Genomic DNA, 86,078 nt, shown 5'->3' on the forward strand with positions numbered 1-86,078 from the left:
GGGAACAAGTATTGGTCTCTCCTCTACAATAGGAGCTTTTTTTGTGTTTGTAAACTTAAAATTACAATATATTCCATTCGTGCAAGGCTACTGGGTCTGACCCCATATTGAAAAGTATTTGCAGCAGATAGGATGTTGCAGTGCAGCTTGTTTCGTGTTATATTTTTAGAAGGTTTTGATGTCGATTTGGAGGTGTAGACTGTGGAAGCTGTTGCATCCGTTTTGCTAGTGATTGTATCACTTTTATTAATTGGCGTAGTATTGTTACAGTCCGGAAAAAGTGCCGGCCTGTCAGGTGCCATTTCCGGTGGTGCCGAGCAGTTAGTAGGAAAGCAGAAGGCCAGAGGGCTGGACGCTGTTCTTCAAAAAGCCACTGTGGTTCTTGGAACGCTTTTCTTCCTGTTAACATTGGCCGTTGCATTTTTTATGTAAATAGCTTAAGCAAAGCAGCAGACAGGGACAGTCTGCTGCTTTTTACGTGCAGGTTAATTTCCTTCCTGAATGGGAATAAAGAAGATATGATGAGCAAGGTACGTGACAGCACCAGGCTGTTTTTCATATGATAAATAAGTGTCTCATTCAGGAGTGATAGCTATGATTGGATGCCTGATCATCCATGGTTTTTCCGGTACCCCGGATGAAATTGCAGATATTGAACAGCACTTAAAGAAGAAAAACTGGCTCGTATACTGCCCCGAACTTCCAGGGCATGACGGGACTAAAGAAAGTATGAAGTCAGTTACTTATAAACATTGGGTTTTTAAAGCTAAAGTTGCTTTGGAGGAGCTAATGGACCGATGTGAAAAAGTCTATCTCATCGGTTTTTCTATGGGCGGTGTCATTGCCAGTTTTCTCGCCTCCCAATACCCGGTGGAAAGACTGGTCCTCCTCAGTGCCGCCGCCTATTACCTTAATCCGAAACAGATCGTACAGGACGTGACTGGCTGGTTTCTTGAAGGAGTACGCGGCGAACTTGATAAAGATGATTATTACCAGTTTTACCGCGAGAAAATTTTACGGACGCCGATGGCTGCCACGATTGAATTTGCAAAAATGGTCAAAAAGCTGCGTCCTCATTTAGATCAGATCACCGTCCCGACACTGGTCATTCAGGGAGAAAGTGATGGTCTTGTCCCACAAAAAAGCGCTGAATATATTTATGAGCATATCCAGTCAGAGGAAAAGAAACTGTACTTCTTTCCTGAGGCTAAACATTATATTTGGTTTGGCGATGGTAAGGATAAATTGCTTGAAGCGATTGACGACTTTTTTTCAGGGACAACCGATGGGGCGCTGAAGTCCGGGAGTGAATCTGAGGCAAAAGGAACAGGCTGACGGATCAACAAAGACGTGGTTCCGTCAGTCGAGGAAACTTATTAACTGATAAGAGTAACAACATGAAAGGAATGTTTGATAATGATGAAAGTTGCACAGCCAAAGCCATTCACCTTTGAAGGAGGGGAGCGGGCCGTGCTGCTCTTGCACGGATTTACAGGTAACTCTGCCGATGTACGCATGCTGGGGAGATACCTTGAAAAAAGAGGGTATACCTCACACGCTCCACATATGAAAGGACACGGAGTTCCTCCGGAGGAACTAGTCCACACCGGACCTGAAGACTGGTGGGATGATGTGCAGGCCGGATACCAGTATTTGAAAGAGATGGGCCATGATAAAATTGCTGTGGCAGGTTTATCCTTGGGGGGTGTATTTTCCTTGAAACTCGGGTACACACTACCTGTGAAGGGAATTATCCCTATGTGTGCACCAATGTATATAAAAAGTGAAGAAACAATGTATCAGGGTGTCCTGGAATATGCTAAAAAATATAAACAGTGGGAAGGCAAAGATGAGGGACAAATTGAAGAAGAAATGGCTAAATTTAAAGAGACGCCGATGAATACTTTAAAATCATTACAGGAACTTAATAAGGAAGTAAGAGACAACCTTGATATGATTTATACCCCTACTTTTGTCGTACAAGCCCGCCATGATGAAATGATTAACACCGACAGTGCAAATATGATTCATGATAATGTAGAAACAGACCAGAAAGAGCTTAAATGGTACGAGGAATCAGGACATGTGATAACGCTGGATAAAGAACGGGATCAGCTGCATGAGGATGTGTATGCCTTTTTAGAGGACCTGGACTGGGAAGATTAATTAGACGCCCACGCCCTAATCCGGCATGCTGCTTCCCGCAATGAAAGGAGATATAGATACAATGACAGACGCAACTAAAGACAGGATTCTTCATTATATGAAGGACGAAGCTGACAAGCCTCTTTCTATTAAAGAGATGGAAGAAGCATTCGGCCTGGAGGATTCAAGTCAATTCAAACAATTTGTCAAAACACTGAATGAACTAGAAGAAGACGGCGATGTCGTGCGTACCCGTACAAACCGGTACGGCCTGCCGGAGAAAATGGACTTGATCCGCGGAGAAGTCATTATGCATCCAAAAGGCTTTGCCTTTGTAAAAACGGAAGAAGGCATGGACGATATTTATGTGGCAGGTTCTGATATGAACAGTGCCATGAATAAAGATAAAGTGCTGGTCCGCCTGCAAAGAGATTCGAGCGGGGCCAGACCTGAAGGGACAATTATCCGTATTTTAAAGCGCGGGATTACCCAGACAGTAGGTACTTATGTAGATGATAAGTATTACGGGTTTGTGGTCTCTGATGATAAAAGGATTCCCGCTGACATTTTTATCCCGAAAGGTAAGGAATTAGGGGCAGTAGACGGCCATAAAGTCCTCGTGGAAATTACTAAATATCCTGAGGGGCGCATGAGCGCTGAAGGGCATGTGACGAAAGTGCTCGGCCATAAAAACGACCCTGGAGTAGACATTCTTGCTGTCATCCATAAACACGGACTGCCGGGCGAATTTCCGGACGAAGTTATTGAGCAGGCAAACAGTGTACCTGATGAGATCGCTTCTGACGAGTTAGAAGGGCGCCGTGACTTGCGCGATGAAACAATTGTAACCATTGACGGGGCAGATGCAAAAGATCTGGATGATGCCGTTCAGGTAAAAAGGCTGGAAAACGGTAATTACCTTCTCGGAGTCCATATCGCAGATGTCTCCCATTACGTCAAAGAAGGATCACCTATTGACGAAGAAGCTTTCGAGAGGGCGACGAGCTGTTATTTAGTGGACAGGGTGATCCCGATGATCCCGCACAGGCTGTCAAACGGGATTTGCTCACTTAATCCGCAAGTAGACAGGCTGACCTTATCGTGCGATATGGAAATTACGCCAAAGGGCGAGGTCGTCAACCACGATATTTACCAAAGTGTGATCCGTACAAACGAAAGAATGACTTATACAGACGTAAGGAAAATTCTCCTGGATGAAGACGATGAGGTTAAAGAGCGTTATGAACCCCTTATTCCATTTTTTAAAGATATGGAAGATCTGGCTGAAATCCTGCGCAGGAAACGTTTTGCCCGCGGAGCGATTGACTTTGACTTTAAAGAAGCTGGCGTGAAAGTGGACGAAGAGGGCAACCCGACGGATGTCGTAATCCGCGAGCGTACAGTCGCCGAAAAACTCATTGAGGAATTTATGCTTGCAGCGAACGAAACGGTAGCCGAACATTTCCACTGGATGAAAGTACCGTTCGTTTACCGTATTCATGAGGACCCGGACGAAGAGAAACTGAATCAGTTTCTTGAATTCATAACAAATTTCGGGTATGTCGTAAAAGGGACGTCTAACACTGTTCATCCGCGAGCCTTGCAGGAGCTGCTTGAAGAAGTCAAAGGAGAGCCTGAAGAAGCGGTCATCAGCACAGTGATGCTCAGGTCCATGAAGCAGGCTAAATACGATCCTGAGAATATCGGCCACTTCGGTTTATCGGCGGACTTCTATACCCATTTCACGTCACCGATTCGCCGTTACCCTGACTTGATTGTTCACAGATTAATACGGGCTTACTTAATTGAAGGAAAGCCGACAGAGAAACTGATCGAAGAATGGAATGACAAGCTTCCTGATATTACACGTCATTCATCTGAAATGGAACGCCGGGCCGAAGAAGCCGAGCGTGAAACAGACGAAATGAAAAAAGTTCAGTATATGGAAGATAAAGTCGGCCAGGAATATGAAGGGATTATCAGCGGTGTAACAAACTTTGGTCTGTTCGTGGAACTGCCGAATACGATCGAAGGACTTGTGCACGTCAGCTATTTGACAGACGACTATTACCACTATGACGAAAAGCACTATGCCATGATCGGTGAGAGGACAGGGAATGTCTTCCGCATCGGTGATGAAATTGAAGTTCGCGTGACAAATGTCAACGTTGAAGAACGTATTATTGATTTTGAAGTAGTCGGCATGAAACCGCGTAAACAGAGAAAGAAAGAGACCCCGCGGGTGATTGAAGGCGGCAGCCGCAAAAAACGCGGTAAGAAAACGGAAGGCCTCAGCCTGGGTGACAAAAAACAGGATAAAAAATCCGGAGGCAAGGGCAAAAAGCGCAAGAAAAAAGCGTTTTATGAAAATGTGCCAAAAAATAAACGCTTAAAAGGGAAAAAGAAGAAGAAATAGAGTAACCGAAGCTCATCCCGTGCGGGTGGGCTTTTGAATTTTTGCTGGATATGGGGTTTAAATGAAGTTAAACAGCGGGGCATGAGGGATCTATCGGGGGAAATGAGAGTTCTATCGGCGAAACTGGGGGTCCTATCAGCGAAAATTGAGATCAATCAGCGAAACTGGGGGCCCTATCAGCGAAAATCACGTTCAATCAGCGAAAAAGGAACTCCTATCAGCGAAACCCGCACCACACCTATCACGATTAAACAAATTGAAGCTCTATCCGAATTTTGGTATGATTAGATAATGAGGCAGATGGAAAGGATGCAGGAATCATGGCTACAGAAGGAAAACAAATCGCACAAAATAAGAAAGCGCGCCACGATTTTCATATTGAGGACACATACGAAGCTGGAATGGTTTTAACAGGAACAGAAATTAAATCAGTCCGTAACCGGAGAGTCAATTTAAAAGACTCGTTTGCGCGTGTTTCCCAGGGAGAGGTCTGGCTGCACAATCTGCATATCAGCCCTTACGAACAGGGGAACCGGTATAACCACGATCCTGTCCGGACGCGAAAACTCTTGCTTCACCGCAAGCAGATTAATCAGCTCATCGGAATGACCCAGCAAAAAGGATATACCCTCGTTCCGCTGAAAATTTATATTAAAAACGGGGTTGCAAAAGTTTTAATAGGCCTCGGTAAAGGGAAAAAGAAACATGATAAGCGTGAGGATCTGAAGCGGAAAGATGCAAAAAGAGAAATCCAGAGAGCCTTTAAAGACCAGCAGCTGGGACGTTAACCGATGCGAAGCTTTCCATTTGACTGGGAGCTCTGATATGTTATAATAGTATTTGTCGTTAAGGAAAAGTGTATATAAGATCTATCCTTAATGTTCTCTTATCTCTTGGGGACGTTCTGGATTCGACAGGGATAGGTCGTGCTTAAGTCGCGAGTCGAGCTGGGTGTCCTCGTATAAAACGCCCATCGCCTATAGTTGGCAAACAAGATAACGATTTCGCTTTAGCAGCGGCGTAAAAACCCTGCTAGCGGTTCCTCCCTTCATCGCCCATGTGAAGGATCAGGGACTCACTCTAAGTGGGATACGCCTTGAGTTCTCCACCTGAGGACAATAGGAAGAGATTAATCAGGTTAGCCGCACGGAAGCCTGTTAGTTGGCTGAAGTGACGGCGAAACACTAATAAACTGACTACGCTCGTAGAAGCTTAAGTTGCGTTATCTCTGGACGTGGGTTCGATTCCCACCGTCTCCACCATACATACGTATATGGTGGTTTTTTTATTTGCTTTGAGTTGCTTACGTTCCCCTCCTTATCTACATCCCTTTTTTTCATCCAGTTGCCCCCAGCATTCCAATAATTATTCTCTTTCCGAAATATTACCTTGCTATACAAAGCAGTTTACTGTGCTAAAATGGAAGAACAAATTGTTGCAGAGGACTGGATGTTATGTTTAGTTTTGATAATTATTTATTCTCTTTACTGGTCGTTTTAGTGCCGGTATTTGTTTATTTTGCTTATTTATATAAAAGGGATTTTTTTAAGGAGCACTCAGTCGTTTTCGGTCTGCTTTGCTGCTTGGCAATTATTATGTCCATGAGCTATCCTTTGGAGCTTGAAACGGGTTATATCTTTGATCTGCGCACGATTCCGTGGCTCCTGGCCTTCTTTTACGGTGGATTGAAAATGGGAATGGCGGCTACCGCTGTATTAATAATCTACAGACTATTCATCGGGCTGGACGAAGGCTTTTTTATTGTCCTTGTATCGTATGTACTGGGAAGCGGAGCTATTATTTTTTTCCTTAACAAGTACAAGGAAGGAATGCTTAAAGAACGGATTAAAATCAGTGTTTATCTTACTTTATTGAATAACGTATTAATTTTGACGGGGATCTATTTCTTTATGGAGAACGTCAGCAGAGACGTACTGCCCGGGTTTTTTGCTTATTTCATGCTATCCCATCTTGTCACGATGATTCTCGTGGTCTTTATAATAGAGACGTTAAAGGAGAAAGAGCAGAATAAAATAGCACTCCAGCAGACTGAAAGGGTCAGGCTAATTGGTGAGATGGCTGCATCCGTAGCCCATGAAATAAGAAATCCGCTAACTGTTGTTAAAGGTTTTGTACATATCCTTAAAAACGAAGAGAACTTAACAGACAAGCAAAAAAGTTCTCTGAAATTAATGGATTCTGAATTGGAGAGAGCAGAGAAAATAATTACTGATTACTTATCGCTGGCAAAATCAGAAAAGAAAAACGCCACTGAAATTGATATCAGGGAAATTATAAAAAATACTGCCGATGTAGTGGAACCATACGCTTTAATGAACGGCACAACAATTACTAACTGTGTAGACAGCCCTTACTACGTCAGAGGGAATGCCAGTGATTTAGGGCAAGTGTTTTTAAATTTATTTAAAAATGGCATAGAAGCCATTGATGGAAAAGGAACAATTACCGTTAACGCAGTGAAAAACGGAGACGTCGTGGAAATAACTATTTGTGATACAGGAAGAGGAATGAGTGAAGAAGAAATAAAACGGCTGGGCACCCCTTTCTACACGACAAAAGATCAAGGTACAGGGATGGGGACGATGCTCTGCTATAAGATAATAGATAATTTAAACGGACAAATAAAAGTAAAAAGTACGAGAGGGGAAGGGACCGCTTTTAACATCAGCCTGCCTCTGTGCAAAAAACAGAAGTAATTGACGTATGCCGGTGGTTTTCCCCTGGAGGGGTGTGGTCAGCGGGATTGACAGGAGCCAGCAAAATAAATGCGGCAAGTATCCACCCGATCGCCCCAAGATATATATTGACCAGTTTTCGCTTTGACAGATTGTTCAGCAGTATAAAAGAAAATACTATGACACTGATCAGAAGCATGCTGCTAAGGAAAAGAAGGTTATAGGCTTCTTTCAAAGTAACCATATCTGCAACCATCGCCATCATCATTGCAGCCATCAGCCCGCTGAAAAATCCCTCAACGGCAGCAAGGAAATGGAACCGCCATCCTATCAGCAAACCGGTAACAGAAGCGGATGCCACACTAAAGACAGTAGATTGAAATAACAGGCCATGAAAGAGAATGCCCGTAACGGCTCCGATACATAATCCTGCAGCCATGGCTATGGCCATAGTTATAACCATCTCTTTCATAGGACTGTTTTTTTGATTTATAAAAAACGTCGATAAATATATGATCAATAAAGTGGTAAAAAGAAAGCTGATAAATAAGCTCAACTTTATTTCCTCCTTTCAGGCTTCTTTGTAAAAGGTATGTCCGCATTTTTTCGATATGAGTATGAAATAAAGGAATGAATGATTAATATGCAGAATAGCTCACTTATTCTTATCAAGGGATAGGTGAGTTTTTTTGAAGTCATTATCCGCTTTATATGGCAGCTTAGAGAAGAGTGATCCGGGTCGCGTTATGAGGAGATGAAAAAAACCGGCTGGCCTTGGAAGGCACAGCCGGACGAAGTATTTATTTCAAGCTGGCAGCTTCTTTATAGTAAGTGGCCAGCACTTCCATGCCTTTATCAAAATGCTCAAGTGGAAAGCTCTCGTTAGGGGAATGCAGGTTGTCTTCAGGCGTACCGAAACCGAGAAGGACAACAGGGATATTAAACAGCTGGTCGATCTGCTCGACTACAGGAATAGAGCCGCCGAGACGAACAAAAACTGTTTCTTTTCCAAATGCTTCAGAAAGACTGTCTGCTGCTTTTTTAAGCAAAGGATGGTTAGGATCTACTTTATATGCTTTCGCCGAAAGAGGTTCACGTTTAACAGAAACAGTGACGCCTTTTGGAGGGTTTTCTTCAATGTAACTGACGAGCAGATCCTGGATTTTCTGAGGGTCTTGTCCAGGGACTAAACGGCAGGTTAGTTTAGCAGAAGCAGAGGATGGAATAATGGTTTTTGTTCCTTCCCCCTGATAGCCGCTCGTTAAGCCGTTTATTTCAAGGGTAGGCCGCGCCATAATATGCTCGTTTACAGTAAATCCTCTTTCAGGTGCAGTCTCCGGAATGCCGACTGTTTCGACATAATTTTCGCCAGGCGCTTCATTCATAAGCTTCCTTTCATCTTCCGGCAGCTCTTCAGCATCTTCGTAAAAACCAGGTACTGTGACATGCTCTTCAGCGTCTTTTAACGAAGCAAGAATATGGCTTAATGCCATTGCGGGATTTTTAACTGCCCCGCCATACAAACCGGAATGGAGATCTCTGTCCGGGCCTTTTACTTTGATTTCAAGCCCGGTAAAACCTTTCAGGCCGTATAGCATTGTCGGCTGCCCTTTATCGACCATTCCCGAGTCCGATATAAGAGCAAAATCTGCTGAAAGCATCTCTTTATTTTTTTCCAGAAACGGATAAAGGTTTTCACTGCCGATTTCTTCTTCTCCTTCAATGCAAACCTTCACATTGACAGGAAGCCGTCCCTCCGTTTTCATGTAAGCTTCTAAAACGGCAAGGTGCATAAATACCTGGCCCTTATCGTCACTTGCTCCCCGCGCAAAAATTTTGCCGTTGCGGATTTCAGGTTTAAACGGTTCACTGTCCCATAATTCATATGGATCAGCAGGCTGGACGTCATAATGGCCGTAGAAGAGGGCTGTCGGTGCATCTTGTGCTTCCAGCCATTCCCCGTAAACGAGCGGGTGGCCGGCAGTTTCTTTAATTTCTACTGATTTAAATCCGATTTCTTTTAAATAGTCTGCTACAAAACGGCCCGCTTTAAGGACATCTTCCTTGTGGGCTTGCTCAGTACTGATGCTCGGAATCGCAAGAAATTCTTCCAGCTTGCCGATTAACCGTTCACGGTTTTCTTTTAAATAATTTAAAACTGATTCAGACATTGCTTATTCCTCCTTTTCTGTTTATATTGTGGCATAAAAAGCCGGGGAAAACTATTGGAGAATAGCCGGGTTTGTAAACTAATCCCACTGTCGATGGCATGTGATTGGATAAACTGAATAAACTTAATTTAAGAGGTTATTAAAAACCTGCAGATGGAGGAATACGAAATGGATGGGAATATTCTTTTTGCTTTCAGTCTGACCTTAATAGCTGGACTCTGTACCGGCATAGGAAGTCTTCTTGCTTTTTTTACGTCCAGGACTAACACAAAGTTTCTGTCTTTTGCTCTCGGTTTTTCTGCAGGCGTGATGATCTATGTGTCAATGGTAGAAATTTTCTTTAAAGCACAAGTCACCCTTACAGGTGTACTCGGGTCACCAGCCGGAAACTGGACCACGGCGGCCGGTTTTTTCGGAGGGATGCTGCTGATTGCTGCGATTGACTCGATGATCCCGGAGCCCGGCAACCCTCATGAAGTAAAAAAAGTAGAGGACATGAGGTACCGTAAGAATAAAACAGGCGGGGAAACTGAATTACTTAAGATGGGCACCTTTACGGCTTTAGCGATCGCCATACATAATTTTCCTGAAGGAATGGCTACGTTTATAGCTGCTTTACAGGATCCTGCACTCGGACTAGCCATTGCCGTGGCCATCGCGATTCATAATATCCCTGAAGGAGTGGCTATCTCTGTACCAATCTATTACGCAACTGGAGACAAAAAGAAAGCATTTAAATTATCCTTTTTTTCCGGGCTTGCAGAGCCTCTGGGGGCATTGGCGGCTTTCCTTATTTTAATGCCGTTTTTAAATGAGGTCATGTTCGGTGTGATGTTTGCGGCGGTGGCAGGAATAATGATTTTTATTTCGCTTGATGAACTCTTGCCTGCCGCAAAAAAATACGATGAAACGCATCTTCCCATTTATGGACTGATGTTAGGGATGGCCGTAATGGCTGTCAGCCTTATCCTTATTTAAGGAATAAAAAAATTGGCAGCCTTTTCATAGTCAGAAAAAATCCTGTTTTCAGAAAACTCATTGCGTTGCTGTGCTAAAATGCGTATGATAGGGAATATAGACGCGATTTTTCCCGAAAGAAAATCGGATCATCGACTAATGTATAGAGAGAAGAAAGGATGACAAAGGATGGAAGGAAAAAAAGATCTGCGTATCCGCAGTAAAGTTATTAGTGAAGGTGTGAACAGAGTCCCAAACCGTTCTATGCTTCGTGCCGTCGGATTTACAGACGACGATTTCAAAAAGCCTATGATCGGGATTGCCAGTACATGGAGTGAGGTTACACCTTGCAACGTACATATTGATGCATTGGCAAGGCAGGCTAAAAGCGGGGCGAAAGACGGCGGAGGCGCGCCGATGATATTTAATACTATCACTGTGGCAGATGGGATAGCCATGGGGCATGAAGGTATGAATTATTCCCTCCCCAGCCGGGAAGTCATTGCAGATTCGATCGAAACGGTTGTTGGGGCAGAGAGGCTGGACGGTGTAGTTGCTATAGGCGGCTGTGATAAAACAACGCCAGGGTGCCTCATTTCAATGGGCAGATTTAACGTTCCATCTGTCTACGTGTATGGAGGAACCATCAAGCCCGGTAACTTAAATGGAGAGGATATTGACATCGTTTCATCATTCGAGGCAGTCGGCCAGCACCAGCAAGGGACGATTAATGATGAGCAGCTTCATAAAGTCGAATGCAGCGCTTGCCCGGGGCCTGGGGCGTGCGGCGGCATGTATACAGCCAATACAATGGCAGCTGCAGTGGAAGCGCTGGGAATGAGCATTCCGGGTTCATCTTCAACTCCGGCTGTAGATGATTATAAAGAACAGGAATGCCGCCAAGCCGGCGAGATGGTTGTTCAGTTACTTGAAAAAGAGATTTATCCTCGCGATATTATGACGAAAAAAGCATTTGAAAATGCCATCACTGTCGTCATGGCTCTTGGGGGCTCGACGAATGCTTTCCTTCATTTGACTGCAATCGCCCATTCAGCTGGAGTAGATCTAAGCCTTGATGACTTTGAAAGAGTCCGCGCCAATGTTCCTCATATTGCGGACTTAAAGCCAAGCGGTAAATATGTTATGCAGGACTTATTTGAAGTTGGAGGAGTTCCTGCGGTTATGAAGCTTCTTCACGAACATGGCCTGCTGCACGGTGACTGTCTGACAGTTACAGGAAAAACTGTGGCAGAAAACTTAGCAGAGGCGCCTTCACTTAAAGAAGGACAAGTTGTCATAAAGTCGATGGATGACCCTATTAAACCAAACGGTCCGTTAGTGGTTCTCCGCGGGAACCTTGCACCTGAAGGGGCAGTAGCAAAAATGTCAGGACAGAAGATCAGCCGGTTTGAAGGGTATGCGAAAGTATACGATAGTGAAGCGGAAGCGACTGAAGCGATTGAAGCAGGCGAGATTGTGGAAGGCGATGTGCTGGTCGTCCGCCAGGTAGGACCGAAAGGCGGACCAGGCATGCCGGAAATGCTGTCTATCACTGCTATGATTGTCGGGCGCGGCCTTGGAGGAAAAGTAGCCCTAATGACAGACGGGCGTTTCTCCGGCGGTTCCCATGGGTTCGTTATTGGCCACGTCGCTCCGGAAGCCTTTGTTGGCGGACCGATCGGACTGTTGCAAAATGGCGATAAAGTAACGATCGACAGCGGTACACAGGAAATTAATATGGATGTAAGTGAGGAAGAACTGGAGCAGCGGAAGCGCGACTGGAAACAGCCGCCGCTTAAATATAAGACAGGAATTCTGGCTAAATACGCCAAGCTTGTCTCTTCTTCAGCAAAAGGAGCAGTCACTGATGCCGACCTTGAGTAACTAAAAGGGGCGGTTATTAGAAAACATCAGTGTCCATAGACGTATGAAAGGCCCAGCTTAAATGGAAGCTGGGTTTTTTATGGTGATAAATTCCTCCACTTTTTTGACTGATCTGTGAACGTAAGTGTGATGGTGACCCACATCACATCGGCGGAGGTATCCTTCATGCTATTATTTAATTGAAAATAATTCTCATACAAATAATGAGGTGAGGCCAAATGAAAGAGATTTCGTTAAGTAAAACGGTCTATGAATTGTGTACGCAGCACCCTGAATTGGTTGAGGCCATGAGGCATATAGGGTTTGTAAATATAACAAAGCCGGGAATGCTCCAGTCGGCTGGGAGGATCATGACCATACCGAAAGGCAGCCGGGCAATGGGGATTCCATTGGAAGATGTAAAAAAGCAACTAATGCAGCATGGATTTAAAGTAATCAGCTGAAGGAGGAAAATTAAATGAGTGAAATGATTAATAATCGTGAGAGGGCAGTTCAGGAGAAATCAGAGCGCCAGCAGTTATTAAAAGAAATAATTAAAGAGCTTCATGAAGGAAAAAGTGTCTCCGAAGTGAAAGAAAGGTTTACAAAAGCGGTGGACCAGGTCACTGTGAGCGACATTTCAAAAATGGAGCAGGCGCTTATGGAAGAAGAAGGAATTTCCGTTGAAGAAGTACAAAGGTTGTGTTCCGTCCATACAGAAGTATTTAAAGGCTCTATAGAGGAAATCCACCAGAAGGAAGGACCGGAGCACACCCAGGGTCATCCTGTGCATACCTTTATTCAAGAAAATAAGGAAATTGACCGTCACGTTAATTTTACACTGAAGCTTCACAGGGACCAGTTTGAAAAAGTTGAATCCGAAGAAACGGCAAACAAATTGATAAAGGATCTAATAAAGCTTCTGGAGATTGATAACCATTACAGCCGAAAAGAAAATCTGCTTTTTCCGTACCTCGAAAGATACGGGATATTCGGACCGACCAAAGTCATGTGGGGGGTGGATGACCGCATCCGCGCTACAGTAAAAGAAGCTAGGAATCTGCTGACTAATGGGATTTGGATTAAAACAGATCTCTTAAAATCCCTCGATTATATTATCAGCGAAGTATCTGAAATGATTTATAAAGAAGAGCACATTTTATTCCCGCTTGCTTTAGAGAAATTAACAGAAGATGAATGGCTGAAGATTGAGAGAGAAGGAGATGTCATTGGGTACACCTTTATAGATCCGCCGGAGGCCTGGCAGCCTGAACGCGCTGATTTAGGAAATCCCTTCCTTAAAGATGGGGTAGTCCAGCTAAATACGGGTATTTTGTCTGTTCCACAGCTTGAACTGATGATGAACCACCTTCCGGTTGACATCACCTTCATAGATGAAAATGATACAGTCCGCTATTTTTCTCACGGGAAAGAACGGATATTCCACCGTACTAAATCGGTGATCGGACGGTCAGTGCAGAATTGCCATCCGCCTCAGAGCGCCCATATCGTAAACGACCTGCTCGATGATTTTAAATCAGGTAAAAAAGATGTGGAAGACTTCTGGATTCCTTTTAAAGACAAATTTGTACTGATCCGTTATTTTGCAGTGAGGGACGGAGAAGGAAATTATAAAGGGACGGTCGAGTTTACCCAAAATATTAAACCTGTTCAGGAAATTACCGGAGAGAAGAGGTTAATGTCATAGGCAGTTGTGCTAGTTCTTGCTGACATCTTTTTTAGGAATGAAGAGATTTTCTTTAAAAAAGAGTTTGACAAATCAAACTTTTAAATGATAAACTGATTCTCAACTTCATAAATAATTCTTATCATGAGAGGTGGAGGGACTGGCCCGACGAAGCCCGGCAACCAGTGGAAAAGAGATATCTTTTTCGCAAGGTGCTAATTCCTGCAAAGCATTCAATTATTTTGAATGATTTGGGAGATAAGGCGAATGAGCTGCAAGCATGTCATATCCGTAAACTCCCTTACATTTAATGTCAGGGAGTTTTTGATTTTCTGCTGGCGGAAGTGCGGCAGTTACAGTTAAATAGTAATTCTCTTATCGAGAGCGGCGGAGGGACTGGCCCGATGAAGCTCGGCAACCAGCGATAGAAAAATGGGAAGGACACTGCTGAAGTGGGAAGCGGTTTTTCAGCCTTTCATTTTTCTTTCTACGCCAGGTGCTAAATCCTTTAAAGTATTACAGCTTTAAAAGATAAGAGAGAGGAATCCAGCAGCATTCGTCTCTCTGTCTACCGGACCAGAGAGCTTTTTTAATTTTCTCTGTTAAACCGTGCTGATTTTAGTTCAGTTAAGGTGGAGGGGCATGATTAAATATCAGCGAAATAATCTCACCTTTTTTAAATACAGTCAATCCAGGAGGGAACAACTAATGAGTCAAGTCAAAAAAGTAGGTATTATCGGTTTTGGAACAGTTGGGAGCGGAGTTTATGAAACGTTACTTTCAAAGAAGGAAAAAGTCGAAAAAATAATCGGGAGCCAGTTCAGTATTCCGGTCATTTTAGTTAAGGATAAACAGAAACAAAGAGATATCAGCGGGGAAACAGCAGTTACAGACAGTTTTGAAGAGTTTGAGTCACTGGCTGAGCTTGATGCTGTGGTGGAGGCTTCCCCGGACGCAACCACGGCTTACCCGTTTGTAAGGCGACTTTTGCAAAAAGGGATTACTGTTATAACAGCTAACAAAGAACTGGTGGCAAAGCACGGGGAAGAGTTACTTAATTTAGCAGGCATCTATAACTGCAGACTGTTTTTTGAAGCGGCTGTAGCCGGAGGTATTCCAGTCTTAACCAGCGTACGCCATACCTTGAAAACGAACGACCTGGAGCGTATAGAAGGAGTCGTAAATGGCACATCCAATTTTATTTTAACTAAAATGAGAGAAGAAGGTACGGCCTTCCAAACAGCTTTGGAAGAAGCACAGGAACATGGATATGCTGAAGCTGTGCCGGATAAAGATGTGGACGGATGGGATGCCTATTATAAGACCACTATTCTCAGTCAGTGGATTTATGGGAAAGCTCCTGTATGGCTGACTGAAAAACCGGCCGGCATCAGAGGGACAGATGTTCGTGATTTACTTCTGGCCGACCAGTTAGGAGGACGTGTCAAGCATCTGGCGTCTCTTGAAAAAAACGGAGACACCATCACTGCTTCGGTAGGACCGCAGTTTGTTTTAAACGACCATCCGCTGTATGGTGTGGAAGGTGTTAATAATGGTATTCATGTTAAAGGCAGTATTGTCGGTTCACTGTTGTTTCAGGGGGCCGGAGCAGGTAAATTTCCTACAGCCAGTGCCGTTATAGAAGATCTAATAAATTACTGGAGCCATACAAGTGAAAAAGCGCCGCTTTTTGAGGATCACGACGAAGCTCCACAGCTTTCCGGGGTCAATCAGGAAAACGAGGAAACCAAAATAAAGCCGGAATATTCCGGCGTGTGGCTGGTGACTGGCAAACAGCTTGCGCTGCAGCTCGAAGGACAAAGAGCAGTTGAAAAACTGTCAGCTATTAAGAGGCTTGAAGGAAGAGAAGCTGTATTAGTTAAAGGCAAAAAGCACGACGTGACTGCTGCCATGTCAGCTTTAAACGATACCGTGCGGTTTTATCCCGTTTGCGGCGAACTTCAGTCGATTCTGCAGCTGAATGCTGTTACAGAACGATCAGTGTCTTAAATACAAAGTGACACTGGGAGAATAGATTAGTAACAAAAAAGAAACCCGAATAAAATTATGTTCGGATTTCTTTGGGATAAAAGCAGTGATATCAGTCCGCCAAGCGGCCGCTTGCCCAGGGGCTTGTCTTCAGCTAAACTCAACTCAGCGTGGAGCTGCGTTAGATTGGACCTTCAGCCTTAACCCCTTGGGCGTTGTCGTCTTATGTCCGCATTAGTCCTGATAAGATCAGGAAGGAGAAGGGCTTTCCATATTTGGATGTACGACATTCGTCATGTACAGGTGCAGGACCCATTCGCCTGCAGCTATGATGACCGCCGTTAAGAAGACGAGACCAAACGGGACGCCTCCACCTAATAGTGGAATAGACATGAGCCAGATTAATGCCATAACTAAGGCTAAATCGCTTATCGTGGCTATAATATTATTGGAGTTCCTTAATATTAACAAATCTCCTACAACGTAAGATACTGCTGTGACAGCAAGAGATAGCAAGACAACATCTACCGCCGGGTACCCGTTAAACCCGCTTAATACAATTAAGAAAACGAGGGAAACCATGATCAGTTTTAAGATTAATGCTTTGACATGTACCAAAGTATCGACCTCCTTTGGAAAAAACATTCCTTTTTTTAGGAGGGTGTAAACCTCTTAAAGCTAAATTCATTCTTTTTTTCCATTTAACTGGAACGAAAAAAGGGATTAAAAAAGGGGTCAGACCCCCAGTTAATGGAAAAATTAGACGCCTTATAAATTAAGGCGTCTAATTCTCTGTTTCATCTGTATAAAGCGGGATAGATACGGTTACTTTCGTTCCCTTGCCTGGGTCGGACTCAAAGGACATCGTTCCGTTATGCAGCTTGATGATCTGGCTGACGATCGACAGGCCAATCCCTACTCCTCCTTTGCCTCTCGTTCTGGATTTTTCACCTCTGTAAAATCGTTCGGTAAGCCGGGGGAGATCAGCTTTATTTATACCGGCACCGTTATCTTCAATTTCAACAATCGCATTCGTTTTACCGTCGAAAGTTCTAATCTTTATATTTCCTCCTTCCTGTGTGTAAGAAGAGGCGTTATCAAGTAAATTAATAAACACTTGAAGGAGGCGGTCCTCTTCGCCGGCTACTATCAAGTCATCAGCTATTTCAGCTTGAAGGAACTGGTTTTTGTTCCGGCGTTTTACTTCCGTATTTTTAGCGGCTTCGTTAAGTATCTCCGAAAGAACGAGCGGAGATAAATCCATCGATTCACCGCTGACCTGTTCCAGTTTTGTTAAACTGATCAGCTGGTCAACAAGCCGGTTCATCCTGTTCGCTTCTTTATAAATAATAGAAGAGTATTCTTTATAAAGCTCAGGTTCTTCGTTTACATTGGCTTCATGGAGAAGTTCGCTGTATCCTTTAATATAACTGAGCGGCGTACGAAGTTCATGAGAAATATTCTGAATAAACGACCGCTTCTTTTCGTCTTCAGCTGCAAGGGAAGAGGCTAAAAATTGAAAGGCGTTAGCGAGTCGAGACAATTCATTTTTTACTGTAAGTGAAATTTCAGTCTCGTATTGACCTTCTGCAAGTTTTTTTGCCCCTTTTTCAAGGTCCACCAGAGGAGCAAGGTATTGCTGCTGCACCCTCTGCATGAGAATAAACAGGATAAACAGGAAAACGAGACCTATTCCCGCAACGATAGGGGCAATCTGATAAAAGGCGTCGTTAACTTCCGCCACGGGGCGGTAAAGGAGAATAATCGCATCGAGAAAACCTTCTTGTCCCACAGGGGCAGCAATTCCGAGAATTCTTGAATTCAGGTTTTTGTGATCCCTGATAATCGTCACACTATTACCGTTCAGCAACTGTTCCCGTTCTTCCTGATTAATCATCAGTTCATCACCCGGCTCATCCAATGGAAGAGCTGCGCCAAGCATCATAGGGTCATTATTTACTACTGCCTGAACAGGTGATTCGTCAACTGTCCAGGCAATCCTCTCCTGGAATTCCTCTTCACTAAGGTTAAGGTAAGCTTCCTGGAGACTTTCCGTTTGCTGCTTCAGCCGGTCAGTTTCATTGCCTAAATATAAGTCCTGATAGAGATAGAACGTGATGGAAATAATCAGTCCGATAACTATTGATATACTGACCCCAAATAAGATCCAGGCCTTTGCTTGGATGGAAAGATAGTTTTTCATTCAGGAACCTCGAGTTTGTAACCCATCCCCCAGACGGTTTTGATATAAGGAGCAGCATTTTTCAATTTAAGCCTTAACGTTTTCATATGTGTATCCACTGTTCTAGAAGTAGCATTTAAGTATTCAAATCCCCAAATACGGTCAAGAAGCTGCTCTCTTGAAAAAACCTGGTCCGGATGTTTGATAAGCAGTTCCAGGACTTCAAACTCTTTTTTTGTTAAGTTAACAGGCTTGCTGTCGACAGTAACCTTTTTCGCTTCAGTATTTAAAGTAATATTTTCAAATGTCCATTCCGTCTGCACAGTTGTGTCTTTGCTTTTTGCAGACTGGGAATTAGTACGACGGAGAATCGCTTCTATACGGGCGGTCAATTCATTTTTTCCGAATGGCTTCACCAGGTAATCATCTGCTCCGGTTTTCAGAGCTGTGACCTTATCCATTTCTTCAGTTTTTGCTGTAAGCATGAGAATAGGGACATCCGAGGACTTTCTGATCTCCCGGCACGTTTCATAGCCGTCCATTCCGGGCATCATAATATCAAGAATCACAAAGTTAATATCAAGGATACTCATTTTATTAATGGCCTCGTGTCCATTTGCGGCTGTAACTATCCTGTAACCTTCGTTGTTTAGTATATTACCTACAAGCTGAAGCATGGTTTCTTCATCATCTACAATTAGAACTGTCGTTTTTTTTTCATCGCTCATTTTATTCCCTCCAGTAAAATCATCGTATGCGGGCCGGGGGCTACGGCTATTTCTTTATATATTTGGAAATCCTCTGTTTCTATCAGAGTAACCGTATGGCCGTCCAGTGTGCTAATAAAGAGTGTGCCTGAATGGTAAAGGCTTGAATATGGGTTGAAACCTACTTCAATTTTCCTTAAAACTGAAAAGGTTTCAGGATCAATTTCATATACTTCATGTGATCCGTGGCTGATCGCATACAGCCTTTCCGAGTCATCTGTTTTAACAAAATCTATAGGCATAAGGCCGGTAGTCAGCTGATGGACCGTTTCTTTTTCAGATAAAGAAAAAATAAAAACATCCCTGTTCAATTCCTCGGTTGCCCCGTGCCCCCCGGCAATGAGATGCTGGTCATAATAAAGGAGGCCGTTTGGCCGGTCAACAATCGTTAACGTATCAATAAGTTCAAGCGAATCTCCGTCAAAGCGCTGAATGCTGTGATCATAAACATTTGCCAGATATATTTCATCTCTATCCGGGTTATAAGTTAAGGAAGACGGATGTTCTTCGGTGTTTTTTTTGTTGACTATTATATCGTCCTGAATCGAAACTTTTACTAATTCATTTTTCAAGGAGTTAGCTGCGTAAACCGTACCTGTTTTTTCTATAAAAATCAGTTCATTTATTCCTTTTCCAGTTTCAACAAACGGTTCGAGAATGTGATCATCCAGCCTGAGACTGTATAAAGAGTCTGTTTGCTGGCTTGAAATAATGATTTCATTTTCGTTAATTTTAACCATATCTGAAACAATAAAAGGGAGTTCCAATTCCCTGATAATTTCCTGTTCATTTAAATCAATAACAGTTAATAAGGGATTTTTTAAATGGGACACCAAAAGGAGATTGTCCTTTGTATCAGGGAGATTAAGTTTATGCCCCTCCCCAGTACATCCGCTGTTCATGATAAGAAATATTACCAGTGTCAGTAGAAGGGGCATCTTAGGCATTATCAAAGGTTGTCACCCGCCTTCTTTGGAGAGTTCTGAAATACTATTATTTTACACGAAAAATGAAAAGTATTTGTGAATAAATAAGAATATTGTTTGGCAGTTTAAAAGCGTTTATATTTAATGTTGCAGGAACTGCATCTTACAGGAAGTTCTGAATATAAAATAAGGGGTGTGCATGGTTATGACAGTTAATATCAGGATTTACTCTGATTTCGTTTGACCATTTTGTTATTTGGCGGAGGCTCCGCTCTATGAAGCAATTAAAGGAAAAGATGTGGAAATCGAATGGCTGCCTTTTGAACTGAGACCTTACCCTCAGCAAACACTCAGTCCAAAAAGCGACTATATTCAGCAGGCATGGCACCAGTCCATTCTTCCTTACGCAGAAAAATTAGGGGTAACAATGAATCTGCCTATGGTTGATCCGCAGCCTCACACTCATTTTTCCCATGAAGGTCTGTTATATGCTAAAGAGCATGGGAAAGGCAACGACTATGCAGACCAGGTGTTTAAAGCGTTCTATGAAGAAGGGAAAAATATTGGCAATATTTCAGTATTAGGTGAACTGGCCGCTGAGCTGGACCTGAACCGTGAAGAGTTTGAAGAGGCTCTGAGTACCAGACGTTATTCTGAGGAGAGAGAAAAGTGGCTTAAACAAGCGCGCACCACAGATATGATACAAGCTGTGCCTACATTTTTTATTGGGGAGAAGAAACTGACAGGCCTTCAGCCTAGGGCGGCGTTTGAAAAAGCATTATCAGAAGAAAAATAACGGCAGGGCATGTTCCAGTAAAGGAGCATGTCCTCCTTCTGTAATTGTGCGGGTCATGTGCCTGGGTTAGGCAATAGAGAACAGGAGTATAAGGAAGTCTGACAGTGTAAACGGAAGGCAGAAGAAGTTCAGGGAGGAAGATAGAGGTATTTGTTTTAAAATGATGACTGAGTACAATTGGTGTAAAAAAGAAAGTTTTCCTTCCCTGAAAAAATTTTCTAACATTTTGAGTAAAATATGGTATTCTAGAGAAGCAGTTGTTTTATAGATTTATACATATTTCGGTGGATAAGAGGTGTAGTAATGTTTAGAACCCTGCAAAACATTTTTAAAGTCGGTGACTTACGGAACAAGATTTTATTTACTTTAGCCATTTTAGTTGTTTTTAGAATTGGTGCCCATATTCCTGCTCCAGGGGTTAATGCAGATGCCCTTAATTTTGAGGGGATGGCTGCATTGGGCTTTTTAAATACTTTTGGTGGAGGCGCTTTAGAGAATTTTTCAATATTTGCTACGGGGATTATGCCTTACATTACTGCTTCAATAATTGTGCAGCTTCTTCGCATGGATGTTGTCCCTAAATTTGCGGAGTGGGCAAAAGAGGGAGAGTCAGGCCGGAAGAAGCTTGCTCAGGTTACGCGTTACGGAACAATCGGGATAGCATTTGTACAAGCTTTAGGGATGTCCATCGGCTTTAATAATATTATGGCGGGACTTGTACCGAATCCGTCTGTGCTTACTTATTTAACAATCGCTGTCGTATTGACAGCCGGTACGGCTTTTTTACTCTGGCTCGGGGAACAAATTACTGCTAAAGGAGTCGGCAACGGAATTTCTATTATGATTTTTGCAGGAATTGCTGCTGGTATTCCTAACGGCGTCAATCAGCTTTACGGGTTGTATTTCGTGGATGCCGGAGACCAGCTGTTTATTAACATAGTGACTGTTTTACTTATTTTAATGGCCATTATGCTTATTGTTGTCGGAGTGATTTTCGTGCAGCAGGCTGTAAGAAAAGTGCCTGTCCAGTATGCGAAAAAAATGGCGGCAGGCGGGAGACCGACAGGGGGGCAATCCTCTCACTTACCGCTTAAAGTTAATACGGCCGGAGTTATACCTGTTATTTTTGCCATGTCACTGTTTATTTTTCCGCCGACAGTTGCCAACTTTTTTGGGGATGGCAATACAGTTGGACGTTGGATTGTCCAGACCTTTGATTATTCAAATCCATTAGGAATGTCTTTTTATGTCCTGCTCATTATCGGTTTCTCGTATTTTTACACGTTTGTTCAGATGAATCCTGAACAGATGGCGGATAATTTACGGAAACAAAACGGGTTTATTCCGGGAATACGCCCTGGAAAAACAACAGAGAAGTTTATTACGAAAGTTCTTTATCGTTTAACGTTTGTAGGCTCGCTGTTTTTGGCCACAGTTGCTGTCCTGCCATTATTGTTCGCTCAATTTGCCGGACTGCCGCCCGCGGTGCAAATCGGCGGAACAGGACTTCTAATTGTGGTCGGTGTCGCACTCGATACCATGAAGCGTATTGAAAGCCAGCTGATCGACCGTAAATATACCGGGTTCCTTAAAAAGAGCTCATAACAAAAAGCTGCTTTCCTCAGTAACTAAAGAGGGAAGCAGCTTTTTTACGGATGGGGGTGGAAATAACTGGGGGGTCTGTCCCCCCAGTTTTTGGGTTTTAATAGAAAAAGGGGACGAAACGGAAGCGGCGCTTGCTCCAGTAGGTATAAATGTCGCCGTACTTTTTTTCAAAGAACTGCTCTTCCTGTCTCATTAATGGATGAAGCGCGCTCCCTAACAGGATAAACACAAGTGGAGCAGCCAGCCAGTGGTTACTGATATATAATCCACTTCCGAGAGCCATTAAAAAGAAGCCTGCGTGCAGAGGATGGCGGTGGAAACGGTATGGTCCATGGCTGAAAAGAGGCCTGTACTGAAGCGATGAAAGCAATTCTGACGAATGCCCGGACAGAATGATATAAGCCCAGCTTCGAATCAGTGCGCCGTGAAATAAAATCACAAATCCAGCTGTTTTTGCAGTTATGTGTACTGTTTGGGTATGGGCTTTCAGCTGAATACAGAGAAAAAGAGAAAAAGCCAGTGCCAAAGCGACCGCCACATGGTGCCGCTGCTGATTCTCTGCTGCCTCCTTTCTGTTGCCTTCTCTTTTCTTATAGAAAAACCATTCAGCCGTTGCCGCTAACAAAAGTACAGAATAGAAATAGAGGTGATTAGTCATAAGTATATTTTTAACTGAATTTAAGAAATTTACTCTTAAATAAAAAAGGAAAAAGCTGGGGGGGCTGACCCCCCAGCTGTTACCAGTTAATAAGGGAACTGGTTTGAGTAACCTTGGAACTGCTGGTAAGACTGGTTAAGCTTTTGCTGGTCACATGCTTCAAAGCTGTACCATCCCTTTTCAAACATTAAGTTAAACAGGTCACGCTGGCATTGCTGGGATTCATTAAAGATTCCCTGGATGTCGCTGTACAGTGATTCATGGCTTGCTTCGTTCAACACTGTAGAATAGGAACTCGTCATATATTTCTCAGTAGCAAGCATGTCATTAATATAATCCCGGTCGTTCATTTGCGGTGTCTCAGGGTGCTGGGTCTTAGGATTCTCAATTTTTACTCCGCTTTGCTGTTGCTGCTGTTGCTGCTGGTTCATCTAATCACTCCTTTTCCAAACTTATTGTATTGTTCCTTGCTGTCCTTGAGTCTGCAGATGGCCGAGTATTTTTTGATAATGGTCATAGTGCATACGGCCTGCCTGTTCAAGCGCCTGCGATATTTGCTGGTCTGAACATTGGGAAGCAAACGCATGAGCCTTTTTCATTGCCAAAAGGTTCCACGAGAGCATATCATTAATGTAGAGGTGGTCTTTTGTCGTCACAACCGTAGGCGGTTCTGTCATGACGTGTCCCTGGTTCACAGATTGCTGTTGTTGCTGCTGTTGCTGTTGCATAGGCAAATCCCTCCTTTAAAGTGGCGGTGCTGTATAAAAAAGTGTCGTCACGCCGTCGTACAGCCAGAGAGGCGGGCGGGATGTTCCCCGCAGGGTTCCGTCTAAACGGGCCGCGCTTATTACCGGCACATTAACTGACAATTTTCACTAACTTTTGACAGCACCAATTGGTAATAATTAAATCTTTCAACGATAGTTTTTGCGAAAAAAAAAAATTCTATTCCCTCTCACACAACCTCACTTTATAAACTGAAAAAATAATAAAAAATTTTCTGTCAATACTATTGCGTATCTCCTAAAAATTATATATAGTTATAAATGTAGACATTTCGTGACAAAAATAATGCACTTTATAAGTGCAAAATTTTTTGCTTAAAAAATGAATGAGTATTCATTCAAAAGGGGAGAAGGAGGTACTTCATGACTAAAGGAATTAAAAAAGTCGCTGTTTTAGGCTCGGGGATTATGGGCTCAGGGATTGCGGCACACTTAGCAAATATCGGTATTCCGACATTGCTGCTCGATATTGTGCCTAGAGAACTGACTGCAGATGAAGAGAAGAAAGGTCTTACCTTAGAGGACAAATCTGTCAGAAACAGACTGGCTGCAGAATCTATTCAAAAACTTAAGAAACAGAAGCCAGCACCTCTGGCTAAAAAAGAGAACGCCGATCTAATCGAGCCTGGAAATATGGAAGATGATATGAAACGTCTTTCAGAAGTCGACTGGGTCGTTGAGGTAGTCGTTGAAAATCTGAAAATAAAACAAAAGGTTTTCGCTCAGGTGGATGAGTACAGAAAACCGGGGACAATCGTCAGCTCCAATACGTCAGGGATTTCAATAGAAGCAATGGCTGAAGGAAGATCAGACGATTTCAGAAAACATTTCCTCGGGACTCACTTTTTCAATCCTCCAAGATATTTAAAGCTTCTTGAAGTGATCCGCACGAAGGATACATCAGATGACGTGTTCGAATTTATGCGTCAGTTTGGTGAAGATACACTTGGAAAAGGCGTTGTTGAAGCAAAAGATACGCCAAACTTTATTGCTAACAGAATCGGCACGTACGGCCTTCTGGTCACAGTCCGTGAAATGGTTGAAAGAGGCTATTCAGTTGGGGAAGTTGACTCAGTAACAGGTCCGGCTCTCGGCCGTCCAAAAAGTGCAACCTTCCGTACTCTGGACGTAGTTGGACTGGATACATTCCTGCACGTTGCTAAAAACGTCTATGACCAGGTTGAAGGAGCAGAGAAACAAATTTTTGACCCTCCGGCCTTTATGAAAGACATGGCTGAGAAAAAAATGCTTGGAAGCAAAACAGGCAAAGGGTTTTATTATAAGAAAAAAGGTGAAAAAGGAAGCGAAATTCTTGAGCTTGATTACAGCACCATGGACTATGTGGAGCGTCAAAAGTTAAAGGCTCCGTCTGTCCAGCAGAGTAAACAGGCTAAAGGGAAAGCCGCAAAAATGAAAGCGCTTGTATATGCGGACGACCGCGCAGGCGAACTGGTATGGAATGTTCTTAAACCAACTCTTCTGTATTCCGCTGAAAAATGCACTGAAGTAGCTGACTCTATAAGGGATATTGACCAGGCCATGAAATGGGGCTTTGGCTGGGAACTCGGCCCATTTGAAACTTGGGATGCCATTGGAGTTGAAAAATCAGTCGAACGCATGAAACAAGAAGGCGAAACTGTGCCGCAGTGGGTTGAAGATATGCTTGAAAAAGGGATTACAAGCTTTTATAACTCCGACGACGAGTATTACCACAATGGGGAATACAAGAAAGCTGACCTGAATCCAAAGGTTATAAATATTAAAGCCCTTAAAGAAGATGACAAAGTCATTATGAAAAATGCAGGCGCCTCGCTGATCGACATTGGCGACGATATTGCTTGCCTTGAATTTACTTCACCTAATAATTCCATTGGACTTGATGTCATGCAGATGATTAACAAGTCTATTGATGAAGTAGAGAAAAATTACAAGGGGCTTGTTATAAACAACCAGGGTAAAAACTTCTGTGTTGGTGCGAACTTGATGATGATCTTAATGGAAGCTCAGGATATGAACTTCCCTGAAATTGATCTTGTCGTCCGCCAGTTCCAGAATTCGATGGCTAAAATCCGTTATTCTCCGAAACCTGTTGTTGCAGCCCCGTTTGCAATGACCTTAGGCGGAGGCGCAGAAATCTGCATGCCATCCGCAAGCATTCAGGCTTCTATGGAGACATATATGGGTCTTGTAGAAGTGGGAGTTGGGCTTATCCCAGGCGGAGGAGGAAATAAAGAGCTTTACCTTCGCCAAATCGAACGGCTCCCTGAAGGCGCGCAAATTGACCATCAGGCAGTAGCTAACCAGGTGTTTGAAACGATTGCAATGGCCAAAGTCGGTACGAGCGCCCAGGAAGCGGAACAGCTTGGATTTATCCGTGCCCAGGACAGCATCAGTATGAATGGCGACCATTTATTATATGACGCAAAACAGAAAGCTTTACATCTGGCGGATCAGGGTTACCAGCCTCCTAAACGGGAGAAGATCCCTGTCGTAGGTGAAACAGGATATGGAACGATGCTTCTTGGAGCAAAAACAATGAAATTCGGTGGATATATATCAGACCACGATCTGAAAATTGCTGAAAAACTGGCGTTTGTCCTCGCGGGCGGTCGTGTTCCGAAGGGATCGAAAGTCGATGAACAATATTTGCTTGATATTGAGCGCGAAGCATTTTTAAGCCTGGTCGGTGAACCTAAGACCCAGCAGCGTATGCAGCATATGCTTACAAAAGGAAAACCGTTGCGCAACTAATTGATTAAAGGAGGGGAATTTCTTGAGAGAAGCCGTGATTGTAGCAGGTGCGAGAACACCTGTAGGAAAAGCAAAAAAAGGAAGCTTTGCTAACGTAAGGCCGGACGATTTGGGGGCTATTACGATAAAAGAAACATTAAAACGTGCGGGCAATTTCAATCCTGAACGTATCGACGATGTGATTATCGGGTGCGCCATGCCGGAAGCAGAACAGGGCATGAATATGGCGAGGAATATCTCAGCGCTTGCCGGCCTCCCGGAACAGGTACCGGCTATAACGATCAACCGCTACTGCTCTTCAGGTCTTCAAAGTATTGCCTATGGAGCAGAACGCATTATGCTCGGCCAGTCAGAAGCAATTCTGGCAGGGGGAGCGGAATCGATGAGCCTTATTCCAATGGGGGGGCATGTGATCGCGCCAAACCCTTCCCTTGTTGAAAATGCTCCCGAGTATTATATGGGAATGGGCCATACAGCCGAGGAAGTAGCTGAACGTTTTGAAATCAGCCGGGAAGACCAGGACGCTTTTGCAGCGGAAAGCCACAGGCGAGCAGGAAAAGCGATTGAAGAAGGAAAGTTCAAAGATGAAATTGTACCGGTTCCGGTCACTTTCAGATCTGTGGACAGTAACCACAAGCTGGTGGAAAAGGAAGTAACAGTCGACACGGATGAAGGCGTTCGTGCAGGCACAACTGTTGAAGGACTGGCTAAACTGAGACCTGCATTTAAGGTCCGCGGAGGGAGTGTAACAGCCGGTAATGCTTCTCAAATGAGTGACGGAGCAGCCTCTGTCCTTGTAATGGACCGGGAAGCTGCTGAAGCTGACGGCTTGAAGCCGCTCGTTAAGTTCCGGTCATTCGCAGTTGCCGGAGTTCCTCCTGAAATTATGGGAATTGGCCCGGTAGAGGCTATTCCTAAAGCTGTCAGGCTTGCTGGACTTGAAATGGCTGATATTGGTTTATATGAATTGAATGAAGCTTTTGCTTCTCAATCTATCCAGGTTATCCGCCAATTAGGCCTTGATCAAAGCAGAGTTAATGTCAACGGCGGAGCCATTGCTCTGGGACACCCGCTTGGATGTTCAGGAACTAAGCTTACTTTAAGCCTGATTCACGAAATGAAGCGCCGTAACGAACAATTTGGCGTCGTAACGATGTGTATCGGCGGGGGTATGGGTGCAGCAGGTGTATTTGAACTTCTTTAATAAACTTGGGTACAAAGGGCGAAGCGGGCTGAGTGCTCTCCTCGTTTCGCCTTTATAATAAATCTCTGATTTACTTACTTTTGAGGAGGAATGGATAATGGCAACAACGGATAAAACGTTAAAAGGCGGCAGCTTTTTACTGGATAGCACATCTTCTGACCAGGTGTTTACACCGGAGGATCTTTCAGACGAACATGTGATGATCGCAAAAACTACGGAAGATTTCGTTAAAGAAAAAGTGGTTCCTGAGCTCGAGCAAATTGAACAGCACGAATTTGACCGGTCTGTGAGACTTTTAAAAGAAGCGGGAGAACTGGGCTTGCTTGGCGCAGACGTTCCTGAGCAATACGGCGGCATCGGGCTTGATAAGATCAGCTCGTCACTTATTACTGAAAAATTTGCATTAGCTGGATCCTTCTCGCTGTCTCACGGAGCCCACGTAGGAATCGGTTCATTGCCAATCGTCTTTTTCGGTTCGGAAGAGCAGAAGCAAAAGTACCTTCCTGAGCTTGCAACGGGAGAAAAAATTGCCGCTTACGCTCTGACTGAACCAAGTTCAGGGTCTGATGCCTTAAGCGCCAAAACAACTGCGAAACTTAACGAGGCAGGCACACACTATGTGTTAAATGGTGAAAAGCAGTGGATTACTAACGCAGGCTTTGCAGATGTATTCGTTGTATATGCAAAAATTGACGGCGAACATTTTACTGCTTTTATTGTTGAAGGCGCGTATGAAGGCGTATCTACTGGACCGGAAGAAAAGAAAATGGGTATTAAAGGGTCCTCTACACGTACTTTGATTCTTGAAGATGCCCTCGTTCCTAAAGAAAATGTTCTCGGTGAAATTGGAAAAGGCCACGTTATCGCATTCAACATTCTTAACATCGGCCGTTACAAGCTGGGAGTAGGGTGTGTTGGAGGAGCGAAGCGCGCGATTGAAGTTTCTGCCAAATATGCTAATGAGCGTAAACAGTTTAAACTTCCAATCTCAAAATTCACTTTGATCCAGAAGAAACTTGCTGAAATGGCTGCTAAAACCTATGCTGCTGAGAGTACTATTTACCGTACAGGCGGACTGATTGACGAAGCATTCAACAGTCTGTCAGAAGAGGAGCAGAAAGATGGCGCCAAGGTTGGAAAGGCTATTGGAGAGTATGCAATTGAATGCTCACTAAATAAGTTTTTCGGCTCAGAAGTACTGGACTTTGTGGTGGATGAAGCGGTTCAGATCCACGGCGGTTACGGGTTTATGGCAGAGTACGAAGTAGAATCTATGTACCGTAACTCACGAATCAACCGTATTTTTGAAGGTACAAATGAAATTAACCGTATGCTTGTTCCTGCTACTTTAATGAGAAAAGCAATGAAAGGAGAACTTCCAATGCTTGAAAAAGCAGGCGGCCTTCAGGAAGAATTAATGATGATGATGCCTGAAGAAGTCGGTGATGAGCCGCTTGAACAGGAAAGATATCTCCTTGAAAATGCTAAGAAAATTTTCTTAATGATCGCTGGAACAGCAGCACAAAAATACGGAGAGAAACTTCAGAAAGAACAGGAGATGCTCGCTAATGTAGCAGACCTTGTAAATGAAGTGTTTAACATCGAGTCATGTATCCTCCGTACAGAAAAAGCTATTAATAAAGATGGTTTAGAGAAAGCAAACCAAAAGCTTCTAATGACAGAAGTGTATACTCAGGAAGCGTTCAACCGCATCGAGTCTATTGCTAAAGAATCTCTCGTAGCGTTGGATGACGGTGACAGTCTCCGTACAATGCTGTCTATTCTTAAAAAGCTGACTCGTCATACGCCGATTAACATGATTGCTAAAAAGCGTGAACTTGCGGTAAGCATTATTGAACAGGAAAAATATGTAGTATAACCGGGAGATTTCCCGGTCAGACATAAAATGTTATCCAGTTTTCAATTTTGGGGCACTCCCCTGCCCCAAAAATAATAATAAACCTTCTTTCTAAAGGAAGGCATTCTCCTCTCTACGCAAAGGAGCCTCATTTTTATGAGGCTCCTTTGCATATTAATTTTTATTTAACGCCTGAAGCAATTCGTGAAGCAGCCTTTTGTGCTCCCGATATGTTCCTGGCAACAGGTCCTATTTCAAGTTCAGCCAATGCACCAGTCACATATAAGTTGTCGGTCCACAAAAGGGAGCGGTCGACAATAGGGTAGCCGCATTGAGCACAAGGCAGAGAGTAGCTGGCGATTAACTTTTTAAGCCAGTCGCCTCCCGGTAATTGCGGGTCGAATCCGGTGCAGCAAATGATACTGTGAGCAGTGTGGGTATAATCGCTCTCTTCCTCTGTCAGGACCATTTGATGATTTTTGTCCTCTTTAATATGGCTCACATTCATGGTTTTAATAGTTAGAAGCTGGCGTCTTTCTTGTTTTAGAAGCTTAAGATAAAGCTCCCTGGTAAGAGATCCGCGATGTCTGGCCTTGTGAATACAGCTTCGGCGGGCCTTATAATCGGTTAATTTTGAAAAATAATGCATATTTTTGGGGCCGAGCCATCCAGGGTCACTGTCAAAATTGTGTACTCTGAATGGATGGCGTTTCAGCACAGCCGTCTGTCCGGGGAATAAATCACTGAGCTTTAAAGCAGTATGCGCAGCGGTTATACCTCCTCCGATAATAGCGACAGGTGGCTTAAGTCTGTTTATATCCAAACTCTCGTCAAATATATGATAAACCGAGTGTCCATCTTTTTTCATCTTATCAAACAGAGGGGGGAGGTGCAGCTGCCCGCTTAAACCTATAGCGAGAACGACTTTCGCAGCTTTAATCACTTCTCCTGAATGTAGTGAAACAGACCATGACCCATTTGTCCGTCTCAGTCCGTTGACTGACCCTTTTACCCATGATTTATGAAGCTGGCACTGATGAAATAATTCCTCACAATGCTCATTAAATAACGACAGTTTGGGCCGGTTGTATCGTCCTAGAAAGGGTTTCGTATAACTTGTGTCCTGTTTTCCAAATTTCTCAAGGGCAAACGGGGAAGAAGACAGGTGATGCACAAAAGCAGACCTTAAATAGGGCATATCGATTTTGCCGGTTAATTGTTTCCACTTTGCTAACGGTTTATCATGCGGATCTATGATGGTCATTTTTTCAGCCGATGCTTTTTCAGTTTCTATTAAATGGACAGCTACTGTCATTCCCTGAATGCCGCCGCCTATAATAACCCAATCTTCCATATGAGCCACCTCTTTTTTTCTATACTATTAATAATAAAACGTAATTATTACGATTTAAATTGTAGCGCATATTGTTATTTTTGCCAATAAGAAAATTTGTGAGCAAGACGAATGAAGAATATTGGCGAATTAGTATATGATAGAAAGGTAAGGTAAATTATGAAAAGAGGAGGGGAATCCAATGGGAATTACTTTTTACCATTATCCGAAATGCGGGACTTGCCGCAAAGCCGGGAAATGGCTTGACGATCATAATGTTTCCTACGAGACCGTTCATATCGTTGACAACCCGCCGTCTAAAGACGAACTTAGAAGCATGTATGAGAAAAGCGGTTTGGAACTCAAAAAGTTTTTTAATACAAGCGGGAAAAAATACCGGGAACTTGGCTTAAAAGATAAGGTGAAAACAGCATCTGATGACGAGCTTCTTGATATTCTCGCGTCTGACGGCATGCTTATTAAACGGCCCATTACAACTGATGGAGATAAGGTAACCGTCGGATTTAAAGAGGAGACCTTTGAAAACACCTGGAAGTAAATAATAATTATTCCACTAGTGTTGCCGAAGTTTCTTCATGTGTATTATAGTTAAGGAGAGGGAATAAGACTGCTTTGTACATAAGTTTTAAAGGCAGTTATTCTACTTGAAAAAGCGGCAGAATCAGTACCCGCTTTTTCAATACTATTCGAAAGAATACGGAGGGATCAGCACATGGACTTACCAAAGGACTTAAAGTATTCAGAAGAACATGAATGGGTGAAAGAAGAAGGAGACAAAGTACGTATCGGTATTACTGACTTTGCACAATCCGAGCTGGGGGACATCGTTTTCGTAGAACTTCCGGAAGTAGGCGACGAACTTGAAGCCGACGAGCCTTTCGGCAGCGTGGAATCTGTTAAAACAGTTTCTGAACTATACGCGCCAATCAGCGGGAAAGTTGTAGAAGTAAACGAAGAACTTGAAGATTCTCCGGAATTTGTAAATGAATCTCCGTACGAAAAAGCGTGGATGGTTATCATTGAGCCATCTGACAAATCTGAAATGGACAACCTCATGGATGCAGCAGGATATGAGGAAATGACGTCAGAAGACTAATGCAAGAAAAATCAACTCTCCTGGAGGCGCAATTACTACGCGCATTCAGGAGAGTTTTTTTGCGTTGGCCGGAGGAAAAGATAAAGTGATGCCTCAGACTTACAGGGGCACGGAGAAACCTGACAGAGTATTTGCGGAATTAGTTATAAGGCCGAATTATGAGCTTAATGTTGAACCTTATATTTATAATTAATTATTCCATCTATTAAAGCTGTCCTCATATAACGCATAACCCCAACTTATAAGCCCGCCCATAATTGTGTATAACACCGGCACATAAGCCTCACACTAATAACAAAAATGGAGGGCAAGTGTATGGCTAACGATGATTTTTTCCACGTGATGGGTGATGATGTAAAGAAACCTTCTGATAAAAGTAACAGTGACACATCCAGCCGCAAACCTGAATCCCGTATTGAGATATCGGGACAGATTGAGAAAAAGCAAGAAAGCCCCGGCGAAACCGGGTTGTATTACCAGGCAGAAAAAGTGGGGCGCATAAAGCAAAAAGGATCAGCACAAATGTATGAAATGGCTGAAGGATTTGAGTTTAAAGATGAAAAGTTTTATAAGCATACGGATAAGAAAGAAAGCAGCCAGTATCCTGAATCGTACGTGGAAGGTTGCGACATGGGATGGTGCTGACTGATTATCGAACTTTCCTTCTGCTTATAGGAATATAAAACCGTTCAGCTTTTAGTTGATCGGTTTTTGCCTCTATCACAAAGAGCGTAATAAGCTGATAATGTTTATATTCCTATGAAGCAATTCTCTGCGATTATTCAGAGGAACCCTTTCTAAATGAAAATCTAGAAGAGAGTCCACCTTATAAAACGGATATAAGCACACACAAAGACCGGAGGGACGGCTCTTCCTGATTACGAACCAGAAGAACCGGCCCCTGGTGTGCTAAATAACCGTCCCGCCATCGATATTTAAAATCGTACCTGTAATATATTGGGCCTCATCAGAAGCGAGAAAGGTGTAGCCATTGGCTATATCTTCAGGGCTTCCCAGTCGATTTAATACGGATTTATTCCTGATCATTTCTTTTACTTTGTCAGGCACTTTATCTACCATCGCAGTAGAAATATAGCCTGGGGCAATCGCATTCACGCGGATCCCGTGCTTCCCCAATTCCTTGGCCCATGATTTAGTCATCATAATAACTCCACCTTTAGATGCAGAGTAATTTGTTTGACCATAATTTCCATAGAGGCCGACAATAGAAGACGCATTTAGAATCACACCACTTTTTTGCTCAATCATCACTTTTGCAGCAGCCTGTGAGACATTAAATACTCCTTTAAGATTGACGTCAATCACACGATCCCACTGCTGTTCTGTCATTTTCACTAACGTGGCATCCTGTGTGATCCCCGCATTATTAATGACAATATCGATTCGTCCATAATGAGCAGTCGAGGCCTTTATTAATTGTTCTACTTGTTCACGATCTGTTACATCAGCTTCCATGCCAATGCAGTCGCCACCTAGTTTTTTTATCAGATCCGAAGTCTTATCAATCTCCTTCTTATTCAAATCCACTAAAACAAGTTTTGCCCCTTCTAATGCAAATTTTTTTGCAGTGGCTTCCCCTATACCACGCGAGGCCCCTGTTATCATTGCCACCTTATCTTTTAATCTCATCGTCATTTCCCCTTCCTTTTCGTGTTTTCCTGGTGTTCAGTATTCCTCTTACTACACAAAAATCCAGTGTCTTTGTTAAGCGTTTACATCAATGGCGAATTTATTGAATGGACGTTTTAGCTAAAGTATATGCGGAGAAAGGAGGAGGTATTGGTTCAATGAGGAAGCAATGATTAATGGCAATTGGTTGGTCTCCCTATAAAACGTTAGGGCGGAGTAATTGCATCATTGTTAAAAAAATAGGAATAGCGCATTAAAAACATTGTTACCCTTGTTAATAAAACAAGGAAAGGGAGCGATAGCCCATGCATATGAACAAGTAGGATTTATTCAGGTAATAGTTGATCACCAAACGATAAATCCTCTTTTGCATGAATAGACTTCGCTCCCTTTGTTGCCAAGTTATTTCGACATGACTGAATTGGTTTGAAACATATTTAACATTTGCATTTGTGTTTGTCTCATTTGGTCATAAGCACTTACCAATGTATCCGTTGTTTTTTCAGCTATTTTTTTATTTTGCTGGAAGGTATTCCCAATAGTAGCTGTGATTTGAGCATTTGATCTTGCCATAATGTCAAGAGAGGCTTTTCCAGGAAGAGTAGCGATTGTTTGAGACTTATGTCCAATTTCTTCAATTTTGTTTAACAATTCATGATACTTTTGATCACCTTCAAGTTCCTGATTAACATTTCCAACGGCCGTTTGAGCACTCGTTTTCCACTCAGTCGTAAATTTTTTGGAATTCTCTTCAAACTGAGAAAATTGTTCTCGTGTTCCGTCGATCCATTCTTTTTGAGTTTTTAAAGCCCACATGGACTGTTGCTCCATTTTTTCCATAACTTCTTTCCACATACTTACCCCAAAAAAATCGATGACATTCTCATTTGCTGTCTTGTTAGTCTCTTTCTTAACTACCATCTAAATCCCTCCATAAGTTTTTTTTAGCCAAATTCTGACCTTTTATTAGTAACATAAACAACCATAGTTCATACCGCTGTTTATGGTATTAAAGTGTTTCAGTGACTTGTCTTTAAGGTTCAACTATTCATCTTTCTTATCATCCTTCTTGGATGTGAAGCCAGGCGGGACAAAAAAGTTACTATACATATTGAAAAATTGATCAAGCATCTTCTGATATTGTCCAAGGGAATTTGCCCATAGATCTAAATATTGTTCTCCTGCTGACGTAATCGAATAAATTCGTTTAGCTGGTCCTGATGTGGATGTATCCCACTCAGACACGACTAATTCGTCCTTTTCAAGTTGACGGAGGATTCTATAGAAGTTTCCTTGATCAACATATTCAAAGCCAAACATGGTAAGTTTTTGCATTAATTCATATCCATGTGCGTTCCAATCTTTTAATAGCAACAGGAGTACGGGAATGATGAAATTTTTTTGTGCTTTCGCTATAGGTTCTGTTTTTGGTTTGTCCTTACCGTTTTTAGGAGTCATCCTATCACCTTCTAATCAAGTTATAATATCTATATGTGTAATTTACACCTATAAGTAAAAAATGTCAACTCCATTTGATTTACATAAATCACCAAAAACCACCATGTTCTTCTAAAAAACACGTTCAAATAATCTGTTTTTGTTGAAAATTATGGTAATTTTACGATTTTCCTTTGTCCAATTTTATCCAATATACTTTAAAATTGTTATAAGACAGTTTTCAAATCCAAAGGTTAGGGGTTATTAGTATGACAAAACAGAACACATTGGATCCATTGGCACTATGGAAAAGTATGTATGAACAAACAGAATCACATTTTAGCGAGGCCATTCATGAAACATTAAAAACAGATGAATATGCTGAGATGTTAGGGCAGGTTCAAAATAGTTTCCTTCAATATCAACAATTAGTCCGGAGTACGACCGACATGTATTTAAAGCAAATCAATGTTCCTACAAATGAAGAAATGTCAAGCGTTGCTTCCCTTATTGTCAATTTAGAGGAAAAAGTAGATAGTATTGATGAAAAAATTGAGGACGAGCTTTCAAGTAAGGAAGTATCTTTAGAAATAACAAAACTAAAGGTAAGTGTCTCCAAGCTGGATAAAAAAATGAATCAAGTCTTACAGGCAAGTGATCAGCTAGATAAAAATATGAATCAAATTTTAGAAGTATTAACCAGTAATAAAGAAGAGACACCTGCTGAAACGACTTCGTCACAGCCTAAAGATAAGAAATAATCACTATTTTTAAAAGGACTGTACCACGATTTATATTTAAATTAAAAAATATTAGGAGGAATGTTCAATGGGAATGATTTCAAATGAAGTATCGACAGCTAAGATGGAGTATCAAAGCTTAGCAGGGAAAGTAGCGCTTGTCACAGGTGGGTCCCGCGGAATTGGTGCAAGTATTGTAAAAGAATTAGCTAAACGTGGGGCAGAAGTTGCGATTAACTATAATTCAAGCAAAGAGGCTGCCGATGAAGTCATTGATGAAATTGAACAATTTGGAGGAACAGCCGTTTCCTTTCAAGCAGATGTTTCTAACTTGGAGCAATCTCGTGCTTTGGTGGAACAGACCATCGATCATTTTGGAAAAATAGACATTCTTATTAATAATGCAGGAATAACAAGAGATCGCACTTTCAAAAAACTTAGTGAAAATGAATGGAGAGAGGTCATAGACACTAACTTAAATAGTGTTTATCATACAACTTCTGCAGTTATCAATCTCATGCTCAAACAAAAATTTGGTCGTATTATTAATATAAGTTCATTTATTGGTCAAAAAGGCGGTTTTGGCCAAACGAACTATGCTGCTGCCAAAGCTGGCATGATTGGTTTTACCAAGTCTCTTGCTTTAGAAACAGCCAGAAGTGGAATAACAGTCAATGCTGTTTGTCCTGGATATATTGAAACTGAAATGTTTGCAGGCGTTCCTGAAGATGCAAAAGATCAAATTATTTCTGGGATACCGATGCAACGGTTAGGAGAAGCCTCTGAAATAGCCGATGCTGTCCTTTTTTTAGCTAATAACAGTTATACGACAGGCCAATGCCTGAATATAAATGGTGGAGTATATATGTAACTATCTAAAGGAAAAATCATAAGGAGGATGGTGGATGGATTTCACTACAACTAGATCACTAGATGCAATGGTAGACTCTTTGCCTGAAGATTATCAGAAGGAATATAAACGTTTTAAACGAGCCATAGATGTTCTCACTAAAGAGCCTGAACCGAAAGTAGGGCAAACTCCAAAGGAACTAATCTGGACAAAGAATAAGGCAAAACTTTACCGGTATCAACCAGCGAAAGTAAAGACAAACAAAGTACCAATATTAATCATTTATGCTTTGATTAATAAACCGTATATATTAGATTTATCACCTGGGAGCAGTTTAATTGAGTATTTAACAGATAAAGGCCATGATGTCTACTTACTTGATTGGGGTACACCTGGTTACGAAGATAGACATATGAAATTCGATGATTATGTGCTCGATTATATCCCTCGCGCAGTAAGAAAAGTCCTTCGGAAATCTGAAGCTGATGAACTCAGCATACTCGGTTATTGTATTGGGGGGACGTTAACAGCAATATTTACGGCTCTTCATCCAAACTTACCCATCCGCAATCTTGTCTTTTTGACGAGTCCGTTTGACTTTTCTGATTCAGGGTTATTTACAAAGTGGGTCGACGAAAAATATTTTAATTTAGATCTCATGGTTGATACGTATGGGAACATTCCTCCAGAAACGATTGACTTCGGGAATAAATTATTAAAACCAATCACCAATTATATTGGCCCTTATGTGTCTCTTGCCAATCGGGCAGATAATGAGGAATTTGTTAAAAACTGGACTCTTCTGCAGAAGTGGGTAGCTGACGGGGTCCCATTCCCTGGTGAAGCATACAGACAATGGATTGGTGAATTTTACCAAAAAAACAAGTTAATTAATGATGAGTTATATATTCGAGGACAACAAGTCAAATTAAGCAATATTAAAGCAAACGTCTTAAACATTGCAGCAGATCGTGATCATATAGCCATTCCTGAACAGACAGAACGGCTTATGGATAAGATTTCAAGTGAAGATAAAACATTTGAATTAGTTTCGGCTGGCCATGTGTCTGTGACTGTAGGGAAAGGTGCCGTTAAAAATACCTATCCGTTGATCGAAACATGGGTGAGGGAGCACTCAGGTGCCTGACCCCCACTGAGTTAAAGTGCGAAAGTCCAGATTGGACCCGTGATGTCTTTTAATTAATAAGAAACCCACAGTGGCCGCTGTGGGTTTCTTATTATTTTTGCCTTCTTTATTGTTTTTAGGAAGTCTCTAAAAACCCGGACGGAGACAAATCAAGTTTCTCAAACTGGTTAAAGGAAATTCGCTTCCAGTTACCGAATAAAGAAGGTAGTAATTAAACGGCGTATCCAAGGGCGTGATTAGCGTGGCGGGAACTTTGCTTGCTTCAGTAATTAATGACATGAAACAGACAGACAGGATTCGTAAGCTGGTAAAAAAATATGAGATAACTCTGTTGATCAGCTGCGGTTCCGAAAACTGGTTTATTGCATTTATAGGTATAGACACTGGCATTGTAAGAGGGAACGGGGCAGCACCTGATGTCATTATTAAAGGAGACGAAGATTCTTTAAAAATGCTGTTTCAGGGAGAAGATTTTCTTCTTACTATGAGACGCAGGGGAGAATTGGAAGCAAAAGGATCCTTAAAATACCTCCTCTGGCTCGAGTCATTGTTTTACTTATGCCACACAACACCATGCAGGAAATCGTATCCAAAGAGTATAATCAGTTGACAAGCATATTGTATAGTGATAATATCCATATCAGATTTCAAAAACGAATAAACTGTATCTCTTATCCAGAGTGGCGGAGGGAATGGCCCTGTGAAGCCCGGCAACCACCAGATATAAAACGATCTGGAAGGTGCCAATTCCAACAAAGCAGTCAATGCTTTGAAAGATGAGAGAAAGGCCTTTTAGTAATGTTCTAAACCTTTCTGCTTATCTAATGTGAGCCGAAAGGTTTTTCTCTATTTAATTAAAAACTTTCGTGCTTTAAAGGGACTAAACTTATCAGTTTACTAATTTATAAGTGTAAATATAAACAAAGACTAATGTCGTGGCGTCTTAGGGGACGGATAGAAAGTGAGGGATTAAGTTGATAACCTTATCAAAACTGGCAAAGACCTTTCAGACACGTGACGGTCAGGTTACTGCCGTTGATCATATCGATCTTTCAATAGAAAAAGGAGAAATTTTTGGAGTAATAGGGTACAGCGGGGCTGGCAAAAGTACACTCATCCGATTGTTAAATATGCTTGAAACACCAAGTTCCGGTCAAGTCACTGTCGCTGGAAAAAATATGAACGAACTTTCGGGGAAAGGTTTACGGCAGGCACGGCAGGAGATAGGAATGATCTTCCAGCACTTTAACCTGCTTTGGTCACGAACAGTAGCCGATAACATTGCTTTCCCGCTCGAAATTAAAGGAATGCCTAAAAGTGAACAGAAAAAAAGGGTCAATGAACTAATAAAGCTTGTAGGTCTCGAAGGCCGCGGAGGCTCTTACCCCTCCCAGCTGAGCGGAGGCCAGAAACAGAGGGTAGGCATAGCCAGGGCGCTAGCCAATAACCCGCAAGTCCTTCTGTGTGATGAAGCTACATCTGCTTTAGATCCTAAAACGACAGACTCGATCCTTGATTTATTAGTGGATATAAATAAAAAACTGAATTTAACAATTGTACTCATTACCCATGAAATGCACGTTATCAGGAAAATCTGCCACAGGGTAGCTGTGATGGAAAATGGACGGATTGCAGAACAAGGGCCTGTTCTCGATATATTCAAGCGACCTAAAGAAGAGATGACAAAGGAGTTTGTAAAACAGGTGACAGAGCCTGAAGAGACTGAAGAGGCCATCAGACATTTATTTAAAGATGATGGGATTGGCCGGGTTCTTCAGCTGACTTTTACAGGCAGTGATGCAAAAAGGTCGCTTATTACAGATGTTGTAAGAAAATACGATGTCTCTGTAAGTATTCTCCAAGGTAAAATATCCCAGACGCAGCACGGTTCATACGGGTCTTTGTTTGTTAGTGTAACTGGTGACAACCAGCTGATTGATGAGACGATTGCATTTATCCGGTCACAGCAAGTAGAAGTGGAGGTGATCCACGGTGAATAAGATTCTAGCCGCTAACGGATGGCTCTTTCCCAACGTGAATTGGGAGAACATGTGGGACGCCACCGGAGAAACGATTTACATGTCAGTTATTGCTTTAGCTTTTACCTTTATTTTTGGAATTTTATTAGGTTTACTGTTGTTTTTAACTGATAAGGGGCAGTTATGGCAAAATAAAGCGGTACATGCTGTGACAGCAGCTTACGTGAATATTTTCCGGTCTATTCCGTTTATTATTCTGATTGTCTTGCTGATCCCCTTCACCCGATCATTGATCGGTACGATGCTCGGACCATCCGCGGCGCTTCCAGCACTTATAATAGGAGCTGCGCCTTTCTATGCGAGAATGGTGGAAATTGCATTAAGAGAAATTGATAAAGGGGTTATAGAAGCTTCTAAATCAATGGGGGCCAGCAACCGGCAGATTATTTTCAAAGTTCTCCTGCCGGAATCCATGCCGGCGCTTGTGTCAGGTATTACGGTTACGGCCATTGCCCTGGTCAGTTATACGGCTATGGCAGGAGTCATAGGCGCAGGAGGATTGGGTGACCTGGCTTACAGAGACGGCTTTCAGCGGAACAATTCTGATATTACTTTAGTAGCTACTATTGTTGTTTTAATAATCGTTTTTATATTCCAGTTTATTGGCGATTATTTAACAAATAAATTAGACAAGCGGTAATCCGCTTTTAAAAAAACAAGGGGGTAACACCATGAAGAAGATTTTACAAACAGCAACTGCCGTAACATTGTCATTAGGAGTCCTTGCTGCTTGCGGCGAAGGTAATAATGACAATACAACAGAGAATGCCGGCTCCAATCAAGGAAACGGAAATAACGCTTCTGAAAATAATGAAGAGCAAGGACCTCTTGTAGTGGGGGCTTCAAACGTGCCTCATGCTGAAATTCTTGAGTTCGCACAGCCGCTTCTTGAACAAGAAGGCGTAGAACTTGAAATTGTCTCGTTTAACGATTATGTCCTGCCTAACGAAGCGTTAGCTGAAGGTGAGCTGGATGCCAACTACTTCCAGCATGTACCTTATCTTGAATCACAAATTGAAGAACACGGATATGATTTCGTAAACGCAGGCGGTATTCATATTGAACCAATCGGCATTTACTCTCAAGACTACAGCAGCCTGGACGAACTTCCTGAAGGTGCTGAAATAATTATGAGCAGCTCAGTTGCAGATCACGGCCGTATTTTAATGATGCTTGAAGACGAAGGGTTAATTACCCTTGCAGAAGGTGCGGGCGTTGAAGCTACAATTAATGATATTGAAGACAACCCTAACAACTTCGAGTTTTCTGATAATGTTGAAGCCGCGTTACTTCCAACAGCTTATGAAAACAATGAAGGGGATGCTGTGTTAATTAACTCAAATTATGCGCTGGATGCCGGGTTAAATCCTCTGGAAGATGCCATTGCGACTGAAGATGCCGACGCTGATAATCCTTACGTGAACGTCATTGCTGTAAACAGCGGTGATGAGGACGATGAGAGAGTCACTGCATTGATTGATGTCCTTCGTTCTGAAGAAGTGCGCGATTATATTTTAGACACGTATGATAATTCTGTCGTACCAGTAAGTGAATAAGCGTTTTCTCTGCACCGGTGAAAAGCCGGTGCATTTTTCTTTCCTATACTATGAATACATAGACACTTTTTTTTTACACATTATAAAAGTAATCATGTAAAAAGGAGAGAATACAATGGACGAACAGCACACACCTTATATTCAGGAAGCTTTGCATCATTATAAAGAGGGCATGGGGTATTTTACTGAACAAATGCCGGAGGTTGCCCATAAATATCATGAGTTCACAGAAGCGTGTTTCAAAGAAGGCAGCCTCTCAAAAAAGGAAAAACAGCTTATCGCTTTAGCCCTGAGCATGAATGCGCAGGATGAGTACTGTATGATTTACCATGTAAAAGGCTGTCTTGACCAGGGGGCAAGCAGGGAAGAAATTCTTGAGGCGATAGCGGTCACAGGAGCTTTTGGAGGAGGAGCCGCCTTAAGCCAGGGAGTTACTTTAATAGAAGAAGCGGTTAGTGAGCTTTCAGGAGACGTTGTTTCATGAAAGGGCTTACAAAATAACCAAAATTTTCAGATAACGAGCAAAACGGAGTAATTGGGGGAGATATTAGAAAATCTGACTGTCAGTTTTTTTGACATCGGCACAATTGGAATTGTCAGAAAATATCCCCTTATACGCGAATTGGTTATAGACTTCCAAAATGCTAAAATAAATCATGTTGAAGGTGATCCCATTACAAACGTTGCGGCTTTATGACGTCTAACGCAGCAAATGTGATCAAAACAATCCAGAAAGGAATGTGATTTATTATCCATCAGATTCAGACGAAACATACGACTGAGATGGAAAAAGCAATGTTCCAGTCGTACGGTATAGGTTATGCGGAGTATAACAGAGATTTAGATAACCGTATGAAAGTGGAACAGGAACGAGATAAAGATCATCAGCAAAGCCTGAAGATGGTCAATGAGCACAACCGCCAGCTGCAATATAGTATTTAATAAAAAACTAGCTTACAGAGCAGAAAAAACAACCCCGCATGGAATTCAGCGGGGTTGTTTTTCGCTGTGTATTTTAATTAAGATTCATTCTCAATTAGAATGAAAAAAGACCAAGGTATTGAGAATTAATTTTGAAGAAAAAGAGCCTTCCGCCGAAAAAGAGATAACACAACCATTCTTGAATGAATCATTTGGAAAAAAATTGCGGAAAAGATCAACTAAAATGTTTAGGTTTTCTAAGGAAAACTGTCTTTATTTGTATATAAAAAACTTCGGAGGATAATATGAAGGGAAAGATGAAAAGAATTGTGTATTTTCCTTGAACTCAATTTTCATTTGATATAAGATTGTAATGAGAATAAATTGAGAATGTGATTAAACATCACTTTTCTCATATTACCATGTTTTTAATGAAACTTTCAAAAATAAATGGAGGTATGAATCATGACCAAGCCAAATTTAACTGTAAAAGATCTTCATGTATCAATTGAAGATAAAGAAATTCTGAAAGGGTTCGGCATTGAGGTGAATGGCGGAGAAATTCACGCAATTATGGGACCGAACGGAACAGGTAAATCTACCCTTGCTTCTGCTTTAATGGGACACCCGAAATATGAAGTGACAAAAGGTGAAGCCACTTTAGGCGGAGAGGACCTTTTTGATATGGAAGTAGATGAGCGCGCGCGTGCAGGTTTATTCCTCGCAATGCAGTATCCGAGTGAAGTATCTGGTGTTACAAATGCGGACTTCATCCGTTCAGCGATGAATGCAGGCCGTGAAGAAGGAGACGAAGTATCTTTAATGAAGTTCATTCGTCAAATGGACGAAAAAATGGGCTCTTTGGAAATTGACGAGTCTTTCCAGCACCGTTATTTAAATGAAGGTTTCTCTGGCGGGGAAAAGAAGCGGAATGAAATTCTCCAGCTGCTTATGCTTCAGCCTCAAATTGCGATCCTTGATGAAATAGACTCTGGTCTTGACATCGACGCATTAAAAGTAGTAGCTAAGGGTATTAACGAGCTTCGCAGTGAAGATTTCGGCTGTATGATCATTACCCACTACCAGCGTTTACTAAACTATATTAAACCGGACTTCGTCCATGTGATGATGCAGGGACGCATCGTAAAATCCGGAGGGCCTGAACTTGCTCAAAAGCTTGAAGAACAGGGTTACGACTGGATTAAAGAAGAACTTGGAATCGAAGACGAAACTGTAGGCCAGGAATAAGAGACGGTTTAAAGAGGAGGAATGAAGATGACGACGGAAATCACTTTTCCAGTAAATCAACAAGATATTACGAGCTTCTCTAAAGACCGCAATGAGCCAAAATGGTTCGCTGATCTACGCCTTTCGTCTTTAGAGAAAGCATTAAACTTGGAATTGCCAAAACCTGATAAATCACGAATTAATAAATGGAACTTTACATCTTTTGATTTTGATGCGAAAACAGCCGGGGGAGAAGACTTTTCAAAGCTCTCCGACAGTGTGAAATCACTTATCGGTGAAGAAGACAATATTCAAAATTTAATTGCCCAGAAAAACGGTGTAACCACTTTTAAGGCTCTTCATGATGACCTTAAAAACAAAGGCGTTATTTTTACCGATATGAAAACAGCATTAACTGACCATGAAGATCTTGTGAAAAAGTACTTTATGAAAGATGCTGTCTCTTTGGACGAAAACCGTCTGACCGCTCTTCACGCGGCCCTCGTCAATGGCGGAACTTTCCTTTATGTGCCTAAAAATGTTGAAGTGGAGCTGCCGCTTCAGGCTGTTTATTCACATGAAGGCAGCTTTGGTTTATTTAACCATGTCCTTATTGTTGCTGAAGAGAACAGCTCTGTAACGTATGTAGAGAATTATCTGTCAGAAGGTTCAAATTCAGAAGCGGTAGCTAACATTGTTTCTGAAGTGTACGTTGCTGATGGCGCGTCTGTGCGTTACGGTGCGGTAGATAACCTCTCCGAAACAGTAACGACGTATGTCAACCGCCGCGGGCAGGTAACCGGCAGGGATGCCAGTCTTTATTGGGCGCTTGGACAAATGAATGATGGGAATACCGTCTCTGAGAATACAACATACCTTGTAGGTGAAGGGTCATATGCGGATACTAAAACCGTGTCCATCGGACGCGGCAAGCAGTCTCAAAACTTCACTACAAACGTGATCCATTACGGGAAAAACTCAGATGGTCAGATTTTAAAGCATGGCGTTATGAAAGATTCTGCTACATCCATCTTTAATGGTGTTTCTAAAATCGAGCACGGAGCGACAAAAGCGAACGGGGAGCAGACAGAACGTGTGTTAATGCTTAGTGAGAAAGCACGCGGTGACGCTAACCCGATTCTGCTGATCGATGAAGATGACGTAACAGCAGGCCACGCGGCCTCTGTAGGGAAAATAGACCCTATTCAAATGTTCTATCTAATGAGCCGGGGGCTTAGCAAACGTGAAGCGGAACGGTTAATTATTCACGGGTTCCTTGCACCGGTGGTAAGCGCGCTGCCGATCGAGTCTGTAAAAGAACAGCTGTATGATGTGATTGAAAGGAAAGTATACTAATGGATGTAAAAACAGTCCGCTCGAAGTTTCCAATCCTTGATCAGGAGGTAAACGGGCATCCGCTCGTTTACCTTGACAGCGCAGCTACTTCGCAAAAACCGCAGCAAGTAATTGATGCGGTCGAGGACTATTACAAAAGGTATAATTCCAACGTGCACCGGGGGGTTCACACCCTCGGATCACTTGCTACCGATGGATATGAAGGGGCAAGAGAAAAAGTCCGCGGCTTTATTAACGCCAAGAGTATGGAAGAGATCGTTTTTACCCGTGGAACGACTACAGCAATCAACACAGTGGCTGCCAGCTATGGAAGAGCTAATGTCAAACAGGGTGATGAAATTGTGATTACGCCGATGGAGCATCACAGTAATATCATTCCGTGGCAGCAGCTGGCGAAAAGTACAGGCGCTACATTAAAATATATTCCTTTAAAGGAAGACGGAACGATTGATTTAAACGATGTTGAAGAGACAGTCACTGAAAATACCAAAATCGTATCTGTGATGCACGTCTCCAACGTGCTTGGAACGATCAACCCTGTGAAGGAAATAGCTGAAATTGCCCATAAAAATGGCGCCGTGATGGTCGTTGACGGGGCCCAGGCTGTTCCTCACATGAAAGTCGATGTTCAGGACCTTGATGCTGATTTTTATGCTTTTTCCGGGCATAAAATGTGTGCGCCGACAGGAATCGGGGTATTGTACGGTAAAAAGAAATTAATGAAAAATATGGAGCCGGTTGAGTTCGGCGGGGAAATGATTGATTTTGTCGGCCTTTATGACTCAACTTGGAAAGAGCTCCCATGGAAGTTCGAAGGCGGCACCCCTATTATTGCTGGTGCAATCGGGCTTGGAGCTGCCATTGATTTTCTTGAAGAGATAGGGCTTGAGAATATTAAACAGCATGAGCAAAAACTTGCTGACTATGCGATCGCCCAATTGAAGGATATTGACGGCGTGACTGTTTACGGACCGGAAAAGCGTGCAGGCGTCGTAACGTTTAATTGTGAAGATGTCCATCCCCACGATGTGGCCACAGTCCTTGATGCTGAAGGAGTGGCTGTCAGGGCAGGCCATCACTGTGCGCAGCCGCTGATGAAATGGCTGGATGTGACTGCTACGGCAAGAGCCAGTTTCTATCTTTATAACAATGAAGAGGATGTCGATGCTTTCGTAAAAGCATTAATAAAAACAAAGGAGTATTTTGGAGATGTCTTTGGGTAATCAACTGGACACACTGTACCGCCAAGTAATTATGGATCATTATAAAAACCCTCGGAACCGCGGAGAAATTGAGGGTGACTCCTTAAAAGTTAATATGAACAATCCCACATGCGGAGACCGCATTCAACTGCAAATGCAGGTTGAGGACGGAAAAATTGCCAATGCCAAGTTTGTAGGTGAAGGGTGTTCGATCAGTTTATCTTCTGCCTCAATGATGACCCAGGCAGTGAAAGGTCTTCCGGTAGAGGATGCTTTAAAGCTGTCAGGGATCTTTTCCGATATGATGCTTGGGAAAGATTACACCGAAGGGGATTTTGACCTGGGCGATATTGAAGCGCTTCAGGGAGTTGCCAAGTTCCCAGCGAGAATAAAATGTGCCACCCTCGCCTGGAAAGCGATGGAAAAAGGACTTGACGAAGAAAAGGACGAAGATTCTGAGTAAGTGAAGGTTTACACTTGGTTTTTACTACCGAGGTGTTGTAAAATAGATATATAAACTTTTTACCAGTGATAGTTGAACACTTTAAAAGTGGTGACATCGCTGATAAAAGTAATAGATCACTAAAGTGCAGTCAATCGTTCGCAACCGTTTATTTTATAAAGTTTTTTGAAGGCGGACCTTGTTGCCGCTATTCTACAAGGAGGGTTTCACATGGCTAAAAAAATGCCGGAAATCAGTGAATATCAATACGGCTTTTCGGATAAAGACGTTTCGATATTCCGTTCTAAAAAAGGGTTGACTCGTGAAATCGTTGAGGAAATTTCCCGAATGAAAGAAGAACCTCAATGGATGCTCGACTTCCGTTTGAAATCTTTAGAACAGTTTTATAAAATGCCTATGCCTCAATGGGGCGGTAATTTAGCTGAGCTGGATTTTGACGAGATCACGTATTACGTGAAACCATCAGAGAAATCTGAGCGCTCATGGGATGAAGTACCTGAGGAGATTAAGAATACGTTTGATAAATTAGGTATTCCTGAAGCAGAGCAAAAATATCTCGCAGGTGTTTCTGCGCAGTATGAATCAGAAGTGGTTTACCACAACATGCAGGAAGACCTTGAAGATCTTGGTATCATTTTCAAGGATACAGACACTGCATTAAGAGAAGACGAGGAAATTTTCAGAGAGCATTTTGGAACAGTTATTCCTCCTTCCGATAATAAATTTGCTGCCTTAAATTCAGCCGTATGGTCCGGCGGTTCTTTCATTTATGTGCCTAAAGGTATTAAGACGGAGCAGCCGTTGCAGGCTTACTTCAGAATTAATTCCGAAAATATGGGACAGTTTGAACGTACGCTGATTATTGCGGATGAAGACAGCTCTGTCCATTATGTGGAAGGGTGTACGGCACCGGTATACACAACGAACTCGCTTCACAGTGCGGTCGTTGAAATCATTGTTAAAAAAGATGCTTATTGCCGTTATACTACTATTCAAAACTGGGCACCTAACGTCTTTAACCTTGTTACTAAACGTGCGGTAGCTGAAGAAAACGCCGTTATGGAATGGGTAGACGGAAATATCGGATCCAAGCTTACGATGAAATATCCGGCAGTTGTGATGAAAGGCCGCGGAGCACGCGGAAACGTTCTTTCCATTGCGATTGCAGGAAAAGGGCAGCACCAGGATGCCGGTGCTAAAATGCACCATCTGGCGCCTGATTGTTCCTCTACAATCGTTTCTAAATCTATTTCCAAGCAGGGCGGTAAAGTAACCTACCGCGGAATCTGCCACTTTGGTCGGAAATCAGAGCGATCCAAGGCAAACATTGAGTGTGATACTCTGATTATGGATAATGAATCCACATCAGATACGATCCCTTACAATGAAATTCTAAATAACGATATTACGCTTGAACACGAAGCGACAGTATCCAAAGTATCTGAAGAGCAGCTTTTCTACCTGATGAGCCGCGGAGTATCAGAGCAGGAAGCGACTGAAATGATCGTTATGGGATTCATTGAACCATTTACGAAAGAACTGCCAATGGAATACGCTGTTGAAATGAACCGACTGATTAAGTTCGAAATGGAAGGTTCTATCGGCTAATACTGATATAATAAAAGGCGAATCCGGCCGGGCCGGGTTCGCCTTTATGTTTTTAACCATTTTTAAAATTATATGAGAGAGGTGAAAGAAATTGAGTCAGATAAACGTAGGTGTTACGGGCTGGGGAGATCACCGCATATTATACGAAGGCATAAGCTCACCATCAAAAAAGCTTGAAGCTTACGCGGGGCATTTTCCTGTCGTTGAACTCGATTCCTCTTTTTATGCTGTGCCTCCTGAGAAAAATATTACAAAATGGATTAATGAAACACCTCCGTCTTTCCAGTTTGTCGTGAAAGCTTACCAGGGGATGACAGGCCATCAGCGGGGAGAGAATCCGTTTAAAACCCAGGAAGAGATGTTCAAAGCTTTTAATGATGCTATACGCCCGTTTAAAGAGGCGGGTAAACTGGCAATGGTTTTATGCCAGTTTCCTCCCTGGTATGACTGTCAGAGAAAATACGTTGATTATATAAAATATGTGCGCGAGCAGTTAAGAGAATTTGATGCTGCCCTTGAGTTTCGCCATCAATCCTGGTACAGCGACGACTATAAGGAGAGAACACTGGAGTATCTGAAAGAAGATGACTGGATCCACAGTATATGCGATGAACCGCAGGCAGGAGAACGTTCCATACCTTTTGTCCCCGTCACAACACATGACGAGAAAGCTTTTGTACGTTTCCACGGGCGGAATACAGCAGGATGGAATAAACCTGTTAAAGGTGAAGGCTGGCGGGAAGTCCGGTACTTATATGATTATTCTGAAGATGAGCTAAAAGAATTGGAAGAGAAGGTAAAACGAATCTCCCAGAAGGTAAATAAAACGTATGTCGTTTTTAACAATAATTCAGGCGGGCATGCGGCCGGTAATGCCAAAACATTTATAAGCGATTTAGGAATAACGTATGAAGGTCTGGCACCGAGGCAAATGAATTTATTTGACGAGTAAAAAAAAGCAGGATTGAAATCCTTAGCCAACTTCCGTAATATTCGATATAGATAGTATTAAATTGAAAGTTAGAAAGCAGGCATTTGAATGGAATGGATTTTATTACTTATATTAGGGCTCGCGGCTGCCATTTCAGGCAGTATAATGGGGTTGGGCGGCGGTATTATTATCGTGCCTGCCTTAATGATTTTAAGCAATTATTCTGAGCTTTTTAGCGGCATTACGCCCCAGGTTGCGGTGGGAACTTCATTGTTAATTATGATATTTACGGGGTTATCATCGACACTTGCCTATTTAAAACAGAAAAAAGTAGATGTGAAAAGCGGTTTAATCTTTTTTGCAGGAAGCGGGCCTGGCGCGTTATTCGGAGTCTGGCTTAACAAAGATATTAATGTGGATGTTTTTTTAATTGCATTTGGTGCTTTTATCATTTTTGTTTCATTTGTATTGATGATCAGGAAACGCATTAAACCTTTAAAGCGCAGCAGTAAAGGCATAAAACGAAGCTATGTGAATGAATACGGAAAAACGGTTCACTATGGCTATCATCCGGCAGTGGGGATTACCATCGCTTTTGTTGTAGGGATGTTTTCAGGCTTGTTCGGTATCGGTGGCGGCTCCCTCATGGTGCCGGCTATGATTATACTTTTTGCCTTTCCGCCTCATCTGGCAGTCGCTACTTCTATGTTTCTCGTCTTTTTGTCTGCGCTGATCAGTTCTGTTTCGCATATCAGTTTAGGAAATGTAGACTGGTACTATGCAATGGCTTTGATCCCCGGGGCCTGGATTGGCGGCCAGCTGGGCGCAGCGATTAACAGAAAATTGACCAGTGATACGGTAGTCATACTGTTGCGTGTATTCTTGATTATCATAGGTATACGTTTAATTTATCAAGGAATCATGAGTCTCTAATCTGAAGACAGATTCCAAGGAGAAGGTGTGGTGTCCTTGGCAAAGCAAACCCTTAGAATATTGCATACAAACGATTTACATAGCCAGCTGGATAAGTGGCCGGCTGTTACACAGCTACTGAATGAACGGAGGAACGAAGCATACAGGAAGAGTGAAGAAGTGCTCTTGTTTGACATTGGCGACCATTGTGACAGGGCTCACCCAATGACTGATGCCCTGTTAGGGAAAGGAAATGTCCAATTATTAAATGACATGGCCTATGACGCCGTGACGATTGGAAATAACGAAGGAATCACATTTTCAAAAGATCAATTAGATCATTTATATGATGAGGCTCAATTTCCGGTGGTGTTATCCAACTTAAAGAACAAAGACGGAACCAGGCCGGAGTGGACAGATCCATATAAAATTTTTACTTTAAAGTCCGGTTTAAAGGTAGGAGTAACAGGAGTTACCGCACCTTTCCGCTTATTTTATGAAACGCTCGGATGGAAAGTGACAGACCCTTTCAGTGAACTGGAAGACACAGTGAACGAGCTTCGTCCGAAAGTTGATATTCTTATCTGCCTGTCCCATTTAGGGTTTAGTGAAGATGAAAAAATGGCCGACGACTTTCCAAGCTTCGATATTATACTAGGCGCTCATACACACCATGTGCTAGAAAAAGGAAAAAAGGTAAACAACACGTGGATTAATCAGTCTGGAAGATCCGGGGCATTCATAGGCGAAGTTTGTTTGGAGTTTGAAAAAGAAACAGAAAGCCGTTTCCAGGTGTCTGTTCAAAATGTCCAGTCCATTAAAGTCAATGAAGGAATAAGAGATGAGGAAACAGAAAAATCATTAAATCACTTACTCTTATCCAGCAGCGCGGAACTGAATAAACAAATAACTGTGCTGGAATCCGGCCTGGATGTAGAGTGGTATCATAAGAGCAAATTTCCGGTTATGCTTGCGGAAACATTAAGGGAATGGTGTGAGGCAGAAATTTCCATGGTTAATTCAGGAGTCCTGTTAAAAAGCCTGCCTAAAGGACCGGTGACTGTCAGGGATCTACATGAAATCTGTCCCCATCCAATTAACCCGGCGACAGTCATGATTTCAGGTGAACGGCTGCTTGAAACAATCCGCCAGTCCAGGCAGGAAGAGATGATTACATTTGCTTTGAAAGGTTTTGGCTTCCGCGGTAAAGTGCTGGGCTATATGGTTTTTGACAACTTAACAATCAGTGATAATTCCCGGTACCTTAATGAAAAGAATGTGTTAATAGACGGGGCACCTTTACAGAGGGACCGGAAATACAAACTGGCCACTTTGGATATGTTTACGTTTGGCCAGCTTTACCCTGCTATTAGTTCAATTAACGAAAAAAAGTATCATATGCCTGAATTTTTAAGAGACCTTCTGGCATGGAAGTTAAATAAAATAAATGGCTCGCCCACATAAAATGTCCGTTGTCGAAAAGTTTGAAAAGAGGAACAGGGGCGAGTGCGAGAATCGGTTCAGCCCCTGATAAGAACCGGCTGACAAATGTTTGCTGGTGAGAGAGTGCATTATCCTTATCAGCTAGTTTACAACGAGCAAAAAGTTATAAATGGAGGGAATTAAATGAAGGCCTACTTAGACCTTTGTGAACATATTTTAAAAAATGGTGTTGAAAAAGATGACCGGACAGGAACGGGGACAATCAGTACTTTCGGCTATCAGATGAGATTTGATCTGGCAGAAGGCTTTCCGGTCCTGACGACTAAAAAACTGGCTCTGCGAGCTATTATCCATGAACTTCTCTGGTTTATAAAAGGAGAGACAAACATAGGTTATTTGAAAGAAAATAACGTAAGGATTTGGAATGAATGGGCAGATGACAATGGGGATTTAGGGCCGATCTACGGGAAGCAGTGGCGGTCCTGGCCATCCCCGGACGGGGAATCTATTGATCAGCTGGGACAAGTTATCGAACAGATTAAAACAAATCCAGACTCAAGAAGGCTGCTCGTCAACGCCTGGAACGTAGCCGATTTAGACAAGATGGCCCTGTCTCCCTGCCACTGTTTATTTCAATTTTATGTGGCTGATGGAAAATTATCCTGCCAGCTTTACCAAAGGAGCGCAGACGTCTTCCTGGGCGTGCCGTTTAATATTGCTTCTTATTCGCTGTTAACTATGATGATTGCTCAAGAGTGCGGTCTTAAACCGGGGGATTTTGTCCATACGTTCGGAGATGCGCATATTTATAAAAACCATATCGAGCAGGTTAAGCTTCAATTAACAAGGGAACCGCGTCCTTTACCAGAAATGAAATTGAATCCTGAACGGAAAAAAATTGAAGATTTTACAATTGACGATTTTGAGCTTTCAGGTTATGATCCTCACCCTCATATTAGAGGAGAGGTATCTGTATGATTTCTATGATTGCAGCCTTTTCAGACGGAAGAGTGATAGGAAAAGACGGCGATATGCCATGGCATTTACCAGCTGATTTACGGCATTTTAAAAAAGTAACGAGCGGGCATCCGATTCTGATGGGAAGAAAAACGTTTGAGTCCATCGGCAAGCCGCTTCCAAACAGGCGAAACATTGTTTTGACAAGAGACAAAACTTTTTCAGCTGAAGGAGTGGAGGTCATTCATAACTTAGCTGATATCGGTTCTTTAATGCCGGAAGAGGAAGAATTTTTTGTGATTGGAGGGGCGACTATTTATGAGAAACTGATTTCGAAAGCCGACCGTCTTTATATCACTCGTATCGACGCGTCTTTTGAAGGGGATACATTTTTCCCGGAAATAAACGGGGATGAGTGGGAAACAGTCTCCTCTGAAAAAGGCACTGTGGATCAGAAGAACCCTCATCCGCATACGTTTTTGGTTTATGAACGGAAAAAATAACAGCAGTAATGATATTAAAAATCTTCAGGAATAGTCCTGAAGATTTTTTTATTGGTACAATCTCCCGAATTCACTGCATATGAATAGGAGGAAGGGGGGAATTGACCAGTGAAAGCTTTCCGCACCGTCCGGCCCAGCCGGAAGAAAAAAGGGCCTCTTCCTTTTAAATACGTGTTTATGATATCTTTACTTATTTTCGTGATCTTAACCATTCAGGGATTAATTGTAGTAGAAAAAGGAGTCCGCCCTACCCTGATTGCGATTGCCAAAACCGAAACTCAGAGAATAGGAACACTTGCCATTAACGACGCTATTTCCAGACATATTCTTGAGGATACGGATATGGAGGATCTGGTTGAATTTGAAAGGGATGAAAATGGAAAGGTGATGTTTGTTCAATACAACCCGGTTATTTATAACCGCGTGTTACAGGAGACAACCAAGCGGGTACAAAACTATTTAAATGATATTGAACACGGGCGTGTAAAAGATATTCGTATCCCTAATAAAGTTGACGTCGAGAGAGAAGGAGCAACATTTTCTGAAGATGGCATCATCCATATGATTCCATTAGGCCAGGCTACTAATAATGCGCTCCTGGCCCATCTCGGACCTCGTGTTCCTGTCCGGCTGTCTGCTATCGGGGACGTAAAATCCCAGCTGAAGGAGAACATTGTGCATGTTGGAATTAACAATACTTATATGAGTGTATCGGTAGATATTGAAGTGGATGTTAAAGTGGTTATTCCATTTGCGACAGAAACGGAAGTTGTAAGAACATCTATTCCAGTGGCCATGGTTTGGATTCCTGGTGAGGTTCCTGACTTCTATGGAGGCCAGGGAGGTGAAGGAGGAATGACACCCGCTATGATTCAGCGCCCAAAAGAATTTGAGGAAGATTTTTCTGTAGAATAATGCTTGCAATATAAATAGGATTTTGTTATGCTAACTCTCGGTTTAGAAATTAATAAGTATCAGAGTGCCTCATCAGAGATGAGGTAGAGGCGCAGAATTTAAGAGTAAAAGACAGGAGCCGGGACGGCCATGAAAGTTTTTGAAAGGAAATTCTGCCGAAGCGCTGATGTTTCGTCCGAAACACAGCAGCTGGGGCTGTATTGAATAAATGCAGCACTGTCACTTGAAGGGAGACCTTAGTGGAGGACTACTGATCTATTGAGAGGAATCTGTTCTTGACTTCATAGGAAGCGGCAAGGGAGATCTCCCTTGCCGTTTTGTTATGCCAATTTATGGGGGGACAGCCCCCCCATAAATTGGGAAATATTTTATTTAGGAGGAACGAAAATGGAACATGGCATATTATCGCTGCTGCCGCCGGTTCTGGCGCTGCTTATGGTTATTATTACTAAACGCGTTCTGTTCTCCCTGGGAATAGGGATTATTGTAGGGGCTCTTATGGTTAACCAGACGGAAGAAATGTTTGTAAACGAAGCCATAGGACAGATCTTTACCATCGTATCAGGGATATTTATCGCTGATGGGGGAATTAACACGTGGGAATTTTATATTATATTATTTTTACTTATTTTAGGAGTGATTGCCTCCCTTATTACTGTCACCGGAGGAAGCAGAGCATTCGGTGAATGGGCCTTGACTAAGGTGAAAACGAGAACAGGCGCCCAATTTGTTTCAGGATTTTTAGGACTTATTATATTTATAGACGACTATTTTAACAGTCTTACTGTAGGGAACGTCAGCCGTCCATTTACTGACCGCCACAGAGTTTCAAGAGCTAAACTGGCGTACGTGGTGGATTCAACAGCGGCACCTATTTGTGTGGTTTCTCCAATTTCAAGCTGGGGCGCATACATTATTACGATTATCGGCGGGATACTGGCTACTCACGGAGTCACTCAATATGAAGCCCTCCAGGCTTTTCTTCTGATAGCACCAATGAACTTCTATGCTGTCTTTGCCGTTCTTTTAGTGTTTGCTGTGGCTTATTTCAAACTAGATTTTGGCCCAATGCGGATTCATGAGAATCGTGCAATAGAAACAGGGGAACTGACTGATACAGATAAAGGTCCGGCGCCGGGAGAAAGTGAAGACGCAAAACCGGTGGGAGAAGGACATGCAGGTGACCTGATTTGGCCGATTGCAACATTAATTGCCGGTACGGTATTGTTTATGGTGATTACTGGTGTTCAGGCTACTGAAGGCCAGGCAAGTTTATTAGCCACATTTGAGAATACCGATGTAGCGGCTTCCCTTTTATATGGGGGGTTAATCAGTTTAGCAGTTACGATCGTTATTTCATTGCTACGCAGCATTCCTGTAAAAAACTTGAGCACAGGGTTGTGGGCAGGCATTAAATCCATGCTTCCTGCAATATATATTTTAATTTTTGCCTGGACCATAATAGAAATAATTGGGGAACTTGGCACAGGCGAGTATTTAGCAAGTATTGTAGACCAGCATATCCCACTCGCTTATCTGCCTGCATTATTGTTTATTATTGCAGGGTTCATGGCCTTTAGTACGGGGACTTCCTGGGGCACGTTTGCGGTTATGCTTCCAATTGCAGGTGAAATTGCAGCTCTGACAGATATTTCTCTTATGCTGCCGGTATTAGCCGCGGTACTTGCCGGGGCCATATTCGGGGATCACTGTTCGCCAATCTCAGATACTACAATTTTATCTTCCACAGGGGCAGGCAGCCATCATATCGATCACGTGATTACACAACTTCCTTATGCGTTAATTGTTGGTTTAATAACTATTCTGTCTTTCCTTGCATTAGGATTTACAGGAAGTGTATGGGCCGGTTTGCTGGCAGGCTTTGCCGCTTTTGCTATATCAGTGTTTATATTAAAATTTGCAGTATCAAAGTTATACAGAGCTGCTCAATAATATAGATAAAAGTCGCATCTTCCAGATGCGGCTTTTTTTATTACGTTCTGTATAAATTATAAGTAAAAAATGTTTTCAAAGAAATTTACATTGACTTTTTGCAAAGTTTATTAATATAAATGACGCATTTAGCATATATTCAGATTTTTGTAGAATATTCCGAAAATACTTTACATTCAATTGTCAGATAATTATAATAAGATAGTAAAGCTGGAATATAATTTAATAGAAGGTTGAAATAAGGGAGGAGGAATAGTTACTAATACCTATGTAAAAAGAGATTAAATTACATTACTAGAAACAGGGACGGAAGGGAGTTAAAACTATGAGTAACGGAAGAGAAAGATGGGCTTCTAAGATGGGCTTTATTTTAGCCGCAGTGGGTTCCGCGGTAGGGTTAGGAAATATTTGGCGCTTTTCTTATGTGACAGGGGAAAGCGGCGGAGCAGCTTTCTTATTAATTTATGTTTTATGTATTTTTCTTGTAGGTCTTCCAGTATTAATTGCTGAATTTTCCATTGGACGACGGGGGCAGGCAGATGCCGTTGGCGCCTTTAATAATATTGCACCAGGAAAACCGTGGATAATTGGAGGTATTTTGGGAGTTTTAACCTCTTTCCTGATTTTATCCTTTTATGGGGTTATCGCGGGATGGGTGGTGTATTTCCTATACAGTTACTTAACAGGTGCTGCAGGAGCCGTCGAAGAAGGAGGCTATGCTGATTTCTTCGTAAACTTTATTGGTGGTTCCACAGGGCCGGTCTTCTGGCAGTTCTTATTTATGGCCATCGTCATTGGAATTGTCTTCTTTGGTGTTAAAAAAGGTATTGAACTGTCAAATCGTATTTTCATGCCATTATTAGCGATAATTTTAATTGTTCTAGCAGGTTACAGTTTAACACTTGATGGGGCAGGAGAAGGATTGAGTTTCCTTTTCACTCCTGACTGGAGTGCCTTCGGTGAGCCTTCAGTTTATGCTGCAGCCGTCGGTCAAGCCTTCTTTACGTTGTCATTAGGTATGGGGGCTATGATTACTTACAGCAGTTACTTGCCTAAAGACACAAAATTGCCTAGTGCTGCAGGCAATGTTGTTGTGCTTGATACGTTATTTGCGATTATCGCAGGTATTGTGATTTTCCCGGCAGTATTCACATTTGCTGTAGAGCCTGATGCTGGGCCAGCCTTAATTTTTATAGTGCTTCCGGAAGTTTTTAACCAGATGGGCACCGGTGGTACAGTCTTTGCTATTCTCTTCTTCTTCCTTGTAGCAATAGCAGCATTGTCATCAGCTATTTCGCTGTTGGAAGTAAGCGTGTCGTATGTCATGCGCCAAATGAATATGAACCGTCGCAAAGCAACTTTGCTAGCAGGTATCGTTGTTACACTATTTGGGATACCGTCTGCATTAAGCCAAGGTGGACCTTTAAGTGAATTTACATTATTCGGGCTGCCTTTCCTTGATTTAATAGACACGATCACTGACCAGTACACACTGCCTCTGGGAGGGATGGTTATCGCACTGTTTGTTGGATGGGGATGGAATAAAGTTGATGCATTAAAAGAGACTGGTTTAACCGATACTACAATTGGAACAGTCTGGCTGTGGTTCATCCGTCTGATTGCACCTGCTGGTATTGCCTGGATTTTACTTTTAAACCTTTTCTCTTAAAAAGTAATAAAATTCAAATGACACAATAGTAACCATAGAAGAGGCTGGGACAAAAAAATAATAAGCATAAAGAGATCCGAACAAAATTTTTGTTCGGATTTCTTTTTGTCAAAAGCAGTATGTCAGTCCGCCAGGCGGGCGCTTGCCCAGGGGCTTGCCTTCAGCTAAATCCAACTCAGCCAAAAGCTTCGTTGAATTGGATCTTCAGACTGCGCTTAATCCCTCGGGCGTCGCCGCCTTTTGTTCTTCAATCACAGGAATTAAACACCCTCATGTTCCAGCACGTCTTTAAAACTTGGGGGTATCCAAATATCAGCTGTTCTTCTTTGCTTTTCTTTCTGCCCGTTCCCACACTCTTAAAGAAGGATAAGGGTCAAACGACCATTCAGTAAACCCGTTATCTTTGTACATTCCGTAATGAAGGTGTGGAGGGAACTTCCCTTGAGTGCCTTCTTTACCGTAGCCTGAGCTGCCGACATAGCCTATGACGTCTCCAGGTTTTACCACGGTTCCTCTGTCGATCCCTTTTTCAAAACCGCTTAAGTGGGCAAAATAATGGTAGACATTATTTGTATCCCTTATTCCTACTCTCCATCCTCCGTATTTGTTCCATCCTTTTAGTTCGACAATACCGTAGGTGGTTGCCCGGACTGCAAGCCCGTGACCGGCAAAAATGTCTGTTCCTTCATGAATTCTACGGCCGCCCCATCCTCTTGCGTTCCCCCAAGTGCTTCTGTAGCTGTAATTAGCATGTAACGGCACTGGGAACGCTCTTTTACTTAAATCCAGTGAGCCGACGGTTTTATAGGTTTCAGCATGGCCGAGTATCAGCTCAACAGCTTTATCTCTCTGATAATAATCCCACAACCCTATACGTATATCTTCTTTGTTAAATCCGTACGAGGAAAGGTATGAAGCGAATGTCCATAAGATATCTTCGTCATTAGTAATGTCTGCTTTTCCGTCACCATCTCCGTCTTTTCCAAGCCCTTGAAAAAATTTAATTGATTCCGGATCGTTGTCTTCCTGGTCAGGGTTCATATGCCCTGCCCATTTTTCAGCCGGAAAATAAATGCCGATCAGGCCTTCTTCTTCCGGTAAATCTTTTCTGGCTTGACGGAGACCGCGTTCATAGCTGTCCACCGCAGCAAAATAATACCAGGGAATAGATGTCTCAGCTTCGGTTTTTAAGTATAAAGCCATCCTCTCGTTATATAACTGTTCAGAAGAGAGTTCATCAGATTTTGCACCCTCTGAAGGTATAGGAAAGACGAGTAAGATGGTTAATGTGATCAGTATACTGGCAGTTACTTTATTCAGCACAATTGTAAGCTCCCTTCAGATTTTCTGGCTGGAATGATATTATTAGTGTTGTTAGATCTTTTGACCAAACGTTTTGAAGTGATTCTTTTATATGCTGTGATAAAACTTGTTTTTTCATACGTCCTCATTAAAAGCAAAGGTCTTTGAGATATCCTTTATATCATGTTAAAGTAAAAACTAGCGTGATAGTGGAATTTCGACACGTGTATCCAGGAACGAAAAGGGAGAGTGAAATTATATGGCGAAACAGGAAGAACATGTACGTAAACCTGAATGGTTGAAAATTAAATTGAATACGAATGATTCATATAAAGGCCTAAAAAAGCTGATGAGAGATAAAAAATTAAATACGGTCTGTGAAGAAGCGAAATGCCCAAATATCCATGAGTGCTGGGCTGAGCGCAAAACGGCCACTTTTATGATTCTGGGCGATATTTGTACAAGAGCCTGCCGGTTCTGTGCTGTAAAAACAGGCCTGCCGACTGAACTCGATGAGCAGGAACCTGAACGGGTAGCTGATTCTGTGAAAATTATGGGCTTAAAACATGTTGTCATCACAGCAGTGGCAAGAGACGATTTAAAAGACGGCGGCTCAGGAGTTTTTGCTGAAACTGTAAGAGCTGTGAGAAGAAAAAGTCCTTTTACTACTATTGAAGTGTTGCCTTCAGATATGGGAGGAAGAGAAGAAAATATTCGAACATTGCTCTCTGCTAATCCAAATATCTTTAATTATAATGTGGAAACAGTCAGAAGGTTAACACCAACTGTCCGGGCCAGAGCTACATATGAAAGGACAATGGAAGTTCTCCGGCGTTCTAAAGAAATGAAGCCGCGTATTCCTACAAAGTCCAGTCTGATGATTGGGTTAGGAGAAACAAAAGAAGAAATTATTGAAACGATGGATGATTTACGCGCAGTTGATGTAGACATTTTAACTATAGGCCAGTACCTGCAGCCGACGAAATCCCACTTGAAAATAGTCAAGTACTGGACACCAGAAGAATTTGCGGAGTTAAAAGAAATCGCTATGTCCAAAGGCTTTAAACACTGTGAATCAGGCCCTATGGTACGTTCCTCTTACCATGCAGATGAACAAGTAAACGCGGCTGAAAAATAATTTAAAAGTGACTGCCGCTTACCCGGAAAGGGTCCCCATTACAAATAAGTTTGTATCGGGGACCTTTTTATACAGGTTTATTCCATCGTTTCTGCAGGTTTTGGGGAGTCAGTTTCGCCCTGTGGATATGTTTTCATCTGGTCAATAGTTTGCAGTAAAGCGTTCATTTCTGCACGGTTTTCTGAATATTGGCCTCCAAAGCGTTCGATTTCATCCATCATGATTGGATCGTCGGCTACATACACTTCATAATAAGAAGGTACAACAGACATAGCTGTCTTTTTAACCTGATCGGCAACTGCTACACGGTCATTTGTAGCTGTTTCATAAGCAATCAGGATATACTGGTCGGTTACCAGTACTCCCGCATCGCGTACCTCAGGAATGACTGCAGCCATTTCACTGATGCTTTTTGCCAATAAAGGTCTGTCATAAACGGCATAGCCCGGCATCTCAAGGTCCTGGGCTGCATTCTTTGTCTGACGGTTATAACCAAATTGTAAATATTGATCCTTATTCTCTATATTACTTTTATTAATTGCCTGGCTTGGCTCTTCCATTTTATATCCGCGCATAAAATCAAAAGCCTGGCCTTCATTTCCGGCATTTCCGCACCCTGCAGCATTCAGGCTTAATAAGAGTGTTAATCCTGCCACAATAAATGTCGATTTTTTAATCATCAAAACACCTCCTGTTTTATAGGATGCTCAGGATTTTGATATTTTTTTAAGGTAAATTATGGACATTAAGTAAGGTAAAGATTGAATTTTTAAGTGAAGTGAGGCAATATAGAAAGAGATACTAAAGGCAGGTGTTTCAACAATGATCAGTATTCAGGGAAATACATATGAACTGGTGGAAGAGGTTAGAAACGGGTGGTCTGAAGAAGCGTTTAAAGAAAGATACAGCGATGTATTAAATAAATATGACTATATTGTAGGGGACTGGGGTTATGAGCAGCTAAGGCTGAAAGGTTTTTTTGAAGATAAAACACGCAAAACCTCACCTGAAGCTAAAATCAGCTTTCTGCCCGAATATTTGTATGAGTACTGCAATTTTGGCTGCGCTTATTTTGTCGTTAAAAAAGTGAAAGAAAAAGCAACAAAGGAAAGCTGAACAAGTCATTCAATGGATGACTTGTTTTTTCAGGTAAAAAATGGGGGGACTGTCCCCCCATTTTTTACCTTTCCTCCGGTTCATCGTGAGGGGGATGGGAACCGGGGTCTTTTCTTTGCATTCCTTCATGCAAGTGCCGGTTTTCATAAGTGAAAGCACTGATTGCCCTTTGGCCCGGCTGCCAGGGAGTGCTTTTACCTAACGGAGGCTCAAAAGGTGCCCCGTAAGCCCCTTCAGGCGTTATTTCCGGAATGATTTCCTCTCTGTATTTTTCTACAGCTGTAAAATCTTCATATTGTTTCTTCTTATCAGCCATAAAAAGCACCTCCTTATCACTTATTATGTGATAAAGAGGTGCTTTTCCATGTAACCGGTTTGCTAATAAGTATTATGGGTTAAATAACTTCATATAAAAATTCACGAAGTTCCTGTGCGTCTTCCTCGTCCAGCTGAAAAGCATGTTCTACGTATCCTTCTTCGTCAAGGTCATCGGTTCCGATAATTGCATAGCGGCTGGATTGCATATTTAACACAAGCTTTTTTCCGTAATAGCGGTTAGTTGTCGTAATAGCTAAATCAAAACGCTGCGATTCGCCCATAAAACTGACGAAACGAGTCTTTGTATCTTCTGATTCATCGTACAGAAAAAAACGTTCGGTCATGCTTGATCGCTCCCTTATCTCATTAAGTGTGTTCAGGCATGACTAAATGAGGTTTCTGGTTTAACTGGTGGTGTGCTTTAATATACCGTACGGTTCCTGTTTTAGCGCGCATAACAATCGTATCGGTTTCAACAAGATCGCCTCCAAGAAAGCGGACTCCTTCAAGAAGCTCGCCGGAAGAGACCCCTGTTGCGGCAAAAATAGCATCGTCGCTTTTCACCAGGTCATCAAGCGAGAGGAATCTTGTTGGATCCTCAAGCCCCATTTCTTTACAACGATTGTACTCGTCATCATTCATTGGCACTAACCGTGCCTGCATATCCCCGCCCAGCGCTTTAATAGCTGCAGCTGAAATAACGCCTTCAGGTGCTCCGCCAGTGCCTACAAATAAGTCAATACCTGTCCGCGGCAATGCAGTCGCAATAGAGGCACCTACATCTCCGTCTCCAAACAGTTTAACACGGGCACCCTTCTTTTGAACACGTTCAACTAATTCTTCGTGGCGTTCCCGTTCCTGGATGATGACAGTCATATCACGGACACGTTTCTTATTCATTTTAGCAACAATATCAATCGTTTTTTCTATCGGATCATCCAGTCTGACTAACCCTGCAGACTCAGGTCCTACCACGAGCTTTTCCATATACATGTCAGGCGCATGCAGAAGCGTGCCTTTATCTGCCACTGCTATGACTGCCATAGCATTAGGATGGCCTTTTGCCACGATGTTTGTACCTTCTAAAGGGTCTACAGCTATATCAACTTCAGGGCCTTCTCCTGTGCCGAGTTTTTCTCCGATATAAAGCATAGGGGCTTCATCAAGCTCCCCTTCACCAATCACTACCGTCCCCTGCATACTCACAGAATCAAACATTGTTCTCATTGCTGTTGTAGCAGCGTCGTCAGCTTCGTTTTTTAAACCTCTTCCCATCCACTGCGCAGAAGCTAAAGCCGCTGCTTCTGTCACTCTTACAATTTCCATCGCCAGTTCTCGATCCACAATGATTCTCCTCCAATAGTTGTTTGTTTCGGGTTATAATAAGTATATCGTCGATAAATCCTTCATCATAATAACAAAAAAAGCATATAAAATAAATCATATTTTTAAATTTGACACTCGTTTTTGAAAGTAAACCCTTTCAATGTGTCATACTTTTAATTTTTTAAAGGAGTTGAACGTATGTATTTCGTAGACCGGAAACTGATGGAAGAAAGACTGAATTATTTTGAGGAAATAATGGGGGATTTTAGTAAAATAAGATCCACTGAGACAGCGGAAACCAGATTAGCTGTTGAACGAATATGCCATATGATGATTGAAGTAATTATGGATGTAGGCAATCAGATGATTGACGGGTTTATTATGAGAGACCCGGGAAGTTATGAAGATATTATTCATATCCTTGCTGATGAAAAAGTTTTATCAAAAGAGGAAGCAGAGGCTCTGGAAGCCCTTATTCCCTGGAGAAAGGAGCTTCTGCAGAATTATACAACTCTAGATGTTGCCGGTATGTATGACGATTTCAAAAACAAGTCGGAGCCATTAATTAATTTCCCGGGGAAAATACGTAAATATCTGGAAAATGAACTGGGCCCTGTGTCAGCCTTTTTGCCTCAAAAAGATTAGAAATGAAAGTTTGTGAAAAAGTGAACAAATTATGTAGAGATTAAGTCAATTTTTCAAACTTTTTACTTATTAAATTTACTGTCACGGTAACCTTCGTTAAAATAAGGATGAAGGATGGTGAGGTAAATGGCGACAAAGACCACCTCAACAAGAGACCAAATATTAAGCTTATTAAAAAAGAAGAAACAAATGACAGTATCAACCATTGCAAAAGAGCTTTCCATTACAGAAATGGCTGTCAGAAGGCATCTGAACACTTTAGAGAGAGATAATGTAGTTGAGACGACTTTATTAAGGCAGGCAATGGGGAGGCCGACAAATGTTTATCAGCTTTCCACGTCCGGACAGGAGCTTTTTCCCAGAAATTATGGGGAGCTGACGATCGATTTACTTAGGACAATTCAGGAAAAAGAAGGATTGGCTAAAGTAAAAGAGTTGTTTGATCACCGGAAAGATAAGCTGAAACTCCGGTTTGAAAAAAGAATGTTTTTAAAAGACTTCCAAAGCAAGGTCCTGGAGCTGCAAAAAATACAAAACGAACAAGGGTTTATGGCAGAAGTGAATCAGGAACCGGACGGAAGTTATACGTTTAAACAGTTTAATTGCCCGATCGCTGCTGTAGCGAAAGAATTTCCTGTTGTATGTGCCGCTGAGATGCAGCTGTTTAAAGAGCTGCTGGAAACTGGCGATATTCAATGCGAGAAATGTATGTCTACTGGACAGGAGCAACACTGCTATTATAAAATCAAACAGTCAGAAGGCTTTTAAACACGCCACTCTCTTCCGAGTGGCGCTTCTTTTTTTGGAGATTTATGCAGGACATTGAGGAGGATTCACATGGGTAAGTATAAAGGATATTTAATTGATTTAGACGGGACGATGTACCGTGGAGAAGAAAAAATTGATGCGGCATCCCGTTTTGTTAAACAGTTAGAGAAAAAAGACCTTCCGTATCTCTTTGTAACAAACAACTCTTCACGTACCCCTAAAGAAGTGGCTGAAAAACTGGTATCCATGGATATACCGGCGACAGAGGAACACGTCTTCACGACGAGCATGGCGACTGCCCAGTTCATTAAACAGACGTACGGGAAAGTAAACGTCTATATGATTGGTGAGAGAGGACTGGAAGACGCTTTAGTCAAACAAGGACTTAACTTAACAGATAAAGAGATTGAAGCGGTCGTCATGGGAATTGACCGCCAGATTAATTATGAGAAACTGGCTGTAGCCTGCCTTGCTGTAAGAAATGGGGCGGCTTTTCTCTCAACAAACGGCGATGTGGCTATACCGACAGAACGTGGACTTATGCCTGGTAATGGGTCTTTAACTTCTGTAGTTCACGTCTCTACAGGCGTCACACCCAAGTTTATTGGTAAACCTGAGTCGGTGATTGTTGATCAGGCGCTGGCCGTGTTAGGGACTGAAAGACATGAGACGTTAATGGTTGGGGACAATTACCAGACAGATATTATGGCTGGGATTAATGCAACAATGGATACGCTTATTGTCCATACCGGTGTGACTTCAGTTGAACAGCTGGCTGAAGAGAAAATTCAGCCAACCTATGCCATTCATACATTAGATGAGTGGGACTGGGAAATTTAAAAGAAAAGAATTCCCTGCAGAACATTTAGGAGCCTGCCACGTTTAAGCGCTGGAGTTGCACCCACTTTACGGAAAGTCAGCAGAGAGCCATGAGGCACACTGACTTGACTACGGGTACCATTCTCTCGTTTTTAAATTAGAAAAGACCTTCTCTCAATTGGGTGAGAAGGTCTTTCTTATCTTTATTATAATCAATATTAACCGAAATTGATTTTTGCAAAGGCTGTTAAAGAGTTTCTTTTAAGATAAATTTAATATTCTCCTGCCTCTCTGTGTGCGAGACGGCTTGAAGCAGCTGCAGCAATTGCTCCGACAATATCATCTAAAAAAGTGTGGCAGCCGTTATTTTTATCATTTAATTTTTTTAAAATTCCCGGCTTTTCTTTATCAATGTAACCGTAATTAGTAAAACCGATCGACCCGTAGACATTGACAATAGATAATGCAATTATCTCATCAATTCCGTAAAGGCCTTCATCTCTTTCTATTATTCCCTGAAGAGGCGGATCCAGTTTTCCTTCCTCAGCCAACCTGTCAATTTGGATTCCTGTTAGTATGGCATTATGCACTTCTCTCTTTGATAAAACTCTTTCCACGTTCTCCAGACAGTCTTCTATAGTAACGGAAGGGTAGTAAGATTTTTGGAGATCGTAAACCAATTCTCCTATGTCCCGAAGTGAGACTCCGCGGTCTGAAAGCCAATTTTTAGCAGTGTCCTCAATTAAACCTTTCTGCTTTTTCATCATGGTTTCCACCTGCTCCTATCTTATTTGTTTCGATTAGTGTATTCACCGAGGTTAAAGATATTCCCCCTTAAGGCACGATTTGGGCGTTTCACTCATAAACTGAAGACAGAAGGCGTACGAAAAGGAGCGGGATCGATGTTGGAGCGGCAGTTATATGAGAATTACAGGATAAGCGTGGACCAGATGTCATTTATAGGGGAAGATGTGGTTATAAACGCTGGCGGGAAAAGCTATTTATTAAGAAACAGCGGTCATTTGCCACCTAAAAAAATTGAGGAACAGATGCTGATGGCGGAGTATTTAATTTATAATGGTGAGCCTCATATTGCAAGGCCCGTCCTTTCTCAGCGAGAAAGCTATATATCAGTTATAGATGGGGACAGCGCCATTATTTACGATATTACCAACGATCTTTCACAGGAGTCATTCCAAACAGATCAATCCGCCGGGAGAAAGCTTGCAAGATTTCATCTTAAGGGGGAAGCCTTTGAGGCCTCACACTCTGTATGGAATGGCACATGGTATGCGTGGCAGGACCGGTGGATAAAGAGGCTGGATCAATTGGAAAACTGGTATGTGAAAAAACAGAAAGACCCCTACAAAACACCAGGGGATGAATGGTTTCTGTTAAGCTTTCCATATTTTTTAGGAGTGACTGAAAATGCTGTTCAAATGATGAATACGATCCAGACGAATAACCCGTTTTTAATCAGAGAAGGTAAGGGGAACACCATTTGTCACCAGCGGTTTCATGAAGGGTGCTGGCTGACAGTGGATGAGCGCCATGTAGGTGCAGTAAAAGTACCATCGGATTTTACTTACGATCATTTTACAAGAGATACAACTGAATATATCAGGCATCTAACTGCAGAACCAGGCTCTTTTAATAAAAAAACGAAAAGGATAGAGCGTTTTTTGCACAGGTACCAGACTATTAAACCTTTTGACGGTGTAGACTTTCAGCTCTTAATTGCCAGGCTCGCTTTTCCAGTTCATTATTTCGAGCTTGTTGAAGAGTATTACCGGACAGTTGATGATGAACGAAAAGCTGTACTGGAAGAAGATTTAAGTCTTCTGTTTACAGGAGCAGAGGAATACGAGCACACTATCCGCTTTGTGGCATCGTTATTTCCAGATAGTAAAAATATTTTTGCACTTCCTGAATGGCTATCAAATAAGAAGTAATGGCTCTTTGATTGATGATACGGTCACCTGACGTATATACTTGTACTGTATGCGCTAACAATCATGAAAGGGGCCATTATTTATTATGTCAAAACCTTATGTTTATGTAACACGCAAAGTACCAGAAGAAAGTCTGACTGCTCTGCAGGAAGTAGCAGAAGTGGAAATGTGGCCGAAAGCAGAGGACCCCGTCCCAAGAGAAGTCCTGTTGGAAAAAGCGCAGAAAGCTTCAGGGTTATATACCATGCTTTCTGATCAAATTGATGAGGAATTATTAGATAATTCTCCTCATTTAAAAGTAGTGGCTAATCTGGCTGTCGGCTTTGATAACATTAATGTTGAAAAGGCAACAGAAAAAGGAATATCGGTATGTAACACGCCGGATGTCCTGACCGATACAACTGCAGATTTGGCGTTTGCACTGCTTATGGCTGCTGGGAGAAGGATTGTTGAAGCAGCAGAATACGTGAAAGACGGCAAATGGCAAAACTGGGCGCCGCTGTTATTAGCAGGAACAGATATCCATCATAAAACAATTGGGATTGTCGGTATGGGGAGGATAGGAACTGCTGTAGCTAAACGGGCAACAGGTTTTGAAATGGAGATTCTTTACCATAACCGTTCAAGAAAAAAAGAAGCTGAAGAAGAATTAGGCGCTTCTTACGTATCTTTTGAAGAATTAACTGAGCGCGCAGATTACGTTGTTTGTCTTGCGCCATTAACGGAAGAAACGAAAGATTTATTTACGTATGACGTCTTTAATAAAATGAAATCATCGGCTGTCTTTGTCAATGCTTCAAGAGGAGGGGTGGTCGTTGAAGAGGATTTGGAAAGGGCGTTAAAAGAAGAAACTATTGCTGCTGCAGGGCTCGATGTGTTCCGTAAAGAGCCGATCCCAGCTGATCATCCGCTGTTAAGTCTAACAAATGTTGTAGCACTTCCTCACATTGGAAGTGCGAGTGCAGAAACCCGCCATGAAATGGCAGCGTTAGTAAGCCGGAATATTGCCAGCGTATTAAAAGGGGACACGCCTGAAGCCCTTGTAAACGAAGATGTCTTATCATAAAAAAAGGAGTTGCAGATATCTGCAACTCCTTTTTCTTTAAAGAAAATTAGAATACTTGTTCTAATTCTGTTACTCCTGGAACCTCTTCCAACAAAGCACGCTCAATACCTGCTTTTAAAGTAATTGTTGAACTTGGGCATGAACCGCAAGCTCCCATAAGACGAACTTTAACCACGCCGTCTTCAATATCTACAAGTTCAACGTCCCCTCCATCACGAAGTAAAAACGGACGCAATTTATCGAGCACTTCTTGCACTTGGGCTTCCATTGTTTCTGTTGCCATAATCTGAACACTCCTTTCTTTACAATTATTATAATATTCTTCACGGAAAAAATCCATGGGGAGGGGTTAATTTTTTCGGTAATTAATATGAACATTGTGTGTATAGTGGTAATCTCATTTAACGCCTGCTAATGTGATAAAATAACAATAGCAGGAGGTGGGAATGATGAACCCGGTTTATATAACTGTTTATGGCGCAGAGCAGAAATGCGCGAGTTGTATCCATTTACCAAGTGCCCTTGAAACAAAAGAATGGCTTGAGGCAGCAATCACACGTAAATTTCCTGATTATCCGATAACTGTGGAATATTGCGACATTAAGCAGCCAAAGACGGAAGAAGAAAGATCTTTTTCTGAAAAAATTCTCGAAGATGAATATTTTTATCCTCTCGTCGTTCTGAACGGGGAAGTTGCAGGAGAAGGAAATCCTAGGCTATCTGCTATTTACGGGTTAATTGAACAGGAACAAAAAAAGTAGCTCCGGCAGTGGCTGGCGCTACTTTTTTGTTTATAAGGATTAGGAAGACCATAAAATTAAGAACCTGAGTGATGCTTGTACATCCACAAAACTCCAGACTTTAGAACCCGGGGAATTCTGCCAGTAAGCGATTTTTCTCCCATCAGGCCAAAACCGTGTTTTTTTCCTAACGAGCCTAACGTTCCTTTAAGTTTAATTTTAGGCATTTCTTCAGGGTAAGGTTCGTCCTTCCATTTTTTGTTTAATAGCATGGCAACCCGCTCAGCCTGAGCTTCAGCAAGCTGCGCACTTGGAGCATGGGTGGAGCATGCACAGTCGCCAATTACAAATACATTCTCATAATTGTGAAGGTGGTGGTACTTCGTAGTGTGTAACCGCCCCATGTGGTCCTGTTCTACATTTTCAAGGTTTCGGACAATTTTATTAGCCTGAATCCCTGCAGTCCAGATAATAGCGTCAGCTTCTACTGGTTCATCATGATTATAAAGAGTGTGTCTCTCGACCTTGGTGATGTTAGCTTTATTAATAATTTTCACATCGTTTTCAACTAACCAGTCGGTTACATAATTATACAATTTAGCGGGGAACATAGATAAGATGTTTTCTCCTCTGTCGAAAAGCATAATTTCAAGGTCCGGTCTGCTTTCCCGTAATTCACTCGCTAATTCGACCCCGCTAAGTCCTCCGCCTACAATACAGACTCTGCCGTTTGGCCTAACGCTCTGGAGCACCTGGTAGGTTTTCCTGGCACGTCGCATACTTTGGATGCTTAAAGTATTTTCCTGAGCGCCTGGCACACCATGATGTTTATCCTCACACCCTAAACCAATAATTAAATCATCATAGCTGATAAACTCTCCTGACTGGAGTTCTACCTTATTATCATCTAAATGAATATCCGTCACCACTTCAAACTTTAGTTCGAGGCGGACGTCGTTTGGAAAAGAAATACGTAAATGGCGGTCAGCAACTGTACCTGCCGCTAGAGCATAAAACTCTGTTTTTAAACTGTGATAGGCTTCTTTCTCAATTAATGTAACCGATACATCTCTGACATCTTTTTCATTTAAAAGCTTCTGGATTACCCGAAGCCCTCCGTAGCCTCCACCTAAAATAACAAGGTTTCGCACGGGATCAACCCCCTTTAATCGTGCAAAGGAGAGTAAACCGCTGAATAACGACAACGCTTACCTTTGCTTCCTACGATAGATTATGACAAATTAGTGACAGTTTAAATATATCAGCTTTTCAGGAATTCTACAACGGATAATGAAAGCGCTTATATATATTAGTATAATTGTTGGGTTGTTTAGCAGTTGACAATGGCAGATGAGGAAGGTAGCATAAACGGGAAAGTTTCTGTATATACCCAGAGGTGAATATAAATGAATCCAATTATTGAATTTTGCGTAAGCAATCTGGCGAGCGGTACGCAAAAAGTAAAAGAAGAACTTGAAAAAGACCCAGACCTTGATGTACTGGAATATGGCTGCCTCAGTTTTTGCGGCCAATGCGCAAGAAGTAAATTTGCTCTTGTTAACGGAGAAGTGGTTACAGGGGAAACTAATGAGGAACTCCTCAAAAACATTTACAAATATCTAGAAGAAAACCCAATGTTCTAAAAAGAGTAATACCCGGCCCTTTGGAGGCCGGGTATTGTTTGTGGGGAGGAATGCAGCACACAACGAAAACAATAATAACAACACACGTTCGTTTTATATTTTAGTTGTATTCCCCCGCAGTGTCCATTAACATATAAATAATCAGAATTAAATTCGGGGGAGTTATTATATGAAACCAATACCTTTTGACCATACATGGCCTTATGACCTTCAAATGGGTGATATATACTTGCCTGCGTGTCCATACTGCGGTAATGATAATGTAATGACAAATATGTCTTTAAATGCCCTGAAACGAGCTAAAGAAGGGGTGAAGGCGAGGGTTAACATGCCTTGCTGCAGAAAAACAATGATTGTCATTGAAGCAGATGAAGACTACCTATGGACAAGTGAGAAGCTCAGGTAGCAGCCTGTTCCTGAAGTTTAAGATCCACCAGTTTATTTAAGCTGGCCTTAAAGAGAAGGCTGGGACAAAAGGATAGAATAATAAAGAACAGCCGAACAAAATTTTAATTTTGTTCGGCTATTCTTTTTGAGAAAAAGAGTGATTTCAGTCCCCCAGGCGGACGCTTGCCCAGGGCTTGTCCTTTTAATCTGCCGATTCACTCTCGGCGAAGGCTTATACCACAGGCATAAGTGCAGCATAGGTCATTAGGATCTTCGGCTAACCCCTTCACGTCCTGTGAAAACGCCGAAGTCACCACATCGGTGTGGAAGTTCGCTGTGTTTTCTTTACCAGCGGGCTTGTCTTCAACTAACTTTCCCGAAGAACTACTTAGGGAAAGTGGATTTTCAGACTTCGCTCATCCTCTGGGTGTCCTCGCCTTCGTTCGTTCATCGGAATAATAATGTATTTAGAGGGTGAGTTTTTCTACATGATTGGCTAACATTCAACTTAGCCTGGAGCTTCGTTGAATTGGATCTTCAGACTGCGTTTAAACCCTGTGGCATCACCGCCTTCTGTCCTTCAATCAAAAACTCAGGCTATTTAATAATTGGTAAAACTAAAAGTGGCCTTGTCTTTAGTTATGGTTCTCTTTTTACTCTTATCAGCCGGACTTCATCAACAGACAAACATACAAAAAACCGAAGCTGCGCATTTACGCGCAGCTTCGGTTTTACTTTTAATACTCTTTAATAACATTGTAGAAAGTGTCACGCTCGACTGGCTTCTTGTCGGCGCCTTTTATCAGATGAATCAGTTCCTCACGAGTTAAGCCTTGGGAAGTTAACGCACCGACAGAGTGGGAAATACGCTCTTCAATCAGCGTCCCGTGAATATCGGAACTTCCGAATGACAGAGCCATCTGTGTTAATTGCGGACCAATATTGATCCAGTAGGCTTTAATGTGGTCAAAGTTATCAAGCATCAGCCTGCTGATCGCAATCGTACGCAAATCATCATAAGCAGAAGTCCGTCTTTTCAGCCCGGCATTGACACTTCTCGGCTGCATAGCTAAAGGTATGAAAACCATAAAGCCGTTTGTTTTATCCTGAAGCTGTCTTAACCGGTCCATATGAATTAATCGCTCTTCTTTTGATTCAATCGAACCGTAAAGCATAGTAGCATGTGTTTTTAAACCAAGATCATGGGCGATTTCGTGAGCTTCAAGCCATTCATAAGTGGAAGCCTTATCAGGGCTCATCTTAGCTCGATAACGTTCCGTAAGTATTTCTGCACCGCCGCCAGGAAGCGTGTCCAGCCCGGCCTTGATTAGCTCTTCCATAACTTCTCTCATGGTTAAGCCGGCGTGGCGGGCAAAAAATTCAATTTCAGCTCCTGTATAGGCTTTTACCGTGCACTGAGGGTAATGCTTTTTCAGCGTACGGATCGTATCTAAGTAGTAATCAAAAGGAACGTCTGTATTATGGCCGCCGACAATATGGAATTCGCGAATATTATCATTCCAGCGCTCTTCCACATATTTCAATAACTCTTCTTCATTCATTGTATATGCGCCTTCTTCACCAGGCTTACGCTTGAAACCGCAAAAGCCGCAGCTGGCTTCACACACATTTGTAGGGTTAATATACATATTCTGAATAAAGTAAACATTTTTACCGTTTTTATTTTCATTTACCTGATTAGCAAGCTGGGCGACGGTGAGGTAATCTGTTGTTTCATAAAGCTTCAGGCCATCTTCTATCGTCAGCCGTTCACCGTTCATTACTTTCTGTTTAATTCCTTCGAGATTCTGGTCTAGCAAAACCGAACTCATTTCAATCCCCGCCTTTGTAAAAGTGTTAATAGTCTGACTATATGTGATTAAATAGTTTTAAATAGGAGCATAAGCCCATTTCGTTTCCCGAAACTCCTTTTATCTTACCATCATTTTGACAAGCTTGCCAAAAATAAATTCAGAAGGCCATTCACAGGCTTTTTGAAGAAAGTGGGCTGAACACTAATTACAATCCGGTTTCTTGAAGGTCACATTAATAGCCGTTATAATGGATATAAGATTCACAGAGACAGGAGGGTTTGACACATGTTAACAATTACTGAGGCCGCAGCAAGCCAGGTTAAACAGATGATGGCTGATGAAGAAGAGGCAAAGTACTTGCGTATTGGAGTTCAAGGCGGAGGCTGCAGCGGTCTGTCTTATGTTATGGGTTTTGCTGAAGAAGCGGGTGACGAAGATAAAAAGCTGGAAATTGAAGGTATTGACGTTGTAATAGAAAAAGAAAATATCCCAATGCTTGAAGGCGTTAAGATTGATTATAAACAGAATATGATGGGCGGCGGATTTACCATTGATAATCCAAATGCCATCGCAAATTGCGGGTGCGGGTCCTCATTCCGTACTGCCACGAACGCGGGTACACCTGAAGACTGTTAATAATCCAAAAGCCGGTTTCTTTAAAAAAAGAACCGGCTTTTATTTATACAAAAAACCGGATTACGCATCGCATAATCCGGTCTGTATAGTCTCGTTTACCAGAAAAAAAACTCTCTCTGGAAACAACTGTCTGATGTTTCATTCTTCTGGATAGCACTCTTAAAAAAGGCTGGAACTGTGTCCGGCTGTGGCGCTGGCCGTTGGATCAATGTAAACTTTGGCTTTGTTAATAGCGGTAGGTGCTTCACCAAATCCACACGCAATCAGTTTGACTTTACCTTCATACGTGGCAATATCCCCGCAGGCATAAATTCCTTCGATGTTAGTTTCCATATTTGAATTGACCTTAATTGAGTTTTTTTCGATTTCCAGACCCCATTCTTTAATCGGGCCAAGGTTAGAAATAAATCCATAGTTAACAATTAAAGTATCAATATCTACTTTATGTGTTTTTTCACCGTTTTTCTCTTTTAGTGTAACGGCAGTTATTTTATCGCCGTCATGGTGTATTTCGTTGACTACAAAAGGTGTACGGACATTTATTTTATCAGAATTCATTAGCTGTTCAACACTGTGCTCGTGGGCACGGAACTTATTTCTCCGGTGAACAATTGTAATTTCTTCGGCTATGTCCTCAAGCATCAGAGTCCAGTCAACAGCTGAGTCGCCTCCCCCGGCTAAAACAACGCGGTCTCCGGCAAACTTAGTCAAGTCGCTTACGAAGTAATGAAGGTTTTTACCTTCAAACTGTTCAGCACCTTCAATATCTAATCGGCGGGGCTTAAATGCTCCAACCCCTGCTGTAATTATCACCGTTTTAGTATAATGCTTTTCTTTCTCAGTCGTTAATGTGAAAATGTTGTCATCTCCCTTTTCAACATTTTCAACCGCCTGCTCCAACACAATTGTTGGGTCAAACTGTTTGGCTTGCTCTTCAAGGTTGTCTACTAATTCCTGTGCACGAACTTTCGGGAACCCAGCGACATCGTATATGTACTTCTCAGGATACAGCGCTGATAATTGTCCCCCTAACTGAGGCATTGCTTCAATAATTTTAACTTTTGCCTGCCTTAAACCTCCGTAAAAAGCTGTGAATAAGCCGACAGGGCCTCCCCCAATAATGGTAATATCGTATACTTCTCTCTCTTTTGACAAACCTCACACCTCCACACTTATATTAGACAGTTGTTCCTTTATACATTATAATCTTTAACCCGCAGGAAAGAAAGACCCCCAAATTAATAAATCAAATTAATCAAAAAATTCTCAAAATAATACTTTATAGAAGCTTTTTAAGTTAAAAAACATTATAATAGTGTTAAGGAGATACAAAATAAAATTAATTGCAACTTTTCTTTAAAAAAGTTCGAAAAATCGTCGAAAAATAGTTGAAAATTCTTCACTTAACCCATATGATGATATAGGGAATACAACATAGTCTCCGTGCTGATAGGATTATCCGCAATCGTTTATAAAATTATTTTTTTATATCATGGTACGTGAATTTTATCACAAAGTGTCTCTGTAAAAAAGAGGTTGATATTGTGGTTAAACGGGAAAAATGGAGATTAAGATTAAGACTGGAGTGAGAAGAATGAACAGAAAGCCCAAAATAGTGATTTTAGGTGCTGGTTATGGCGGGATGATGACAGCTTCAAGACTTCAAAAGGCGAATGCTTATCAGGATGCTGATATTACATTAGTCAATAAGCATAATTATCATTACCAGACTACATGGCTGCATGAGCCGGCCGCAGGAACGCTGCATCATGACAGAACCCGGATGAAGATTGACAGGGTGATTGATACTAACAAAATCCAGTTTATTAAAGACTCAGTGACTGAGATTAAAAAGGATGAAAAGAAAGTGATCCTGGAAAAAGGGGAACTGGACTACGACTATCTCGTAATCGGTCTAGGATCTGAACCTGAAACATTCGGCATTCCAGGTGTTAAAGAACATGCTTTTTCAATCCGCAGTGTCAACTCTGTTCGTTTAATTCGCGAACATATTGAATATATGTTTGCTAATTATAATAAACAGGAAGAAAAACATGATGATCTGCTGACATTTGTAGTAGCCGGTGCAGGCTTTACCGGCATCGAGTTTGTAGGGGAATTATCTGAGCGAATCCCTGAACTTTGTGAAGAATATGATATTGCAAGGGAAAAAGTAAAGCTTTATTCTGTGGAAGCAGCTCCGACAGCACTTCCGGGATTTGATGAAGAGCTTGTGGAATATGCAATGAATCTGCTTGAAAGCAGAGGGGTTGAATTCAAAATCAATACTCCGATTAAAGAAGTACAAGACGGGGTAGTTCTCCTTGCCGACGGAGAAGAGATCAAGTCTCAGACAATTGTCTGGACGACAGGGGTACGCGGCAATTCCGTAATTGAGAAGTCTGGATTTGAAGCTATGCGGGGGCGTGTAAAGGTCGAAAAAGATTTGAGAGCTCCAGGGTATGATGATGTCTTTATTATTGGTGACTGTGCCCTCATTATTAATGAGGAAATTAACAGACCTTATCCTCCTACTGCACAGATTGCAATTCAGCAGGCTTACACATGCGCCAATAATCTGAAAGCGCTGCTTGCTGGTAAAACCGACATGGAAGAGTTCAAGCCTGACATCAAAGGTACAGTAGCTTCTCTTGGCGGAAAAGAAGCGATCGGTAAAGTAGGAGACAGAAAGCTATACGGCAACTCGGCTTCAGCTGTAAAGAAAATCATTGATAACCGTTACCTCTTCCTTCTTGGAGGTATGCCGCTAGTGCTTAAAAAAGGAAAATTAAACATTTTCTAAAAGTGCCATTAACTCACCGGACAATAACTGTTCCGGTGAGTTTTATTGTTCTGTTTCTTCATTCCTTTATCGTTTAAAAGTGAAAAATTAAAATAGACAGGAAATATATCTTAATAGAAGAAATACAGAGTGAAAACAACTTGTTTACGCTTACACGGAGGATTGTCAGGTAATTTAACAGTTTTCAAAATGGTTTTTTTCTGATATTGTTATCTGAAAGTTCTGAATACTATTAATGATAAAGGGGGAGTCATCATGGCATTTTCCAAGAAGAAATTAAAGTTAACCGATTGTCCTTATTGTACTGGGAAAGGATATTTCCAGCTGCTGCTGGGTGGCTCTGAAACGTGCTTTCACTGTCACGGATCAGGCAGAAAACACTGATAACTGTATAATATGATTTTAATTTGCTGATTTAAACTTCCAGAGCCGCTCTGGAAGTTTTTCTTTGCTTAAACAGATTCAAAGGGAGCAGAACTGCTAAACATTTACTAGCTGGTAATTAAGAAATGAAACCGGAGAAAAGATGATTGACGTTCTTATAAGAATTAAGTAAACTAAAGTTTGATCTTATGGGGGTGAACCACTTGTTAAATTTGCCGCAATTAATTATTGCCATTTTATTATATTTCGTTCTTTTTTTTGGAATAGGGTTTATTCTGAATATGCTGCTGCGGTCTACTTGGACAATGGCTGTTATTTACCCTGTCGTTATTTTCTTTATAGTTGACCAATCAGGATTTTTCAGCTATTTCACCAATCCCTCACCGTCTTTTTCCGCGCTGGCAGAAAACCTCATAGCCCTTACAACTGCCGATATTATCATTTTGATAGCCGGCATGGGCGGAGCAGTGCTGTCTGGAGTAGCCAACCGTATGTTAAGAAATAGAGGTTATCAAATGTTTTAACTCTCCTTTTAAAAAAAGGGGAGTTTTTTTGTATAGTCTTTTAAGGTTAAGGGCATCCTTAAATGATGAAAGGTGTGTGACTCATGGCTTTCGTCAAAACACAAATACAACGGTTAGCCCTCACTGTACTGTTTGCTGTAGCGCTTTTTACGACCTATTCGCATATTTCAAATATTAAAGCTGACGATCTGCTGGAGTGGTGGAACGACTACAGAGCCGTTCCTGCAGTTGAAGAAAGCCATCATGGGATGGCAGATGAATTAGTGTCGCTTGAAGCAAACAGTCCAATGTCTTTACAAATGGAATCCAGTCCAGCAACAATAGACGATGCGGAAGACTGGTCAAATTACCCTGTTAAGGAAGTCGTAGCTACCGGTTATACAGCGGGCTATGAGTCTACCGGAAAAACGGAAGACCATCCCGAATACGGCATTACTTATTCAGGCGCTAAAGTTAAAAGAGATTTGTATTCAACGATTGCAGCAGATCCGGAAGTTTTTCCTCTGGGTACCATTTTATTTATACCCGGTTACGGCTACGGGGTAGTAGCAGACACCGGTTCTGCCATTAAAGGCGATAAGATTGATTTATATTTCGATACAGTAAAAGACGTCTATGATCTATGGGGTAAAAAATCTGTAGAAGTATTTGTAATCGAAGAAGGTAATGGATATATAACAGACGAAGACATAAAGAAATTAAATGAGGCTGAGGAAGTTCAAACATATAGAGAAGAGTTTACTTCCCTCCAGGCTTCATAAAGAAAAAGTTGCTGGACGATAAATCGTCAGCAACTTTTTTGCAATTAATAAATAAGGGCATGCATAACGATGGCGAGGATAATTCCTAAAAGTCCTCCAAAAAATACTTCAATCGGCTGATGCCCGAGTAATTCTTTTAGTTCTTTTCGTTTTTCCTGTTCCTTTTTCTCAGGCCAGTGTTTCATTTCAGCTACCGCTTTGTTAAAGTCAGTTACCAGACGGTTTACAACGGTTGCCTGTTCCCCGGCATGACGGCGGACTCCTGTCGCATCGAACATCACGATAATCCCCAAAATTGCAGAGATGGCAAAAAGAGAGGAGTCTAATCCGTATTCCAATGCTATTGCCGTAGCAAGTGCAGTTACGGCACCTGAGTGGGAACTTGGCATTCCTCCTGTACTTGTAAGAAGAGTCCAGTCGAACTTGCGTGAAGCAATAAAATGAAGCGGTACTTTAATGAACTGGGCGAAGCCAATCGTAAAAAGAGCAGCCCATAAAGGAAAATTATGAAATACTTCCATATGTTTTTGATATCCTTTCTCAGTAAACTCTATGATAGTAAAAATAATTTCTAAGTTAAGGGGAGCTTTATTATAACACATATTTTCCCTTTCCTTAATAAATGTAAACGGAGCTTAATAACCCGGTCAGCTGGAAGTTAATAGAACTGCTTTATAGTTCAACATTGATATAAGCTGTTGAGGATTTATACGAGAAAGATTATAATCATAAAAAATGGTCTGATCAGGACTATTTATCAGATTTAAATATGGGAAAAAGCCGGGGAAATCTAAAAGAATGTTTAATTAGTTTACCGGCAGGGTATATAGTATATTAACCTCAACTGTGCGAAATTTGCTTTTATAGCGAGGTTAGCCGAGAATATTGGCATTGTCTTTATGTTATACGAGGTGAGCATTGTTCATTGGTTTATTTTGACGTATATGTCAGACTATCCGTTTTGTGAATAAAGTAGGATTGCTATAAGCTATTTAATAGCCGTCTTTGCCCTTAAAAAAGGAAAGGGTTTTGAAAAGTTTTATTAATAAAACATCATTTTTAATATTATGCTGATTTCAGGTTACTCAAGGTGGTATCCTGTGCATCGAAGCATCTCACAGTTTATTCATGAGAGATTCACTCGTTGCTTTTCCCGCTGGCGTGCCGATTTCTTCTAATACTAAGTTGATTTATTACAAAGCTTTTATAAAAATACTTATTTTACAATAGGGATAACTTTTAAACAACAAAAGGGGGGAGAGTAAGATTGGAAAACACTCAGGCAAAAAGTTCATCTAAGAAAAAACAGAACAAAGTTTTTAAGTTCCTTGATGCCACTTTGCATACAGTGGAAAAATTTATTCTAAGCTGGTCTATAATCGTTATTTCAGTTATGACCGTTGGAAATGTGCTGACCCGGATGATTACCGGTTCGAGCTGGCATTTCGCAGCAGAAATCAGCCGGCTTTCAGTTATTGTAGCCAGCTTCATGGGGATTAGTTATGCAGCCAGAAAAGGGCGGCATATAAGTATGTCGGCGTTATTTGACTTGTCTCCTAAGCCGGTGAAAAAAGCATTATCGATTATAAATCCTCTCATAACAGCCTTGGTTCTTTTCATAGTCAGTTACTATGGTGCTATTTACACTTACGGTATTTATGAAACAGGAAGAACGACAGCAGCTTTGGAATTTCCTTTCTGGCTTATGGTTGTAGCCATTCCAGTAGGCTGTTTTATTGGCGGTATCCAGTTTTTAAGAAATATGTGGATGAATATTGCTAATAAAGAAGTCTATTTGGCGGAAGATAAAAAGGATTATGATGAACAGTAATAATAAATTTTAATATTTATGAGACGTAAAAAAATTAGACTGAGAGGAATCTGCTATGGTTTGGACACTACTTGGCATTATGATTATTTTGCTCTTAATGGGTTTTCCAATGATGATTCCTTTAATTGCCGGGCCGCTTGTTATGCTATTTTTCTTTATGGACATGGACCCGACCATCATGGTTCAGCAGATGGTAGAAGGAATTTCATCATACGTACTTATTGCGGTACCTTTATTTATTTTTGCCGCAGATATAATGACCTCCGGGAGAACGTCCCGCAAGCTTCTTGATTTTGTAGGTTCTTTTGTAGGGCACCTGAGGGGAGGGTATGCTATAACGACGGCTGCCGCCTGTACACTCTTCGGGTCAATTTCCGGTTCCACCCAGGCGACAGTGGTAGCAATCGGTAAACCGATGCGGGAAAGATTATTAAAAGTCGGTTATAAAGATTCCAGCGCTATTGCTCTTATTATTAATTCTAGTGATGTCGCGCTTCTTATTCCACCAAGTATCGGGATGATCATCTATGCTTTGGTATCAAACGCCTCTGTTGGTGATCTGTTTATCGCAGGTATTGGACCTGGTGTACTTATATTTTTATTTTTTGCAACCTATGCTTATATTCACGCGAAAATACACAACATACCATTGGCGGCTAAATTGTCATGGAGTGAACGTAAAGATGTAACGATCAAAGCGCTGCTTCCGTTAGGGTTTCCATTTATCATTATCGGAGGTATTTATACAGGACAGTTTACACCAACTGAAGCGGCCGGGGTTTCTGTTTTGTACGCATTAGTGCTTGAAGTATTTATTTTCAGGTCGTTGAAATTATCCCAGATTCCAGGAATTGCATTATCTTCAGGGATCGTAACTTCAGCCGTATTCGTTCTGGTAGCGGGAGGTCAGGCTTTTTCCTGGGTAATCTCTTTTGCCAGAATTCCAAGAATGCTAACAGATGCAGTTATGGGTACTGATCCGACAGCTCTTTATGTGTTATTTATTGTGGCGGTATTCTTCTTTGTAGGCTGTATGTTTGTCGACCCTATTGTCGTTATTCTGATACTTACGCCAATCTTTGCACCTGTTGCAGAAACAGCGGGGATCGATCCGGTTCACCTCGGAGTCGTCATTGTATTCCAGGCGGCACTTGGATCTGCTACGCCGCCATTTGGAGTCGATATATTTACGGCCAGTGCGGTGTTTAATAAATCATATTTGGATGTTATACGGGGCACGCCGCCGTATATTGTAATGCTTCTTATCGTTTCAGTTTTAGTTATTGTTTTTGAAGACATCTCACTCTTTTTACTGAAGCTTTTCTAAGTTTCCGATAAGGGTGCAGGTCTTTAAAATAAAAAATTTGGGGGTATAAACATATGATTAAGAAAAAAGGTCTATTAGCCAGTGTGATGTCACTGGGACTTGTTCTTGCTGCTTGCGGCGGGGATAACAATGAAAATGGAAACAACGCCGGAGGAGATAACGACCCTGATGGCAACGGCAACAATGGAGGAGAACAGGTAGAGGCTCAGGAATGGCGTTTTGTTACTGAAGAAACAGAAGGCCAGGTTCAAATGGTGTATGCTAATGAATTTGCAGACCTCGTCAATGAAAAGTCTGATGGCCAGATTACTATTGATGTATACGGCTTCGGTGAGCTGGGCAGTGAGGTAGACCAGGTAGAGCAGCTTCAGCAGGGCATTGTTGAATTTGCAATTATTTCTCCAGGTTTTACCGGTACACTTGTGCCTGAAGGAAATATTTTTGCTCTCCAATTCCTTTTTGATGATGACCAGGAGTTAAACCAGCAAGTATTAAATGAGAGTGAAGCAATCAATACTCATCTTGCGGAAAAATATGAAGAGCAAGGGATTATGCCATTGGCATTCTGGACTGAAGGAGCTATGCAGTGGACTGGAAACTCACCTTTACAGACTCCGGATGATTTCCAGGGATTCCAAATGAGAACACAGGAATCTCCTTTAATTCTTCGTTCATATGAAGCTTATGGAGCTAACCCGACTGCAATGAGCTGGGGTGAATTATACACTGGCCTGCAGCAGGGAGCAGTTGAGGGTCAGGAAAACCCATTATTCTTTATCGAAGATGCCAACTTCCATGAAGTACAGGACTACCTGACTATTTCAAACCATAATATGTATGTCACAATGACAACAGTAAATCCTGATTTTTATGAAGGATTAGATGAAGCGACTCAAAATATTATTGACGAAGCAATTGAAGAAATGAGAGACAGAGGATTTGACATTCAACAAGAACAAAATGATGCTGCTCTTGAACTGATTGAAGAAGCAACTGATACACCTACAGAAGTCATTGAGCTTACTGAAGAAGAGCGTGACGAGTTCCGTGAGCTTGCTGGTGAAGCTCGCGACTACTTCCGTGAAAACGGGGGAGACGACGCTGAAATGATTCTTGACATGCTCATTGACGAAATTGAAGAAGCTCAAGGCAACTAATTAAGATATCGCAAAAGCCGGGATTTTTTCCCGGCTTTTTTAATTGGCTTCTAAAATAATTAATTTACAAAACTGAATTGACAGCAGTGTTGAATGGTGTTAAATTAATAACTGTTTTTACGTTATCGATTTATCATAATAAAGTAATAAAGAGTTAAAGGGGATAAAACAATGAATGCTGTCATTCTAGCTGTATTAGTTATGATCGGATTAAGTTTAATGAGAATCCATGTCGTTATTGCACTTATCACCGGTGCAATGGCCGGAGGGCTTGCCGCCGGTTTTTCCATTACAGAGACAATTGAAATTTTCACTGGCGGACTGGGCTCTAATGTAACAGTAGCACTAAGTTATGCGATGCTCGGTGCATTTGCTGTGGGAATCAGCTATACAGGCTTGCCTAATCTTATGGTGAAAGCTGCGATAAAAATTGTGGGTCGTGAAGGTGAAGCCCGCAAAAAAACTTTGACCAAAGTTTTACTCTTGTTTATTATCGCGATTATTGCTTCATTTTCTCAAAATCTGGTGCCTGTCCATATTGCATTTATACCTATTTTCATTCCGCCACTCCTTAAAGTATTTAATGAGCTAAGAATGGACCGCCGGGCTACTGCAACAGCTTTAACGTTTGGACTGAAAGCCCCTTACATTCTTATTCCTGCAGGGTACGGATTAATATTTCATGACATTGTGGCAACGAACATGGAAGAGAGTGGTATGCAGGTAGATATGGCTATGATTCCGCAGGCGCTCATGCTGCCTGTAGCAGGAATGCTTGTTGGTTTGTTGTTTGCCATTTTTGTTACTTACCGTAAAGAACGAAATTACGAAGACGTAGAGCTGACTGCTGCGGAAGAGTCAAATCAATATAATTATACAGGTGCGGGAATAGCTGTGGGGTTACTGGCAGTTATAGTTGTTCTTTACTCTCAGGTAATGACGGATTCTATGATCTTCGGGGCCCTGACAGGATTGATTATTTTATACCTGTATTTCGGCTACCTTCATGTGAGAAAGAAGCTTAGCATTTCCCAATCCGAGCAGTTGTTAACAAACGGGATGAAAATGCTGGCATTTATAGGGTTTGTCATGATAGCTGCTGGAGGTTTTGCTGAAGTAATCAGGGAAACAGGGCATGTGGACTTGCTTGTGGAAGCCACTTCAGGCTTGGTCGGAAATAATCACGGCCTGGCAGCGATTCTGATGCTTATAATCGGTTTATTTATTACAATGGGGATCGGCTCGTCGTTTGCTACTATTCCTATTATTGCTGCAATCTATGTTCCTCTTGCTGCCGCTATTGGTTTATCTCCAATGGCGACGATAGCTTTGATTGGAACTGCCGGTGCTTTAGGGGATGCCGGGTCACCTGCCTCTGACAGTACTCTTGGACCGTCAGCAGGACTGAATGCTGACAGCCAGCATAATCATATTTGGGACACTTGTGTACCGACATTCCTTCATTTTAATATCCCGTTAATAATTTTTGGCTGGATCGCAGCGATGATTTTATAGATATACGAGTCTTCTCCTCACTACAAAAGAGTGAATGCCTGCTTTATAAGCGGCATTCACTCTTTATTTCTGTATTATGAAGCAGCTTTCATATGCTGAGGTTGACGGTTAACTGCTTTCAACAGCTGTGGAGCAAGTATAGCAGTGAAGGTCGCCAAAACTAAATCTTTAATAAAGAATGGGGTCATTCCTGCTGCTATAGGAAGCAGCTGCACCCCGTCTAAACCGAGAATGAAGTTACTATGGAAGTATAAATAAGGAACCCCGATAAGATAGTTAATAATAAGTCCTGCATAACTTGCCATAAAAAATGTCAGTAATGTGGGCTGTGGCGATCTTTCTATTATCGCACCAGCGGCAAAGGCAAGCACCACAAAAGAAATTAAAAATCCTAGAGTTGGAGAAGCAATAACTTGGAAGCCGCCACTAAAGCCTGCAAGAACTGGAACCCCGATAAACCCTATTAATAAATAACCAATCATTGAAAAAGCACCTAATTTTTTCCCCAGTAATATACCGGCTAATATAGCTACCACCGTTTGGAAAGTTAATGGCACAGGACCGAGTGGTATAAAAGCGGCTAAGTTTGCCCCTATTGCCATTAGTGCGATAAATACGGCCCCTTTTGTTAAATCCACTATTTGAAATTGCTTTTTGTCTGACATAAACATCCCCCTTGTAATGTTAACTTTTATCAAAATATGGTTAACATTATCATACGAAGGCAGATGGTGATTGTCAACGTATTATTTTAATAGTTAACATTCCGGGAAAGTTAAAGTTTTCACATACTTGTCATTTCATCTCCGTTTCAAAGTGAATTTATGTGCTAATATAATTAACAAATGAATACCTATTCATTAATTGCTCAATACTAAAGGTAGAGAAAGTCCTGAAAGGAGGCCGTGATGATTACTCAAATTAAAAACAATCATCTCGTTGAAAAAGTACAGCATTATTCCTTGAATGAAATGACATCCAGTGACCTGATAATTAATAAAAATCTGAAACCAGAGTTGTTACCGGAAAAGATTCTGCAGGCTATTTATCCTGAAAACTCTTCAATTATGCCTGTGCATGAAGCGCAGAATATAATTATATGGTACAGTGATCAATCCTTTTCGAAATCCCTTCAAAATAAGATAAACGTCTGGCGAAAGAACAGCCAGACTATCCATGTTATTAATTGCGGAGTAAACAGCAGTTTTGGAGAGCCGGGTATTAATGAATACTTTATTAAGAAATATACGGAAGGGGCTCTTGCTTTAGGATATATGAATGAAGTATTCAACAGAAAAGAGCTGATTCCTGCTTTTGTCAGTGAACAAGATAAACCTTTCTTTACTTTTAAAGAAATGATGAAAATTTATAATTTGGAAAAGGTGAAAGAAATAACAGGCTTAACTAAGAAAGAGATCACTGCAATTTATAACATTTTCCAGGCTGGCCGCCGGCCTTATCACTGGCTTGCTTTATCCGAAAGATCAGACGAGAGGACAATCCAATCCATACGCTCAATCTGTTTACTTCCTGCTACTCAATTAAATGAAAAAGAAAATATTAAAATCCCGGTTTCCTATGAGCAGGATCCTTTTGAAAAAGCTTTTGCAGTTATTCCAAAGGAGGGGAGCTATCCCTATAAACTTATTCCAAAATCTGAATTATTTTTATCTGAGAATAAAAGGACAGCCGAAAGTTTTAATTTGCCATCTGCTTTAGAGAAAAGTGTAGTCTCTTTTTATGACTGGGATTTTGCTGATTATTTTGATGTCGATCCTCTTCCTTCCTGGGACCATTATGAGTGATGAAACTAAAACAGGAATTAAAAACTAGTTAAATTTACTGGTGCATCTTATTATAGCTGCCGGAAGAGGCTGGGAGCGTTTCATTTAAAGTTAAGAAGGTTCTAATTATCGTCCATCGATAATTAGAACCTTTTTTGTTGATTAAAAACGGGTGTTAATTTTTTCAGCACGTGTATTTTTTTGTGACGTATAAGTGAAGCAGCGAAGAATTAATAAGAACCGTGAGCGAGAAAGCAGGCTATCGGGCTATATATCGTGGAAAAGGTTCTCTCAGTGAGCGAGAAAGCACCCGAGCGGTTCTCATAAATGTGAGAGCCGTTCCTTTTTTCTGGGTTTTATCCCGGCTTTTAGCTGAGTATATCGTGCCCGGCTATATCACTCCTGCTCGTCTTGGCAATTATTGGAGCGGTCTGCTGCAATTCGCTTCTATGGTTTAGCTTTATAAGAAGCAGTCGAAGCAGGGCATATTGTGTCTAAGCTGCCGGTAAGCTTTATAATACTCATGGTTTGGAGGATTAAAGTTTCTTACTTAAAAATATCTATTTGCTATTGACCTATTGAGAAAAGGTCAATATAATAGATCAAGTCGCAAAGGAAACAAATTAATAAAATATAAAAAAATCAAAAAAACTATTGCATTCCGATTGTTATTTTGATATATTATTACTTGTCGCCGTTGAGGACGGCAACCAAGCCGGTAAAAAACTTTGAAAAAAGTTGTTGACGGCTGGACGATGAAATGTTATGATTAAAAAGTCGCTAAAAAACGACAAAACAACATTTTTTGACCTTTGAAAACTAAACAAAAAGCCAAGCGAAGAGGGATATTTAATATATCCCGTCAATGAATTATTTTTATTTTGATGTCAGAGACATCGAACTCTTTTATGGAGAGTTTGATCCTGGCTCAGGACGA

Annotated in this window: 88 protein-coding genes, 1 other RNA gene, 1 pseudogene and 4 riboswitches; of the genes and pseudogenes, 65 read left to right on the forward strand and 25 right to left on the reverse strand. The window is 41.8% G+C overall.

All coding sequences use genetic code 11. From position 1 onward, the window contains the following. The first annotated feature begins 201 nt into the window (after positions 1 to 201). The 8 genes from secG to BMW59_RS18380 all read left to right on the forward strand — a co-directional run bounded on the left by secG (position 202) and on the right by BMW59_RS18380 (position 7,278). Complete coding sequence (gene secG, locus BMW59_RS18345) at positions 202 to 432, forward strand: preprotein translocase subunit SecG (protein ID WP_093055226.1); 231 nt, start codon at positions 202 to 204, stop codon at positions 430 to 432. 138 nt (positions 433 to 570) lie between these two features. Next, entirely contained in the window at positions 571 to 1,335 is a 765-nt protein-coding gene (locus tag BMW59_RS18350; protein ID WP_245733224.1) for an alpha/beta hydrolase, read from the forward strand. A gap of 84 nt (positions 1,336 to 1,419) precedes the next feature. Further along, entirely contained in the window at positions 1,420 to 2,166 is a 747-nt protein-coding gene (locus BMW59_RS18355) for an alpha/beta hydrolase (RefSeq protein WP_093055378.1), read from the forward strand. Positions 2,167 to 2,227: 61 nt separating this feature from the next. Further along, on the forward strand, positions 2,228 to 4,561 hold the full coding sequence (gene rnr, locus BMW59_RS18360) for a ribonuclease R (protein WP_093055230.1): 2,334 nt from the start codon (positions 2,228 to 2,230) through the stop codon (positions 4,559 to 4,561). A 102-nt stretch (positions 4,562 to 4,663) separates the two neighbouring features. Further along, positions 4,664 to 4,849 (forward strand): hypothetical protein, encoded by a 186-nt coding sequence (locus BMW59_RS18365; protein ID WP_177174428.1) that lies wholly within the window; start codon positions 4,664 to 4,666, stop codon positions 4,847 to 4,849. 32 nt (positions 4,850 to 4,881) lie between these two features. Beyond that, entirely contained in the window at positions 4,882 to 5,349 is a 468-nt protein-coding gene (smpB, locus tag BMW59_RS18370) for an SsrA-binding protein SmpB (RefSeq protein WP_093055234.1), read from the forward strand. A 107-nt stretch (positions 5,350 to 5,456) separates the two neighbouring features. Then, positions 5,457 to 5,823, forward strand: a transfer-messenger RNA (tmRNA) gene (ssrA, locus tag BMW59_RS18375). A gap of 192 nt (positions 5,824 to 6,015) precedes the next feature. Then, entirely contained in the window at positions 6,016 to 7,278 is a 1,263-nt protein-coding gene (locus tag BMW59_RS18380) for an ATP-binding protein (protein WP_093055236.1), read from the forward strand. Here the strand turns inward: BMW59_RS18380 and BMW59_RS18385 are convergent. Both BMW59_RS18385 and BMW59_RS18390 read right to left on the reverse strand, forming a co-directional pair. Next, positions 7,247 to 7,813, reverse strand: coding sequence for a hypothetical protein (locus BMW59_RS18385; RefSeq protein WP_093055238.1), 567 nt, complete (start codon positions 7,811 to 7,813; stop codon positions 7,247 to 7,249). The genes BMW59_RS18380 and BMW59_RS18385 overlap by 32 nt on opposite strands. A 244-nt stretch (positions 7,814 to 8,057) precedes the next feature. Continuing rightward, positions 8,058 to 9,428 carry a dipeptidase gene (locus tag BMW59_RS18390; protein ID WP_093055240.1) on the reverse strand — a complete coding sequence of 457 codons (1,371 nt, stop codon included), beginning with the start codon at positions 9,426 to 9,428 and terminating at the stop codon, positions 8,058 to 8,060. 168 nt (positions 9,429 to 9,596) lie between these two features. On the opposite strand from BMW59_RS18390, the gene zupT reads away from it, so the two are divergent. From zupT to BMW59_RS18415, 5 genes are all read left to right on the forward strand, one after another. Then, complete coding sequence (zupT, locus tag BMW59_RS18395; RefSeq protein ID WP_093055242.1) at positions 9,597 to 10,406, forward strand: zinc transporter ZupT; 810 nt, start codon at positions 9,597 to 9,599, stop codon at positions 10,404 to 10,406. 168 nt (positions 10,407 to 10,574) lie between these two features. Then, positions 10,575 to 12,269 (forward strand): dihydroxy-acid dehydratase, encoded by a 1,695-nt coding sequence (ilvD, locus tag BMW59_RS18400; RefSeq protein ID WP_093055244.1) that lies wholly within the window; start codon positions 10,575 to 10,577, stop codon positions 12,267 to 12,269. Between the two features lie 218 nt (positions 12,270 to 12,487). Next, positions 12,488 to 12,712, forward strand: a complete 225-nt coding sequence (locus BMW59_RS18405) for a DUF1858 domain-containing protein (protein ID WP_093055246.1) — start codon at positions 12,488 to 12,490, stop codon at positions 12,710 to 12,712. Positions 12,713 to 12,726: 14 nt separating this feature from the next. Continuing rightward, positions 12,727 to 13,956 carry a DUF438 domain-containing protein gene (locus BMW59_RS18410; protein WP_093055248.1) on the forward strand — a complete coding sequence of 410 codons (1,230 nt, stop codon included), beginning with the start codon at positions 12,727 to 12,729 and terminating at the stop codon, positions 13,954 to 13,956. A gap of 115 nt (positions 13,957 to 14,071) precedes the next feature. Continuing rightward, positions 14,072 to 14,200: riboswitch (SAM riboswitch) on the forward strand. A 107-nt stretch (positions 14,201 to 14,307) separates the two neighbouring features. Next, positions 14,308 to 14,473: riboswitch (SAM riboswitch) on the forward strand. A gap of 170 nt (positions 14,474 to 14,643) precedes the next feature. Beyond that, positions 14,644 to 15,945: a homoserine dehydrogenase gene (locus BMW59_RS18415; protein WP_177174429.1), complete on the forward strand. Its 1,302-nt coding sequence runs from the start codon at positions 14,644 to 14,646 to the stop codon at positions 15,943 to 15,945. 228 nt (positions 15,946 to 16,173) lie between these two features. On the opposite strand, the gene BMW59_RS18420 is transcribed toward BMW59_RS18415, so the two are convergent. The 4 genes from BMW59_RS18420 to BMW59_RS18435 all read right to left on the reverse strand — a co-directional run bounded on the left by BMW59_RS18420 (position 16,174) and on the right by BMW59_RS18435 (position 19,820). Next, positions 16,174 to 16,542, reverse strand: coding sequence for a DUF2512 family protein (locus tag BMW59_RS18420; RefSeq protein WP_177174430.1), 369 nt, complete (start codon positions 16,540 to 16,542; stop codon positions 16,174 to 16,176). A 166-nt stretch (positions 16,543 to 16,708) separates the two neighbouring features. Beyond that, on the reverse strand, positions 16,709 to 18,127 hold the full coding sequence (locus tag BMW59_RS18425; protein ID WP_093055254.1) for a sensor histidine kinase: 1,419 nt from the start codon (positions 18,125 to 18,127) through the stop codon (positions 16,709 to 16,711). Further along, positions 18,124 to 18,834, reverse strand: coding sequence for a response regulator transcription factor (locus BMW59_RS18430; RefSeq protein WP_093055256.1), 711 nt, complete (start codon positions 18,832 to 18,834; stop codon positions 18,124 to 18,126). Before BMW59_RS18430 ends, BMW59_RS18425 begins: the two co-directional genes overlap by 4 nt. Then, entirely contained in the window at positions 18,831 to 19,820 is a 990-nt protein-coding gene (locus BMW59_RS18435; RefSeq protein ID WP_177174431.1) for a YncE family protein, read from the reverse strand. Before BMW59_RS18435 ends, BMW59_RS18430 begins: the two co-directional genes overlap by 4 nt. Before the next feature lie 235 nt (positions 19,821 to 20,055). On the opposite strand from BMW59_RS18435, the gene BMW59_RS18440 reads away from it, so the two are divergent. Beyond that, complete coding sequence (locus tag BMW59_RS18440; RefSeq protein WP_245733225.1) at positions 20,056 to 20,595, forward strand: DsbA family oxidoreductase; 540 nt, start codon at positions 20,056 to 20,058, stop codon at positions 20,593 to 20,595. Positions 20,596 to 20,898: 303 nt separating this feature from the next. Then, positions 20,899 to 22,200 carry a preprotein translocase subunit SecY gene (secY, locus tag BMW59_RS18445; protein ID WP_093055260.1) on the forward strand — a complete coding sequence of 434 codons (1,302 nt, stop codon included), beginning with the start codon at positions 20,899 to 20,901 and terminating at the stop codon, positions 22,198 to 22,200. A 97-nt stretch (positions 22,201 to 22,297) separates the two neighbouring features. Here the strand turns inward: secY and BMW59_RS18450 are convergent, their stop codons facing one another. From BMW59_RS18450 to BMW59_RS18460, 3 genes are all read right to left on the reverse strand, one after another. Next, positions 22,298 to 22,858 carry a methyltransferase family protein gene (locus BMW59_RS18450; protein WP_093055262.1) on the reverse strand — a complete coding sequence of 187 codons (561 nt, stop codon included), beginning with the start codon at positions 22,856 to 22,858 and terminating at the stop codon, positions 22,298 to 22,300. A gap of 86 nt (positions 22,859 to 22,944) precedes the next feature. Then, positions 22,945 to 23,289, reverse strand: a complete 345-nt coding sequence (locus BMW59_RS18455; protein WP_093055264.1) for a spore coat protein — start codon at positions 23,287 to 23,289, stop codon at positions 22,945 to 22,947. A 21-nt stretch (positions 23,290 to 23,310) separates the two neighbouring features. Continuing rightward, a complete protein-coding gene (locus BMW59_RS18460; RefSeq protein WP_093055266.1) occupies positions 23,311 to 23,586 on the reverse strand; it encodes a hypothetical protein in 276 nt (91 codons plus the stop codon). Positions 23,587 to 24,006: 420 nt separating this feature from the next. Here BMW59_RS18460 and BMW59_RS18465 point away from each other — a divergent pair, with 420 nt between their 5' ends. From BMW59_RS18465 to BMW59_RS18475, 3 genes are all read left to right on the forward strand, one after another. Then, on the forward strand, positions 24,007 to 26,394 hold the full coding sequence (locus tag BMW59_RS18465; protein WP_093055268.1) for a 3-hydroxyacyl-CoA dehydrogenase/enoyl-CoA hydratase family protein: 2,388 nt from the start codon (positions 24,007 to 24,009) through the stop codon (positions 26,392 to 26,394). A gap of 22 nt (positions 26,395 to 26,416) precedes the next feature. Further along, on the forward strand, positions 26,417 to 27,598 hold the full coding sequence (locus BMW59_RS18470; protein WP_093055270.1) for an acetyl-CoA C-acetyltransferase: 1,182 nt from the start codon (positions 26,417 to 26,419) through the stop codon (positions 27,596 to 27,598). A gap of 97 nt (positions 27,599 to 27,695) precedes the next feature. Next, positions 27,696 to 29,477, forward strand: a complete 1,782-nt coding sequence (locus BMW59_RS18475; protein WP_093055272.1) for an acyl-CoA dehydrogenase family protein — start codon at positions 27,696 to 27,698, stop codon at positions 29,475 to 29,477. Positions 29,478 to 29,637: 160 nt separating this feature from the next. Here the strand turns inward: BMW59_RS18475 and BMW59_RS18480 are convergent, their stop codons facing one another. Continuing rightward, positions 29,638 to 30,810, reverse strand: coding sequence for an FAD/NAD(P)-binding protein (locus tag BMW59_RS18480; RefSeq protein ID WP_093055274.1), 1,173 nt, complete (start codon positions 30,808 to 30,810; stop codon positions 29,638 to 29,640). 181 nt (positions 30,811 to 30,991) lie between these two features. Here BMW59_RS18480 and BMW59_RS18485 point away from each other — a divergent pair, with 181 nt between their 5' ends. The 4 genes from BMW59_RS18485 (at position 30,992) to BMW59_RS18495 (ending at position 32,551) form a co-directional block, all read left to right on the forward strand. Beyond that, complete coding sequence (locus BMW59_RS18485) at positions 30,992 to 31,348, forward strand: arsenate reductase family protein (RefSeq protein WP_093055276.1); 357 nt, start codon at positions 30,992 to 30,994, stop codon at positions 31,346 to 31,348. Between the two features lie 174 nt (positions 31,349 to 31,522). Continuing rightward, positions 31,523 to 31,906 carry a glycine cleavage system protein GcvH gene (gcvH, locus tag BMW59_RS18490; protein ID WP_093055278.1) on the forward strand — a complete coding sequence of 128 codons (384 nt, stop codon included), beginning with the start codon at positions 31,523 to 31,525 and terminating at the stop codon, positions 31,904 to 31,906. Positions 31,907 to 31,970: 64 nt separating this feature from the next. Next, positions 31,971 to 32,099, forward strand: a complete 129-nt coding sequence (locus tag BMW59_RS22305) for a hypothetical protein (RefSeq protein WP_281244281.1) — start codon at positions 31,971 to 31,973, stop codon at positions 32,097 to 32,099. A 122-nt stretch (positions 32,100 to 32,221) separates the two neighbouring features. Further along, positions 32,222 to 32,551: a DUF2553 family protein gene (locus tag BMW59_RS18495; RefSeq protein WP_177174432.1), complete on the forward strand. Its 330-nt coding sequence runs from the start codon at positions 32,222 to 32,224 to the stop codon at positions 32,549 to 32,551. A 264-nt stretch (positions 32,552 to 32,815) separates the two neighbouring features. On the opposite strand, the gene fabG is transcribed toward BMW59_RS18495, so the two are convergent. The 3 genes from fabG to phaQ form a co-directional block, all read right to left on the reverse strand. Further along, positions 32,816 to 33,556 carry a 3-oxoacyl-[acyl-carrier-protein] reductase gene (fabG, locus tag BMW59_RS18500; RefSeq protein ID WP_093055282.1) on the reverse strand — a complete coding sequence of 247 codons (741 nt, stop codon included), beginning with the start codon at positions 33,554 to 33,556 and terminating at the stop codon, positions 32,816 to 32,818. Between the two features lie 402 nt (positions 33,557 to 33,958). Next, positions 33,959 to 34,477, reverse strand: coding sequence for a hypothetical protein (locus tag BMW59_RS18505; RefSeq protein ID WP_093055283.1), 519 nt, complete (start codon positions 34,475 to 34,477; stop codon positions 33,959 to 33,961). Positions 34,478 to 34,600: 123 nt separating this feature from the next. After that, the gene (gene phaQ / locus BMW59_RS18510) at positions 34,601 to 35,014 is read right to left on the reverse strand and encodes a poly-beta-hydroxybutyrate-responsive repressor (RefSeq protein WP_093055285.1); all 414 of its coding nucleotides are present in this window, start codon (positions 35,012 to 35,014) and stop codon (positions 34,601 to 34,603) included. Positions 35,015 to 35,262: 248 nt separating this feature from the next. Here phaQ and BMW59_RS18515 point away from each other — a divergent pair, with 248 nt between their 5' ends. From BMW59_RS18515 to BMW59_RS18620, 22 genes are all read left to right on the forward strand, one after another. Continuing rightward, positions 35,263 to 35,754: a poly(R)-hydroxyalkanoic acid synthase subunit PhaE gene (locus BMW59_RS18515; RefSeq protein WP_093055287.1), complete on the forward strand. Its 492-nt coding sequence runs from the start codon at positions 35,263 to 35,265 to the stop codon at positions 35,752 to 35,754. Between the two features lie 103 nt (positions 35,755 to 35,857). After that, complete coding sequence (locus tag BMW59_RS18520) at positions 35,858 to 36,604, forward strand: 3-oxoacyl-ACP reductase family protein (RefSeq protein ID WP_093055382.1); 747 nt, start codon at positions 35,858 to 35,860, stop codon at positions 36,602 to 36,604. Positions 36,605 to 36,638: 34 nt separating this feature from the next. Next, a complete protein-coding gene (gene phaC / locus BMW59_RS18525) occupies positions 36,639 to 37,730 on the forward strand; it encodes a class III poly(R)-hydroxyalkanoic acid synthase subunit PhaC (RefSeq protein ID WP_093055289.1) in 1,092 nt (363 codons plus the stop codon). Positions 37,731 to 37,971: 241 nt separating this feature from the next. Then, a complete protein-coding gene (locus BMW59_RS18530; RefSeq protein WP_093055291.1) occupies positions 37,972 to 38,340 on the forward strand; it encodes an SCP2 sterol-binding domain-containing protein in 369 nt (122 codons plus the stop codon). A gap of 58 nt (positions 38,341 to 38,398) precedes the next feature. Beyond that, a riboswitch (SAM riboswitch) is annotated at positions 38,399 to 38,513 on the forward strand. Between the two features lie 191 nt (positions 38,514 to 38,704). Beyond that, the gene (locus BMW59_RS18535; RefSeq protein ID WP_093055293.1) at positions 38,705 to 39,730 is read left to right on the forward strand and encodes a methionine ABC transporter ATP-binding protein; all 1,026 of its coding nucleotides are present in this window, start codon (positions 38,705 to 38,707) and stop codon (positions 39,728 to 39,730) included. 49 nt (positions 39,731 to 39,779) lie between these two features. Then, a complete protein-coding gene (locus BMW59_RS18540; protein WP_093055384.1) occupies positions 39,780 to 40,409 on the forward strand; it encodes a methionine ABC transporter permease in 630 nt (209 codons plus the stop codon). 31 nt (positions 40,410 to 40,440) lie between these two features. Continuing rightward, positions 40,441 to 41,325 (forward strand): MetQ/NlpA family ABC transporter substrate-binding protein, encoded by an 885-nt coding sequence (locus tag BMW59_RS18545; RefSeq protein ID WP_093055295.1) that lies wholly within the window; start codon positions 40,441 to 40,443, stop codon positions 41,323 to 41,325. A 115-nt stretch (positions 41,326 to 41,440) separates the two neighbouring features. Beyond that, positions 41,441 to 41,809, forward strand: a complete 369-nt coding sequence (locus BMW59_RS18550; protein WP_093055297.1) for a carboxymuconolactone decarboxylase family protein — start codon at positions 41,441 to 41,443, stop codon at positions 41,807 to 41,809. A gap of 299 nt (positions 41,810 to 42,108) precedes the next feature. Beyond that, positions 42,109 to 42,267: a YuzK family famiily protein gene (locus BMW59_RS21895; RefSeq protein WP_177174433.1), complete on the forward strand. Its 159-nt coding sequence runs from the start codon at positions 42,109 to 42,111 to the stop codon at positions 42,265 to 42,267. A gap of 444 nt (positions 42,268 to 42,711) precedes the next feature. Next, a complete protein-coding gene (sufC, locus tag BMW59_RS18555; RefSeq protein WP_093055299.1) occupies positions 42,712 to 43,494 on the forward strand; it encodes a Fe-S cluster assembly ATPase SufC in 783 nt (260 codons plus the stop codon). Between the two features lie 27 nt (positions 43,495 to 43,521). After that, positions 43,522 to 44,829 carry a Fe-S cluster assembly protein SufD gene (gene sufD / locus BMW59_RS18560; protein WP_093055301.1) on the forward strand — a complete coding sequence of 436 codons (1,308 nt, stop codon included), beginning with the start codon at positions 43,522 to 43,524 and terminating at the stop codon, positions 44,827 to 44,829. Then, the gene (locus BMW59_RS18565; RefSeq protein ID WP_093055303.1) at positions 44,829 to 46,052 is read left to right on the forward strand and encodes a cysteine desulfurase; all 1,224 of its coding nucleotides are present in this window, start codon (positions 44,829 to 44,831) and stop codon (positions 46,050 to 46,052) included. The genes sufD and BMW59_RS18565 overlap by 1 nt, the downstream gene beginning before the upstream one ends. Further along, the gene (gene sufU / locus BMW59_RS18570; RefSeq protein ID WP_093055305.1) at positions 46,039 to 46,494 is read left to right on the forward strand and encodes a Fe-S cluster assembly sulfur transfer protein SufU; all 456 of its coding nucleotides are present in this window, start codon (positions 46,039 to 46,041) and stop codon (positions 46,492 to 46,494) included. Before BMW59_RS18565 ends, sufU begins: the two co-directional genes overlap by 14 nt. A gap of 210 nt (positions 46,495 to 46,704) precedes the next feature. After that, positions 46,705 to 48,102 (forward strand): Fe-S cluster assembly protein SufB, encoded by a 1,398-nt coding sequence (gene sufB, locus BMW59_RS18575; RefSeq protein WP_093055307.1) that lies wholly within the window; start codon positions 46,705 to 46,707, stop codon positions 48,100 to 48,102. A 91-nt stretch (positions 48,103 to 48,193) separates the two neighbouring features. Then, on the forward strand, positions 48,194 to 49,054 hold the full coding sequence (locus BMW59_RS18580; RefSeq protein WP_177174434.1) for a DUF72 domain-containing protein: 861 nt from the start codon (positions 48,194 to 48,196) through the stop codon (positions 49,052 to 49,054). An 87-nt stretch (positions 49,055 to 49,141) separates the two neighbouring features. Beyond that, a complete protein-coding gene (locus tag BMW59_RS18585; protein ID WP_093055309.1) occupies positions 49,142 to 49,966 on the forward strand; it encodes a sulfite exporter TauE/SafE family protein in 825 nt (274 codons plus the stop codon). Positions 49,967 to 50,002: 36 nt separating this feature from the next. Beyond that, a complete protein-coding gene (locus BMW59_RS18590; RefSeq protein ID WP_093055388.1) occupies positions 50,003 to 51,409 on the forward strand; it encodes a bifunctional metallophosphatase/5'-nucleotidase in 1,407 nt (468 codons plus the stop codon). Between the two features lie 162 nt (positions 51,410 to 51,571). Next, entirely contained in the window at positions 51,572 to 52,366 is a 795-nt protein-coding gene (locus BMW59_RS18595) for a thymidylate synthase (RefSeq protein ID WP_093055311.1), read from the forward strand. Continuing rightward, positions 52,363 to 52,848 carry a type 3 dihydrofolate reductase gene (folA, locus tag BMW59_RS18600; RefSeq protein ID WP_093055313.1) on the forward strand — a complete coding sequence of 162 codons (486 nt, stop codon included), beginning with the start codon at positions 52,363 to 52,365 and terminating at the stop codon, positions 52,846 to 52,848. The genes BMW59_RS18595 and folA overlap by 4 nt, the downstream gene beginning before the upstream one ends. A 108-nt stretch (positions 52,849 to 52,956) precedes the next feature. Next, complete coding sequence (gene yunB, locus BMW59_RS18605; RefSeq protein ID WP_093055315.1) at positions 52,957 to 53,763, forward strand: sporulation protein YunB; 807 nt, start codon at positions 52,957 to 52,959, stop codon at positions 53,761 to 53,763. A 76-nt stretch (positions 53,764 to 53,839) separates the two neighbouring features. Next, positions 53,840 to 54,021: riboswitch (Lysine riboswitch) on the forward strand. A gap of 129 nt (positions 54,022 to 54,150) precedes the next feature. Next, a complete protein-coding gene (locus tag BMW59_RS18610) occupies positions 54,151 to 55,716 on the forward strand; it encodes a Na+/H+ antiporter NhaC family protein (RefSeq protein WP_093055317.1) in 1,566 nt (521 codons plus the stop codon). A 325-nt stretch (positions 55,717 to 56,041) separates the two neighbouring features. Next, entirely contained in the window at positions 56,042 to 57,385 is a 1,344-nt protein-coding gene (locus BMW59_RS18620) for a sodium-dependent transporter (protein WP_093055319.1), read from the forward strand. A gap of 312 nt (positions 57,386 to 57,697) precedes the next feature. Here the strand turns inward: BMW59_RS18620 and BMW59_RS18625 are convergent, their stop codons facing one another. Then, entirely contained in the window at positions 57,698 to 58,705 is a 1,008-nt protein-coding gene (locus BMW59_RS18625) for a M23 family metallopeptidase (protein WP_425441283.1), read from the reverse strand. Positions 58,706 to 58,946: 241 nt separating this feature from the next. On the opposite strand from BMW59_RS18625, the gene lipA reads away from it, so the two are divergent. Continuing rightward, on the forward strand, positions 58,947 to 59,825 hold the full coding sequence (gene lipA, locus BMW59_RS18630; protein WP_093055321.1) for a lipoyl synthase: 879 nt from the start codon (positions 58,947 to 58,949) through the stop codon (positions 59,823 to 59,825). 77 nt (positions 59,826 to 59,902) lie between these two features. Here the strand turns inward: lipA and BMW59_RS18635 are convergent, their stop codons facing one another. Further along, positions 59,903 to 60,505, reverse strand: coding sequence for a YhcN/YlaJ family sporulation lipoprotein (locus BMW59_RS18635; protein ID WP_093055323.1), 603 nt, complete (start codon positions 60,503 to 60,505; stop codon positions 59,903 to 59,905). 142 nt (positions 60,506 to 60,647) lie between these two features. Here BMW59_RS18635 and BMW59_RS18640 point away from each other — a divergent pair, with 142 nt between their 5' ends. Beyond that, a complete protein-coding gene (locus BMW59_RS18640) occupies positions 60,648 to 60,941 on the forward strand; it encodes a YutD family protein (protein ID WP_093055325.1) in 294 nt (97 codons plus the stop codon). Positions 60,942 to 61,005: 64 nt separating this feature from the next. Here the strand turns inward: BMW59_RS18640 and BMW59_RS18645 are convergent, their stop codons facing one another. From BMW59_RS18645 to glpX, 3 genes are all read right to left on the reverse strand, one after another. Beyond that, on the reverse strand, positions 61,006 to 61,257 hold the full coding sequence (locus BMW59_RS18645) for a hypothetical protein (protein WP_093055327.1): 252 nt from the start codon (positions 61,255 to 61,257) through the stop codon (positions 61,006 to 61,008). 79 nt (positions 61,258 to 61,336) lie between these two features. After that, positions 61,337 to 61,603, reverse strand: coding sequence for a DUF3055 domain-containing protein (locus tag BMW59_RS18650; protein WP_093055329.1), 267 nt, complete (start codon positions 61,601 to 61,603; stop codon positions 61,337 to 61,339). A gap of 22 nt (positions 61,604 to 61,625) precedes the next feature. Continuing rightward, positions 61,626 to 62,603: a class II fructose-bisphosphatase gene (gene glpX, locus BMW59_RS18655; protein ID WP_093055331.1), complete on the reverse strand. Its 978-nt coding sequence runs from the start codon at positions 62,601 to 62,603 to the stop codon at positions 61,626 to 61,628. A 180-nt stretch (positions 62,604 to 62,783) separates the two neighbouring features. Between glpX and BMW59_RS18660 the strand changes: the two genes are divergently transcribed. From BMW59_RS18660 to BMW59_RS18670, 3 genes are all read left to right on the forward strand, one after another. Beyond that, complete coding sequence (locus tag BMW59_RS18660) at positions 62,784 to 63,230, forward strand: DUF86 domain-containing protein (RefSeq protein WP_093055333.1); 447 nt, start codon at positions 62,784 to 62,786, stop codon at positions 63,228 to 63,230. A 126-nt stretch (positions 63,231 to 63,356) separates the two neighbouring features. Further along, positions 63,357 to 63,998, forward strand: a complete 642-nt coding sequence (locus BMW59_RS18665) for a helix-turn-helix transcriptional regulator (protein WP_093055335.1) — start codon at positions 63,357 to 63,359, stop codon at positions 63,996 to 63,998. Between the two features lie 69 nt (positions 63,999 to 64,067). Continuing rightward, entirely contained in the window at positions 64,068 to 64,838 is a 771-nt protein-coding gene (locus tag BMW59_RS18670; protein ID WP_093055337.1) for a TIGR01457 family HAD-type hydrolase, read from the forward strand. A gap of 251 nt (positions 64,839 to 65,089) precedes the next feature. Here BMW59_RS18670 and BMW59_RS18675 read toward each other — a convergent pair whose 3' ends face one another. Further along, positions 65,090 to 65,581: a phosphatidylglycerophosphatase A family protein gene (locus BMW59_RS18675; RefSeq protein ID WP_425441281.1), complete on the reverse strand. Its 492-nt coding sequence runs from the start codon at positions 65,579 to 65,581 to the stop codon at positions 65,090 to 65,092. 138 nt (positions 65,582 to 65,719) lie between these two features. On the opposite strand from BMW59_RS18675, the gene yutH reads away from it, so the two are divergent. Next, a complete protein-coding gene (gene yutH / locus BMW59_RS18680) occupies positions 65,720 to 66,769 on the forward strand; it encodes a spore coat putative kinase YutH (RefSeq protein WP_093055341.1) in 1,050 nt (349 codons plus the stop codon). Positions 66,770 to 66,854: 85 nt separating this feature from the next. Then, positions 66,855 to 67,835: a 2-hydroxyacid dehydrogenase gene (locus tag BMW59_RS18685; RefSeq protein ID WP_093055343.1), complete on the forward strand. Its 981-nt coding sequence runs from the start codon at positions 66,855 to 66,857 to the stop codon at positions 67,833 to 67,835. Positions 67,836 to 67,881: 46 nt separating this feature from the next. Here BMW59_RS18685 and BMW59_RS18690 read toward each other — a convergent pair. Next, positions 67,882 to 68,103, reverse strand: a pseudogene (locus BMW59_RS18690) (NifU family protein); the annotation flags it as partial. A 178-nt stretch (positions 68,104 to 68,281) separates the two neighbouring features. On the opposite strand from BMW59_RS18690, the gene BMW59_RS18695 reads away from it, so the two are divergent. Then, positions 68,282 to 68,596: a YuzD family protein gene (locus tag BMW59_RS18695; protein ID WP_342740480.1), complete on the forward strand. Its 315-nt coding sequence runs from the start codon at positions 68,282 to 68,284 to the stop codon at positions 68,594 to 68,596. Positions 68,597 to 68,652: 56 nt separating this feature from the next. On the opposite strand, the gene BMW59_RS18700 is transcribed toward BMW59_RS18695, so the two are convergent. Further along, positions 68,653 to 69,726 carry an NAD(P)/FAD-dependent oxidoreductase gene (locus BMW59_RS18700; RefSeq protein ID WP_093055349.1) on the reverse strand — a complete coding sequence of 358 codons (1,074 nt, stop codon included), beginning with the start codon at positions 69,724 to 69,726 and terminating at the stop codon, positions 68,653 to 68,655. A gap of 255 nt (positions 69,727 to 69,981) precedes the next feature. On the opposite strand from BMW59_RS18700, the gene BMW59_RS18705 reads away from it, so the two are divergent. After that, positions 69,982 to 70,218 (forward strand): YuzB family protein, encoded by a 237-nt coding sequence (locus tag BMW59_RS18705; RefSeq protein WP_093055351.1) that lies wholly within the window; start codon positions 69,982 to 69,984, stop codon positions 70,216 to 70,218. Positions 70,219 to 70,387: 169 nt separating this feature from the next. Next, a complete protein-coding gene (locus BMW59_RS18710) occupies positions 70,388 to 70,624 on the forward strand; it encodes a hypothetical protein (RefSeq protein WP_093055353.1) in 237 nt (78 codons plus the stop codon). Between the two features lie 718 nt (positions 70,625 to 71,342). On the opposite strand, the gene mqnE is transcribed toward BMW59_RS18710, so the two are convergent. Continuing rightward, positions 71,343 to 72,437, reverse strand: a complete 1,095-nt coding sequence (gene mqnE, locus BMW59_RS18715; RefSeq protein ID WP_093055355.1) for an aminofutalosine synthase MqnE — start codon at positions 72,435 to 72,437, stop codon at positions 71,343 to 71,345. A gap of 267 nt (positions 72,438 to 72,704) precedes the next feature. Between mqnE and BMW59_RS18720 the strand changes: the two genes are divergently transcribed. Then, a complete protein-coding gene (locus BMW59_RS18720) occupies positions 72,705 to 73,055 on the forward strand; it encodes a HesB/IscA family protein (protein ID WP_093055357.1) in 351 nt (116 codons plus the stop codon). 159 nt (positions 73,056 to 73,214) lie between these two features. Here the strand turns inward: BMW59_RS18720 and BMW59_RS18725 are convergent, their stop codons facing one another. Beyond that, entirely contained in the window at positions 73,215 to 74,210 is a 996-nt protein-coding gene (locus tag BMW59_RS18725; protein ID WP_093055359.1) for an NAD(P)/FAD-dependent oxidoreductase, read from the reverse strand. A gap of 406 nt (positions 74,211 to 74,616) precedes the next feature. Between BMW59_RS18725 and BMW59_RS18730 the strand changes: the two genes are divergently transcribed. From BMW59_RS18730 to BMW59_RS18740, 4 genes are all read left to right on the forward strand, one after another. After that, positions 74,617 to 75,858 (forward strand): NAD(P)/FAD-dependent oxidoreductase, encoded by a 1,242-nt coding sequence (locus BMW59_RS18730; protein WP_425441282.1) that lies wholly within the window; start codon positions 74,617 to 74,619, stop codon positions 75,856 to 75,858. A 255-nt stretch (positions 75,859 to 76,113) separates the two neighbouring features. Continuing rightward, positions 76,114 to 76,242 (forward strand): YuiA family protein, encoded by a 129-nt coding sequence (locus tag BMW59_RS21900; protein ID WP_177174435.1) that lies wholly within the window; start codon positions 76,114 to 76,116, stop codon positions 76,240 to 76,242. 203 nt (positions 76,243 to 76,445) lie between these two features. After that, positions 76,446 to 76,766 (forward strand): YuiB family protein, encoded by a 321-nt coding sequence (locus tag BMW59_RS18735; protein ID WP_281244282.1) that lies wholly within the window; start codon positions 76,446 to 76,448, stop codon positions 76,764 to 76,766. Positions 76,767 to 76,849: 83 nt separating this feature from the next. Further along, positions 76,850 to 77,527 (forward strand): 3D domain-containing protein, encoded by a 678-nt coding sequence (locus tag BMW59_RS18740; protein ID WP_093055366.1) that lies wholly within the window; start codon positions 76,850 to 76,852, stop codon positions 77,525 to 77,527. A 44-nt stretch (positions 77,528 to 77,571) separates the two neighbouring features. On the opposite strand, the gene BMW59_RS18745 is transcribed toward BMW59_RS18740, so the two are convergent. After that, positions 77,572 to 78,048 (reverse strand): divergent PAP2 family protein, encoded by a 477-nt coding sequence (locus tag BMW59_RS18745; RefSeq protein ID WP_093055392.1) that lies wholly within the window; start codon positions 78,046 to 78,048, stop codon positions 77,572 to 77,574. Between the two features lie 746 nt (positions 78,049 to 78,794). On the opposite strand from BMW59_RS18745, the gene BMW59_RS18750 reads away from it, so the two are divergent. From BMW59_RS18750 to BMW59_RS18765, 4 genes are all read left to right on the forward strand, one after another. Further along, positions 78,795 to 79,358: a TRAP transporter small permease gene (locus BMW59_RS18750; RefSeq protein ID WP_245733226.1), complete on the forward strand. Its 564-nt coding sequence runs from the start codon at positions 78,795 to 78,797 to the stop codon at positions 79,356 to 79,358. A 55-nt stretch (positions 79,359 to 79,413) separates the two neighbouring features. Continuing rightward, positions 79,414 to 80,685 (forward strand): TRAP transporter large permease, encoded by a 1,272-nt coding sequence (locus tag BMW59_RS18755; protein ID WP_093055368.1) that lies wholly within the window; start codon positions 79,414 to 79,416, stop codon positions 80,683 to 80,685. 53 nt (positions 80,686 to 80,738) lie between these two features. Then, positions 80,739 to 81,842 (forward strand): DctP family TRAP transporter solute-binding subunit, encoded by a 1,104-nt coding sequence (locus BMW59_RS18760; RefSeq protein WP_093055370.1) that lies wholly within the window; start codon positions 80,739 to 80,741, stop codon positions 81,840 to 81,842. A 171-nt stretch (positions 81,843 to 82,013) separates the two neighbouring features. Then, positions 82,014 to 83,357, forward strand: a complete 1,344-nt coding sequence (locus tag BMW59_RS18765; protein WP_093055372.1) for a Na+/H+ antiporter family protein — start codon at positions 82,014 to 82,016, stop codon at positions 83,355 to 83,357. 74 nt (positions 83,358 to 83,431) lie between these two features. On the opposite strand, the gene BMW59_RS18770 is transcribed toward BMW59_RS18765, so the two are convergent. Continuing rightward, positions 83,432 to 84,022 carry a biotin transporter BioY gene (locus tag BMW59_RS18770; protein ID WP_177174436.1) on the reverse strand — a complete coding sequence of 197 codons (591 nt, stop codon included), beginning with the start codon at positions 84,020 to 84,022 and terminating at the stop codon, positions 83,432 to 83,434. A 243-nt stretch (positions 84,023 to 84,265) separates the two neighbouring features. Here BMW59_RS18770 and BMW59_RS18775 point away from each other — a divergent pair, with 243 nt between their 5' ends. Further along, the gene (locus tag BMW59_RS18775; protein WP_093055376.1) at positions 84,266 to 85,162 is read left to right on the forward strand and encodes a molybdopterin-binding domain-containing protein; all 897 of its coding nucleotides are present in this window, start codon (positions 84,266 to 84,268) and stop codon (positions 85,160 to 85,162) included. Positions 85,163 to 85,383: 221 nt separating this feature from the next. Continuing rightward, positions 85,384 to 85,599 (forward strand): hypothetical protein, encoded by a 216-nt coding sequence (locus BMW59_RS21905; RefSeq protein ID WP_177174437.1) that lies wholly within the window; start codon positions 85,384 to 85,386, stop codon positions 85,597 to 85,599. Positions 85,600 to 86,078: the final 479 nt, after the last annotated feature.

Source organism: Salipaludibacillus aurantiacus, from assembly GCF_900111295.1.
Taxonomy (GTDB): domain Bacteria; phylum Bacillota; class Bacilli; order Bacillales; family Salisediminibacteriaceae; genus Salipaludibacillus; species Salipaludibacillus aurantiacus.

Coding starts and splice junctions, on each gene's coding strand:
- BMW59_RS18710 (WP_093055353.1), top strand. CDS start 70,388: ATGAAACCAATACCTTTTGACCATACATGGCCTTATGACCTTCAAATG.
- BMW59_RS18685 (WP_093055343.1), top strand. CDS start 66,855: ATGTCAAAACCTTATGTTTATGTAACACGCAAAGTACCAGAAGAAAGT.
- BMW59_RS18705 (WP_093055351.1), top strand. CDS start 69,982: ATGAATCCAATTATTGAATTTTGCGTAAGCAATCTGGCGAGCGGTACG.
- BMW59_RS18660 (WP_093055333.1), top strand. CDS start 62,784: ATGTATTTCGTAGACCGGAAACTGATGGAAGAAAGACTGAATTATTTT.
- sufD (WP_093055301.1), top strand. CDS start 43,522: ATGACGACGGAAATCACTTTTCCAGTAAATCAACAAGATATTACGAGC.
- yutH (WP_093055341.1), top strand. CDS start 65,720: ATGTTGGAGCGGCAGTTATATGAGAATTACAGGATAAGCGTGGACCAG.
- BMW59_RS18390 (WP_093055240.1), bottom strand. CDS start 9,428: ATGTCTGAATCAGTTTTAAATTATTTAAAAGAAAACCGTGAACGGTTA.
- BMW59_RS21895 (WP_177174433.1), top strand. CDS start 42,109: ATGGAAAAAGCAATGTTCCAGTCGTACGGTATAGGTTATGCGGAGTAT.
- BMW59_RS21900 (WP_177174435.1), top strand. CDS start 76,114: ATGGCATTTTCCAAGAAGAAATTAAAGTTAACCGATTGTCCTTATTGT.
- BMW59_RS18585 (WP_093055309.1), top strand. CDS start 49,142: ATGGAATGGATTTTATTACTTATATTAGGGCTCGCGGCTGCCATTTCA.
- BMW59_RS18770 (WP_177174436.1), bottom strand. CDS start 84,022: ATGTCAGACAAAAAGCAATTTCAAATAGTGGATTTAACAAAAGGGGCC.
- zupT (WP_093055242.1), top strand. CDS start 9,597: ATGGATGGGAATATTCTTTTTGCTTTCAGTCTGACCTTAATAGCTGGA.
- BMW59_RS18495 (WP_177174432.1), top strand. CDS start 32,222: ATGGCTAACGATGATTTTTTCCACGTGATGGGTGATGATGTAAAGAAA.
- BMW59_RS18645 (WP_093055327.1), bottom strand. CDS start 61,257: ATGGCTGATAAGAAGAAACAATATGAAGATTTTACAGCTGTAGAAAAA.
- BMW59_RS18540 (WP_093055384.1), top strand. CDS start 39,780: ATGTGGGACGCCACCGGAGAAACGATTTACATGTCAGTTATTGCTTTA.
- BMW59_RS18520 (WP_093055382.1), top strand. CDS start 35,858: ATGGAGTATCAAAGCTTAGCAGGGAAAGTAGCGCTTGTCACAGGTGGG.
- secY (WP_093055260.1), top strand. CDS start 20,899: ATGTTTAGAACCCTGCAAAACATTTTTAAAGTCGGTGACTTACGGAAC.
- folA (WP_093055313.1), top strand. CDS start 52,363: ATGATTTCTATGATTGCAGCCTTTTCAGACGGAAGAGTGATAGGAAAA.
- BMW59_RS18720 (WP_093055357.1), top strand. CDS start 72,705: ATGTTAACAATTACTGAGGCCGCAGCAAGCCAGGTTAAACAGATGATG.
- BMW59_RS18665 (WP_093055335.1), top strand. CDS start 63,357: ATGGCGACAAAGACCACCTCAACAAGAGACCAAATATTAAGCTTATTA.
- smpB (WP_093055234.1), top strand. CDS start 4,882: ATGGCTACAGAAGGAAAACAAATCGCACAAAATAAGAAAGCGCGCCAC.
- BMW59_RS18620 (WP_093055319.1), top strand. CDS start 56,042: ATGAGTAACGGAAGAGAAAGATGGGCTTCTAAGATGGGCTTTATTTTA.
- BMW59_RS18755 (WP_093055368.1), top strand. CDS start 79,414: ATGGTTTGGACACTACTTGGCATTATGATTATTTTGCTCTTAATGGGT.
- BMW59_RS18550 (WP_093055297.1), top strand. CDS start 41,441: ATGGACGAACAGCACACACCTTATATTCAGGAAGCTTTGCATCATTAT.
- BMW59_RS18380 (WP_093055236.1), top strand. CDS start 6,016: ATGTTTAGTTTTGATAATTATTTATTCTCTTTACTGGTCGTTTTAGTG.
- BMW59_RS18635 (WP_093055323.1), bottom strand. CDS start 60,505: ATGATTAAAAAATCGACATTTATTGTGGCAGGATTAACACTCTTATTA.
- ilvD (WP_093055244.1), top strand. CDS start 10,575: ATGGAAGGAAAAAAAGATCTGCGTATCCGCAGTAAAGTTATTAGTGAA.
- BMW59_RS18640 (WP_093055325.1), top strand. CDS start 60,648: ATGATCAGTATTCAGGGAAATACATATGAACTGGTGGAAGAGGTTAGA.
- phaC (WP_093055289.1), top strand. CDS start 36,639: ATGGATTTCACTACAACTAGATCACTAGATGCAATGGTAGACTCTTTG.
- BMW59_RS18480 (WP_093055274.1), bottom strand. CDS start 30,810: ATGGAAGATTGGGTTATTATAGGCGGCGGCATTCAGGGAATGACAGTA.
- BMW59_RS18460 (WP_093055266.1), bottom strand. CDS start 23,586: ATGCAACAGCAACAGCAGCAACAACAGCAATCTGTGAACCAGGGACAC.
- gcvH (WP_093055278.1), top strand. CDS start 31,523: ATGGACTTACCAAAGGACTTAAAGTATTCAGAAGAACATGAATGGGTG.
- BMW59_RS18405 (WP_093055246.1), top strand. CDS start 12,488: ATGAAAGAGATTTCGTTAAGTAAAACGGTCTATGAATTGTGTACGCAG.
- rnr (WP_093055230.1), top strand. CDS start 2,228: ATGACAGACGCAACTAAAGACAGGATTCTTCATTATATGAAGGACGAA.
- BMW59_RS18365 (WP_177174428.1), top strand. CDS start 4,664: ATGAGAGTTCTATCGGCGAAACTGGGGGTCCTATCAGCGAAAATTGAG.
- BMW59_RS18675 (WP_425441281.1), bottom strand. CDS start 65,581: ATGAAAAAGCAGAAAGGTTTAATTGAGGACACTGCTAAAAATTGGCTT.
- BMW59_RS18485 (WP_093055276.1), top strand. CDS start 30,992: ATGGGAATTACTTTTTACCATTATCCGAAATGCGGGACTTGCCGCAAA.
- BMW59_RS18760 (WP_093055370.1), top strand. CDS start 80,739: ATGATTAAGAAAAAAGGTCTATTAGCCAGTGTGATGTCACTGGGACTT.
- BMW59_RS18455 (WP_093055264.1), bottom strand. CDS start 23,289: ATGAACCAGCAGCAACAGCAGCAACAGCAAAGCGGAGTAAAAATTGAG.
- lipA (WP_093055321.1), top strand. CDS start 58,947: ATGGCGAAACAGGAAGAACATGTACGTAAACCTGAATGGTTGAAAATT.
- mqnE (WP_093055355.1), bottom strand. CDS start 72,437: ATGAGTTCGGTTTTGCTAGACCAGAATCTCGAAGGAATTAAACAGAAA.
- BMW59_RS18410 (WP_093055248.1), top strand. CDS start 12,727: ATGAGTGAAATGATTAATAATCGTGAGAGGGCAGTTCAGGAGAAATCA.
- BMW59_RS18515 (WP_093055287.1), top strand. CDS start 35,263: ATGACAAAACAGAACACATTGGATCCATTGGCACTATGGAAAAGTATG.
- phaQ (WP_093055285.1), bottom strand. CDS start 35,014: ATGACTCCTAAAAACGGTAAGGACAAACCAAAAACAGAACCTATAGCG.
- BMW59_RS18435 (WP_177174431.1), bottom strand. CDS start 19,820: ATGCCTAAGATGCCCCTTCTACTGACACTGGTAATATTTCTTATCATG.
- fabG (WP_093055282.1), bottom strand. CDS start 33,556: ATGAGATTAAAAGATAAGGTGGCAATGATAACAGGGGCCTCGCGTGGT.
- BMW59_RS18415 (WP_177174429.1), top strand. CDS start 14,644: ATGAGTCAAGTCAAAAAAGTAGGTATTATCGGTTTTGGAACAGTTGGG.
- sufU (WP_093055305.1), top strand. CDS start 46,039: ATGTCTTTGGGTAATCAACTGGACACACTGTACCGCCAAGTAATTATG.
- sufB (WP_093055307.1), top strand. CDS start 46,705: ATGGCTAAAAAAATGCCGGAAATCAGTGAATATCAATACGGCTTTTCG.
- BMW59_RS18740 (WP_093055366.1), top strand. CDS start 76,850: ATGGCTTTCGTCAAAACACAAATACAACGGTTAGCCCTCACTGTACTG.
- BMW59_RS18355 (WP_093055378.1), top strand. CDS start 1,420: ATGAAAGTTGCACAGCCAAAGCCATTCACCTTTGAAGGAGGGGAGCGG.
- BMW59_RS18745 (WP_093055392.1), bottom strand. CDS start 78,048: ATGGAAGTATTTCATAATTTTCCTTTATGGGCTGCTCTTTTTACGATT.
- BMW59_RS18505 (WP_093055283.1), bottom strand. CDS start 34,477: ATGGTAGTTAAGAAAGAGACTAACAAGACAGCAAATGAGAATGTCATC.
- BMW59_RS18695 (WP_342740480.1), top strand. CDS start 68,282: ATGATGAACCCGGTTTATATAACTGTTTATGGCGCAGAGCAGAAATGC.
- BMW59_RS18430 (WP_093055256.1), bottom strand. CDS start 18,834: ATGAGCGATGAAAAAAAAACGACAGTTCTAATTGTAGATGATGAAGAA.
- BMW59_RS18775 (WP_093055376.1), top strand. CDS start 84,266: ATGATTACTCAAATTAAAAACAATCATCTCGTTGAAAAAGTACAGCAT.
- BMW59_RS18425 (WP_093055254.1), bottom strand. CDS start 18,127: ATGAAAAACTATCTTTCCATCCAAGCAAAGGCCTGGATCTTATTTGGG.
- BMW59_RS18565 (WP_093055303.1), top strand. CDS start 44,829: ATGGATGTAAAAACAGTCCGCTCGAAGTTTCCAATCCTTGATCAGGAG.
- BMW59_RS18545 (WP_093055295.1), top strand. CDS start 40,441: ATGAAGAAGATTTTACAAACAGCAACTGCCGTAACATTGTCATTAGGA.
- BMW59_RS18450 (WP_093055262.1), bottom strand. CDS start 22,858: ATGACTAATCACCTCTATTTCTATTCTGTACTTTTGTTAGCGGCAACG.
- sufC (WP_093055299.1), top strand. CDS start 42,712: ATGACCAAGCCAAATTTAACTGTAAAAGATCTTCATGTATCAATTGAA.
- BMW59_RS18475 (WP_093055272.1), top strand. CDS start 27,696: ATGGCAACAACGGATAAAACGTTAAAAGGCGGCAGCTTTTTACTGGAT.
- BMW59_RS18670 (WP_093055337.1), top strand. CDS start 64,068: ATGGGTAAGTATAAAGGATATTTAATTGATTTAGACGGGACGATGTAC.
- BMW59_RS18765 (WP_093055372.1), top strand. CDS start 82,014: ATGAATGCTGTCATTCTAGCTGTATTAGTTATGATCGGATTAAGTTTA.
- BMW59_RS18730 (WP_425441282.1), top strand. CDS start 74,617: ATGGAGATTAAGATTAAGACTGGAGTGAGAAGAATGAACAGAAAGCCC.
- BMW59_RS18465 (WP_093055268.1), top strand. CDS start 24,007: ATGACTAAAGGAATTAAAAAAGTCGCTGTTTTAGGCTCGGGGATTATG.
- BMW59_RS18610 (WP_093055317.1), top strand. CDS start 54,151: ATGGAACATGGCATATTATCGCTGCTGCCGCCGGTTCTGGCGCTGCTT.
- BMW59_RS18650 (WP_093055329.1), bottom strand. CDS start 61,603: ATGACCGAACGTTTTTTTCTGTACGATGAATCAGAAGATACAAAGACT.
- BMW59_RS18595 (WP_093055311.1), top strand. CDS start 51,572: ATGAAGGCCTACTTAGACCTTTGTGAACATATTTTAAAAAATGGTGTT.